Genomic DNA, 115343 nt, shown 5'->3' on the forward strand with positions numbered 1-115343 from the left:
ACCAACAACTAACCAGTGACCAGTGACCAGTGACCAGTGACCAATCTACTAACCACTAACAACCAACCACTAACAACCAACCACTAACAACCAACCACTAACCAATTATGTGTTTGATACAACTCAATCAAGTCAGCAAACGCTACGAAAATGGATTTCAAGCTCTACATGCCACAACTCTGACAATCAATCCGGGCGAATTCACAGTCATTCTTGGACCTTCAGGTGCTGGTAAGTCTACTCTTTTGCGTTTAATCAATGGCTTAGAAACTCTTAGCAGTGGTGAAATTTTTATTGCCAATCGTCAACTGACGAAAGAAAATCGCCGCCGCCTCCGTGCTAAGGTTGGTATGGTCTTCCAACACTTTAATCTGGTAAGCCGTTTAAATGTAATGACGAACGTTCTTACCGGAAGGTTATATCACCGTTCTTGGTGGGAAAGCCTTTTGTATCTCTTTCCCAAAAAAGATTATGAACTCGCTCACTGGGCGTTAACACGGGTGAATTTGACAGATAAAGCTTGGAACCGCGCCAGCAAACTATCTGGAGGTCAGCAACAACGGGTGGCGATCGCTCGTGTTCTAGCGCAGCAACCTGAAGTTATCCTAGCAGACGAACCCGTTGCCAGTCTTGACCCCGTCACGACTGAAGAAATCATGCACTTGTTGAGAGAAATTTGCAAAAGTGATGGCGTGACTGTGGTGGCTAGTTTGCACCAAGTTGGGTTAGCAATACAGTTTGCTGAACGCATTATTGGTATCAATAGCGGTCAAGTCGTTTTTGATGGTACAGCCTGTGAACTCTTTCACAAACAAGAAATTCTCGAAACTATTTATCGTCGTGCGGATGGAAGCTTAGATGAGAAGTTTAACATGGAAATGGCATTGGCCAAGTCGTGATGGTTTGCCTCCACTTGCACTGATTGCTTTGCTATTAACAATCTTGCTTGCTCTTGGCAGTACTGCTGCATTAGTGGAAGTGGATTTAGTTCGTATCATTCAATCGACAGGAAGACTGTTTGAGTTTGCAAGACAGTTATTTGCTCTTCCCAACTGGGATTATCTCCCAACTCTTGGGGTAAAAATGTTGGAAACCATAGAAATTGCTTTTCTAAGTACAACTTTTGCCCTTCTTCTCAGCCTACCTCTTGGGGTACTTGCTGCTCGCAACAGTACTCCCCATCCTATTGTTTACCACTTTAGCCGCAACCTTCTTTCGATAATGCGTGCTTTACCAGAAGTTGTATGGGCGCTCGTATTCGTTTCTGCAGTAGGCTTAGGTGCTTTACCAGGCGTGATGGCGCTCAGTTTTGTAACCACTGGCTTTATGGCAAAGTTTTTTGCTGAAAGTATAGAGGTGGTAGATAGTAAAGCAGTTGAGGGAATTACCGCCACAGGTGCTAGTTGGTTGCAATTGATAAACTTCGCAATGCTTCCTCAAGCATTTCCAGATATCATTGGTACAGTTCTCTACATTCTCGATCACAATCTTCGAACAGCAACGATTGTTGGTTTGGTAGGTGCTGGTGGAATCGGTTATGAACTTGTGACATCTATTCGCTTGTTTAACTACAGTCAACTCATGATGATTGTGCTGGCGATTTATTTAGCTGTCACAGTACTGGATAGAGTATCTAACCAATTACGTTCGCGGGTGATTTAAAGATGTTACTGAATCAGTCTCAACTCCCTACACTTCCTAAAAAACCTGCCAATTTAGTTCCTTTCTGGTTAGGGCTGTTTTTAATTCTTGTCGGATTAGTCATTTTCCACCTTGAAATTTCATTTGAAACTTTATTTTGGAGTTTCGGTGATATTATCGAGTACTTAGGAAGGTACAGTACACCAAACTTTAGTGACATTGGCAAGTATCTAGGATTGATGGGACAAACATTGGCAATAGCACTTTGGGGAACAGTTTTAGCCTTTATTATCAGCTTTTTCCTAACCCCATTTGCAGCTAAAAATATTTCCCCACATCGTGTTCTTTATAGAATTGTACGCGAGTTACTCATCTTTTTACTAGCATTGCCCGATCTCGTTTTAGCACTCATCTTTGTAGCTGCTTTAGGGCTTGGTCCCTTACCTGGAGTGTTAGCCTTAGGTTTTCATACAGCAGGGTTTTTGTCTAAGTTCTTTTCAGAGAGTATGGAACGAGTTGAACCGGGAATTTATGAAGCAGTTAATGCAACCGGCGCTAACTTTCTCCAACTTGTGATGTTTGCTGCTTGGCCTTCCATTGTTCAAGAGGTCATTGGTTATACACTCTATATTTTCGATCGCAATGTCAGAGTTGCAACTGTATTAGGATTAGTAGGAGCCGGAGGTATTGGTTTGGAGTTAAACGCCAATTTGCGCTTCTTTCAATATGACCAAGCTGCAGCAATTATTGCAATTATTCTCATCTCTATCATCATTATTGATTACATTTCTGGTTTCCTCAGGAAAAAACTCTCATGAGAATTCCTTCACGCTGTCTCTGGGTAAGAGCTTTAACTGCTCATTCATCTCATAAACTACAATCTCTAGCAGAAGATTTAATTGCCCAATGGGAAGTCAATTATAAATCTTTACCACAAACTGGTCTCAGCTTGCTACAAATGGAAGATGGTGTGTTTCACGAACCATACTATTTAGGAGAAATTCCTGTAGCCAATGCATGGATAGAACTCACCAACTCAAGCAATGAAAGTTTTGAAGGCGCAGCTTGGGTTATGAATGATTCTGCTGAATTAGCTGTTGCTTTAGCAGTATGTGATGCAGTGTTAGCTCACCAACTACCAGGATGGCAAAAAGTGGCCGATTTAATAGACAAAGGAATGGAAAAACGCGCTTTAGAAGAAGCTCAACGGAGTACAATTTTAGTAAAAACAAAAGTTAATTTTTCCTTGTTAAGTCAGGAAGACGATGATGATAAACATTGATATTGTTTGGTCACCAGAAACCCAACAAAAGATTTTTCGTAATTTATTAAATTGCATGAGTCTACCAGGAGAAATTGCCGATATCAGCCAACATTTAGGTAAGTCTTCAGCCCTAGTAGGACTACTAGCAACACTGCTGGATAGAAGCGTAACTTGGAGTGACGAAGAAGAATTGGTCAAAAAAAGCGATCGCAATCTTCTTCAAGCACCTACCACCTCTAGTGAAACAGCAAAATTTGTTATTAGAGATGCTAAAAATCCTCCTGAAAAACATTTCTGTCCCAACTTAGGAGAATTAGCCAACCCAGAAAAAGGAGCAACCCTAATACTTCAGGGAACAGCACTAAGTGAAGGAAATACAACACTACAGTTATCAGGCGCGGGTATACCAACAACCCGCCTCTTGCATCTCAATGGATTTCATCCTCAATGGTTCAGACAGCGTCAGAACTGGGTAGAAAACTTTCCTTTAGGAATAGACGTATTTTTAGTCGATTCTACACAAGTGACAGCAATACCAAGAACAACTCATATCCAAATTCCAAACGCACCCTAAAAGCGAGAGCACGCGAACAATCAGCCACTACTCCATTCGGTTCTATAAAATTACCGATCTTCTTCTCCTCTTTCTTCGTGTCCTTTGCGTCTTTGCGGTTCATTTAAATAAGTAATCTTGGGGCGGGAAAAAAGTAAGTATCCTGCATTCTTTTATCAGCGTCCATCAGCGTTCATCTGCGGTTCAAAAACAACTATGGGTTACGTTGCAATCAAAGGCGGCGAATCTGCTATCGAAGAAGCCATTAAACTACTAGACTTCTTAAGAACACAAGATAGCACTGAATCTCCCCTATCTCTAGAAACAATTCGCCATCAACTACACTTTTTACACAGCCGTGTTTTATCAGAAGGAGGCTTGTATCACCCAGAATTAACTTCACTAGCCATCAAGCAAAGTGCTGGTGATACCCTCGAAGCCGCCTTCTACTTAAGAGCTTATCGTTCCACCCGTCCCAGAGTAGGGGAAACCCCTCTCCACAACGGCAAAAATATGCGTCTTATCCGTCGCATTTCCGCCGCATTTAAAGATATTCCCGGTGGACAGATGTTAGGACCAACATCAGACTACTTACAGCGTCTGTTTCGATTTGAACTGCTTGATGAATCACCAAAACAGTTTCGTAAAGTAGCTAAAAATTGGCTGAAAGACATACCAGAGGAAACCCTACCAACAACATTTCCCAAAGTGTTAGATACTTTACGTCAGGAAGGGCTGTTATCACCAATTACAGAACGTCACGAACCACCATTTGACATCACCAGAGAACCCTTAATTTTCCCAGTTCCACGTTCTGCAGCACTATCTACAATGGCAAGAGCGGAAACTGGTTCCATTTTATCCATCGCATATTCCAATATGCGTGGCTACGGCGATATTCACCCCACCGTCGCTGAGTTGCGAGTTGGTTACCTACCAGTTGAATTACCGCATCCCGCTACAGGTGAATTGATGGAAGCTGGAGAAGTGCTTATAACAGAGTGTGAAGTCGTTGCTATGTACGAGGCAAATGATAACAAAGGTAAACCAACCTTTGGATTGGGATACGGTGCTTGTTTTGGACATAACGAAGTCAAAGCGATCGCTATGGCGATTTTAGACCGAGCTTTGCAAAAAGGCATGAGCCAAGGTCCTGATAATCCCTCCGAAGACCCCGAATTTGTTCTTCTTCATATCGATGGCATTGAGTCAATGGGTTTTGCTTCCCACTACAAAATGCCCCACTATGTTACCTTCCAATCTGATTTAGATAGGCTCCGTACCACTCAGAAAAACCATAAACCCGAGTCATGAAAACACGAACGCAATCTTTAATAAACGAAAAAATAGAAACCAAAGAAAGCATATTTGCAGAAGCAAAAAACGAGACTTCTACAATTCAAAATAATGCCTATCGCTATCAATTTGGTTTTTTAGATGAAGACGCTAAAAAAGAGATTCGCCGCGCTCTCCTTAAAGCTGTGGCTATTCCAGGTTATCAGGTGCCTTATGCTTCCCGTGAGATGCCAATTGCAAGGGGTTTTGGCACTGGTGGATTGCAAATTACTCTCTCTCTCATTGGTGTTGATGATACCCTTAAAGTCATAGATCAAGGTAGCGATGATTCTGTGAATGCTATTAACATTCGTGAATTTATTTCCAAAACAAGTCCGGGAATAAAACTTACCAAGCATACGGAAGAAGCTACTTTAATTCAAAGCCGCCATCGCATACCTGAAATTCCCCTAAAGCAGGGGCAAATTTTAGTTCTTCAAGTTCCTTATCCTGACCCTTTGGTTGTTGTTGAGGCTAGCGAAGAAAAGCGCAAAACCATGCATGGTGAAGGAGATTACTCACGTTTGTGGGTCAAGTTATATGAAGATATGGTTAAATTTTCTGAAATTACTATCTCTCATCGCTATCCTACCCGTATCAATGGATTTTATACAATTGACCCCTCACCCATACCTCGTTTTGATGTTCCAAAATTACATCAATCTGAATGCTTAAATCTCTTTGGTGCGGGAAGAGAAAAGAAAATTTATGCTGTACCACCCTATACAAAAGCTGAACCTCTTTCCTTTAAAGATATTCCTTTCCGAGTTGAAGATTTTACCGATGAAAAAGGTCAGCGCCGTGCTTGTGCTCGATGTGGTTCCATCACTAGTTTTCTAGATGAATTGCTCAACAGTCAGGGCGAAAAAGTTTACCAATGTTCTGATAGCGACTATTGCGATCGCAACTTGCTTTAAAGGAGAGAGATGGTGAATAAAGTTTTACAAATTCGAGGATTAACGAAAATCTATGGTTCGGGTTGTTCTGAATGTTCCACCTTAACTGGACCCGAAACTAATACTAATATTTGTCCTCAGTGTGGAAGTATTGTTGCGGCTCAAGATGTTTCTTTTGATTTATATCAAGGAGAAATTCTTGGCATCATGGGGGAGTCAGGAAGTGGCAAATCGACGCTTGTCAAAATGTTGTATTTTGACCAAAAACCCACTCAAGGCAATGCTAAATTTTTCGATAAAGGGAAGACTTATGATTTATTTGCCCTAAATCCCGCTCAAGCTCGATGGTTGAAAAATCATAAGTTTGGTATGGTTTATCAAAACCCTCACTTAGGTTTAAATTTTCGAGTCACAGCAGGAGGAAACATCGCCGAACGACTGTTGATGAGCGATTTATTGGATTATGGAGAAATACGCGATCGCTCCAAAAACCTTCTAGCTCGCACTGAATTTCTAGTTAAGCGCATTGATGAATTACCCAAAAACTTTTCTGGAGGAATGCAACAGCGAGTCCAAATTGCTCGTGCTTTAGCCACCGAACCACCACTTTTATTTCTTGATGAAGTCACAACCGGATTAGATTTATCCGTTCAAGCAAAAATTCTCGATTTAATTCTAGAACTTCAGCAACAGTTAAAAGTCGCCATGATTGTTGTGACTCACGATTTGGGTGTCATTCGACTTTTAGCATCACGCACCATAGTTATGAAATATGGTCGAGTTGTTGAATCAGGTTTAACCGATCAAATTCTCGAAGATCCACAACATTCTTATACCCAGCAATTAGTTGCTTCTGCTTTGTAGTAAGAAAAACTTATGTCATTCAATATTATTTTACGTACAGAAGGGTTGGGTAAACGCTTTATTCTCCACGAACAAGGAAAAGAAATTCCTTCTGCTCAAAATGTTTCTTTAGAAGTTCAAGCAGGAAAACTGACAGCATTAACAGGAACTTCTGGTGCTGGAAAATCTAGCCTCCTTAAGTGTATTTACCGAACTTATTTACCTAGTGAAGGAGCCATTTACTATCGTACAGACGAGGGGGAATGGATAGATTTAGTACAGGCTAGCGAATATCAAATTTTAGAGTTGCGACGTTCTGAAATTAGCTTTGTTACTCAATTTCTTCACTGCTTACCCCGACAATCTACTATAGATGTTGTTGCTAAACCATTGTTTGATTTAGGTATAGAACGTAATGAAGCTAGAGAGAAAGCGAAAGAATTATTAAAACAAATTCATCTTCCAGAGAGGCTTTGGGAAATTTCGCCCTCTACTTTTTCTGGAGGAGAGAAACAACGGGTTAATTTAGCGCGTGCGATGATTCTTCGCCCCCGCTTGTTATTGTTAGATGAACCAACTGCTAGTCTCGATTCTACTTCAGTAGCACGAGTGATTGAGATGATTCGCCAGATGAAAAAAGCTGGGGCTGGTATTTTGGCAATTTTTCACAACCAAGAGCTAATTCAAGAACTCGCTGATGTTGAAATTACTCTCGTTTCTGCAGCTTAAGCATTATAAATGATTCTCAATACTGCAAGGGATACGATAATTAAGGTCTCAGAACCCCTGGAGATGTCAGAACCCCTTTAGGTGTCAGAACCCCGGTTTCTCGAAGAAACCGGGGTTCTAAATTTCTGGCTTACCCTCTTGCTTCGCGCTCTTTGCGTCTTTGCGGTTTTTTCACTCTTAAAAAAACCACAAAGACGCAAAGAGCACAGAAGAAGAGAAAGAGAACTATAGGACTCCTATTTGATTTTTGAACAATTACTGAGCTTCAGAAACCCGGTATCTCCCAGATACCGGGTTTCTTGATTTCACGATTTCGTAGGATTTGTAGAGACTAAGCATGGCTAGTCTTTACGCATATGAGATCTCAAGCTTTGCAACTTAGAAAAACCGATTTTTTGTAATTTTTGTTCCGGCGCTCTAGACAAGTAGCGTTAGTTGTATAGATATTTTCATAACGGATATTTAATAAAATTGTTTCTTGGGATTTAATAAACTCTCTCTAAAGTTAAAAGTGAACGAATCAAGGGTTAGAGATTTTGCCTCTGACTTTTCAAACATAAGGAGAACAATTTCTCTATGCACTGATTGGGGCTTAGAAACAAGTTTGAGCTTAAAGAGTTAAATAGCATCATTCCTGTTGCAAAAAATGAGGCGATCGCGTAAGTTTTGCTCGTGGTAAAAACATTGACTCCTTCTGTGCAGAATCTGCCTTAGCAATGTGATTTTTGAGCGGCAAAACAACGCAACAATGTGACCCATCCATACAAACCGGACTTAGAACTAGGCTAGAGAAAAAAGCGATCGCCCATTTCAACCTCACCCTTATCCCCGTGAAAAGAGATTACTGAATTGTCAGTGTCAACAAATCGGAGAAAACACGATGACAACAAAAAGCATCACTGACATAATTCATCAGCAAGAAGGTATGTACGTTACGAAAGGTTTTGAAATTGGCACATTGAATCAAGAAGAAACCCTTGAGGAATTTAAGAATAACGCAGAAAATTGCCAATTTCTTCCAACAGATAATTTGAGTGAACTCATTCATCCAAACCAGTTGCATGGGTTGTCAATTCATCAACTGGAACAAATTGCCCATCAGATTCGAGAAAAGCATTTGCAAACAGTTGCTACCACAGGAGGTCACCTTGGTCCTGGCTTGGGGGTAGTGGAACTGACTCTCGCCCTTTACCAAACCCTCGACCTCGATCGCGATAAAGTTGTTTGGGATGTCGGTCACCAAGCCTATCCCCACAAAATGCTCACAGGTCGTTACAACAGCTTCCACACCCTGCGACAAAAGGATGGGATCGCTGGTTATCTCAAGCGCTGTGAAAGCAAGTTTGACCATTTTGGTGCGGGTCATGCTTCCACTAGCATTTCAGCTGCTTTGGGTATGGCTGTGGCGCGGGATCTTAAAGGCGAAAACTTCAAAACAGTAGCAGTGATTGGCGATGGTGCTTTGACAGGTGGTATGGCACTAGAAGCGATTAACCATGCTGGTCATTTGCCCAAAACTAACCTGTTAGTCGTGCTGAACGACAACGAGATGTCCATCTCAGCTAACGTTGGTGCGCTTTCTCGTTACCTCAATAAGATCCGCCTCAGCTCGCCAGTGCAGTTTCTCAAAGATAACCTGAAGGAACAGCTGAGAAATATTCCCTTGGTCGGAGAGTCTCTCACACCTGAAATGGAACGGCTACAGGAAGGGATCAAGCGTCTAGCAGTACCCAAAGTAGGTGCTGTGTTTGAAGAACTTGGTTTTACCTACATAGGACCAGTAGATGGTCATAACCTAGAGGAACTGATTGCGACATTCCAACAAGCTCATACAATACAGGGACCAGTGCTGGTGCATGTGGCAACGGTAAAAGGGAAAGGTTACGCGATCGCAGAACAAGACAAAGTTGGTTACCACGCTCAATCCTCATTCAACCTCATTACAGGCAAAGCCATTCCCTCCAGCAAACCCAAACCCCCCAGCTACTCCAAAGTCTTCGCCGAAACCCTGATTAAACTAGCTCAGAATAACCCCAAAATTGTTGCTATTACTGCTGCCATGTCCACCGGTACAGGGTTGGACAAATTCCAAGCCAAACTGCCCCAGCAATATATTGATGTTGGCATTGCAGAACAGCACGCTGTTACCCTTGCAGCTGGTATGGCAACTGAAGGAATGCGCCCCGTTGCAGCGATTTATTCTACCTTCTTGCAACGGGCTTTTGACCAAATCATTCATGATGTCTGTATCCAAAATCTACCTGTCTTCTTCTGTTTAGATAGAGCTGGTATTGTTGGTGCCGATGGTCCCACACATCAAGGGATGTACGACATCGCCTACCTGCGCTGCATTCCTAATATGGTGCTGATGGCTCCCAAAGATGAGGCAGAATTACAACAGATGCTTGTGACGGGCGTCAACTACACCGAAGGTCCTATTGCCATGCGCTATCCACGTGGCAACGGCTACGGTATACCCTTAATGGAGGAAGGCTGGGAAACTTTGCCCATTGGCAAAGGTGAAATTCTTCGACATGGTGGCGATGTCCTGATGGTGGCATTTGGCTCAATGGTTTACCCAGCCATGCAGGCGGCACAAATTTTGAGCGATGGTGGAATTGAAGCAACCGTAGTCAATGCCCGCTTTGCAAAACCCATTGATCCTGATTTGATTGCGCCGCTTGCCCAGCAAATTGGTGGAGTTGTCACCCTGGAAGAAGGTTGTTTAATGGGGGGCTTTGGCTCTGCAGTCGCAGAAACTTTGCTCGATTGTGGTGTGGTGGTGCCAGTAAAGCGAATGGGAGTGCCTGACCAGTTAGTCGAGCATGCGACTCCAGCAGAATCAATGGCAGCACTGGGCTTAACTCCTCCTCAAATTGCAGAGCGAATCCGTATCGAGATTCACCAACACATATCGGAGTTGCAACTAGCGCTTTCTTAAGTCAAAAGTCTCGATGCTATTAGTCTATCATAACTGCGAAATCTTTGCACAGGAAGCTATTTTGCATTTTGCTTGCATATCTTTTCAGTAGGGAGCTTAATTCTTCTTTTTCTCCCTGTACCGAGAGCGACATAAATATGCAAATTACAGCCTGGGTGGTGCTGAGTTAAAAATCCTGAGTCCTGAGTAAAACTTCACCTAGCTTGCTTTGCGCGTAGCGTTATGAATTTAGGTACTTATAACCTCATATTTGAGTAAGGAGTCGATGTATATGTCAATGCTTTTTATACCCTGGCTTTACGTTCCTTTTCCAGAGGAGATTAATGAAAACGCTGAGGCTGTTGAAGAACGCACTCTTGAGTGGGCGTTTAAATTTAAGTTCATCAAAGGAAACCAGCACTACCACCATTTCCGAGCGGCAAAGTATGGTCAACTCGTCGATCGCGCCTGTCCCAAAGCCACTATTGAAAATTCAGTGATCCTTTCTGACTTGATGACCTTTTTCTTCCTGCTGGACGATCAGTTTGATGACCAGCATAACCAAGCTAAGGTTGGCAGTAACCCTGATAAGTTAAGGGTTGTTTTCAGCCAATTGCTGGATGTGATGAAGCAGCCCAGTTTGTATGCTACTGACGCCAATCCATCTTTAGCAGGTTTAAGTGATATTTGGCAGCGCATCTACCAAAGAGCTTCTTCCGATTTGGTAGAGCGCCTTCTTAATGATTTCCAGGACTACTTCGAGACCAATATTTGGCAAGCAGAGAACCGGGCTAGAAATATTATCCCCAATTTGGACACCTATATCAAAACGCGCCGCATAACCTGCGGTTTTCCTTGGTGTTTAACTCTCGGCGAAATTGTCCAAGAGATTAATTTGCCCTCCGAAGTACACGAGTACGATGAGGTGCAAACTCTATTCCGTCTGGCTGACCATGTATGCGGCTGGCTCAACGATATTGTATCGCTGGAAGTCGAGTTAAAGTGTGGGGAGATCCATAATTTGGTGCTGGTACTACAGCAGGAGTACCAACTCACCCTTCAAGAGGCAGTCAACCGTGCAGCCGAAATGTGGACTGCCGAATTACAAGCTTTCATGACTCTCGAACAGCAGCTACCATCCTTTGGGACAGCTGTAGACATCGAACTAGGTCGCTACATAGCCTCAATGCGCTATTGGATGCGTGCCACAGAACATTGGCAATATCAATCTGAGCGCTATCGGACTATTGTACCGACGAAATCTTTGCAGCCAGTATCAGCTTAATGAAATTAGGAAGAGGAGATACCCAGATGAAACAGCCCAATGGTTCCAAGAGTCCCCCTTTGGTGCAGATGCTCCAGTGGGTTGCTGACCCTATCGGTTATATGAAAGCTGCAAACCAACGTTATGGTGACATCTTCACTGCACAGGTTGGTTGGGGTGTGAGTCCCAATGTGTTCGTTAGCAATCCCCAAGCGATTCAGCAGATTTTTACCAGCGAGTCAAAACACTTTTCCCCCTTTGACAAGTCGCTCGACAACTTTGTTAAACCGTACTTCGGGGAAAACTCATTAGTGAGGGTGGAGGGCGCTCAGCATCGGCGTCAGCGCCAACTGTTGATGCCTCCCTTTCATGGAGAACGGATGCGAGCCTACGGAGCGCAAATCTGTAGCATCACCGAGGAAGTGATGAGCCGATTGTCTCAAAGCAAACCCTTCAAGGCTCGCGACGTGATGCGGGATATTTCCCTAGAGCTGACTTTTCAAATTGTCTTTGGCTTGCAGAAGGGAGAGCGCAACGAACAGCTTAAGCAACGGCTTGTTGCGTGGCTCAATATTTTTGGTTCTCCCGCAGGTACTCTATTGCTGGTTTTACCCTTCCTGCAAAAGGATTTAGGCGCTTGGAGTCCTTGGGGACGCTTCCAGAACCTGAAGAAAGAACTGAGCGAACTGCTCTACGCTGAAATTCGAGAACGCCGCCAGCAATACGACCCCTCTCGCACCGACATCCTGACGTTGCTGCTCTCGGCGAAGGACGAAGCAGGTGAAGGAATGAGCGATGAGGAGATATACGATGATTTGATCACACTCTTGAATGCAGGACATGACACGACAGCATCGGCAATGTCTTGGTTACTGTACTGGGTTCACCGCCAGCCAGAAATCCGCAATAAACTACTTGAGGAACTCGATACTCTAGGTGACTCCCCAGACCCAATGGACATTTCCCGACTGCCATACCTGAGTGCGGTCTGCTCTGAAAACTTGCGGATTTGCCCAGTTCTTTCGCTAAATTTCCCTCATGTGGTGAGAGAGCCAGTTGAGCTGATGGGCTACCAGTTGGAACCCGGTACGAAGGTCATCTCCTGTATTTATTTAACGCACCATCGCCCAGATATATATCCAGAACCCGATCGGTTTAAGCCAGAGCGCTTTTTAGAGCGGCAATTTTCTTCCTATGAGTATTTGCCTTTTGGCGGTGGTAGCCGTCGCTGTCTTGGAGCAGCGCTGGCTGTTTTTGAAATGAAGCTAGTATTGGCAACAATCCTGTCGCGCTATCAACTGGCGCTGTCTGACAGCCGTCCTGTGCGACCGCAGTTACGATTCGGTTCGACACTCGTGCCTGCTGGTGGAGTGAATATGGTGTTCGAGGGTGAGCGTCGGCGTCAAAAGCGACACCTCCCAGAGCTACAGCTTGCTAAGCATTGATTTAACACCAATTACGCCTAACCCGATCTGAAGTGCGATCGCGTACAGGGCTGGAACTTTTGAGTTTAATCTAACAAATTCAGAAGTTTATAGCTAGGTTGCGATGACGCAAAGCGCCCGCTTTCTTGCGATCGCATCTTCTCTGACTGATGTGAACCATTGGTAAAAAAAGAAACCATTGACAAAAAAACAGGAAACTATGAAAAGCATTCTTGAGAACGGCAAACAGCTAACTCATACTAAACCAGAAACACAAGTCGATAAAAATAAGGTTGAGATTTAGTGGTACAAACACGACTGTTATTTCTTAACCCTCTTCTGTCAGCCTCCGAAAACTTTTGCCATTTCTGAATTCTATAGCTTTTGTATAGCAAGCGATCGCCAGATTATTTCCTAATAACAAATACAAGACCTATTTTTTTCTAATAGGAAAACGTGTATTGAGCGGCTGATAAAGCTTTCAGAGATTGACTGTACGGAAAGTGACAGAAGAGGGTTAACCAGACCTCTCGCCAAGATTTCAACAGTTCTAAAACAGACTCTCCACGCAAGGGCAACCAAGATTGATTTCACACCAATTGCGGCTGACGACAAGGTTTTCAGAATTTATCAGCAGTTTCCCATAAAGTCAACCAAATAAAATGAAGAAAAAATAGCCATGATTACACTAGATAATCAAGATATTGACTGCGGCGATCGCCATGCCAGTCTCGGCGGCTACGTTCTCGATCGTAGCAGCATTAAAGAGCAAGTTAGACAATTATCAAAAATCAACAATCTAAAAGCGGCATGGACAATTGTCCAACCTGGTGGGAAAGAATGTGTCTTTCTCCACTCAATAGCAATTTTCATTTAGCTCACCATCTATTTCCTGCTGTGCCTCTTTACAATTTACCAAAACTGCACCATCTATTGATGAGCGATCGCGTCTACCGGACAAAGGCAAAAATTTATCCGAATTACTTGAGCCTTAAAAATGGTGTGCTTGCTGATTTAGTTCTTTAAGAAGCGTCATACCTGTCGATGATTAATTAAGAAGGATGGGGAAGAAAATTACTATTACATGAAGGCAGAAGTACGTAGGCAGATGGCAGAAGGCGCAAAAGCCTTTAAAATAAGCTTTTTGTTTATGACAAATGGTTGCCTTATTTACGCCGACTTGTACTATGTACAGAAAATGGAAATTATCGAGTTCTGGTGCCGGTTGAAGGGTTGTTTAGTAAAGCTCTAGTTTATTATTGGGATATTTCCGTAGTTTGTGAAGTAACACCAGAGCAGTTTGACGCAATAACATCGGGACGGCAACAGTGGAGCGAAGTTTACTTGAACTATCCAGGAATCAAACCAATGACAGACAAAGTGAAAATTTGCTCTAAAGCAGGCGATCGCGTTTTCTATTGAATTTTATGAACCACTCTTTTAGCAGAGTTACAGAAAATAGTAGCGGAGAAAAACTAAAATGGAACTCACAACACAGCAGATTACTCCTACTCATAACTCTCAAACAAATATTCGCTCAAAATTTCCATATACAACAAATGAAAATCTTCAAACAGCTTTTGTTGAAGTCGATTTCAATCTAAATGCCTATCTAGTTGAGCGGCGAACCCAAGTTGAAGCAGCTTTGGATCGTTCCATACAAGTCATCTATCCAGAAAAAATCTATGAGTCCATGCGTTATTCGTTAATGGCTGGTGGTAAACGCTTGCGCCCAATTCTTTGTATAGCAGCTTGCGAACTTGCAGGAGGCTCTATAGAAATGGCTATGCCTACCGCCTGTGCTTTAGAGATGATTCATACCATGTCTCTCATTCACGATGACCTGCCTGCAATGGATAATGATGACTATCGGCGAGGTAAACTAACTAACCACAAAGTCTACGGTGAAGATATTGCAATTTTGGCAGGAGATGGGCTTTTAGCTTATGCCTTTGAGTTTATTGCTGTCCAAACAAAGAACGTTCTTTGTGAGCGGATACTGAAAGTGATTGCCTCTTTAGCACATGCAGTCGCAGCCTCTGGGTTAGTTGGTGGACAAGTACTTGACTTAGAATCTGAGGGGAATGAAAACATCTCTTTAGAAACGCTCAACTTTATTCATACCCACAAAACTGGCGCTCTCTTGGAAGCTTCTGTTCTCTCTGGTGCAATCTTAGCAGGTGCTCCAGAAACCACCTTACAGCGATTGACTCGTTATGCCCAAAATATTGGTCTAGCATTTCAAATTGTAGATGATGTTCTGGATATCACTGCCACCCAAGAAACTCTCGGCAAAACAGCAGGTAAGGATCTCCAAGCAGGGAAAGTCACTTACCCTAGTTTTTATGGCATCGAAGAATCTAAGCACCAAGCTCAACAACTAGTTGATGAAGCAAAGGCTGAGTTAATGGCTTTTGGAGAAAAAGCTTTACCTCTGATTGGAATAGCTGATTATATCACATATCGGGCTTACTAAGTAAGTCGGTAAGAAAAAAGGTGACTGGTAATGGTCGTCATTAGTCATTAGTCATTGGTCATTGGTGAGAGTTTCAGATGCATTTAAATTTTGTAATGTATTTCTGTTTATTCCCGCCCACTTACTTACTACCAATTTGAAAAAAGAAGGCGACGCATACTTAGGTGAAAGCCAGTCTAGATAGGACTTTCACAATCTAAAATCCAAAATCTAAAATCCAAAATCCAAAATCCAAAATCTAAAATCCAAAATCCAAATATGAGCCTGCACAGCCGTAAACCCATTGTGACGATTGACGGTCCTGCGGGTGTTGGCAAGTCAACAGTGACTCGCCAAGTTGCCCAAACCTTGGGACTTCTGTATCTTGATACGGGTGCGATGTACCGGGCGTTCACTTGGCTCGTGTTACATAAAGGAATTGCTACGGATGATGAAAAAGCGATCGCCACCTTGGTCGAACAGTGCCAAATTCAACTAACAACCAGTAACAATCCCCAATTCCCAACTCTAGTTTGGATTGATAACCATGATGTCACTCCAGTGATTCGCACTCCAGCAGTTACGGCTTACGTTGCTACGATAGCCGCTCAACCTGCAGTTCGGTGTGCTCTTGTCAACCAACAACGGCGTTACGGACTCAACGGTGGTCTCATTGCAGAAGGACGCGACCTTGGTACTCACGTGTTTCCAGATGCAGAAGTCAAAATTTTCCTCACAGCTTCAATTCAAGAACGAGCGCGACGACGGCTGCGAGAATTACAAGAGCAGGGACTCGAAAGGTTGAGTCTAGAAGAGTTAGAGCAAGCAATTATTGAGCGGGATTGGATGGATATTAGCCGTGCGATCGCTCCACTTCGTCCAGCAAAAGATGCAATTGTGCTTTGCACCGATGGATTGAGTGTTGCTGAAGTAACAGAACAAGTCGTGGATTTGTATCAACACAGAACAAATTCCTTTCCCGCCCGAAGACTACTTATTTAAATGAACCGCAAAGACGCAAAGAGCGCGAAGAAAGAGGAAAAGAAATGCAAACTCTCCCAACTTCAGTCACTTTCACAACCCCTGAGCCTCAACTTTCTACTGAGACGAGCATCCAACGTCGCAAGACCCGTCCTGTCAACGTCGGAAACGTCACAATTGGTGGTGGCTATCCTGTAGTCGTGCAGTCCATGATTAACGAAGACACCCTAGATGTAGACGGTTCAGTGGCTGCAATTCGTCGTCTCCATGAAATTGGCTGCGAGATTGTGCGTGTCACAGTACCCAGTTTAGCTCATGCTTATGCGCTGGCAGAAATCAAGCAGAAGCTCGTTGAAACCTACCAGCCTGTGCCTTTGGTGGCTGATGTACATCATAATGGCATGAAAATTGCTTTAGAAGTGGCAAAGCATGTTGATAAGGTGCGGATTAATCCTGGTCTGTACGTGTTTGAAAAGCCCAAGTCAAATCGCACTGAGTATACCCAAGCTGAATTTGACGAGATTGGTGATAAAATCTATGAAACGCTCGAACCGTTAGTCGTGTCTTTGCGCGACCGGGGTAAGGCTATGCGGATTGGGGTCAATCACGGGTCTTTGGCAGAGCGTATGCTCTTTACTTATGGCGATACCCCAGAAGGCATGGTCGAATCTGCCCTAGAGTTTATTCGTATTTGTGAATCATTCAACTTTCGCAACCTGGTCATCTCTCTGAAAGCCTCGCGGGTACCAGTGATGCTAGCTGCTTATCGTCTGATGGCACAACGAATGGATGAGTTGGGTATGGACTATGCCTTGCATTTGGGCGTGACAGAAGCAGGCGACGGTGAGTATGGTCGCATCAAGTCCACTGCTGGGATTGCGACTCTCTTGGCTGAAGGAATTGGCGATACCATCCGAGTGTCCCTGACAGAAGCCCCGGAAAAAGAAATTCCCGCCTGCTACAGCATTCTGCAAGCTTTAGGTTTGCGGAAAACGATGGTAGAGTACGTTGCTTGTCCCTCCTGTGGACGCACTTTATTTAACCTAGAGGAAGTATTGCATCAAGTTCGGGAAGCAACAAAACACCTAACAGGTCTAGACATTGCTGTGATGGGTTGTATTGTCAATGGTCCGGGAGAAATGGCAGATGCAGACTACGGCTATGTAGGTAAACAACCTGGTTACATTTCCCTGTACCGTGGGCGAGAAGAAATCAAAAAAGTTCCAGAGTCTCAAGGAGTTGAAGAACTCATTAATTTGATTAAAGCAGACGGTCGTTGGGTCGAGCCTTGAGGCAAAGAAATGTACCATTTTGGATTTTAGATTTTGGATTTTGGATTGAGAAAGTCATATATAGACTGGATTCGAGTCAACTATCTGTCACATTCTTTGTTCAAATTGGTATAAGTTATCCTAAATCCGAAATTAAAGTGTAGGGGCACAAGGCATTGCGCCCCTACCATGGGATGATTTTTTAATTGAAGTCCCTGCGATCCTTCAATTGACTGTTGTATTCACAATCCTACTATCATGAAAGCAATATCTATTCTTGGCTCAACAGGCTCTATTGGTACTCAAACACTGGATATTGTCACCCAATACCCAGACCAATTTCAAGTTGTGGGATTGGCAGCTCGCTCCAATGTGGTTTTGCTTGCTCAACAGATTCGCGAGTTCCAACCTGCGATCGCAGCCATTGGCGAAGTACAGAAGTTGCCAGAGTTACAAGCAGCGATCGCCGACCTTGACCCCCAACCAATTCTGCTAGGGGGTGAAGTTGGAGTGATTGAAGTTGCTCGCTATGGTGATGCTGAAGTTGTCGTCACCGGCATTATGGGTTGTGCAGGTCTATTACCTACAATTGCAGCAATTCAGGCAGGCAAAGACATTGCTTTGGCAAACAAGGAAACCCTAATTGCTGGGGGACCAGTTGTTTTGCCACTTGTACAAGAGTACGGCGTGAAGCTATTGCCAGCCGACTCAGAGCATTCAGCAATTTTTCAGTGTTTGCAGGGAGTACCAAATAAGGGACTGCGGAGGATTTTACTAACTGCTTCAGGTGGAGCATTCCGGGATTGGGCTGTAGAGAAGTTATCAGAAGTTACTGTGAAAGATGCGTTAAAACATCCTAACTGGTCAATGGGTCGCAAAATTACGGTTGATTCCGCTACTCTTATGAATAAAGGGTTGGAGGTGATCGAGGCTCACTGGCTCTTTGGCGTTGATTATGACCAGATCGAAATTGTTATCCATCCCCAGAGCATTATTCATTCTTTGATCGAGCTGCAAGACACTTCGGTGCTGGCGCAATTGGGTTGGCCCGATATGCGCCTGCCTTTACTCTATGCTCTATCCTGGCCAGAGCGAATTTATACCGATTGGCAGCCGTTGGATCTGGTAAAGGTAGGAGAACTGACCTTTCGTACCCCAGACCACCAAAAGTATCCCTGTATGCAACTCGCTTATACTGCGGGGCGAATTGGGGGTTGTATGCCAGCAGTCCTTAATGCTGCTAATGAGCAAGCTGTGGCTCTCTTTCTAGAAGAAAGAATTCAGTTTCTAGATATTCCGCGTTTAATTGAACGGGCTTGCGATCGCTACCTGACCCACAACCACTCTACTCCAACTCTTGAAGACATCATTGCAGCAGACCAATGGGCAAGACAAGAAGTTGCGATCGCCAGCCAAAGCTTGGGATCTGTATTGCAAAAACTTTAATAATATCAGGAATAAATACCAAATGGATACTAAAGCCTTCAAACGAGCGCTCAATAGTTCTGAACAGTACTATCGTAAGGGATTTGGACGAGAAACGGAAGTTGCGCCTGTCTTACAATCGGAGTATCAAAGCAATCTCATTCAACAACTCCGGGAAAACAACTTTACGCTGCAACGAGGTGAAGTCACAATCCGACTTGCAGAGGCGTTTGGTTTTTGTTGGGGTGTGGAACGAGCAGTTGCTATGGCATATGAAACTCGCCAGCATTTCCCTAGCGATCGGATTTGGATTACCAATGAAATTATTCACAATCCCTCGGTTAATTCCAATTTGCGGGATATGCAGGTAGAATTTATCCCTATGAAGGATAAGCAGAAGGATTTTTCTGTCGTCGGTAAAGGGGATGTTGTGATTTTGCCTGCCTTTGGTGCCAGCTTCCAAGAAATGCAGCTTCTTAACGAAAAAGGATGCACAATTGTAGATACAACTTGCCCCTGGGTTTCTAAAGTTTGGAATACGGTTGAGAAGCACAAAAAAGGCAATTACACCTCCATCATTCACGGTAAGTACAATCACGAAGAGACCATCGCTACGAGTTCATTTGCTAACAAGTACTTAGTGGTGCTAAATTTGGCAGAAGCTGAGTATGTCTGTAACTACATCCTCAAGGGTGGGAAACGAGATGAATTCATGGCTAAATTTCACAAAGCCTGTTCTGCGGGTTTCAATCCCGATACTGACCTAGAAAGAATCGGTATTGCCAACCAAACAACAATGCTCAAGGGTGAGACCGAGCAAATTGGCAAATTGTTTGAGCGCACGATGATGAGGAAGTACCGCCCAGGTCAACTGAATCAGCACTTCCTCAGCTTCAACACCATTTGCGATGCGACTCAAGAACGTCAGGATGCTATGTTCAAATTGGTGGATGAAAAACTCGACTTAATGATAGTAATTGGTGGTTTCAATTCTTCCAACACAACTCACCTGCAAGAAATTGCTATTGAGCAAGACATTCTTTCTTATCACATCGATAGTGCCGAGCGAATCGGACCTGGTAATCGTATTCAACACAAACCACTGCACCGGGATTTGGAAGTGGTTGAAAATTGGCTACCCCAAGGTTCAATTGCGATCGGAATTACTTCTGGAGCTTCAACACCAGATAAAGTTGTTGCTGATGTTTTAGAGAAAATTTTTGAGTTGAAGGCGGCTACTGTTGTGACTTAATATCACTAGCGATCGCCCCTATTTTGCTCCTCATTGACCTGACTGACCAGGTGGACGGAAGTAACTCACATTATCCAAGGCAAAGCGACCACCAGCATTGGAGAAGGTAATTGTGACAGTCTTGACCGCCGGACCACTGTAGTTGTAGCGTCCACCAACGAAAAAAGGATCGTTGGTCGTAGTGAGTTGGACTTCCTCACGGAGCAGACCTTCCCCTGGACGGTTAAGAGAGATAATTACCGACTGAGGGACGCCAAAAACGCTTTGCGCTACTCCAAATCCGAACTCTGTTGTAGGCTTGTCAAACGTAAGGTGAAGTACGCCGGACGCAGTGCCTTCAATGTTAGGGGGGTTAATATTGTTGGTGGCACCTGGTCCAAAAAATAAACCAGCAACACAGTCTGAGTTAGGCGAACCGCCAACGGTAAAAGAATACAAAACACCGTTCAAATTCAAGCCCTCACAGCTAACGGGCTGAACGTTGAACGTCTCAGTGACCACGTTCTGGTCACCCAGTACAGGGCTAGCAGCAATTCCTACCAAACAGAAACCGACCAGAGAGATCGACCAGCTGAGCGGTCTAAACAATAGTTTCATGGTGTTTATCCCTAATTATGAAAATAATCAGAGTGTAGTTGTTAACAAAGATTTCTCATGTATGACAGCCATTTAGTAAGAACTTAGGGTCTTTCAAGTTCTTATAAATATTTGCAATACAAAAACTCTCATCGAAAATTGAGTATAAAATTCAACTTCTTGAAAGTCAAGAGGAATTAAAAGCTTTTAATGTAATTCTCAATTTTCAAAAATGCATTTTGTAGCTAAAATTACCATGTTTTCAATTGAAATCAATTTTTAGAAAAAAAAATTTACAATTAGAAGAAATGTCAAGATTACTTTTACTTTTTTAACAAAAAAGGCTGAATTAGGATCGGATTTTCCATTCCCCAATGCCCAATGCCCAACGCCCAACGCCCTGTGACCAGACCCCTGTCCCCAGACCAGCAAGACCATCCATCCCAGTCACCAGATCCGGAACGCAAATACATATACATTTTTAATACAATGTCTGGTTAGAGCCAAAAATCAAAATAGGAACCAAAATAGGCGATCGCATACCTTTTCCCTCACTCGCCACTCCCTATGTTTCTTAAAAGCGTCCGACGGGCGGCGATCGCCATCCGTTACGAATGAAAGAAACAAGTAAAATCCTCTTACATAGCTGCCATCTGCCCTCTGCCATCTGCCTTGTTTCTTGAGAGTCTTATAACTCGTAATTAAGTATACAAGCACTAATACTTATATGAAAGAGTTCATAAATTTTTTTTAATAGAACGATCCCTTTAAATTTAAGAAAATTTTTGTACATTAAAAATAAGATGAACCGAGGATTTAGAGCGGACTCTTGGAACCGTATAGGGTGTTTGAGATGTAATACAAGCTCTGCACACAAGAAAAAGCGCGTCTTCAACCAGAAGGGTGCATCTTCAAATATGGAGAAAAACATAGTCGCGATGTTTGTACTTGCACGCCAGTTGCTTCTCTTACTAAGACGCTTGGCAAACAAGGAGGGCATTGCCGCTCAACGCGCTAACTGGGTCATACACACGAAACCGCTCGTTCTCAAATTTCAAGCTAAGGTACTCCTAGTTCACATTTATACAGCCTACGTTTGTGTATTTATAGACACAAATGCTTAAAGGCTATTTGTCGCTCAAACACTTTCTAACTCAACTTTTCTCGGCAATACTTAGGAGTATATTTACACATGACACAACTTGTACTTTCTCAGCAAAAGAACTCTCACGATCGGCAACCTCTGTGTCTCAAGAAGCCACTCGTCTATCTTGAAACATCCATATCTGAAGAGTTATCCAAAACTGAATTCGACAAACTCAGCAATGATTACTCTCTGAAAGCTGAGTTTGATATAGAACATATATCAAAGAAAGAATCAGAGAGACAGGCTTCAAGCGAAAACTCAATATTGCCAGCATTACATCTAGCTCGGGTTTCTGAAAGTGGCATAGCAGTGTCTCAACAACGGATATCTGGGTTTAGACGATGGAGTGCGCTGAGTGAGTACTAACATTGACTTAGTACAGAATTGCACAAGTTGATACTTGAGAGAATAACATCTCTTGTTCGTAGTTGCGCTTTAGCACTAAAGCGCAACTACAAACTAAAACGTTACGAATATAGTAGTCCTATTTGATAGGTAAAAATTATTAACCGCAAAGACGAGCCAGTGCGTTGGACGGGTTCCCCGGCTTGAAGCACCTGGCGTCGCAAAGAGCGCGAAGAAAAGAGAGAAGAGAGAATTTTACAAATGATTTAGCATTGCTATACATGAACATCTGTACTTGGGTTAATTTGAGTTCTGGTAGCAAGAAATACTATTAGTGAAATGTTTAGAATCTCCAAAAACTTTTGATGAGCCGTAGCTTTACTCATAATTATCTGTAGCTTTCAGAGCAATAAATCAAAGTTTAGTTGTTAATATTATAGATGTAATAATCAATGATTAAGATTGCAACTACCTGTAGGAGATTACTAAACCCTCCTGCAAATTTCTGGGTTTCTTTGTTAATTTCAAGTGCTGTAGTAAATTCTGTGTCTTTGCAGGCGCTTGCTAATGAAATTAATCAAGTTCAAGAGCCTTTAGTTATCCCTTCAACTACTACTTTAGAAGCAAATGTTGTTCAAAGATCCACTGAAGTGCCAATGAGTAGTGAAGTTCTTCCTGTGGCAAATCTCTTAAATGAAGAAAACGTTAATACTCATGACCCCATGTCGCAGGTCACGAATACGTCACAGTTGCAGGACATTTCTCCAGGAGATTGGGCTTATGAAGCACTGCTCTCACTTATCGATCGTTACGGCTGTATTCAAAAATACCCAGATGGCACTTATCGGGGTAATCGGGCAATCAGCCGTTATGAATTTGCTGCTGGTTTGAACGCTTGTTTGCAACAGATTGAGAAATTGATAGCCGTCAGTTCAACTGAGTTTGTGAGCAAAGAGGATTTAGCAACACTACAACGCTTGACTGATGAATTTAAGACGGAACTGACAACTCTGGACAAGCGGGTGGATCGATTGGAAGAGCAAGTCACCCTTCTTGATCGCCAACAATTCTCTACAACGACCAAGCTGTCTGGTCTAGCATGGTTTAATTTGACAGGAGCTTCGGCTGGTGGTAACGTTAAAGCAGAGACAACAGATCTTAGTGGCATTAATAACGATCTTGCACTGAGACGACCAGGTCGTGAGAACGGCAAGCCCGCTGTTCGGATTGTCAGAAATAATCCCAGTATCACTTTCAGTAACCTAGTATGGCTGACTCTAGACACGTCTTTTACTGGTAAAGACAGCTTGATAACTCAGTTGGCTGTGGGTAATGGCAACTCGCCAGCCAATGTTTTTGCTTCTGCTGGTCTTTACGACACATTTGGGACTCCGTTTTTTGACCAAAGTTCTGGGGTGCAAACTGGAGTTAACCAAGTTGTTTTGCGGGAATTAGCTTACAGATTTCCAGTTGGAAACAATATTCAGCTAGTCGTTGGTCTCCGAATTAATTGGAATCGCTACTTTGATGACAATGCTTTCACTTTCATCTTAACAGGTGCAAGTAGCTTCAATTCTGACGGCATTCCTATATTAAGCACTATTGACCGTGGTGCTGGAGCGGTTTTGATTTGGAACATCAATAAAAAGTTTCAGTTACATCTTAGCTATTTAGGTGAGAGTGATGAATATTTGCCTGGTGGCTTGTTTAACTCTGCATCTAACCCACAGCAAGGTTTGTTCAATGGTACCAATGTGATTTCAAGTGAGTTGACTTTCTCTCCCAGTGAAAACATTAACTTACGGTTTATCTACAATCGTTCTAATATTCAGCAAATTAATGGATTCATTGGCGGTCCCATTGGTGAACCTATTTATGGCTTTGCTGATGACGGTTTTGGCGGTCCATTGCGTAATGCTACAGCTGATATTTTTGGCTTTAACTTTGACTGGCGAGTGACACCGGGCTTTGGTGTTTTCGGACGCTATGCCTATGGCAGTACACATCTGACTCCTGTTGATTCAACCAAACCCAAAGGTGATGTTAATGCCCAATCGTTTCAGCTAGGAGTGGCATTTCCTGACTTAGGGAAGCAGGGAGCACTAGCTACCATATCTTACTTGATACCGTTCTCGGTTCTGGATGGTCGTAAGTTTTTGGTCTCTGGTGGTGGTGATGGAGGTGTTCAGTATGAATTTGAAATGACTTATTTTTATCCACTGACTAATAATATTGCAATTGTCCCAGCCTTTTACCTAATTGGAAATGTCAATAACTTTAGCGATAACCCTAACATTTATGTAGGTAACATAAGGGTGCAGTTTAGTTTTTAGCAAGGGACAGTAGTATCAAAGATAAATTATCAACTTATACAGCATTTTTCAGGTAAATGAAGTACATCGGTAGGGGCGCAATGCCTTGCGCCCTTACAACAATCTGTACCTCACTTAGTTGCAACCTGCTGTAGCTGTTTGCAATTGCTTGGCTCACCGGAATGCATCTTTTAGAGCCAGGATGAGCAAGATGCCCATCCCACGAAAATTTGATGAATTTGTGGGGTGGGCGTCCCGCCTGCTCTTAGAACTGGTGCATTCCGGTGAGCCTTTCATATCATGACCTACTCAGGTCTCAATACTGCTCGGTTAATGATAATTGAGGTGTCAGAACCCCGGTTTCTTTAAGAAACCGGGGTTCTAATTTGCGCTTATCCAAGTAGTATTGACTCAGGTCTTATACCATTTCACGTTAATAGTAATACTCAAGAATCTTGTATTTACCGTAAATTTACAGTAAATACAGGTCTGTATTTGTATCAAGAGTTTTATGAAACGGTCTTGCGTCCACTGACGACGAAACCAGGCAAATAAGCAGCAAAAGACTGTCCAGCTTTATCTGCTGTTTCTAAGTGGTTCCACCACTCTTGCAACTAATGAATAAAACGTTTGCCTCCGCCACCAGCCATTGGCACTTTAGAAAATCCCTGACAGGCAGCTTTTATGAATTCATCGGGAGCAATGTCTTTAATAATTTCGCTAAGCTTCTTTTCATCGTATACCGAATGCATTGTTTGCCATTTATAGTCAAGAAAATCTTTTTCAGAAACTTCTGCAAACTTAAGAGTGCTCCTTGAACCCATCCTTGTCTGTTTGAGTAAGCTTCACCGCAAATGTAGACGTTAGCATTTTCGACTGGGTGTCGCATCTGCTTCAACCCAGATCCTACGCGCCCAAGAATCCCCACCTACCTTGTACGTATGGTAGGGGTCTTCTAGGCGCGACTTGATAAACAAAGATTATTTTTTATTTCAATAAAAACTTAATCAGAAGCGTGTAATCCATACAGAGCAATCATTTTTCAACATTCAGACTATATAAGTAAGCATACTTGTATGGTCTCGTTCATAACTAATTCTTAAAAGATCTGTCGGTTGGAATTTAAATAACTCTTTGTAATTTGAAATAGAACCAACCAAGGTTAGATAATTTGAAAGCATCCCCAGTATATGCACTACGCTCTTATCAAACTTTGTAAAGACAGCACATTTGGGATGCTCCCGATAATTTGGATTTGAAGTTTAAAACTCATTGTGGAGAAAAAAGAGGAAAAATATAAAGTTAAAAGACCATATGAACCTGCACAGCTGTAAACCAATTGTAACGATTGATGCTCCTGCAGGTGCTGGTAAATCAACAGTAACCTTTTCAAGGTAAAAGTCGCTGATTTAACAAATTTTTGAAACAATTGAGACCATGGGTATACCGAAAATTACGTGTGTCAGAGTGGGATACGGTCATGTTGCTCAAATACATGAAAGGAAAATGCAGGAATGCGGTGTGAAAACTGTTGCTATTGTTGAAGTGGATAAACAAAAGCAATTGCAGGCACAAGGAAACGGCTTCACTGTATTTAGTTCTTGCTTGGAAGCAGCAAAACTCAATCCCACTTTTTGGGATATTTGTGTTAGTACTAATCAGCACTTTAAACTCATTCAGAATATATTAACGATTGTACCGCAAGCCAATATTTTCGTTGAAAAGCCTGTCTGTCTCTTCTCTGAAATTCCTGCCATAAGGAAACTTTTATTAAATTTTAAGGGAAAAATAACGGTCAATGAGAATTATGCATCTTCAACGATCAAAGATATAATGCGAAAAATTGCTTTGAATGATTTAGAAATCAATATTCAAAGGGTAGTTGTGGAATTTACCAAAAATCGAACATTAAATTTTGCTAGTGGTCGATTTATTGATGACGAATTAGGAGCACTTGGTTACGAAGGCTCTCACATGGTAGCGCTAGTTTCCGAATTCCTTGAAGAATATGTTCCCTACTGTATGCTGGAAACTCAGTTTAACGACTTTGTTTTCAAGGCTTCTCAACTTCGTCTAGATAATCAAGGTAGTGCCTACATTCATTACAAATCAACCTCTGGGGTAGGAGTGGAATTATACACTTCGATGATGGGTCATGTAAAATATAAATACCCATTATTTTTTACTGAGGATATACCAGTACAAGATTTAGATTCTAAATATAGAATCATTGCTTTATATGGCAGTAATTGTCAAAAGGATGATTATTGTATTGTCGGATTTTTAGAACCAATAAAATGTTTTAATCGGTGTTATGGAGCAGTTTATGTAACCAAAAACAGTAAAATTGAAAGTATCATTGCTCCGATTTTGGATGATACAATGCTGTGGCATTTTAAAAAGACCTTGAGATATTTTCAAGGTGAGGCAGAAAATCCCTATCCTGTTGAAAAGGGAATCAAAGTTGTTGAAATTTTACATTCTTTGAGCGAAAACAAAGGAAGAGTTCATGCCACAAGTGAATCATTTTGATGTGATTATCATTGGCACGGGTGCTGGTGGTGGAACGCTTGCTTACACTTTGGCTCCTTCAGGCAAGCGCATATTATTGTTAGAGCGAGGTGGATACTTACCACGTGAGAAAGACAATTGGGATACCCGCGCTGTTTTTATCGAAAAGAAGTATAAATCCCAAGAAACTTGGTACGATGAGAACGGTGAAGCACATCGTGCGCCCATTCACTACTGCGTTGGTGGTAACACCAAGTTTTACGGATCGGCCTTAATGCGCTTTCGTTCCTCAGATTTTGACAAAGTTGTACATTACGACGGTATTTCCCCAGCTTGGCCACTCAGCTATGAGGACTTTGAGCCTTATTATACCCAAGCTGAGTTTCTCTATCACGTACACGGACAACGCGGTATCGATCCTACGGAACCACCTGCAACTGCTCCTTACCGCTATCCAATGGTCAAGCATGAACCCCGAATTCAGCAACTGTTTGATGACTTTTGCAAGCTTGGTTATCAACCCTTTCCTTTACCGTTGGGAATCATGCTTGACGAAACAAACCCACAAAACAGTCATTGTATTCGTTGCAATACTTGTGGTGGCTATCCCTGTTTGTTAGAAGCAAAAGCGGATGCTCACACTGTTGGCGTACAATCAGCACTTCAATATCCAAATGTCAAGCTGATCGCTCATGCTTTAGTCAAGCGTTTGGAAACCAGTGCTTCTGGTCGCGAAATTACAAAGGTTTTAGTCGAATGTAATGGTGTTTTTGAAGAGTACTCTGCTGATATCGTAGTCGTTGCCTGTGGTGCGATTAACTCAGCTGCATTGTTATTGCGATCGGCAAACGATAAACATCCCAATGGTTTAGCTAACGGTTCGGGTGTTGTAGGTCGGCACTATATGCGCCATACCAATTCCTCTTATATTGCAATTTCTCACGAACCTAATCCCACAGTCTTCCAAAAAACTTTTGGACTTAATGACTTTTACTTTGGAACTGAGGATTGGAAATACCCTATGGGCAATATCCAGCTCCTCGGTAAATCAACTCCAGAGTTACTCCAAGCTGAATTGCTACCTTCAGTACCAGGAATGAGTGTGGAAACCATTGCTAAACACGGTATCGATTTTTGTGTTATCTCAGAAGATTTACCAGATCCAGATAACCGAATCACTCTTAATAGTAATGGAGAAATTATCCTTAATTACACTAGCAATAACTTAACAGGGCATAAACATCTCATCAACAAGTTTGAGGGAATGTTGAGCCAAATAAGTTGCGAAGATTATTTACTGTCCTCTTCATTGTACGTTGGTAAAAAGGTCTCTGTTGCAGGTATCAATCACCAATGCGGTACAATCCGCTTCGGACGCGATCCTGAAACTTCAGCCCTTGACATCAATTGTAAAGCACACGAGTTAGATAATCTTTATGTGGTTGATGGCAGCTTTTTTGTTTCTAGTGCGGCGGTTAATCCAGCACTAACTATCATTGCTAACGCATTACGTGTTGGAGACCATTTAAAAGAACGACTGAGATAAGAAATATACCACTTATATCATTATGGTTGCCCAAGAAGATAGACCAACATCCCTTTCCAACAGCATACCATCCTTGGAAATGCTTCACTTAATCACTAGCTACCGCGTAACTCAAACGATTCACGTTGCTGCCAAGCTAGGAATAGCAGATTTACTAAAAAATGGACCCAAACGGAGTGAAGAACTCGCCGCAGAAACTGCTACCAATGCTCCGGCTCTCTACCGAGTGCTACGTGCTCTTGCCAGTATTGGAGTTTTCAGAGAAGTTGAGTATGACCTGTTCGATCTCACTCCCTTAGGGGAATCGCTACGGAGCGATGTTCTAGGTTCCATGCGGGCTTGGGCGATGATGGTCGGCGGAGAGCATCACTGGGAACCTTGGGGACACTTACTTCACTCCGTCCAAACAGGTCAACCAGCATTTGAGCACGTTTTTGGTATGGGACCGTTTGAATACTACAACCAAAAGCCGGAAGCTGGTCAGATTTTTCAGCAAGCCTTGAGCGGTCTTACCCAAATTATTAATTCCCAAATTCTTGCTAATTATGACTTCTCATCGATTCAGAAAATCGTTGATGTTGGCGGTGGAAAAGGCAGCTTAATTGCAGCATTGTTGCAGGCAAACCCAGGAATACAGGGAGTGCTTTTTGACCAACCCGCAGTGATTGAACAAGCGGTTGCACTTCTCGTAGATAAAGGTGTCCATAACAGGTGTGAGCTGATTGCAGGAAATTTCTTTGCTTCAATCCCGAAAGGTGGAGATGCCTATATCCTCAAACATATTATTCACGATTGGGATGATGAGCAGTCAATTACAATTCTGAAAAATTGCCATACAGCTGTGGCGGATAATGGCAAACTGCTGGTTGTTGAAATGGTCATTCCTCATGGGAACACGCCTTTCTATGGCAAATTTCTTGATATCGAAATGCTAGTTGGATATTCAGGTAAAGAACGTACTGCTGATGAATATCAAGACTTATTTGCCAAAGCTGGTTTTAGGTTAACGCAGATTTTTCCTACGGAAGCTTTGGTAAGCCTTATTGAAGGAGTTCGTGCCTAATTGATTTTCATTCAATAAATAAGTAAGTCGGCGCAATAATTATCACTGGCTCGTAGTTGTGCTGTCTTCGCGCTTAGCGCAACTACGAGCCAAATACAGGGACTTTACTTTTCGTTACATAGTTTGGTTTTTTCTCACCGACTTGCTTAGGGATGCCAATAACTTTAGCGATCGCCCTAACATTTATGTAGATAATATAAAGGCGCAGTTTAGTTTTTAGCTGTACTAGCCTATTCGTATTTTAATGAACTACAAGTAGATCGCCTACCAGAAGCCTATGCCTACACACTTAATGGAGCGCAGCAACAGCAACAGCAACAGTAACAACAGAGATCTCGTCGTTACCTCCACAGCGCGATGTTGAATTCTGGAACGATAATGGGTATTTTGTCGAGTCATAAGCTAAAAGTCAAAGTTAAAGTCACTTTCAAAAAAAGAAGTAATTACTTCTTTTTTTGTACTAGATGATGTGGAACTAGGCAAAGAAGAATTCGTAGATGTTCGCCAACAAAGTCACAAAATCCGCAACTTGCTTTTTTGTCCAAAGTCCAAAATAATTCAAAGGAGTAGTGTTGGGCGCAACACACCCAACACAAGTGTAATAATGAAACCTTCCTAGCAATCTTTCTTCTATTAGCGTTGTGTAGATGATGCGCTTAAATGCATCATTTTAGAATGCTCCCAACCCAAGAATGCTTAAAATTCCTAAAAGTCCTTGGGGAGGTGCTGGTTCAACTGGCTCAGGTGGTTCAACTTGTTGAACTTCTCCGTCAATTATCACTATTGGTTGGGTAGGAGGAGGGGGAGTTAACCCTAAAAGTCTGAGTAAACCACCACAAACTTGTTGTAACTCTTGGTTAGAGATTTCCAAAATTTCAGGCTCAGGAATATCCTGAATAAGGACTCTGTTCATAGATTTGTCCATTGTGATACCTTGTGAGTAGATTTATTTTAAATTTCAACGCCCACTAGAATGTTTGCCTATAAACAGTTTTTTCAGCAAGAGTTTTGGACATTTTAAACGGACATTAATCAAGGCATTTTTTCTTGATTGCTACTCATGAAGCGTAAATTAGAACCCCGGTTTCTATAAAAAACCGGGGTTCTGACACCTCAATTATCGTCTCCCTTGCAGTAATGCAAGTTAAGCTATACAAATCCCTTGAGTTGTATAGAGAATTTAATAACTAAATCTTTCATAAAACTAATCTTTTGATTTAAACAAATTTCGATAAATTAAATTTAAGAGAAACGTAGATTTACAGCAAATTTCATGGATGTCAAAAGCAAATAACTCGTTCTTATTTGCATCTTGGCATGAAGACAAAAAATGCAATACAAAAAATCAATTTGCAAGAGTAAGGTAGGAAACAAAAATGACTAGACACTTATTTACATCCGAATCTGTGACTGAAGGGCATCCTGACAAAATTTGCGATCAAATTTCCGATACTATTTTGGATACTCATCTTTCTCAAGACCCTAAAAGTCGAGTCGCAGCGGAGGTGGTCGTCAACACTGGTTTGGTATTAGTAACAGGTGAAATTACCTCAAAGTCTAAAGTGGACTATGCCAAGCTGGTGCGACAAAAAATTGCGGAGATTGGTTATACCGAAGCCAATAACGGTTTTTCCGCTAATAGCTGTGCAATTTTGGTAGCCCTTGACGAACAGTCGGCAGACATTGCACAGGGAGTCAACGCCGCTCAAGAATGCCGAGAACAAGGCAGTCAAGATGATTGGGATGCTATTGGATCTGGCGATCAAGGTATCATGTTTGGCTACGCTTGTCAAGAAACACCTGAATTGATGCCACTCCCAATTAGTTTAGCTCATCGATTGGCTCGTCAGCTGGCGATCGCTCGTAAAACTGGCAAATTACCCTACCTGCGCCCTGATGGTAAAACTCAGGTCACCGTGGTTTACGAGAACGGTCAACCTGTAGGAATTGATACGATTTTAATTTCCACTCAGCATACAGAAGAAATTAGTCAAGCTGAAATCTACCAAGACTTATGGCCAGTAGTAGTAGAGCCATCCTTTGCTGAGATAAATATTAAACCATCCGAGTATACCCGCTTTTTAGTCAACCCCACAGGTCAATTTATCATCGGAGGTCCTCAAGGAGATTCTGGACTGACTGGTCGCAAAATCATCGTGGATACCTATGGCGGGTATTCTCGTCATGGGGGCGGCGCGTTTTCTGGTAAAGACCCTACCAAGGTAGACCGCACAGCAGCTTATGCTTGTCGCTATATAGCTAAAAATATTGTGGCGGCTGGTTTAGCTGACAAATGTGAAGTACAGCTGAGCTATGCTATCGGGGTTGCTAAGCCCGTGAGTATTTTTGTAGAAACTTTTGGCACTGGTAAGCTACCTCAAGCAGATTTGCTGGCTTTAATCGAGCAAAACTTTGAACTGCGACCCGCAGGTTTGATTCATACCTTCAACTTGCAATTCTTACCTCACGAGCGAAGTGGGCGCTTTTATCAAGATGTCGCTGCATATGGTCACTTTGGGCGCACAGACTTGGATCTACCTTGGGAACGTTTGGATAAAGTTGCTGTGTTAAGGGAAGCGATCGCGGTAGCAGCGATCTAGAGATATTGTCGTTATCTAAGGAGCCACCATGATGATTCAGCAGTCTATCGAATTTGGTAAAGACAGTCAACGACGTAGCTTTCAAACAGCAGTCCAAACAGGTGAATTTCTGATTACAGCAGAGGTGGCTCCTCCAAAAGGAGGCGATCCGTCTCACATGGTGCAAATGGCATTAGCACTAAAGAATCGGGTTCACGCAGTTAACATCACTGACGGGAGTCGAGCAGTTCTGCGATTGTGTCCGTTGGCTGCTTCAGTCATTTTGCTACAGCATGGGATAGAACCTATTTGTCAGATGGCGTGTCGCGATCGCAATCGCATTGCACTCCAGTCCGATCTTATGGGGGCTAACGCTCTTGGTATTCACAATATTTTAGCTCTTACAGGCGATCCAGTGAAAGCAGGAGATCATGCCGAGGCTCGTAGTGTATTTGATGTGGAATCTGTCCGGCTTTTACAGATTATTGAAAAGCTTAATCGCGGTTTTGATAGCAACGAGCGACCATTAACTGATAGTGCAACTCAGTTATTTCCGGGAGCAGCCGTCGATCCGCAACTACCTAATTGGTCTAGTTTGCAACGACGTTTCGAGCATAAGATAGCAGCAGGAGCACAGTTTTTTCAAAGCCAGTTGATTGTTGATTTTAATCGGTTAGAGAAGTTTATGAGCCAAATAGCAGTTAACTATGGCAAGCCAATTTTGGCTGGGATTTTTTTGCTAAAATCTGCCAAAAATGCTCAATTCATTAATCGCTGTGTTCCGGGTGTGAATATACCTCAAGCAACCATTGAAAGATTAGAACGTGCTTCTAATCCACTGCTTGAAGGAATGATAATTGCCGCAGAACAAATTCAGCTAGCCCGTCAACTCTGTCAAGGTGTGCATTTGATGGCTGTTAAACGCGAAGATCTGATACCTCAGATTCTTGATATGGCTGAAATCTTACCTCTAAATCAACCTGTGCTTGCTCAACCAGCAGTCACCACAAAAGTATGAATTGTGGCAGATAAATGGGTTATTTTCCAAATTGGCTTACTCACCATTTCAATACTACTTGGATAAGCGTAAATTAGAACTACTAAGAATCAATTAGAACCCCAGTTTTTTAAAGAAACCGGGGTTCTAATATCTCAATCATCATTAATAATATTGTTTGCTATTTTAAGAAAAAATCATTATTGATATCATTGTATAAAAAGAAATTATATTATGCAATTAGATAATTCAAAATATTTAATAAAAATATAGGAATCCTAAATGATTTATGAAAAACTTGAAGTACCGTAGGGTGGGCATTGCCCACCGCAAGCTTTAGTTGGTGGGCAATGCCCACCCTACGTGTAGTTCAAAAATCAAATAGGATTGCTATATATAAATTATTCTCAAACTATACAAGTTAACTTACTTATATAGAGTCAAACATAATCAAGTTTTAATAAAATTAGTCTCTTGGATTTAATAAACATTTCATAAAATATAAATAGGATGAATTTGTAAATTTTTCATATTTAAAATAATGTAAGTATTAAATATATATTTATATTTTTTTTGCAATAGCAGGATCAAAATTGTTGGGCAATTAGACTAGGATAAAAGGAAAAACAAGTATGTTATATTCACACAATCAACTTGTTCTTGGAGAGTTTAATACCGGAATTAAAGACATAACCAAAGGAACTCTACAGCTTCCACTAGCTAAAGCATCTATAGAGACCGCTGAGCGTGCTTTAGTTCTAAAACCAAAAGACATGGCGCTAGCTTTGTTAGTAGAGATAGCAGCCGATGATGAGAGGTGGGGAGGTGGTGAAATAACGGCTTCTGCTTACAATACTGCTTGGGTTGCAATGGTACGCGACCCACACAACCCGCAACAACTTGCTTTTCCAGATTCGTTCAACTGGCTTCTGAAACATCAAGCATTAGATGGTAGCTGGGGTAGTTCTTTTCCTTACACTATAGTACCGACGTTAGCCTCACTTCTAGCTTTAATGAAAGCTCCTGAGCAAAGTCATCAGATTCATCATGCTGCTTTATGGGCAAAAGCTTACTTGTGCGATGCGCTACGCCAATGGTCACTTAAAAAATCCGAAAGTATTGACTTTGAAGTTTTAGTACCCAATCTCCTTCAAGAACTAGAGAAGCTAGGAGTCGTATTTGAGTTTTCTGGAAAAGAGGAACTGTTGCTAGTGTATGTCGAAAAGTTATTAATTGACGCACCAAAACTAATTTACAACGGTCAATCCAGCTTAATTTCTTCCCTAGAAGCTTTTGGTTCGTCTCTCGATTTCAAGCGTTTAAAACAGCAACAAGGGAAGAACGGTAATTATGGCAATTCACCTGCGGCTACAGCAGCTGTCTTGATTTATAATCCTGAATGGGATACGGCGGCTGCTCAATGGTTAACCCATTTATCCGGTTGTGCTTTCGATGATAGGCCAGGTGCTATGCCTACTGCATATCCAATTGATACCTTTGAGAGAGCTTGGGTTTTGTACAATTTATCTCAAGGTGGCTTTAATCTCAACAAAGAGTTTCCTCAACCGCTTCTACAGAAACTGGTGAGATGTCTGCAATATTACCTGATTTTGCAAACAGAAAGCTGTAGTCAATCTTTGGAAAAGGTACTCACTCACTCAGATAATATTGGGATGGTTTTGGTAGCCCTTCACAAAATTGGGGTAAATGTTTCTGTAGATTGCTTGTTGCACTTTGAGCATCTCAACGCTTGCACTTGCGATCGGCAAAATCAGGAAATTTCAGTAAGTGCTAACGCTCACTCACTAGCTGCATTATTAAGCCTTCCTTCCTATGTATCGAATAATCTGACTACTAGTATTAAAAAAGCAGTTGATTTGTTGTACTGTGTTAGAAACGATGGAGGGTTTTGGGAAGACAAAAAAAACCTTAGTCCTTTTTATCCTACAGCTCGCGCTGTTATGGCTCTTACCGAACATCCCGATATCTTAGTGAGAAATAAGTTGCAACCAACTATTGAATGGGTTTTACAAACTCAGTCAAGAAGTGATGGTGGTTGGGGTTATGGTACAAGCTCAACATTAGAAGAAACGGCTTACGCTCTTCAAATTCTACAATCTGTTCCAGACTTGATAGAATTATCAGATTATCGAGCCTATAAAAGGGCAATTCATAGAGGGGTAGGTTATTTATGGCAGCACCTTGATGAGTTTTCCCCTAACTACGGTATGGGACTGCCCAAATTATGGGTATGCAAAGAATTATATATTCCTATACGAGTTGTTTTTTCAGCAGTAGTGGCTGTGTTACATCGATTTGGTATTTAGCAACTAGAGCACCACAGGCGGAGATTACCCACAAAGAGGAAATGAAAATAATTGTTTTCCAATGCCCAATGCCCAATGCCCTATTTTCAAAATAAAGTAAATGCCATGAAAACTTATTTAACCAATGCACAAGTTGTCTTAGTGAACGAAGTTATCAACAATGCCTCATTAGTGATTGAGGATGATACAATTATTGCAATCAACCCGATATCAACTCGTAACGCTCAAACTATTGATTTAACTGGCAAAACTCTAATGCCGGGTATGATTGATTTGCACTGTGACGCCATTGAAAAGGAAATAGAACCACGTCCTGGTGCTTTATTTCCAATGCCTTTTGCGATCGCACAAATAGATAGGCGCAATTCCTTGGCTGGAATTACGACTCCTTTCCATGCAATTTCCTTTGCTCATGAGGAGTTAGGGGTTCGGAATAATGATATAGCAGCTGAGGTTGTACAGGCCATTCATGCTTACCAACCTCACGCCCTAGTAGATAATCGCGTGCATTGTCGTTACGAAATTACTGACCCAACCGCTTTACCAGTACTTTTATACCTACTAGCTGAAGAGTGCATTCATCTTGTATCTTTAATGGATCATACTCCAGGACAAGGACAATTTAAAGATTTACAATCTTATCAAAATTATCTGTCTCGGACTTATAAAAAAAGTGCTGCCGAAACTGAAACAATAGCACAGAGAAAAATAGAAAATGCTGTAGGCGCACAGTCACGAATTGAAACTTTAATTTCTAAGGCTTTGTCCCAAAATATTCAAGTTGCTAGCCATGATGATGACACACCAGAGCGAGTGCAGGCTATGGCGAATATGGGAGTGAGATTAAGTGAATTTCCTATCAATTTAGAAACAGCTAAAGCGGCTACAGCGATCGGAATGTCTACAATATTTGGCGCACCGAATATTTTACGCGGTAAAAGCCAAAGCGGTTCCATCAAAGCGATTGAAGCTGTTCACCATCAAGTTGCCAGTTGTTTGTGTTCTGATTATGCTCCAGGAACACTACTTGCGGCTGTTTTCCGACTTTTGGATATTTCAAATTTGACCTTACCGCAAGCAATTGCTCTGGTGACTTATAACCCCGCACAAGCTTTAAAATTACATGACCGAGGGGAAATTGCTGTGGGTAAACGAGCTGATTTGCTAGCAGTAGAAATGGTTAATGGGTTACCTCAAGTTAATGCGACTTTGGTAGCAGGTAAAATTGTTTATAATTGCAGTTTATAGTTAAATGACTCACCACACTAATTTTGAGGGGTTAGAGAAAAAACCTTACTAGGCGCAGAGGGCGGGAGATAATACTCCCCCTCGACCTAACTATTAGGTAATAGTTGTGATTGACCGACCTATGTTGATTTGCAGGTTTTCTAGAGATTGCTGACTTTGAATAATGCCAATCAATTGCTCAGAACCATTACCATCAAACCGATCGGCATCGAATAAGATCCCTAGACCGGAGACACCATTAGGTAGTTTGACATTTTCTAGCTTATACTCTACCGCTCCTTTAAGCTGAATTATATCTTTACCCGGCTCAAAGTCAGTAATTAAAGCGTAGCTTGGTGGGGGTTCATTCGGAGACGGTGCAACGATGAATCGAATTTGACTATCATCATAATAAATTTTAAAGGGATCTCCAAGAACAAAGGTGTCTCTACCCGCACCACCAATCAATATATCCCGCTCTAACTGACCTGGTTGTTCATCTAAAGGATTTACACCAATGAGGATATCATCACCTCTGCCACCATACAAATTATCATTACCATTACCACCGATAAGTACATCATTACCATTTCCACCAATGAGCAAGTCTTTACCACCAAAACCGTCGATCTGATCCTCAAATGGAGTACCAAAGATCCAATTATTGTCTTCATTGCCGTTGATAATTGTCATCTCAACTCTTCCTTTTTAAACATGAAATTACCTCTGCCGATCGCTGTAGCTACAGCTAATTTTGTCAGGTTGTTATTGAGCATGATTTTCTTTCAGTAAAAATATTTAGATAGCTAAAATAAATTATACTCTTATTTGGACAATACATTCATCACCTATCTACGTCTGGAAGGACTAAATTAGTATCTATTATGGCAATTAAATATCAGTAGCGATGCTAGGTAAGGGATTTCCAAGAAATAAATTACCACAAGAGATATTTGAAGACTTTTTTATTTGGAAGTCCCCAAAAGTCAATGAGTTCGCATATTGTCAGGTATCTTGATGTACTCAGCTTAATGTTTCATATTAAGTATTTTCTTTTCAGAAGATTACATAAACGGATTTTGTTTTGATTAAAAAAATATCATAATATTTGAAGAATTATTCTGGGGGAAAGTTATGTTTTTAAAACATAAAAATATGAAAACCCTAATTGAAGTTTTGACAATGCCAGACCTTTATAATCCATTTCGTCAAGAAATTTGGGGGCAAAGTCATGCAGGAGAAGAACTCCAAGAGCCAGCTTTCTTTGAGAAGTCTGACTTGATATTTCCTTCTGGTGAGTCGTTACCCAGTTGCTGGTTAAATCCTCATTATCTAGAGCCAAATACTTTAGTCAATACTTTGAGTGCGTACCAATCTTAACTTTAATTAGGTAATTTTTGATGTTGCTCCCGGCTATATTGACTGCTGGGAGCATCGCCTTTGAAAAGTTTAAGCGGAGCGAACTTGCCGAGTCTTCACAATGACCAATTCAAACAAAAATATTTACTGTGTTGATACTTCCTTACCAAAGAGAGTACGGTACATCAAGCGATAAATAGCTGTATTGTCCACAGTTCCATTCAACAAATTTGCATTTAACCCATGTGCTTTGGAAACAATTGCTCCCGAATTATCATTAAAACCCGACCAAACAATAGCAAAGGGGAAGCGCAATCCTTGTTTATCGGGTGCTGAGACGAATGGTAATGTTGCTGTCCCTTCCCTACCATCTAGGGGTGCGCCGTTTTCAGTTTTTTCAGGAATGGGCTTATCCAGGGGAAAATCTTGAACTGTCGCTCCAACGACTTCTAACCCCCCAGCATCACTATCTGCAGCAGTTACAAGGAGAGTATTGGAGTTCTTTTCAATAAAATTCATAGCTACACCGATCGCATCGTCAGCTCTTTTGATGGCTTCAATGCAACCTACAGCATTGTTATAATTACAAAAATTATCGCTGCCTTCCTCTTCCAAAACAATGAAGAAACCATTGCGGTTTTGCGACACAATTTTAAGAGTTGCTTGCAACATTTCGGCTACTGTTGGCGCAGTGGGAACATACAAAGGCAAACCCCGCTTTTTCAAAGCTTCTTCTGAGGCGTCATTGTAAGTATCTTCAGCCGCAAAAATCCCCAAAACTTTTTTAGTATTGCTTGGTAAATTCAAAAGTTCATCACGGGTGTAAACGATGGTGTAACCTTTGCTTTTTGCCAGTTCTATCAAATTGAGCTTATCAGCACGTTGAGCTTGTTGTGCCGTTGTGTATCTTCCTGCAGTCCCTTTGGGAAGATACCATGCTTCACCACCTCCCAAAATCACATCTGCACCTGACTCAACAATTTGTTTGGTAATTTCATCAAAATTACCACGACTTGCTGACTTGGCTAAAAATGCACCTGTTCCTGGTTCGGGAATAATACCGGAGTTGATAATCGCAGTTGCTTTTCCTGCAGCTATCGCTTCCTGCATAATAGTCTTAGGTTGACCGGAAGCTGCTACCACTGGTTGACCCTCTGCATCCAAGCCAAAAGAGTCAGCATTCACCTTCACTCCCGTTGCGTGGGTGACTGCACCTGCATTGGAAGTTGCTGTAAGTTGGTTTTTCATGTGTCCCAGGTAGACAGCGAGATTGGACATTTTATCCCAATTCATTCTGCCATCAGGACCGTAGTGAAGCATTCGCGCTGCACCCCAATGAGATGCACTCGTACCGTCAGGATGAATAAATATAACATTACCCTGACTTGAACCAGTATTGGTTGTGGGTAGTGAAGCACAACCCACCATAGTTGTCAGAGCCAAAATCGCTAAATCAACAATAAATTTTCTATTAATTGTTTGTACAGCCTTGAATCTTATAAGCATATGCTTTAATTTAAGTCAATAGCCCAAAGTCATAGACGGCGGTTCAACAATTATGTTCCTTTTTAGCGTTTTTATATCAAGTCCGCTTAATTTGACTTAACCCATGCTCTCGTAAAAGCTGTTCGTGATGGCTGTTGACTATTACATCTGTCTTTGTCAGTGATTGTACGCAAATTTTTTCGTGATTAACGTCACTTGTAATGTTATTAACATTACACTATAAAATAAACGAAGGTGCATCTACTTGTACTTGACTACAGGAGATAAATCTTGCTTGCCACACATAAATATCTGAACTACACTTGCACTTCACTTTGTAAAATTTCCCTTGTTAGAAGTCAAAAGTCTTTTGCTTTGTAACTTCCGACCTATTTTCGTCTGGTCAGCTTTTTCTGCCAACCTGCACTAGTACTACAACGAGAGATTCAATTTAGTTTGATCGTGAACCTCTGTTCTATGAGTTTTTCGCTAACGCCTAAAGGCGTTAGCGAAGCTATTGCTATGCATGTTGAACTAGCGCTTACAACCTTCATTACTTCGTCAAAGTCTCGTTGTCGTACTAGCCCGGTGAGGTTATTGAAACAAAACCTATCTTCATATTGTTCAAGTCACATGAAACGTTCCAAAAGCAAAGTTTTTTTTAACCATTTCATTCAAAATCCTTTGCCAGTTGTAATGTCTAGTTCAGAAAAAATCGGCTGGCTTCAAATAGCGTTCCGGCTAAAAGGTTCGGTTCTTAAATCTATTTACCAACGCGTTATCGCCTGCGGTTTGTTTGGTATTTTGATTTCTGTCTTGTATCATTTAAAATGGCCTGTATCCCACCCTTGGACAGAGGGGGTTATTCCCAGTATCGTTTTAGGCTTGTTACTAGTATTTCGCACGAATACAGCTTACGAGCGTTTTTGGGAAGGAAGAAAAGTCTGGGGTAATATCGTTAACGATGTGCGAAATCTGGCTAGGCAAGTTTGGGTAACAGTAGATGAAAGAACACTGGAGAGTAGAGATAATAAAATGGAGGTTTTGCGGCTAATAGTCGCTTTTGCAGTAGCAACTAAAATACACTTGCGGGGAGATGTAAATAATGAGTTAGAAACATTGATGCCTACTGCTAGATATCTAACGCTGAAAACAATGAACAATCCTCCTTTGGAGATAGCTTTTTGGATTGGAGATTATTTACAACTACAATACAATCTCAATTGCATAAATAGCTATCAATTAATCGCTATGCAAGAATTGTTGAATAGTCTAGTAGACTGTTTGGGAGCTTGCGAACGCATTTTAAAAACTCCTATACCGCTAGCCTATACTATTCATCTCAAACAAGTGTTATTAGTTTACTGTTTCTTAATACCTTTTGAACTAGTGGAAGGTTTGGGTTGGTGGACGGGATTATCCGTTGCTTTGATTAGTTTTACTTTGTTTGGCGTTGAAGCCATTGCTCTAGAGATCGAAAACCCTTTTGGTCACGATCCTAATGACTTACCCTTAGACACTATTTGCAACACGATAAAACGCAATATTGAAGATTTAATGACCCTAACTCCTAGTGTTCACTCCCATAGACATCTCCGAAATATAGATACTTTCTAGTTAAAGGATATTGTAATAAAAACGACCAAAAATAGAACTGTCCCAGCAATTTTCTTGCTGAATTTAGCAGCCATAGCAGCACTCCATCAAACAAATTTAATTTTTAGTTTCTCATCCAAAAACTACTGAGCAACAGCAGAAGGAAGAATTTCTAAACCGTATTTAGGAGCAGTAAAGAGCAATTTTTCGATGTCTTTGGGAGTCACACCAGGTGATGTAGTATTTTGCTCTGATACTGGTGTACCCACTTCGATAAAAAGTTGCTCCAACCCAGATGGCGTTAACCAACATAAGAATTTAGCTGGTTTTGCGCCGATGTTACGAAAACTGTGGGGCTGTCCCTTTGGGGAATGAACGAAAGTTCCAGGTGTGGCTATAAGACTTTGTCCCCCAAGTTGGAACTCTATTTCACCTTCTTGAATGTAAAAAGATTCGTTTTCGTGGGTGTGAATATGGGGCGGAGTTGCGCTGTGAGGTTGCATGACAATCTCTATCAGCGCATAGGTTTTACCTGTATCGTCGCCCTTTGCTTTAAAGGTGTATAAGTCTCCTAGTACCCAAGATGAAGAACCTTCACCTGGTTGTAGACATATGGCGTTTAGATTAGCTATCATAATAAGTTGGTTAGGAATAGGGTAAGTCGATCGCTGAGTATGTATGTGGCATCACCAAGCTTGTAGTGCCGATAACCACAGCGAAAATGACCCCAAGGGCGTATGAGTGAAGCTGGATGCTCTAACAGAGCAGTCACCACTGCTGCGGAAATCATAAAGATGCCTAATCCCGCAGCTTCCATGAAGTACTCTGGATAGTGTTTCCTTAGTGCTTGCATAATTTATTCTAGGTAGTGGGAAGTGGGGATGCAAGACCTTGCGCCCCTACTAGTTTGAAACGACCATTAAAAACAAAATAGTCACTTAAGCGATGGGAGTGGCTTCCACTTTGCCAGTTTGGGCATCATGACTAACATTAAGGACAGTATCCATTGCATCAATACCCATTCGAGCAGCCATTTCTGGGCAAGGTTTGCTAGCATGAACGTTGACTTGAGTGCTGTCTTTCTTTTCCAAGTTGACTTCTAGCCGCCCATACCTAAGCACCGTTGACATCCAAATCAACTCATTCATAAACCGTTCCAAACGGCGAATGTAGGTTGCTTTGTCAATCAGATTCCCAGATTCATCAAACAAATTTTGGACGTTGCTAAAGTTGAGGTCATAGAAAATTGTCATTAGCCCCAACTCACGCATCACAGGCAAAAGGTTTTGGATAACCCGTGTACCGCCAAAGGGTCCGGCTGAAACACCACACAGCCCGACGGCTTTATGGATGTATTCTTTGAGGCAAGTGTCAAGTACATGCTTGAGCAAACCCGGATAACCGTGATTATACTCTGGTGCAACGATAATTAATCCGTCCGCCCGTTCAACAGTACTGGAGAACTGAGGGTCTTTAATAGACTCACCTGCGTCATTGGTGGTAATTGGAATGTTACGAATATCAATCAGTTGCGTTTCTACATCATCTCGTACCGCAATCTGCTCGACAATAAATTTGGCTACATGTTCACTTTGGCGACCTTGACGGGGAGTACCCAAAATGACAGGAATAAACAGAGGGGTGTTTGTCATAATTGCTCTTTTGTGACTGGTGCAATTTTGGACTTTAGTGAGATATTAAAGTATTTACTGCTCCTGATAGTTCCAAAGCAGCCCACCATCTACAAAAAAAGTACTGCCTGTAATATAGTCAGCATCAGAGGAAGCTAAGAACACTACTAAGGAGGCGACATCTTGTGGTTGTCCAAGACGACCAAGAGGAATATTCTGCAACAAAGCACCCAACTTTTCTGGGTTGTTCAACAGTTTGGTGTTAATGGGAGTTTCGATCGCTCCTGGTGCAACGTTGTTAATTGTAATCCCCAAAGAACCCAATTCAACTGCCAGGTTACGAGTCAACATCTTCATCCCACCTTTGCTGGCACAGTAAGCTGTAAAATTCGGAAATGGCAATTCCTCATGCACCGAACTCATATTGATGATTTTTCCAGTCCGTTTTGTTTCAATCAGGTGTTGAACAAAGGCTTGAGTGGCAAAGAATACACCCTTTAAATTGACATTCATGACAGCATCATAATCTGCTTCTGTCACTTCCCAGAATGGTGCGTGTTTTTCAATCCCAGCATTGTTTACCAGAATATCTAGCTTGCCAAAATGCTGAATACTTTCCGCTATAAGTTGACGCACCTCCGACACGCTGCCCAAATCTGCTTTCAGGGTGTAGCCTTGAGATTTGGGACACTGAGCCATGTGACACCTACCGCCAATAGCCTCTATTTTGGCTAAGGTTTCTTCTGCCCCTTCTGGGTGAGAGCGATAATTGATGACAACATCGGCTCCTTCTTGAGCAAGACGCAGGACAACACCTTGTCCGATACCTTGACTGCTACCAGTCACTAAGGCAACTTTACCTTGTAGTTTCATAATTTAATTTTGGATTTTAGATTTTGGATTTTGGATTGACGGATTTTTTGCATTCTTTTTTCAAATTTCAGTCAATATTTAACTTTTTAAACTGGCAGCACCAAAAGTGGCATTGAACTTACGACACCAGATAGCAACAGACTTGTAGTTTGCTAAATTAATGTTGTTAGGAATCGCATAAGTTTGAGCACCACTAAATTTTTTTAAAGGAGCAAGAACAATGTAATCTCCTTTTTTTAAAGGATATGCTGGTGGCTTAGTTGAACCAATTACGTTATCTGAACGATGTAAAATGACTACCAAATCAGGTCCCATTTCAGAAGTCTTAAACGACTGCTCAAGCTCTAGCACTGATTTCCCATCTTTACTGGTAATACGAGCTTTGCCTTGAGTTGTATGTTCTCCGGAAACAAACGTGCCAGAACTTATAGCAGTTGCAGTTTGAGACTTCACCTGAGTCATTGATATCGGAATTGATTTATTTGCTGAAGCAGAACTTTCAGTCAACTCATTCTTGGAGATTTCTTTTGTACAGCTAACCATAACACTAGCAGCTAGAATCATTGTGAGTAAATATCCTAGTTTCATAATTTAAAATACCTCAATACATCAACTAACGGTGGAATCTTTGTCTTGAACTGAAACTAATTATTGCTTGAATAATTTATCGATTAATTATTAATCACTAAGCATTAACATCTAGAAAGCTGAAAATTTGTCTAGAAATTTCTCATATATTTCTCAGCAAAATCTAAACTTTCAAAGTATTGCGATTAACTAGTCACTGGTCACTGGTCACTAGTTAATTTACATTTCTTTATATAAATTTTCATAATTCTTCTACATAAATAACACATTTGTATAGTAATATTTGGCTCATCAAAATTATCAGGATATCCAGAATTAAAACTTGGAAAATCCAAAACTTATACATTCATTCAATTTGCTAAACCATGTAACAAGCATCCATGAGCAAAGCTAATGATGAAGATCTGTTGTTGCAACAACCTTGGCAGCGCGAGCGGCTAATCATAGCACGTTTATCCTCTTTGAACTATCGCACTGGTGAACTAGGCAGCTATTTGCATAATATTGCCTGCGGAGTCAGCGAACTGATTGGAGTAGATTGGACGGTTGTTACCTTTTGCCAAGAGGGATTTGAAACTATCCTAGCCAGTAGTCTGGAAATGGCTGAAGATACACCCCGTGTTTACGCGTTGCATGGTAGGTTAATTGCTACAGTTATTCAAATTGGTCGTACATTAGCTGTTGAGGATGCAGTGGCTCATCCAGAATATGGCAGACCTGCACCTGGGTATAGAGCATATTTGGGTATACCATTACAAACCTCTGAAGGTCAAGTATTCGGTACTATTTGCTCTTTTCATAGGCAAGCAAGGGAATTTGCAACAGAAGAAATCCAAATTGTGGAACTGTTTGCGGAACGTGCAGCAACGGCGATCGACCACTTTCATCTTTACCAAAAACAGTGCGAATTTAATCAACTTTTGGAAGCTGAGGTAGAAAAACGCACTGCTCAATTGCTAGAAGCCCAAGCCAAGCTTGTAGAACAGGAACGCCTAGTCGCTATTGGTGAATTTGCGGCGACGATCGTGCATGAAATTCGCAATCCCCTAACGACAATGATTATGGGATTGAAGTATTTTAAGAAAATTATTTTGACTGAACCAGCTCAAGAGCGATTATCTCTAGCGCTGGGTGAAGCTAGTCGTCTAGAAAATCTACTGAGTGAAATTTTGCTCTATGCCAAACCCCAGGTGCTGCAATTAAGTGAATTGGATGTGAATGAATTCATTCGTGAGTTGCTTGTGCTAATTCGTGAGATGCCAGAAGCTCTGTCACGGCAAATTGAATTTATGCCAGCGTTATCTACGATCAAAATCTTGGGGGACAGAGATAAGCTAAAACAAGTTTTTATCAATATTGTTCGCAATGCCTGTGAGGCAGTCTCAGCAGGAGATGTCATTAAGTGGCAAGTAGACACTTTGTCTCAAGGTAACGTCTGCATTAATGTGTGCAATAGTGGTGAACCCATTCCTCCAGAAATTCTCTCAAAACTAACGCAGCCTTTTTTTTCTACAAAACCTAGTGGTACTGGGTTAGGACTTGCTATTACCAAACGCATCGTCAATGCTCATGCTGGAGAATTATCCATTCAATCTGACGCAGTCACAGGAACTACAGTATGCGTTCAATTACCGATGGTTGCTGCTGGAGGTTGTGGAATGCTAAGGGAAGGATAAAAGCTGTTAAGTTACCAAATGCTAGGAAAATCGCTAATTGCTAATGGCGTTTCATGAAGAGCAATTAGCGATTCAAGGAGCGCCTAAAATCGTCAATATTTTGATATTTTCTTTCTACTTAATAACAACAATCATCCGTATAATATGCGTCATCTATGCGCTCGGATGAATATCTACCTTTGATGTTTTCGTTGAAAAATCTGCCAATAGAATCAGCCTCATGTAAATCTTCCCAAGTGTCAGATTCTACCCCAGAATATTGATATACTGCTCCGTTATGAAATTCGACCTGCAAAACTTGTTCGTTTGAATCGTACCCCACAGCGTTAGCCATGGATGAACTTACAGGTAACATCTCTATTGATTCCGGTAATGAAGGAAGTGCAGGAGAGTCAGCAACGATCGCATTCAATTGCTGTAGTCCTTCATAAGCTTGTATTGGCGCAGGAATGGCTACGCACTCAAACTCGTCGCCTCGGTCAATTAACAATTGCAAGTATTCATCTGAGTGAGCGATCGCTACGAGATTACTCAAATCTATCTTAGACAGTTTCATTCAATTTTTCTCTCCATTTGGTATAATAAAGAATTATTTAACTAGTCGAAATCGCACTCATCTTTTGCTCTGTTAAACACTTTTATAGTACAAAAATACCATAAAAGAATTCAGAGGTCAAGCGGTATCCAAAGAAATTATTTACAGCACTTTGTCGTATGAGGGATTTCCAAGAAATAAATTACCACTACTTGTGGTACGGGCGTCCCCGCCCGTACTATACTAGTGACGGCTTGTGTCGCCCGTACCACAAGAGATATTTGAAGACTTTTTTATTTGGAAGTCCCTTATCTAATTGCGTTGTAGCGTAATAAGCAAGGGCATTTCTGCAAGAACTCAGATGCTTTACGCTCTGCATCTGGGTTATGAAGATGTGCTATTGTTGGTTGGATAGTACCATTAAACAGGTCATCCAAACCATAAGGCGTGAAGAATTGCCACTGCCCATCTCTGTCGATCCGAACTCCTACTGTAGTAGCAGTGTGCAACCAATTTGTAATGCCATCTTCTGTACTGTCATATGTTTTGTTACCGGGACGCCAACGACCAAAACTAGCTTGATTTTTGACATCAAATAGGTAATTGGGAAATTGTTCCGTCAGGATTGCTTTGGCGGCTAGTTCTTGAGAGCGATCGCCCTCCGCATCAAAAAAGGCAATATCAAAATCTTTGATAACCAACTGACAGTCTTCCCCAAACAGCTTTCTCCATACAGTATTTCGCACTGCACCGCCAGCCAGCCACCAATTAGGAAGGTTAGTTTGAGCGATCGCAGGTAGCACAGTGCCAACAGGGGAATCAGTTAAGAGCGATTGAAGGCGATCGGTAGTATTCATAAAATTTACAATCATCAAATTTTATAAGGTCAAAAGCTGCTTCTCAGCTTCACAGTTCATTTCTCATAATTAGGGTCGCCGGTGACATAATTCTATAGTCATTGTGGAGCAATGCCCAAAAAGCATAGATCGATCCCCAATGAGCGATCGGGGAACCTAGTTTTATAAGTGAAATGTTACGCACTGTGACAGTTATACAATTTCTTTAAGAAACGTTGCGACTCTTAAACACATTTGTTAACTTGATCTTGTGAATCAAACCAATTAATGAGGATTTATACTCACAGGAGGTTTAATCATGTCAAGTTCAATGATGGCAGTTGTAGCAGTGCTAATCCTGGGTTGGATTCTAGCTTCTACTATTGGGACTTGGGCTTACTTTGCCAATCAGCCTAACAAAAATGAGCGATAATCTTTCGTATGCGTGAAGAAGGCAGCGGGCGCTAACAACGCATAAATCAATACAGAATGTAGAACCAGAAGTTTAAACAGAAAAGAAGAGGTCAAAGTCATTCGTGTTATTACCCCACTGATGAAGAAGAGGGCTTGAATTTGGAATACAATTTACTTTTTTTCATCAAGAAATTGAGGTCTTCCTTAATTTATTCATGATTAATTCGTAATTAGGAAATTTTTCATGACTGATTACGAATTAGTAATTATTTGGTCGGGCTTCAGTCCCGTGAAGACAACGCGTGAGTATCCATTGCGCCCGCTGCCTTTCGTCTCTCGGATTCGGTAGTTTTGCTTGACACGTTTTTTATATTGTCGTTTCAGCCATGAGTCTCTGGCTAGAAACCCAGTTTGTTTCGTGTGAGTGCGTAAGTCCTGATTATAAGACCGCACCACTTTTTAAGCAGTGCGGTCTGGATTAGTATAAAGAGTTAATTAAATTAAAATTATTTGAGGCTTTACCTGTCGTCAGTTGACCTCAGTTTTGTTTATCTATCAGGAACTACAACATCAAATCCCACCATTCCAGATTTGACTCAAACATTTGCATAAACAAAAAATTAATGAAGATAAGTTTTTTGCCAAATTGGCGATTTTTTATAAACCTCACTGGATAGATTAATACAAGAAATCGTCATGCACATCATCTTTGCAACACCGGATGCCCTAGATTTATAATCTAGGGTTTTGTTTTATATTCGGTGACCAGTGGCCAGTAACCAGTAACCAGTGACCAGTGACCAGTGACCAGTGACCAGTGACCAGTGACCAGTGACCAGTGACCAGTGATCGGTGACCAGGTTAACAAATGTCTAATGAAGTTGGGTTTTGTTCTTCAAACTAACCTAACTTTGATTTTGTTTCTAATGTTAACTGAACTCTTTTGCTCTATAAAGATTTTAAGAAAAAACAATTAAGAAAAAATAAGTATTAAATTTCTATGGCTCTAAGAGTGTAAAGTTAACTAAGGTTGGGATTTACATGAGTAAATTCCTCACCGAAAAAAACAATGACAGGGTTGTATAATGAATGCATCTTACCCGGAAAAATAGCACGTGAGGCTGGTAGACCGTTGAATTCCGCTACCTTAACATGGGGCATATGTGGCAAAAAGAAAAAAAAGATAGTTCGACAATCAGTTTCTCTTTACTGCTGGCATTAATACTTACCCCAGTAACAACTCTTTTCGTGTCGGACTTTGCACGGGCGCAATCTTCTCCTAAGGCAACATCATCCCCCCTTCCAGAAACTGTGAATGGTCTTAAGGTGCGGATTGATGGTTCGGATAGAATGTTAGCAATTAATCAAACATTGAAACGAGGTTTTGAAAACCAGTTTTCTGATACAGAAGTTGAAGTTGCTGCTAGTGGATCTGAGACTGCGCTCAAAGCACTGCAAGATGGAAGTATTGATATAGCAGCAATTGGACGTGGGTTGAAACCAGATGAAAAAGCCCAAGGTTTGGAATTAGTTCGCTTGCGACGCGAAAAAATTGCCATTGTGGTAGGTAAAGATAATCCCTTCAAGGGTAGTCTAACAATTAAGCAATTTGCCAGAATTGTTCGAGGAAGAATGACAAACTGGTCGCGGTTGGGACGCACTCAAGGTAAGATTCGTTTTATCGATCGCCCTGAATCAAGCGAGATGTGGCAAGCAATTCGCGGATACTCTGTCTTTAAATCAAGGAACTTTACCAAGAGTTCCAATGCAATCCAGATAGCTGAAGAAAACACCTCAGAACTGGTGAAGCAATTAGGTAAAGATGGTATTAGTTATGTCAAGGCAGATCGGGTATCGCAACTGCAAGGTGTACGAGTTGTGCCAATACATGGGACTTTGCCAAAAGACCCCAAGTATCCTTTTTCACTGCCCTTAGTATACGTTTACAAGAAAAACCCTAGCTCACCTGCGAGCCGTTTTCTAGCTTTTGCCAAAACGCCTCAAGGAAAGCAAGCTATAGAAAATGCTAGGGACAGTGAAACCGTGACTGTTGCTCAAAGCCTAGCTGGGACGGTTATCAAAAACACAAGTCTCTCAAACCGAACTTCAGTCACAACTAACCCTACTATTTCACCAAGCTCTGAGGCGACGCCTAGCCCACCATCCACGAATACTGTCATTCCAACGAAGACTTCTGGAGAATTGGTTTCTCCCAGCCATCGAGCGTTTGCACCTCCTCCCGATCGTCGTGAAAATAATCAAGCAATAGCATCTCTGTTTTGGTTAATGGTACCTCTAAGTTTAGGTGGTTTGATTTTATGGCGTTCCTATAAAAGACGATCGCACAAAGATGAGGATTTCCAAACAGCAGCAATATTGTCTCCCAATTCATTCCAAGAACAAGGGAACAATGGGACAGCATCTCAGTTGAGAGAAAATACTGCAAACCCAAAATCTCGTAATGGAAAAGTTTCTCACAACACGCCGTTTACACTCTTATCCAAATTGACAGGGAATCTTGTGAGTGTTAATGGAGGTGCTGCTTTGGCTGGAGGTGCGATCGCAACTGGTACAGAGCTACAGTCCAGAGAGTTAGATACAGTGAATAGTGTTGTGCAACCGCAGGTGAAACAAGGTAAAGCTTTGTACCCTCCTTTGCCAGATATCTGGGATGAACTGGCGGCTGACGATCGGGAATTATTAACTCAAGGTGCAACTTCATCTACATCCGTTCAGCCACAAGATTCGCAAGAAATCACAACAGATGTGGAAACATCAACAGAGGTTGTTAACGATGCAGATGCTAATGTTTCCGATAGCATCAAACCCGAGCCAGGAACTACAAACAATGATTTGCCAGACTATGACAAAGCATTAGATTTAGATTGGGAAGCACCAGTAGCAATTGTCACTCCTGTGTATCCTAAATTCCCAGATATTGCTGCAATGGGGTCGGGTTTGCCACAAGAGGGAACTACAGACCCAGATTTGTGTCCCGAATTGCTGGATGATTCAGTGACCAGTGACCAGTGACCAGTGACCAGTGACCAGTGACCAGTGACCAGTGGAACAGAGGGATAGTTATAAAGTCAATTGATACACGATATATATCTCTCTACTAGAATGATACGGAAGCCCAATTTTAGGAAAGCGATGGCAGTGCTATCTCTAGTAGGGGCGCAAGGCATTGCGCCCCTACAACTTTCCGCGCCCCTACAACTTTCCGCGCCCCTACAACTTTCCGCGCCCCTACAACTTTCCGCGCCCCTACAACTTTCGCGTATTGCGACTCATCCTATCAATGCTAGTTCTGCCTCAATTGCTCAAAACCCTGTCGCCTCACTTCAAGAAAAAAACAGTCAATTGATTCGCACTTTTGTTGGACATACAGCTCCTGTTCGCGCTATTGCGATCGCTCGGGATGGTCTAACTCTTGCTAGTGGTGGTGATGATAGGACGGTTAAGCTGTGGAGTTTTCAAACAGGACAGTTACTGAGTTCTTTGTCCGGTCATTCAACGGGAGTAGAGTCTATTGCTATCAGTCCAGATGGACAAACTGTTGTAAGTGGTGGTATTGATGGAACAGTTAAGCTGTGGGATTTGAAAAAAGGACAGTTGTTACGCACTTTGACCGGACATAAAAGTGGAGTTAAAGCAGTTGTTATAACTCCAGATGGACGAACTCTTGCTAGTGGAAGTGCAAATACAATTAAGGTGTGGGATATGACAAATGGAAAGTTGCTACACACTTTGAAACCAGGGGCTTTTGCTCTTACCGTTAGTCGCGATGGTGAAACTTTGTTGACAGGTCATGATGATGGCAAAATTACATTATGGAACTTAAGTACGGGTAAACTGTTACGTAGTTTTGTTCCTCCTCAAAAATCATCTGGAGTAACTTCAGTTGCGATCGCACCTGATGGACAAACTCTAGTTAATAGCAGTGGCGATGATAGTTTCCCATCGCTACCACAGACAGATGGCAAAAATATCAAAGTGTGGAACTTGCAAACGGGAAAATTACTGCACAATTATTCAGCCCATCTTGGTAGTGTAGAAAGTGTTGCGATCGCTCCTAATGGGTTGGTTTTTGCCAGTGGGGGTCAAGCACGGAGAGTGCAACTGTGGAGTTTGAAGACAGGGAAGCTACTTCGTACTTTTGAAGGTCATGGAGGGAACGTTTATGCTGTTGCTTTTAGTCCCAACGGGCAAATGTTGGTGAGTGGTAGCGGTGATAAGACAATTAAAGTTTGGCGGTTGTTACCGTCTCCTTCACCTCGCGTTCCGGTGAAGCCTTTCGATTCTGTTGGTATGACCGTTTCCGAAAGTAACGTTTTTTGCTTTTAATATCTGAAAATAGAATCGATTGATGCTACAAAGTTATCAGCTACATCGTTTATTCTAATTAATACCGTTTACAATACTAGAAAAACTATGAAATTTTCACGCATAACAGTGAATTCAAATCAAATGGGTGGTGTCCCTTGTATTAGAGGGTTACGAATTCCAGTCGCTACTGTAGTTGGAATGTTGGCGGAAGGAATGGGAGATGAGAAGATTTTACAAGCATTCCCAGATTTGGAACTCGAAGATATTAGAGAGGCTTTACGGTATGCTGCTGTAGTAGTTGCAGAACGTGAATTACCACTACTAGTAGCTAATTCATGAAATTTTTTATTGATAATGCTTTATCACCTCTAATTGCTGAAGGGCTTCGTCAAGCTGGTTATGATGCTGTCCACTTTTATATAGGTACTAGAACGCCTGCCAGTACCTATATAATAGGTACAGTACCTATTTCTTGCGCCAGCGAGCATCTGGACCTCGCCCCAAACATTCCATTCGTCCAGCATTTCTCTCTTGGCGGAGAATACGGCGAATCAAATCGATCCCTACCGTAGGACATCTTTCTTGTAAATCCTTGATAGAAAAATCTCCGGGTATATTGTTAACAGCACCTAGCACCATTGCGGTTTTGGCACCTTTTGCAGAACTTACCAATCCAACCCGTTCCTCGAACTCTCGATATGCTGACAACACTACGACTCCCAGAAAATATTCCCACCAAGGTGATAAGTTGTGCTTTCCTGTATGCCAACTTTGTGAGGATTGGTAAAGCGTGTCGTAGTAGCTTTCCTTTGTACGTTCTACAATTCGTTCCAAACTGATAAACCGACCGGCTTCGTAACCTGCTTTGTACAGAAGCAGTAGCGTCAGCAGGCGAGCCATCCTTCCATTACCGTCACTAAAAGGATGAATGCACAAAAAATCTAATACGTAAGTTGGAATCAGCAATAATGGCTCGATCTCTTCAGATTGCCAAAGAGTATTAAACCTTTCATGTAAGCTTGCCATCGCTAATGGTGTTGCAACAGCTTTCACTGGCTCAAATCTAACAATTTTTGTACCATCTGGGTAAGTTGCGCTAATAACGTTATCTACTGACTTCCACCGTCCACCTTCACCAACAGTAAACTGGTAAAGGTCGCGATGGAGCTGTAACACTACCCCAGGAGTGAAGGGAATGTGAGCATAGCTACTATGAATTGTATTGAGCACGTCTCGATAGCCAGCAATTTCTTGTTCGGAGCGATCGCGAGGTGTTGTTTTTTCAGCGACTAGTTCCTTAATTCGTTCTAGAGGTACTGTAATACCTTCTATCCGGTTAGAAGACTCGGTACTCTGAATAATTGAAGCTTGGCGCAGGGTTTCAAGAACTTGAGGTGACTGTTCTTTAAACAATTCCTGCTTACCTTTGTACTCTCCAATCAGCCGGATGGTACGCAGTAAATTTTGAGAAATTGGTTGGTGCTCAATAAAACCTGGTTCAAACGATTCCATGAAGTGACCTTATCTCCGTTAAATAGGTACTACAAAGTAGCTCAGTACCTATTTAATATGTATAGTACTTATTTCTGTCGCCAATCAGTAAAATATTAAGATACGATTACCTTTCCTGAATCAACTGCAGTAACTCCTCAGTTGATATCTTGCCACTCATCTCCGCACCTTCCAATAGACTATCCGCCAAGTCTCGCTTGTGATGATGCAAGCTAACAATCTTATCTTCAATGGTATCTTTTACTACCAAGCGATAAATAGTTACCGGGCGTTGTTGACCGATGCGGTGGGCGCGATCAGAAGCTTGGTCTTCCACTGCTGGATTCCACCAAGGGTCCATATGAATGACATAGTCAGCAGCAGTGAGATTAAGCCCCGTACCCCCCGCCTTCAGACTGATTAAAAATACATCCCCTTCGCCAGACTGAAAAGCATCCACCCGTTTTTTGCGTTCTGGTGCGGGAGTACTTCCATCTAAATACTGGTAATGAATCTGTTGCTTCTCTAGATACTCGCGAATAATCTGCAAATGGTCAACAAACTGACTAAACACCAAAACCTTGTGGCGATTTTCTAGTAACTCCTCCACCACCTCACCAAAAAGCTGCAACTTGGCGCTCGGAAGTGGAGCATCTGGTATAACTAAACGCGTATTGCAACAGGCGCGACGCAGTTTCATGATTTCTGCTAAAACTTGTAGATGTTTCTGACCTCCTGCTACCTCACTATCCGTCAGTTTGGCGATCGCATCCCGACGCAGCGCTTCATACAATGCCATTTCCTCTCGACTCAAATCCACGTGTAAGGTAATTTCAGTCCGAGAAGGTAACTCTTCCAGTACCTGATTTTTCGTGCGCCGCAACAGGAACGGTTGAATCAGTTTTTTCAACCTGTTACGTGCTTGTTTGTCCTGAAATTTCTCAATGGGAATAGCAAAACGTTGGCTAAAACTTTCCAAGGAACCAAGCAACCCAGGATTGATAAAGCGGAACAAATTCCACAGTTCACCAAGATGGTTCTCAATCGGAGTTCCTGTCGTAATCAATTTAAACCCGCCTTGGAGTTTCATTGCAGACTGGGAACGTTTGGTTGCTATATTCTTGATTGACTGAGCTTCATCCAGAACAATGGTTTGCCATAGTACCTGAGACAACATCTCAGCCACTTCTTCCTGCTGTAACAAACCATAGCTGCAAATCAATATGTCAAATGGCTGTAGCCGATCCAACACCTTTTGACGATTGCCACTGCCAAATTGAATAATATTGAGGGTAGGAGCAAAACGCTGCGTTTCACTTACCCAGTTCAGACACACTGAAGTAGGAGCCACAATTAGGGTTGGTCCTTCATGAGCGCGAGTCAGGATGACAGCTAATGCTTGCACCGTTTTTCCCAATCCCATTTGGTCGGCTAAACACGCCTTCCAGCCGATTGTCCTTACCAAGAATTTCTGCAATCCGCCGATGTCCAGCACCAATCTCAATCACTTTTATCCGAGTTGGGGTTTCTTTAATAGCCAAGATTTCCTGCTTTTCTGGAAGCTTGGGAAAAAATTCCAAAGTTAAGCGATCGCCCTTGGTGCAAGACGTATCCAGCTTATCCCCATTCCCCTTTTTCACCAGCAATTCCGGTTCTCCTTTCACAATTTCTACACGAGTCGTTGGAGAATTTTCCCAAAAAACAAAAGGATGTCCGACTAACTCACAAATCGCTTTTTCATTTAAAGTGTACTCAGTTTTCCCGAATCTTCAAGTTGCTTATTAATAAAACTGAGGCTGTGACTGTAAAGACCAATACGGACTTCCCGCAGCAATTGACTCTGACTTTTGAAATACCGAGGTCCATCTTCCCACCGAGTTTTCACAGGGAATTTTTCCTGCACTGCTTTAACCAGTGCATCAAACCTTCCAGCTTTAACTGCATCACGAGTCGCGACTTCCACAAGTAAAGGATGACATTGAGGACCCTGTCCAATTGGTTGCACCAACAAACCTGCTGCTAACAATTTATCAATATAGGGCTTTAAAGTTGAAGCATTAAAAAGCTGACCCTTTTCATTACGTGCGCCAACATAAGTAAAACACTCTAAAAACGAAGTTCTATTTATAGACTCATAAATAACCGAAAACAATTGGACAATACTTTGTTCCAACACTGGTAGCTGATGATAGTCTTTCGCAAGTTGTGAGCGAAGCAGATCGCTATTAGCCCCAGAATTGCTCGTAGTATTCATCAGAATTACATAGATTTTTTATACTAAACTTGTTGATAACAGACTAGACATTATAAACTAAAATCTCTACAAAAAATAACTTAATCTTTATTCACATAAATCCTCTCCCGCCTCTCTTACCTCTGCGTACTCTGCGTCCTCTGCGGTTCAAAAAGTTTCATGACCTCAAGATCCCCTCAAGATCCCCGACTTTTTGAAGAAGTCGGGGATCTAAGCAAGAAGTCTTGTCAATAATTTTTATTTGCTGTAATATAAAATACCTTAAAAGCTCACCTAAAAGTACGCAGTACTCCTCTTTGAGTACTATCGTCGATTTTTTTAGATTCAATGGACACAAGTTCGCCGAGTAGTCACAGTAGTTACCTCCCAAACGCTTGGTGAGTTTGTCTCCCAGCGCGAGGGAGACATTAGGAGGTTTTTATGCTCACCTGGGAAGGACGTGCTGAACTGTCAAACATTGCTGACTTAAACCAGCTAAAAGTTGAACTCAATCGTTTACCAGCTGTTGATGTAGGAGACTACATAGTCGAACAGCCCATCGAAAAAAGAGCGATCGCATTCCGCTTGCTCAACAAAGATCAAGCGATCGCAGTGTTTGAATACTTACCCTCAGAAGTCCAAGAAGAACTGATTGAAGCACTTCACGCCACGCAAGTCTGTCAAATTGTGGAAGCAATGAGTCCGGACGATCGCGTAGAGTTGTTTGATGAGTTACCCGCAAAAGTTGTCAAGCGTCTGTTGCAACAACTCAGCCCGGAAGAAAGGCAAGTAACAGCAACAATTCTCGGCTATCCTGAAGGAACAGCTGGGCGCGTCATGACAACCAAATATGTCCGCTTGCAGCAAGGCTTAACAATCGGAGAAGCGTTAAACAAAATTCGCCGTTACGATGAAGATAAAGAGACAATTTACTACGCCTACGTCACAGACGAAAACCGCAAGCTTGTGCGAGTCGTCTCCCTGCGTCAGTTGTTGTTTACCATTCCTGAAGCTTATGTCAGAGATGTAGCCAGCGATCGCGTCGTCAAAGTCAAAACAGAAACCCCCCAAGAAGAAGTCGCTCAGATCATGAAGCGCTATGACTTGATAGCACTTCCTGTCGTGGATCGCGAAGATAAACTTGTGGGGATCGTCACAATTGACGACGTAGTAGACATTTTAGAAGAAGAAGCCACAGAAGATATTCAAAAACTTGCAGGCGTAAGTGGTGGTGATGAAGCCGCCCTGTCACCCCCCCAAGTCACCCTCCGCAAGCGTTTTCCCTGGCTATTGGCTAATATTGGCTTGTATGTGGGAGCCGCGAGTGCGATCGCGCCATTTCAGCAAGTCATTTCCGTAGTACCAGTTTTAGCTGTTATCATGCCAATTCTATCCAACACCAGTGGTAACGTTGCCATTCAAGCCCTATCCGTAACAGTACGGGGGTTAGGAGTAGGAGAAGTTACACCCAAAGATACTTTCAAAATTCTTCGTAAAGAAATTCTAGCAGGATTGGGGACATCTGTGGGGTTAGGATTATCCTTGGGTATATTATCGTTGATTTGGTCGCCACCTCAAGAGAGATGGGTCGCAATTGTTGCAGCTTTAGTAATGGCAGTTAACGTATTTGTTGCAGCTAGTATGGGTACAGTGTTGCCAATGGGTCTTAAAAGGTTAAAATTAGACCCTGCGTTGATTAGCGGACCGTTGTTAACTACATTATTGGATGCAGTCGGATTTCTCACTTTCCTGACGCTGATTTCAGTGGCTTTGAAAATTTTTCGTTGAGATTGCCCTCATCCCCAACCCTTCTCCCTCAGGGAGAAGGGCGTTAGAAGGTTGCCAATGCTACTTAGTTAAGCGTCTTTTAATTGGGTCGTAACTCAGCGTCGATCCTCTCGGCAATGGAAGTCGCTTCAAGGCGAATCCGATCCGGATTTAGGGTAAGCATTTCACGTTTGTGCATGAGAACTTTCCCATCCACAATGACAGTATCAACATCTTGGGCATCTGCTGTGTAAACCAGATGGGAGATTGCATCGTAAATTGGGGTTAGATGTGGTTCGCTAAGTTGAACTTGAATCAGATCTGCTTGAAGTCCCACCTTAATCGCACCAATTTTATCTGCTAAGCCGAGTGCTTCTGCACCACCAAGTGTTGCCATACGCAAAACAGTCTTAGCAGGTACAGCAGTGGGATCGAGAGTTGTCCCTTTATGAATGAAAGCAGTGAGGCGGATTGCCTCCCACATATCAAGATCGTTGTTCGAGGAAGCTCCATCCGTACCCAGACCAACTTTAATGCCCGCTTTCAACATCGCTGGAATCGGAGCAAAGCCAGAAGCTAGTTTTAAATTCGAGTCAGGATTGTGGATAACACCAATACCGCGTTTCGCCATTAAGGCAATTTCGCTTTCGTTAGGCCATACGACATGGGCGGCGAAGACACGCGGCTCCAAGAAGCCGAGATTTTCCAAGTGTTGCACTGGGGTCGCGTTATAGCGCTGTTGAACATCTTCTACTTCGGTTTTTGTCTCTGCTAAGTGAATTGTCAGGGGGACATCGTATTGACGTGCAGCCTCAATAGCTTGTGTTAGATGCTCTGGCGAGACAGTGTAAGGAGCATGTGGAGCAATGGCTGGTATAATACGTGGGTTCTTGCCCTTCCAGCGTTTTACAAAATCTACAGCTGCGGCAAACGCATCATCCCACCCTTGAAAATTAGGGCTGGGGAAATCTATTGACGATGGTGCAATAATGGCACGCAAGCCGCATTCATCCACCACTTCACTAGCAACATCTGGCTTAAAGTACATATCAACAAAAGTCGTTGTTCCTCCCCGTATCATCTCCCAACAAGCTAGTTGTTCGCCAATGCGAATAAAATTTTCGTCAACGAACTTTGCTTCCGCAGGGAAGATATAATTCAAGAGCCAATCTTCCAACGCTAAGTCGTCCGCCAGACCGCGAAACAGCACCATTGCTGAATGAGAGTGACCGTTGACAAGACCGGGCATCAACACCATGCCTTCGCCTGGAAGCGTCCTGTCAGCTTTATATGATGCCAGGATTTGATCTTTTTTGTCTACCGCAATAATTTTGCCGTCCTTGATAGCAACTGCACCATTCTTGATAACGGGTTGTGCATCGTTCATAGTAACGACGAAATCACCACCGACAATCAATTCTACACTCCGCGTTCCTTGAGCATCTGAATTACTATTGCTCCACGCGATGACTATCTGACTGGAAAAAACAAAAAACAATGTGCAAACGAAAAAAATTAATAGCTTATAGTATCTTGGAGGCTGGCTTTTCACCCTATTATCCTATTTTCACTAGTGGCTTTATCATCCATCATTGCTAATAATAAGACAGCTTTGCCTCTGGTAAAACTTTTTATGCAATTTACTGATTGGAAAATAGAGCAATGGGCATGGGGCATGGTAAGAAATTATTTCTTGCCCATTGCCCATTTTCTTTAGGTGGGTTATATAACTTCAAATGGTAGACTTATTTAAAATCCAGATTGCCGTACATCCTCCCCTATTTCCCACATCAACCCATTTGGCATAATTGCATCTGTAAGATCGGCACTTGCCAAATGAGCGCCCTCAAGTCTAGCAGCAGTTAAATCTGCACCCACTAGATAAGCGCCTCTCAAATCTGCACCCCTTAAGTCTGCACCCCTCAAATCTGCATTCCTAAGTTCAGTACTTCTTAAATCCATTCCTCGTAAATCTGCTCCTCTAAGGTTACAGTTTATACAGTGTTTTGATTCCCGTAACTGTCTTATATCATTTGGATTTTCAATAGTAGGGATATTAATGATTTCTGGGTGGATTGTGACAGGTTCTATAGCAGCTTTATAATTGCAAGACAGGATTGCGATCGCACTCAATAAACATAAGCTTTGCAAAGCGACTTTAGCTGTTTTGAACCCCACATCGGTGCGTACAGTGCCAATAGAATTGATGGATTTGAGAAGACACAAAGCCGCGTTAGCATTGGGGAAGCGATCCTGTGGTGATGGTGCAACCATCTTTTCCAACCAACAGACTAACCGTGAATCAACTTGCGGAAGAAGCGAGTTCAGATTAACGTGAAAAGTATTATCAATTAAGTTACCAACTTGAGTTGATTTTGTCTGTGTTAGCAAGCAGACAAGAGTGACTCCAAGGCTGTATAAGTCAGAAGCCAAAGTCAGCGACCGACCAAAAAGCACCTCTGGTGGCATAAATCCTAACGTACCTTTGACAGTACTGCTAGCAGATAGGTCTTCACTTCCAATTCTGGCTAACCCAAAATCAACTAAATAAACATTGAGATGCTCATCTACTAAGATGTTTTCCGGTTTGATATCGCGATGAATAATTGGAGGGACTTGTTGCTGCAAGTAGACTAACACCTCAAGAACAGCGATCGCAATGAGTTGAATGCTCTCCAGTGTAAAATGCCGTGGTTCTGCCAAGGAACGAGCATCTTTATATTCTTGTACCAAGCAAAAACCACAATCGGTTTCAAATGTTGCTAGATACTTGGGAATTCTGGGGTGTTGCAGTTGCTGTAATAGAGCAATTTCCTGTTGCAAAGCTTCATATCCCGACCAACTCGATCCCACTTTAGCAAACTGAAATTGCTTAATAACAACTCTTTGCTGAGTTTGGAGACAGATAGCTTTGTAAGTAACTCGTCCACAGTTAAGATTGTGTCCTAACTCTTGTTCTATTAAATAACCCTGTTGAGAGAAATCAGGAAATTGGTTGGTATGAGAGTTTATCAAGTGACTGGGGATTTCGTTCATAGCATTTATAGTTATTTCAAAACTTTACTTTTTTCAACCAAGCGGATAAATTCAGCCCGATAACCATCCAAATCAGGTCCTTGAGACTGACGCGCTAGTTGCAAAACACCATCCAAAGTGGCAGTTCCTTTATCCGGTGAATTTCGCAAAACCATGCCAAATTCTGCAACAGCCGAGGCAAATTTAAAATTTGTTGTTGTTTCACTCAACTTAACACCTCGGTCAACAACAGGATAAGTCAGTAGTTGAGAAGTGGACTCTTGGGGTTGTTTGTAGCGTACCTTCACCTGCATGATTTCGTCATGACTTGACAAACTTTTTTGTTGATATTTTAACGTATCTACTTTTGGTAGCGGTACATCATTTTTTACTCCAGTGGGAATAATTTCATAAAGTGCTGTAACAGAATGTCCTGCACCCAACTCACCTGCATCTTTTTTATCGTCATTAAAGTCCCGATCTGCCAAAAGTCGATTTTCGTAGCCAATCAGACGATAGCCTTGGACTTTGGCTGGATTAAACTCCACTTGGATTTTGACATCTTTGGCAATTGTCAAAAGTGTTGCTCCCATTTCTTTAACAAGAACTTTCTTCGCCTCAAGTAAATTATCGATATAAGAGTAATTACCGTTTCCTTTATCAGCGAGTTGCTCCATTTTGGCATCTTGTAAGTTGCCCGTACCAAATCCAAGTACAGTTAAGAAAATACCCTGTTCTCGCTCCTTCTCAATCAGACGCACCAATTCCTCATCACTAGTTACACCAACATTAAAATCGCCGTCTGTTGCTAAAATAATGCGATTGTTCCCCGACTTGAGAAAATTCTCCCTAGCAATTTTATAAGCAAGTTGAATCCCTTCTCCACCTGCTGTTGAACCACCAGCTGCTAATTGTTCTATGGCATCAAATATTTTATCTTTTTGAGAACCTGGGGTGGGTGGTAAGACTAAACCCGCATTTCCAGCGTAGACAACTATTGCGACTTTATCGGAATCTCGTAGCTCATTCACTAACAAACGCAATGCTGATTTCAGCAGTGGTAATTTGTTGGGGTCTTCCATGGAACCAGAAACATCTAACAAAAAAACAAGATTGTTAGCAGGTAAATTTTCTGTAGAAATCCGTTGAGATTGCAAACCAATTTGGACGAGTTTATGTTTGGGATTCCAAGGTGCATTTGAAACCTCTGTTGTCACGGAAAAGGGTTTGTCGCCGTCAGGTTGGGAGTAATCATAAGAAAAGTAGTTAATCATTTCTTCAAGACGGACTGCATCGGATGGTGGCAGTTGACCTTGGTTGATGAAACGCCGGATATTACTATATGAGGCGGCATCTACATCAATCGAGAAAGTGGAAAGGGGATTGACACTGACATTCTGAAACTGATTGTCTTCATTGTGTTTATATCCCTCACGATTGAGACTTCCCTCGCGATCGCCCTGCTGAATTGATGACGTTTGACTCAATAACGGTGTTCCCATATTTGCCATGGGAGATGCCGCTAGGGGGCGAGGTGCCGAAAGTTTTGGTAGTGCTGCACGTTGTAGTTGCTGCGTTGGAGATTGCTTGTTAGATGCTGGTGCTTTTACTGATTGATTTTCTGCTGGTGCTAATTTTGTACTCATGGTAGTTTCAGGTTGACTGCAAGCAACCAGATTCCCCAGCAAAACAGCAATTCCAAAAAGAGCAAGTGTCCGGTGCGGGTGATTCATAAATTCTGCTATGTTATAGTTGAGGATATGTAGAAGTAAGGAAGTGAGGGCGAAGAGGTTTTCCTAGTTCTACAATCGGTATCTGGCTTTTTACGGCTTGGTTACAGAAAATGTAACGTTGACCAGTGACCAGTGACCAGTGACCAGTGACTAGCTAGCCCTGTCAAGGTGACTCATAAAATTTTGATTTAGACGGCTATTCTTCGTCTTTTTTCTCTGCGCTCTCTGTGCCTAGAAGGTTTAAAAATAATTGATTTAACCGCCGAGACGCAGAGTACGCAGAGGTAAGAGGTGAGGAAGCTATTGATTTCTTGAAGTTTTTACTCACCTTGACAGGGCTAGCAATGCCCATCCTACGTGTATTTCAAAAATCAGATAGGAGTCCTATAGAATTCAGGGGCTATACAAACAAAGCCCGCCTGCACGGGCTAATTTTTTCATTTTCTTGTTACCTGAATTACAAATATTAACAAATTACTTCATAAACCACATACTATGTAAAAATTCCAGAATGAAAAAAATAAGGAGCAAAGAATGCAACTTAAAATTGAATTAAAAAGAGGTATTGATAACGTACCTGTTGAAGCTTATTTAGTACAGTTAGCACAAAAACATATTGATGATTATGTTAATAACTGGATAAAACAATTACAATTGTTTAATCAGGAGGATAAATATTGGGATTGGGTTTTCAAATTAAGATATATTGCGAATCAAGAAAACCGTGAAGGTTATGCAGTTGAGTGTTTAGGTCAAACTCAAGGATTAATGATGATCGAAACTCTTCTTCATGGTTCTCGTATTAATATTGGGAAAAGGCTTATTTATGTGGATGGAATTGCCTCAGCCCCGAATAATCGATCAGCAATACAAAAACCGCCCCAATTTAAAGGTGTTGGTACTAGGTTACTCAATTTTGCAAGACTTAGAAGTGTCCAACTAGGTTACTCTGGAAGAGTTGGGTTACATTCACTACCAGGTGCTGAAAATTTTTACGATAAGCAAAATATGTTTAATCTGGGTAAAGATGAAGAATATGAGGATTTAGTATATTTTGAATATGGTGTTTACAGAGAATTATCAAAATAAAATTGAGGAGAAGCTATGAGCCAGGTACAAAATTCGGATACTACACTTTTTGACGACGATGCTGTCACCCCTCAAAGGGCTATGGAACTACTTTTCGGTGAAGATTCGCTTGAAAGAGCCGTACAAATTGAAGATGAAGCAGAAGTAGGTGTTATCGGTGCAGGTTTAGATTGGGGTAATGCTATGCCGAAATTAATGCTTAACCCTACCTTATTTGGTCGTTTAACGACTTTGCGTATATCCCTCAATCTTGAAGTGCGTCTTTTAATCGAAACATGGAACTTAGGTATCGGTACAAAAATTGCGACTACAACTGCAAGAATACATATCAAACAACGTTTACAATCTCCCACTCCCGAAGCTGAACAACACCTGCAAGCAGTTTTACTACAAGATGATTTGTATGGTGAAGAATTTATCAGGAATAGCGAAGTACTGCGATCGCTCCTCAAAGTCTTGTTAACTGAGTCCGATTGGCAGGCGATCGCGTTATCAGCATCTGATGAAATACGCAAGCAAGTTATGTATCAGGTAAATGAAAGTCAAGCAATTACTGCATAAACGAACATACAGCAGATTGTAAATCAGTTACGTACTGCTTTAAAATTCAAAGAAGAATTTATGGAATCGACTGATATGACTTTGTAGCAGTTAGATACGTTGAAACCGTGTGAAGCAAGCCGCAATTAACCCCCAGGGGGGCGATCGCGGCATCATTTCTAGGTAAAAAATGCCAATGGTTCATTGACTTTGCGATGCTCCTAATTGTGTTTGTGGGTTTTGAGTATACCAGTATGCCCAAGCAATCAGCACTGCCTGAAATGGTAATCTTACTAAATAAAGTAATTGACTGTGGGGAATTCCTTCCACCTTAATGTTATGCAAAGTCATGTAGATGTTCGCAGGAAATACGCCAATAAACAGAGCAATTAGTCCCCATGCTGCAGCTACACTCACAGACGGAATCATTAAGCCAATACCGCCAAGAATCTCAAAGACACCGCTAATGTAGACGGATGCTAAGGGCGGAAATACTGGCGGTACAATCCGGGCGTATTGGTCTGGCTTCAGAAAATGAGTGATACCAACAATGATGATAGACACCGCTAGAACACCACGGAGAATTTCTTTGCGTCGATAAGAAGATGCAGAGTACATAAGAAAAACAAGAAACACTGGTCAAATGGTAGAGATTGCTCTTGCTCGGTACTTCTATCTAGAGTGATACCATTTTGGATTTTAGATTTTGGATTTTGGATTGGGAAAGCTTTGCTTGAACTAAGTTGCACAAGTTTTTATCAATTCAAAAGCTAAAATTGAAACAATTAAAAAAAAGCTCGATTATGGCGAAAATACTCATATTTCACTCAACTCAAAATCTCAGTTTTAACACGAAGAATTGATAAAGAAATCATACATATTCTACCGAGTAACTTTGTAGCTTGATGATACGATTTTAGAGAAAATTATAATTTTTAAAAACACAATATTAAGAAAATCTTATCATTCGGTGATTCTTAGAAATTAGCGTGGATAGAATATGGACGCACATCGCTCAAGAATTTAGAAAAATGGGATATTCTACATCTTGGATTGGCAACACTTTCAGTGGGAATCGTAAGTGGGTGCAAATTAATATAGAAGCAATGTATGTTGCTCCTGATGGTACTGTTTACACGAATAGTATCTGGGATGAAGCAGCAAAAGAGGCGGGTATATATAAAAATGGAGATGTTGCTGGTTTTGCCGCCGATTTACATGGTTGGGAGCGTTTGGGTGGCAAAGCGGTAACAGCTAATTCGCGTTACTTATACGTAGGAATGTCACAAGGTGCAGGTTCGGGTAAACCGGGTGAGGATTATCCACCAAAAGGAACGATTTGGTACTGCATCCGACGTTATAATTTATCCGGTCAGCAAGCACCTTTTTCCGGTGGGCGTGGTTGGGATAAGAGTATGGTTATTGTGAATACGAGTAGCCCCGTCACTGGATTAGCCGCTACTGATAATGAGGTGTATGTTAGCGATCGCACTGGTAACAGAATTGTTGTCTATGACGCTAACTCCATGAACCAACTCCGGAGTTTCTCTTTTTCACGTCCGGGAAACATAGCTATTGACCGACAGAAGAATCTTTGGATTGTCCAACAAAAAGAGAACTCTTCCTCTGCTGCTATTTTGCGGTATTCTCCCCAAGGAAAGCAGTTATCGGAAAAAATTACCAATGTTGCGGAACCAACTGCGATCGCACTCGACAATCAAGGTAGATTGTTAGTTGCTGATAACGGACCGCGCCAACAAATACTGATTTATCACATTACGGGTTCTCCCTCCCAAGTTGGAACATTTGGTACTGAACGAGGTGTTTATTCAGGAACCCCTGGTCAGATCGGGGATTTAAAACTTTACGGTATTAGTGGAGTAGGCACTGATGCACAAGGTAACATTTATGTTGCGAACGATGGTTTTAACAACGCAGGCGCTGACCTGAGGAAATTTTCTCCCAATGGTGCATTGCAATGGAGATTGTTAGGGCTGTGTTTTCTGGATACCGCAGATGCAGATCCCGGTTCTGACGGTCGCGATGTGTTCACAAAAGAAGAACACTATGTCATGAACTATGACAAACCTAACGGTCAGCAGTGGACTTACGCTGACTACACGGTCAATGCTATTAAATACCCACAAGATCCCAGACTCCACACCACAGCCACAGCAGTTTTCTTCCGAAGAGTTCAAGGTAGACCGTTGATGTACTTAACAGGTATGTACAACAGTTGGATGCAAATATATCGTTTTGCACAAAACTCTGAAGGTTGGACGGCAATACCAAGTGGAATGTTTGTAGGCACTCCAGCAGATTCTAACAAGCCTTTTTTCACCAAAGGGAATTGGCCTCCAAACCAGCCTAAGACAGGTGAGTGGATTTGGCGCGATGTTAACGGCAATGGTGCTTTCGACCCAGGCGAATACGATACTAACAAAGACGATGTTTACATTGGTGGTTGGTGGGTAGATAGCCGAGGTGATGTGTGGAAGAATTTACGCACTGCTAATGGTATTCGGCATTACCCTCTCCAGGGTTTTGATGGGAGTGGCAATCCTATCTACACTTATGCATCCATGAAGAAAATAGCCACACCAAACTTCTTCACCGACTTGCGTCGAGTAGAATATTTTCCAGAGACAGATACAATGTATTTGACAGGATTTACCAAAGAAAACCCTGCACCATACGATGATGCCAAAGTTGTTGGGTCTGAATTGGTACGTTTTGATAATTGGAGTAAAGGAAATAGAAATCCTGCGTGGAGAACTAAGTTACCTGCAGATAAACGTCCTGAAGAGAAACAAACTGTTTACCCTGCAGCAATCAGTGTTGCGGGCGATTATGTATTTGTCGCAACGGTAAAAACAAGGCAAGTTTACGTTTATAGAACATCAAATGGTTCGCAAGCAGATATCATGACACCCGATCCTAATGTGGAACCAGAAGCTGGTTGGGTAGATGTTCCTTATGGTGTTCGGGCTTATCGTCGTTCTAATGGAGAATATATCGTTTTTCTTGAAGAAGACCACCACGGTAAGGTTTTATTCTTCCGTTGGAGACCATAGCAATTTAAAAAGCTTGGGCTTTAGCCCAGGCTTTTTATACTTAGAGGATGTTTGAAAAGTCATGATTGATGTATCAAATATTTTTTACCCCACCCTAACCCGGACCTTGGAAAGGAGAGGGAACTGAATTTTTCTTGTTTCCCCCCTTTCCAAGGGGGGATTAAGGGGGGTAATAATGCGATAAAAATCACAGCTAACCACTTTTCAAACATCCTCTTAATTTAGAAGCCACCACCGAAGGTATCGCCACCACTACCAAAGGAGGGATTAGAGGGGTTAACACCACCAGCAAAAATGTTCCAGAAGTTATCTCCAGCAAAGGGGTTACCGTTATAAGGTAGGTCTTGGATGTTAGAAGAAGAACTACCCATTGTAAAGGGGTTATCACCACTAAAAGAACCACCAACATTGCCAAATATATCTTCTGGTCCATTTACGCCTTCTATGTCAAGCAAGCGATTGAAAGGACCAAGATTAACTTCATCCATGTTGTTTATCCTCTTTTCTGTTATGAACTAGTTGCCATACATTGAAGGTAACTTTGATATTTAACTTTGACCAACCAAAATTATTTTGATTATTTGACCTTTTTTTAGAAGAAGCAATTATGGGATCTGATAAAATTTTGATTTAGACGACAATTCCTCATCGTTTTTCTCTGCGATCTCAGCGCCTCTGCGGTTTTAAAATCATTTATTTAACCGCTCCAGACGCAGAGTACGCAGAGAGAAGAAGTGAGAAAGCTATTGATTTCTTTTAACTATGAATTTTTAGTAATTTGATCTTTCTTTTGGTAGAAGAAAATTAAGTTGAGTTGAACTAAGCTTTGCCAAATATTGACCTCGATATTTTAACAAAATATTGTTGTAGTAAATCTAGTTTGACAAAATACGTCTAATGTTAGTGGTAAGGATGAAACCCCATCTTGAAGATAGAGGAAAACGGTCTGTATCAAAATAATGTACTGCGATCGCCCTTGGCGCAAGCCGTACCCGGCTTATCGCAAAGCGCAAGCTGAAAGAGTGCTTATTGCCAAAACGGTTCCTACATTAATTTGTTTAAACTGTCACCTGTAAAACACTGCTGCATAGTTAATCAGATCGCTAACCCATAACTTATCAAGAATGAGGCTTCATGGAACCAACACAACTGAGTCAAGAACTGCGTGAAGGGAACAATCCCCATATGACCCGCCGCCGATGGATTATCGGTTTATCTACACTTGGGGGTTCAATGGGACAAATTGTTTCGCTTTATCAAACAGGGATAGTTAAACATTTACCCGATCCGCCAGTTCCAGTGTTTGATGCAGACCGAGTGGACGCATCTGACTACGCCTACAGCCGATTCAATTCACCTGACGGTCCAATCATGGTGCTTAATTACGCCATTACGGGCTGGTTGGCTGCAGCTGGTGGTCTAGACCGCGCACGGAAAAATCCATGGCTACCAATTGCAATGGGTGTTAAGATCCTTTTAGATACAGTTGTCTCTGCCGAGTTAGCTCGTGAAGAGTGGGCGGAAAACAAAGCATTTTGTGAGTATTGTCAAGTGGCAACTGTTGCCTCAATCGCTTCCTTAGTACTTGCAGCACCAGAAGTACTTGCTGCTTCTCGTGTTCTACTAAGTCGCCGGGACAGCAAGAAAGCTGAAGCACAGAGCAATACACAATAACGAATACCTTTGATTGCTAGAATAAACTTTTACAGAGACGTTACGTTTAACGTCTCTGCTAGTCTATAGCATAAGTTTTAATGGGTAATTTTATTCAGATCCCCGACTTCTTCGAGAAGTCGGGGATCTTGCAGCCTTTTAAAATTAGTGCGATAGACCGCTACATTTATTGGGGCTTGAAACTGTCACTTAATTTCTCGCCACCTCTTGCCATTTCTTCCGAAATGGATAGATAATAGAGGGTAGTATATGACAGAAAACTACAATGACCAACATTCCAGAAATGACAATCAGTATTGGAGATGCAGCTAAAGAACTAGGCGTCTCAATCACAACTTTAAGGAGGTGGGCTGACTCAGAAAAAATTCGTTCAGAGCGTTCACCGTCAGGACAGAGAAGGTTTTATCTAGCAGACATTAAGCGCATCACACCGCGTGACTTGAAGCAACTAGATGAACGCATAACCATTAACTATGCTCGTGTTTCAAGCCACGACCAAAAAGAAGATTTAGTGCGTCAAGCCCAAGTTTTAGAAGCTTTTAGCTCTGCTAATGGATGGCAGTTTGAAACTATTCAAGACTTAGGATCGGGATTGAATTATCAGAAAAAAGGACTTCAAAAACTACTCAAACGCATCATGCAAGGAGATGTAGCCAGATTAGTACTGACTCACAAAGATAGGTTATTAAGATTTGGTGCAGAGCTTGTATTTGCTATGTGCGAAGAGTTTGAAACCGAAGTGGTCATCATCAATAAGACCAATGAAGAAATTACTTTTGAGCAAGAGTTAGTACAAGACATGATTGAACTTATCACAGTATTTTCAGCCCGTCTGTACGGTTCTAGAAGTAAGAAAAACAAAAAATTAATTGATGGTATGACACAAGTAGTAAACGGAGTAAAGTAAATGCTGTTAGGTTTTAAAACCGAATTGAAATTAAATAACCAACAGCGAACAGAGTTACTAAAACATTGTGGTGTGGCACGTCACGCATGGAACTGGGGATTAGGTTTAACCAAGCAAATTCTTGATTGGAACAAAGCAAATCCCACAGAAAAAATCAAGTTTCCGACTGCAATTGACTTACATAAATGGTTAGTTGCATTAGTAAAACCTGAATGCCCTTGGTATTACAAATGCTCTAAATCTACACCTCAAGAAGCTCTGAGAGCATTGAGAATTGCATTCAGCTAACTGGAGAAAAGCCATGACTAAGATAGCTAGACTGCATAAAAAAATTGCCAATATCCGAAAAGATACATTGCACAAGTTGACCACACTATTAGCCAAGAACCACGGCGTAATCGTTATTGAAGACTTAAATGTATCTGGCATGATGGCTAATGGCAAGTTGGCAGCAAGTATCCAAGACATGGGATTTTTTGAATTTCGGAGACAGCTAACCTATAAGTGCGAACTGTATGGCTCAAAGCTTGTCATTGCTGATAGATGGTTCCCTAGTTCTAAGACTTGCTCCAATTGTGGAACAGTTAAAAAAGAACTGTCTCTCAAAGAAAGAGTTTTTAATTGTGGCTGTGGCGCAAGTTTAAACAGAGATTTGAACGCTGCCATCAACCTAAGAAACTATTCGTCCATCGCTGCTAGTTAGGCAGTGTGAGCCTGTGGACTGGTTAGTGCCGACACTGCCAGATTGAAGCAGGAATTAAGCATCAAAGTGAAAGCTAGATACTAGTGACGAGAAATGTCTAGCATTGATTAGCTTTGTATAGGTCTTTTATAACGGTCTTATATGCCTCCTCGCAAACGAAACAAATCTGAAAATGTCAATCCGGATATTCACGAGTCTGTTCCTGAAGAAGTTACAGTCAATGCTTCAATAGTAACCACTGATGAAGGCGGATGCACGCAGATGGATACTACTAGCTCCGATCTGCTACAGGATACGGTTGAAAATTCCAAATCAATCGATCCATCTCTAAGTTCGTTAGTAGAGCAAATTGAAAAACAAAACTCTAATCTATCTGTTAGAGTAGCGCGTCAATTTTGCTACAAATTAGTACAAACTCTGGTGGAGGTGATGATTAGCGAACCTCGTAAATTTAATGTTTTGGAGGAATTTATTCTCCGTGCAAGTATTGAATTTACGCCTCTTCCTACATTACAAGAATTGGCAAGTGTACTTGGGTTGGATCTTGTATTTGTGAAAAGTACTGCTGACAATTTAGTAAGATTTAAGAGTTTGAAAATTTCCGAAACAGGTGCAATTAAGATTACACCACAAGGACAGGAGTTTTACAAACAGGGAAACGTCTCTCTACCACCATCTGTGAAACAGATTTATGCGATCGCCGATCCTTTTGCAGAAAATCTGACTTTTCAGTTTGAAGCTTTACCAATGGGATTAGTCGATTTACCCGATTTAGCAGAGTTAGTTTCTATTGAGAATCATCTTCCCCCTTTTAACACTCTGACAATTAGCGATCTTCAAAAACTGATTCAAGCAGGAGGTTTAGGGCTTCACGTACCTGAAGAAGGAAAAATTGTGACTAATTTTCAGATGATTGGCAAGCCTCAGGTATGTTGGAAGACTATCTCAATCTTTGTTTTACTTGATGTTCTAGAAAACAAACATATTATTCAGGTTAGACGAGATAAGCAGGTCTTAGAAAAAGCATCAAATTGGCTGACAGAACTACAAGGGCAACAAAAATTTGATTTGAATAATTTGGGTATTATAGTATCACAAGAAAGTACTCCTGTGAGTTATTCAAAACCCCAAGCTAAACGTCAAAGGTCAACAACAAAGAAAAGCCAAAAATAAATAATTTAACGTGAGTTCGACTTTTGTCAGCATTGACCAAAATTTGGTCAGTTCAACATAGCTGACCACTTTTTTTTGACGATATAGATGCGAGCGCCTTTGAAGTTCGCATATGTTCCGCCCATAACTGTGGATATATTGAGTAAAGTTTTATAATACTTCGCTGCGAACCAAGTTCAACAGCTTACCCTGAACAGATTCCAAAATAAAATCTCGGATGTAATTACTGGCATTGAGAATTTCCACGCCAATCAACTCTCCGGCTGCATTTAGTTCAGCAGTAACATTTGGACTAATTTCAATACTTGCTGATTCTGGCTCTTCGGAGATTAGCAGGTGAAGAATATCCTCTTCTTTGAAGTAGTTCATTTGTGGCAATTGTTGCTTGAAGTCAGACATTTGTGATAAACCGTCCAGTTTTGAGACGAAATCGAATTTGTTGTCGAGTTGTGGCGTGAATTGTAATCGGTGTAATCGTGTTTTCACCTTGTTCGTAGGGAATTAAAACTAGCTGCTCACCATGCTTTCCAACTACAACCGCCCGATCTGTTTCTACATCATAATATCGTTCGCTGGAGAAGCGTAGGATATTTTCAATTAGATCGAGATCAAAACCTCTTCGGATTGCACGGTAACGAAGATAGGATGTCCAGCTAATCTCAGGCATGGTTCATGATTAGCGGTCGTTGTCACCCATTGTTATTGTTGTGATTACGCTATCTTTCCCCTACTAGCATACCTTACCTGGCTGGAAACCGCTATCCGCTATATGCAAAGAAGGCTAATTTAGGACGAAAGCAAACAATTGGTAAATTTGCCCAGCGTCCATTGTCTCTCGCTACCAAGTTATATAGCAGTCCTACATGATTCGTCAAAAATGCCGTCAGATAGAAACGCTTTGGTTTCTCGAACAAAATCAAATAAAGACGCGTGCGTATGAGTGACATTACCTTACCAGCGCACTCCCAACTCCCCAAGAGCGAACTGGCTAGTTTAGCTTTGTTATGGTAGCGCAATCAGAAATATGCTAATCTAATCGCCCACATTCCGCACTTCAAATTGAAGTACAAAAAAACTACAATCAACGTAAAAGTCAAACAATTAGGATAATTAAGAAAAGAATATTGAACCAATCCGTGGCATAAAGAAAAATTATCAATTATCAAATATTTAACTGATAAAACAGGTTATTTAAGCACTAAAAATTGGAGGAATAATTATGATTTCCTCGGAAACTGAGAAATTTTTATTCACTCTCCATATACTGCTTAAATTAAGAAAGCAAATAATATTTTTGACAAGATGATGGCAGATTATTCAAAATAAAATGACGCTCTTCTGTTAAATTAACTATTTGACTAACACCGTTTAAAATTAAAATATGAATTCCTTGAAAACATTGAAATACCCACCTTAATGTAGGACTAAAAGTTAATTTTCCTAATTGATTTTTGATTCCCATCTTGACTCTTTTTAAGCTGTTTCTTAGTTGCCTTTGACCGAGATTATAAACTAATAAACACAGAGACATTAAAAATAACATCGTCTCTATTCTTTCAGGATTTTCTACAAAAAAACTATCAACAAAAAATAATGGGTCTTTCAGAAATCTAAATCCTCGTTCACATGATTGTTGATTTTTATAATTTCTCAGAATTTCTTCTGGCTCTAACTTATTCTCGTCTACTAAATTAGTTGCTAAAATAAACCTTCCTGCTTCTTTTCTTTGGATTTCTATCTCTTCTATTTTTTCATGAATGACTCCTGATATTTTATAAATAGTCTGATTCTCTTTTGATTGACTTTCAAAAATTTGAACATCTTTAATTTCAAATAGTTTCAATTTCTTATTAATGGCTTTTAGTCTGTATCTGGCTTGCTCCGGTGTTTCAAAATCTTCTTTTTTGAATGCTTTCAACTGCTTTTCAACTTTTTCTTTTTCTTTTTTTAGCTTTTTCTCTAGCTTTTCTAAATCACTAATTTTTCTGTTTTGACTTTCTACTATTAGCCATATTTGTTTAATTCCACCATAATTTACTATTTCTTCTTTCCATTTATATCCTTCTAAGTTTAGGGCTGCTCTTTTATCTCTTTCTTCTGGACTTATCTCTTCTATTTCTACAAACTTCACTAATCCCTGTGCTTTTTTAATTGTCATCGGTACTCTACTTATCCATTTTAGATGTTCAATTAATTGGAGATTTTCTTGACTATATAATGCGCTATCGCAGACCATAATACTTTCAAAATCTATTTGCTTTTTAAACTCTACTAAAATTTTTCCAAATACGGCTTTATCCGCTTCATTACCATCTCCCGCTCTCATTAATAATGGTATATCTCCATCACTACTCGTAATTAAATCTAAAATACATTGTTTCAAATCTGGTCTATGGTCACGAGAATATCCTTTGGTTACAATTATTGGTCTTTCTCTGCTTACTTCTTCTTTTTCCTGATTTTCTCCACTTTTATATTCTCCATGTAGATGAAATGATGTCGCATCCAGATGTGAATATTTTGTATTTATCTGAAATTTTTTAATCACTGATAATCCAATTTCTATAAACAGATTATTCAATCCATATTTATATAATTTATCCATGACTCTTCCCAGTTTATCGTCATTCATATAATCTTTTTTTACCTCTGAACCCAATAATATTTCGATTCCTTTATCTTCAAAAAACTGGCTAAATAAATATAAAGGTCTTGATACAAATCCTAATCCATTGATTAAAATTGCTTTCACCAATATTCCCGCTGAAATCTTCTCTCGGGTGTCTATTCCTAATTTAGAATTTATTATTTCAACTATTCCTATTTCGTCAATCAGCCCAGCTACTATTCCTAAGTGGTCGATATTCTTAATTTTCGCATCTGAGATTGGGAACATTTTTTACCTATCAAAGATTTTTGAGTTTTTCTGATTGTCCCATTTGAAATTAATCAATGTATATTTAGTTTTATCAAAAGCTGGAAATCAATTTTCTACTTTGCTTTTGCTTTATTTCTTCATGCCAACTCAATGCCGAACTACTGAAAAAATTCGTGTATTTTTATTTACCTGCATCTGAGAAGAATTATGTGACTCTCTGTACTACATTTTGAAGTGCGGAATGTGGGTAATCGGTAAATACAAATTGTATATACTAGAAAAACAAAAAGTTGGCTACCAAACTATTGTTGATGAAGCACTATTGGAGCAATTTGGCGCTCTAGTAGAACTTAAGCTATCTTAGATATACTTATTATAATTGTGAGATAAAATATGATTGATAGAGAAGTTACAGGAACTATAAATAAAGATGGTTTTGTTACTTTTGATGAGGAAATCGAAATAACTGAGCCTCAAAATGTTACTATCATTTTCAGAGGAACTAATCAAGATAGTAAACCTGTAAAGCTTAAGACTCAGCAAGAACTAACGGATAAGATCATTCAAGGTCTACATGAAGCCATTACAGGTAAAACAGTTCCACTGTCAGCGTTATGGGATGAAGTAGATGCTGACTGATGATAAGCCTGTTCAAGTAGTACTGAGCGAATTATTCTTAAAAGAGATTAAAGATTTAGCTAAGTCCTATCGTTCTGTCAGGAAAGATATATTACCTTTAATTAATAAATTGAGTAATGGTGAAATCATAGGAGTTCGCTTACAAGGATTTGATTATGAAGTTTATAAAGTAAGAGTAAAAAATAGTGATAATAAGAAGGGTGCTAGTGGTGGATATAGAGTAATTTATTATGTTAAGACAACTGATTTTATTGTTTTGAGTAATATTTATTCAAAATCAGATTACGAAAATATAGATGATAGTTTAATAGAAAAGTCAATCCAACAATATTTAGAGAATTTAGAAAATAACTTGTAAACACCAACCTGAATATAGAAAGTTGGGCAGAGTAAAAATTTTCTTGCAAGCGATTAAGATACTTTCTAATCAGGACTAATTGTTTTTTGATACTCCTCCAATGCTTTGGCTGCTTCATCGTGCCTTGGGTTAAAACTGCGAAAGAGAGCGATCGGCTAGTTAGGGCTTGCTGAAAAAGTCATAAAAACGCAGTAGGAGAGTCGATCAGTTATTCAAGCAAGAGTCTTAGATAGTTTTTTATTATTGATGATAAATAAATCATCATTTTTAGTGATGAAATAGAGAGAAAAAGGTGTGATTTTAAAAAATTGGCATAAAAAGACATAAAAAACCCGCAATAACCTTGAGACATGAAAGAATTACGAGTTGGGAAAATCCCATTGAGAAAGCAGTTTGGCAATTAAAACAAGTGTGTAAGAATTTACCCACTAGACCAATTACTGTTTGGGACAGTGAATATGGTTGTGCGCCATTCATCTTAAAGACTGCCGATGTTTGTGCGGACAATAGGCGTGAGATTACGTTCAAATCTTTGTTTGTGGGGCGAACCGGAGGCTTATTCTGGCAGAGGGCGTCCGAAAAAGCATGGTTCTCCCTTCAAGCTCAACGAACCCAAAACATGGAGTAGTGCATCATCTACCTTAGAATTCTTTGACCCAAAACTAGGACGGGTGCGGATTAGCCTCTGGAAAAATCTGCATTTCCGCAAAGCCGCTACACCTCCAATGTTACTGATTCGGGTGGAACGTCTTGATGAGCATGGCAATTTAAGAGTAAAGAAACCATTATGGTTGGCTTGGGTGGGCGCTGAAATGCCCACCCTTGAAGAAGTCTGGCGTCTGTACTTGCGTCGCTTTGCAATTGACCATTGGTATCGTTTCTTGAAACAACGCCTACACTGGACTGTTCCAAAACTAAGTACTCCCAAGCAATGCGAAAGATGGAGTGACTTGATGCCTCTAATGACTTGGGAGTTATGGTTAGCTCGTGATATCGTTGCTGATAATCCTTTACCCTGGGAGAAGTCAATTGACAAATTGACTCGAGGAAGAGTTGCCCAAGCTATGGGTGGAGTTTTAGCCGCGATTGGTTCTCCTGCTGTTCCACCCAAACCTCGTGGAAAATCTCCCGGCTGGACTCCAGGCAAAACTCGTATGCGTAAAAACCGATATCCAACAGTTAAAAAAAGAGCAAGCTCTCCCCCTAAAGACCCACCTGTTGCAGTCTAACACCAAATATTCGTCCCATTTTTCCCAAGTCTCTGATTAACTCAGCCCTGCTGAGTCGTTTTACACTGCTTAGTCTAAACTCCAGAATTTAATGTTTTGGAGGAATTTATTCTCCGTGCAAGTATTGAATTTACCCCTCTTCCTACATTACAAGAATTGGCAAGTGTACTTGGGTTGGATCTTGTATTTGTGAAAAGTACTGCTGACAATTTAGTAAGATTTAAGAGTTTGAAAATTTCCGAAACAGGTGCGATTAAAATTACATCACAAGGGCAGGAATTTTACAAACAGGGAAATGTCTCTTTACCACCATCTGCGAAACAGATTTATGCGATCGCCGATCCTTTTGCAGAAAATCTGACTTTTCAGTTTGAAGCTTTACCATTAGGATTAGCAGATTTACCCGATTTAGCAGAGTTAATTTTTATTGAGAATCATCTTCCCCCTCTCAACAGTCTGGCAATTACCGATATTCAACAACTGATTCAGGCTGCAGGGTTGGGGCTTCACGTACCTGAAGAAGGAAAAATCGTGACGAATTTTCAGATGATTGGCAAGTCTCAGGTATGTTGGAAGACTATCTCAATCTTTGTTTTACTTGATGTTATGGAAAACAAACATATTATTCAGGTTAGGCGAGATAAGCAAGTCTTAGAACAAGCATCAAATTGGCTGACAGAACTACAAGCGCAACAAAAATTTGATTTGAAGAATTTGGGTATTACAATATTGCAAGAAAATATTCCTGTAACTCATTCAAGACCAAAAGCTAAACGTCAAAGGTCAACAACAAAGAAAAGCCAAAAATAAAAATGCAATTGTGTCTGATAGGATTTCTAAATCATTTGTGAGAAAATTACCCGACTTCTCAAAGAAGTTGGGAATCTGAGTGAAATGTTACTCATGAAGATAGGATGGTTTTGTAGTGTTAGAGATTGTCAACACTTCGCTTATTGCTCTCTGATACAATTTTGTGCTTTTTTCATTTCTCCTTCTCACGCTCCTAGGGCAAACGCATCTTATTTTTAGAATGCTTGCTGAACAAAGGTTTCAGCCATTATTTAGTTTTGTTGCTAAAATTTGAAACCCTTATAGCACATGGCTTTCAAAATTTTAATGCGTTTGCCCTACTCACGCTCCCGAGCAGCCATTCGGGCTTTTCTACGGGCAGTATTTTTAGCAGCCTCAATTTGCTTTTGATCTTCTTTATAAAGAGGCGTGCCTTTTTCTGCTGCAACCATTTTGTCAAACTTACCTCGACCGGCATTCAGTTTTCGCTTTGTGAGCCAACCAGCAAAAGTGACTTGTAGCTCCTCTAAAACCTTTCCAAAAGGTGATTTTGATGATGGATTTGGAATACCAAGATAGTCGATGACGACTTCGTCAAGTGCCTTATCGCTACCAGTTTCTAGTAAACTGCGAACTTCGTCATTTGTGGCCGCAATGATTGTCATCTCCTTAGAGATCTTTTCATCCAAGCTCTTAATTGCTTTTGCTTGGCCTGCTTCAACTTTCTGTGCAAACTCTCGCATTGCCTTTTTTGCGGTATCCTTTGCATTGCCTCGTGCTTCCTTAGTTTCAGCTGTAGCAGTAGTTTGAACTGTACCTTGAACAGCAACAGCAATAGCCGTACCTACAGCAACATTGGCACCTGGTATGAAGCTAGTTACGATTGTACCAATCACACCTGCTAATGTGGGCAGCAATCCCCAATAATCACTGGGATCTCCCTCCAGCTCGCTGTTAATTTGTTGCTCTGCTAAGTCTTTAAAAGCATTGACGGCACTCATGACCTCGATCTTGTGACCATTCAAATAGGTTTTGGCGCGTGTTAATGCGTTTCCAGCTCCTCGGGTCATATTCATCTCTAGTTGAGTCGCTGGATTGTAGCTTAAACGACTTATGTTGTCCTCCTCGAATATAATTGCGTTATCTGCTGATTGAGATACCACTGTCTGGTTGCTTAAATCTGCTACTTTATCCGGTTTTCTCCCTAAAAAATTGTTGATCGCTTCTTGCTGGTCTTTATTTATCTTAGCTGGGATGACTGCTTCCATAGTCATCTGTAGCCATTGGTCAAAATTGGGTTTCCTAATTCTATATTTTTTTGCCTGGACAACGGCTATGGCTAGTTCCACCCTCTGTTGACCATAGGGGGCTGCCGCCTTAGAATGCTCCCTTAAACCTTCCAGTTCTTCGCGATTGAATCGCGCTAGTTCCTTCAGCATATCTAACATTGGAAGTGGGCCTAGATAGCGAAATTTGTTATCGTATTTTGTCCACGTATAGCTTTGTTCTTGCCATGATTGATCCATGTAGTTTACTTGCATTGGGGTTTCTCGTGCTATTGTCACTCCCGTCTTTGAGACGTCAGTCATTGGCTGGGTACCAAAGAGTGCATTTGCTGCCCTGTTCGCTTCTTGTTCAGCAGCATCTTGAGGATGGCTAATTGTCAGGGGTCTTTCGGAAGTCTGAACATGATTGCTTTGCTGAATAGTATGGGTTAATTCATGTGCAAGTAATTTTTTTCCTTCTGCTGTTGTTGGTGCATACTGAGCAGATCCAAAAACAATATGATGATTTACAGTATAAGCTAATGCATTCACAGCTCGCGCTGACTCAGCTGCTTGTGCATTGGTGTGAAGTCGAATGTTGCTGAAATTTTGTCCAAAGTGCTGTTCCATCAATGCACGAGTTTTGGTATCCAGAGCTTGACCGGGCGATCGCAATACTTCATGTACAATGGAAGGAACCTTAGTAGGTGCTTCTGAATTTGCAGCATGACGCTGTAAAATGCTTCCCTGAATAGGCTTTCCTTCATTCCTTATCTGCAAAGCTAGTTGTTTACCACAAGTTTTCTGCAAGTTCCTTTGACAATTATTCCCTAAACCTCGACTCCAAGAACTTAACAGAGATGGTTCAAAACTTGGTAAATGCAGTCGATGTTTCTGTGCGGCTACTAGTTGAGAATGGCTGTTATTTGCCTCATTCTTAGTTTTATTCTTGCTGGTTGGGGCATATAACATGGTCTTTTCTCCTGAATCAATTTTTTCACTGCAAATTTATTTGTTCCAATTACCTGGAAATAGTAATTTAATGACTTGGTGAAATGATGCAACACTTCGCCCGATCGATCTTGTTTGCCAATTAAGGTTTGATATCACTCGTTATCACTTTTAATTCTCCATAGCTCGGTTAACTGACGACGGCAATCATAATATCCAGATGTAATTTGTCCTTCCCCATCAACTGAAATTACTGCAAGTGGTGCGTAATGATGAGCAATACCGTGGGGTGATAAGGCTTTGGGGTTGTTAACAGAGCCAGCCCATTCCACATCACCAGTAGCTGTGCGAGCAGGAATTAACCAGTAATCACCTGTTCGGTATGTAGGTGGCTGCTGTTTTTCTAGTGCGGGAAACTGGATTTGGACTCTGTCTTCTAAGACTATCCACTTATTTTCTTCAACAATTTGCGTTCCATGTGTGAAATCGTTTTGATTATTTGTACTAAATTTTTGATCCCACCGCCGTAAATATGGGTGTTTTTCTAAATATCCTCCAACAGTGGAGTTAGGTATTTCCGTTCTGGTTAGCGTTACCGTAAAGTTAACGCGATCGATTGAGGTAACCTTAAATAAGGGTTCGGCTCGATTTTGCAAAATGTAGTCATCATCAACAATTTCAACCCAATTCCCTTCAGAGAGGCTAAAACGACTGTCTCGTCCTAAGTGTGCTAGAGTAACGGTGACTGTTGAAGCCGTACCTACTGTAACTGGTGCAATTATCGGAAATATTACCGAGCTATTCTCACGAGACCATTTGAAGGTTGCTTGTCCATCTTTGCTACTTTTATGAATCTCTACTCGGTAGAGTTGGTTTTCAGCCCCTCGATAGTGGGCTTTAGGGGCTATGATACAAGGCTCGCCGCTATCAGAATTGAGTTCCTGCGCCTTTGCTATCAGCTTCCCCGTTCCCGTGCCTGAATGTTCAACCACTTCACCCAATTCTTGCAGAAAGCTTGAATAATTATTTTTAACCGTACTTGCGTATTCTCCTAACTCATCAAGATTTTGGTTAATTTCCTTAACCTTCACCTGCCACACCAAGCGCGATCGCGTTGCAGTGTCCGATCCACCTAGCGCAACTTCACGAATACTAGGGATGACATCGCTTTCATCCTCTACGCAACTAATATGGCGTTCCCATGCATCTAAGTAAACTAGATAATTTCCCCGTTTCAACTTTTCGCGATCTTCTACAGGATAGTTAAACTGGGTTTGATAAGTGATAATTTGACGAATTTTAGAAACTTTTTGAAGTTCATCATCATCAATGGGAAAAACAGGAGAAAAAGTTAACAGCCATCGATCTAGTTCTTTAATAACTTCAGTAATTTGAACGATAATTCTTAGATCATCCTGATTTCGGTTATCTTGGTTTGGATTGTCTTGAATAAGGTAAATATATTGACCTTTTTTCAAAAATATGTTCTTATCACTTTGTGTAGCAATTTTGACCTGTCTTCCATTCATAATTTCCAAAATAGGAACATCGACGGCTTCTGATGCACAAAGCAAACCATTAACGTAGTAGTGACCAGAGCTGATGATAAAGTCAAACTTAAGAGGATCGGCAGCAATGGTTAGGAATCCCATCTTTTCTACTGGTCCGCCATGTGGTCCAATTAAATCTGCTGCCAGAGTTTGTAGATAGTGCAAGAAAATAGCAACTTGTTCATTCCAGTCAGCATCAAGTTGAACCCGACCCTGCTGCATCAGTACCCGTAAGAATTGTTTGTGAGGGTTAAAGGTGTTGCGGGTAAAATCTCCTCTAAATTCACCTTGCATATATTTCTCCTAGCTGGCGTAAATAATACCAATTTCCATTTCGGCTGGCGTGTATTCATTTAGACGAGCACGCAGATTTGCGTCTCTTTGAGGTTGGTAGAGGTCGTGAAAGACCCCCATTTCAGATTCATCATCAGCACCCTGTTTAATTTCCCCTGCACAAGTGTTGGCGAGTTGGCAGTAAGTAGGAGTACCGTAACGGGTGCTGTTGAATTGAGGATGAATGCGATCGCGTTCTACCTGCTGAACAGTTCTTAAGTCTGCCTCCGTAGGCTGAGGTTTATTTGCTTTAACAGCAGTATCCTTCAATTCTTGAGCGATGGCGGCTTCTACCAAATCTGGCTGGCAGTTGTACCGTCGCGGTGTGCGGGAAGATGGAGTGACGTAGCAGAACCGCATACAACCTTGTTGCCGACGGGCTACGGTGACAATGCCATCAAAGATGCTGTTCTCTGCTAAATCAATAGAATGTACCAAAACTTTACCGAATATGGTACAACACTGGATAGTCAATCGAGCATGGGCAAAAGCACAACCTGGTGCATCTAGCGCCTCTCTTTCCATACTAGTGGCATCAAGAATACTATTGCGGATATGAATGGGAATGGGGTCAGCTTGTACCTCATCTTGGTTGATTTGAATTGAGCCAATAATACTGTGTTCAATCTTTACTTGCCCCTTGAGGTTCAACAGTTCCAGACTTGGTTCCGCAGGGCGCTTGGGTTCACAATCGCAGTGCAGCGCCCAACCGGGGACAAGGGTTGAGTGACGAATAGTGATTTTGGAAGATAAAAAACTTTTTGCGTCTTCATATTTGTTTTCCCCTATTTCCTCTTGTGCTGGTTTTTGTTTTTCTTCAGATGACACTGGAAAGTCAAGGATATCCTGTTGCACTTGAACTCCTCGACCCACGATCAATAAACCATCTAAGGTGAAGCGACTCCCTGGTTGGACTGTGACGCGCAAAGAATCGGTTGTTTCTGCCTGATAATCGAGAAGGCGAATGACAGGACGGGTGTGGTTAGCTGCCCGGATTTGCAAGCTTTGATTGGCTTCTAGATGCAGGTCAAACCGCTCGGTATACACGCCGCTATCGGTAATTTCAATAACCGCATGACGATACTTTTCTTCGTTCGGATGTTCTTGATACTCACTCCACCACTGGTCGATAGCGGCATTAATACTCGTAAATTCTCCTAGCCTTCCCACTTGGTAAAGCTTGTGTTGCGCGGGTTGCAAGAGCATCCTGTCATACTCGCCACCCCCAATGTTGGCACTAAAAGCATATTGGTAAGTCACCCAAACCCCTGCTTTGGGTACCTGACGCGGCGGAAAGACAATGCGTCCTAGCACGGGGTCAACAGCTACTTTATCTTGGGGAGGTCGATACTGCCAGTCGCTCAGATCGGCGGGAATAATTTGCTCAAAGGGAATCGCAACGAAGTTAAAGGGTGTTCCTACTGGCGTTCTCAACCAAATTTGCAGACTTTTACTTTTATCATAGTAAAGACTTGTGTAGGTTTGGTCGCGTACTTGGCTTTCATTAAACTTGCGCTTGTCTATCTCTAAAGCTCGGCGACGAATAGGAATAGGCAAGTTGAGTTCTTCTGCAATGTGGGTTGGTTCTGCCTCTGATTGGGGGGAAACATAAAGTTGGGTATCGTTACCCAAAACGCTGAAGCTGTAGCAGTTGGGGCTAACTTCTTCCAGACAGTAGGCAGGGGTTTTGGTGACGGAATAAGTTTTCAACCGCCAAATAAAAACCCCCACATTTGGAATGTTATAATGTCCTCGATCGTAGGGTGATTGAATTCGGCGCACATCCACAGTATGAGCTATCTCGTCAAAGGGCCCATTTAAGCGATCGAGGGCATCGCCTTGGCGTAAATCTACCGTTCGACCCTGAGAAATTCGCGAGTGGTTGACATCTTGCGTCCAACCCAAAAGCTTGTAGAATTCTACTGCCCGTACAGACCAACCTGCTACATCATTTGCCAGCAACTCTAACAGTGCTAAAGTACCTTTACGCTGCCGATAGCGAATTGTGTTGGCAACTTCCCGTCGAGGAATTAAAATTTTGTTGCGCTGTTGTCCCCCAAGCATCCTGACATCTCCTGGTTCTCCGGCTTCAGGTACGGGTCGATAACCAATTAAATCGCCGATGTAAGGGACAACCCAGTCCTGACAGGTTTCAATGAACCAGTTCTCATACAACTGAAAAATATCTGCTTCAACTACATCCACCTGTTCAGTAATTACCCGCAATAAATCCCGTAGAGGGTAGCCTTGTTCGGCATCCCGTTGGCGATAAACCACTGGCAGAAGTTCGTAGAGACGGTCTTGTGGCTTACTCATAGGTTCTCCTTCAAAGGATTGAGAATCAGAGTCAGAGGTTGGGAGGAAACGAGCACAGCTAGTTGAGCCGGCTGAATCATTTGCTGAGTCGCTTTGGCAAAGTTAACGGTAATGCGTTTTCGAGGTTGTATATCATCCTCAAGGTTCTGTGTGTTTTGCCTTTGGTAAGTCTTTCCCTTCGCTAATTTCTCTAATATCTGGATAAGGATGTCTGGATTGGCAGCTTCTGTCTCAGAGACGCTATCCAAAATATCTACATCCACAAAATCAACGCCTGGAACCTTTTGCATTGTGCTGATAACTTCGCTAAAAGTGACATCCTGCCCCAATTCTCGACGCTCGAAACTAAAAGTATCGAGCAATGTTTGCCGCAGCTGTGGTTCGACTGACTCCCACTGATAGTCGGGTAAAATTTTGACTTTGGCACTCACGAACAGTACCATCAGTTCCCGCAGTTCTAGTCGCACGGGCTGATTGGGGTCACCAAACTGACGCAGTGCTTGATACAAATTGCGGTACAAATCCGATTTTTCATCAATAGGAATGTCGTCCACTCCAGCAATTGTCAAATGTACCACCTGACGGCGACCATCAGATACCAGCATGGCACTGGCTTTACCAATCCCTGCAAAAGTGCGGGCAAAGTCGGCGTAGTCTTGTACAGATACCAGGCGGTTTAAAGCCATGACTTGCAAAGGTGCATTCTTACGTGCTTGGTCGCGGCTTTCTCGGTCAGCACCTCCAGTTGCAGGTAAGGGATTGATGACAGCTTTCAACCCTAGAGGACGAGATGCCAGCAAGCTAATTTGCTCTGCCTTGACATTGCCTACTTGACCAATGCCACTGCGGTACACAGCCCTAATATTTTCCACTCCTGTGGGTAGCCTTGTCCCAAAAATAACCGTATTTTTTCCGTCATCATCAGTTTTGGTGATGTATGCACGCTCCGTTGGTTTTAGCCCTGCAAGGGTTTCTGTTTCATACCAAAGAATGTCATTGACTCGCACTTCTAAGGTACTGGCAGCACCCTCAGGGGTAGGAGCAGGTATGTAGGTCAGAGGCGGCTGGCGTAACGGAAATTGTTGGAATGCTTTGCTACCATCACCGCTACCTAAGATTTCAGTACGCATTTCCCCATGTGTAGCTTTGACGACATTGCCATAAACAGTGACGGTATCGCGTTTATACTTATATGCTAAGGATTGGGCAAGGTGGAGGAACGTGTGCGTTTTATCACCTGGTATTTCTTGCTCTTCACTTTTAACCATTGTAGTTACGCGCTGAGTAACACTAGATAGCATCACAAGTTCGCTCGCCTTAACCCCTGTCGTTTCCCCTAAATCAGCACGTTCTCCAGATACAATCAGCCATCGTCCGGGCTGTAACCCGTCATAAAGCGCTCCCAATTCAATTTCGCTGCCTTTCACGGGTTCGGCTTTAGGGTCAATGACTTCCTCTGCTAGCCGCAATTCTTCGCTTTGGGCATAAACAGTAGTTTGCCGCAGTAGGCTTAAAGAGCGATCGCTCTCTTTTAACCAGTTTCTATCTAATGTTAGCTGCGTCACTTTGGCAGTTATCCCATATTTTGCTTGGGTAACAGTTTCCACTTTTGTAACCTGATAGATATCTGGTCGAACCTGTTCGGGACGTTGAATTGCAACCCAACTTTCTACAGTGATTTGCTCGTACAGAGCATCTAGTGCCATTTGTTGTTTTAATGTACCAGAATCATTAGGAATTGGAGCAGGTGATTCGCAAAGGATAGAAAGAGAACTCTCTTCCCTATTAGATGTAATGCTTACCTTGCAAGCGTCAGTTGAGTATCGAAGAATTTTCTCTTGTAGCGCTCGTTCAAGCCGCAAAACGAATCTTTCCCGATCCTGGTCAACCCGGACAAACAAATTGTTATCAACCCATCTTAATTGAATAATTTGTAGCGGTTGGCTGGTGGGATCTGATGGGACTTGTCCAGTGACGGATTCAAAGAATTCAAAGCGGAGTTCGTTCGTTTGTCTAGTTGATACTTGTCTAGTTGATAAATCTCTTGGTACAACGACCTCTTCATCTGGAGTTACTTCGGGCAGTCTAGTTATGCGAACTACTATTCCATAAGGGTTCAGAGGAATATCATCGGAAGTGGCTACTGAGGCTTCCACGCTTATTGTTTCATCATCATCTCTTTGAAATGAAATCTGACTGTTGTCTTCTAGGAGATTATCATCCCAGAACACTTGTACACCTATTGTCATTGTACCTGCGATCGCCCACTCTTCATAACCCTGAATTCTGCCTCGATCATCGTAAACTGGCTTGAGGGGTGCGTTTGCTCCAAAAGGTGCAGCTTTCACCCGAAAAGCTTGCGTACTCTGTGAACCCGACTTGCTCGTATCTAAGGTATTCTGCAAAGCAGTGTAAAGGGTGTCTGTTAACCTTGGCTTGAGTGCTGTCAATATCTGTGGAGCAATATCCGACTCACATTTGTAAACCTGTTTTGGGGTTAATCCTAGTTGTAAGGCGTTAGCAGGTGGAATGGAGGGGGGCTGAAGTAAATTCTTGAGTAGACCTTCATCAGCAGAACCCAGGTTTTTAAAAGGGCATTTGCTCTCACCTCTTGAGTTCCTTCCTTGGCTCATAGTTAAAGAATTGACTTCCTGCTGCAAAATCTGTTGCGTGTTAGCTGTTTGCAACTCCACCTTTGTGCGATTTTCTATCGCCTGTGGTTCTACAGCTTTTACTTGGCGAAATACCTTGTTGTCTGGGTGATTGCTCAATACAAACAACACAGCGTCGTTGGGTTTGAGGTTAGTTGTAATTCCTTGAAAATAAATTGTGTCTGTTTCCCTATTAATAAAATGCGGACGGGTGAGGCGTGGTTGCAAATTATTCCAATCTGCACGGGCTGAGATTTTTTCTGCGGTTTCAAAAAATTGCGGCATTTCACCAATACCCGGCAAACTTTGAATCCGATTTCCTGCGGGTATTTCGCTACCTTTGTTATAACCCGTTTCCATAGTGAAGGCAGGATAGACGGTAGCAGCTACACCAGGACGCAATCTGTAACCAACCAACCTCGCTAACTCCAAAACCGATCGCCTCTCAGTCGCTGTCCGCAGATAACCTTCATTAGCAATACGTTCTTGGTAAAAAGTCAGAACATCTGCTACAGTTGCCCAGGCATCTAAAAAAGCGATCGCAGGGTCATTTGCATTGCGTGTTTTGAGGTTGGCAAGGGATAAAAAGACGCTACTAGAAAAACACGTCTTCATCGTTTCTAAAAAACTAGCATGGGTGCCAACTCGATATTTTAAGGCATTTAAACCAGGACGGTTAGCAGCAGACATGGGTGTGAGGATTTCTAGTCCTTTAAAACAGCAGCTGGTTTTATTCATCGTCCACCTCGCAGGATTAGCTCAAATTTACCGTTTTCAGGAAAATTAGGATTATTATCCAGTTGGGCAACTTCTTGGAGATTGAGAGGTAGGATACCGTTATCCAGTTCTCCATTATTACCTTCATACAAGCGCTGCAATTTTGTTACAACAACGTTTTCTACACCAGGTACGGCTTGGGCACTAGCAACTAATTTGCTGAGGGCAATACCTGTTCCAAATGTGAGGTTATCTGGATGGAAGAAGCCACGCCGAGCATCTGCTAAGATGCGATTGCTAAACACGTCTAATAAGGCAGCTTTGATGTGTCCGCGCAGATAGTTGGGTTGTACGCATACTGTCATCGCAATATCTAACGGTACGTATGTCGCTGATTTCACCACGATATCGTGACCTATGCGACGAAAGCGGTAAAGGTGTTTGGTAATTGCTGTCAATAACTCTTCACTAGTTGTCTGGGTTCCTAAGGGGTCAATCACCACTAACACCTCACACCAACTCCCCGTCCAACGTAACATAGCTGCCGAGCGCTGCACGCTGTCAGAAAAGTCACGCATGACAATATCGGCGTAGTCTTGAGCCGTTATCGCCCGTTGTAATTCCTTGGCGAAGGTGTGGGGGGCAAAAAGTTTTACCTCAGATAAGGGTTCAGGTGCTATGCCACCTTGAGCAGGCAGGGGGTTGTGAGGAATAATACTCTTTGGCTCGCAACGAAAAACAGCGTGAGCAATGGTGTCAGCACCAATGTTTCCGGCTATACTATTGCCAATGCGGTAAGTCGCAAAAAAACGCGTTCCTACCTCTGGCATCCGTCCCAATTCACCATTGCCAAAACGTAGATGGGCATAGCCTTCGTCGTCCATCTCAACAACAAAATGCTGTTCTTGGCTGTAGCTTGCCTGCAAATCGCCTCTAGGTGCAAGCGTCCATTCCCATTCCTTAGCTTCAAACAGACACTCGGGGTTAATCGGTTCTTTATAGTTAACTGGAACGCCAATCAGCTTTGTAATTTGGGGTACAGCAAGCCGGGGATTTTGAGTGAGTAATTTGGAAGCGGGAGCCTGAGACAATTCTTGGGCAGAAAGTGGTTGACGGAAGGTCAGTGGTGTGTGTTTGAGCTGGGGACGGAATAATTCGGGCAATGCCATCATGTTTGCGGGCTGACCTTCTTCTTCACAAAGGGCGATCGCTTCTTTTTCTACCACTGTTTTTAAATCTTCCAGAGGAGGCGGAAGCGTCTGTCCGTGGTCTATCAAAATGACATTACCCCGTGCAACACTAATGTCTTTAATTAACTTGCATTCTGGGGCTAAACCAATTGCTGAAATACAAAGAGGAAACGGTAACGCATCTTCTAGTGCCCAACTAATTTCTACAATAGGAGTGGGCATTTCTTGGGTAACGTTATCAACCTTGACTGGGTAAACTGCATCTACACCTTGTTCAACGCGAGTCAACCGGATAGCATGGCGGTGAGTTATATTGGCATCTGCCACATTATCTGTTTTGGCTCCCTTTACCTCTTCAAAAATCAGAATGTCACCTGCTTTCAATTTCAGCTTGCGGTCTAATTGTGGCAAAGGTTTAGAGGTATCGCCATCGTCACAGGATTCTTCTTGTTTTGTAGGCTGACTAGAAGTTGGAACCCATCCATCTAACAGAGTAGCGCTGGTTGCTCCTTTGGGTAAACAACACTGGCGATCGCCCCAGGTATAAAAACGAATTTCATTGTGTGCTTTGTATAAATGGATTTGTGCTTGGGAGTTTGTAAAAATTGGCTCAAATACTTCGTAACTGCTGCTAGAAATGTTTCTTAGATCGTTAACACTTAGAATTGTGCTAACCGCAGAAGTGTTTTGGTATTTAGTAATAAAGAAAACATTATTTAAATTTATCTCAGTATTATTTTCAGTTTCCAACCATACCCAAGTACGAGCATTGCAACCCTCATGCATGGCGTAATCAACCAAGCGAACATGACGGCGCACGGAAATACGCTGGCGGGCTGTGTCTAAATATGCTTCGGTTGCAACAGCATCTTGGTAATAGCTGAGATAGTCACCTACGTAAGCCAAGAGTTCCACCAAAGTAATTCCTAAGTCAGGAACGTGGCGTTCTTGCCAATCAGGCATAATTAATGCCAAACGGTCTAAAATTAATTGGCGGAAACTGGCGTAGTCCTTAGCCAAATAATTAATTTCTGGCTCAATTCTTTCTATAGAAGAAGTATAAGTAGGTACCGTCTTGCAATCTAGATCGCTGGGACAACCAACTTTGAAACTGAATTTTAATTGGGCATAGCGAGGGTCAAAACCTTCTAACCTCACTAAACGAAGGGTATAGGTTGAAAAGTCCCCTGGTTTATTGACAAACACCTGCAAGCAACTGTCAAGGGTGGGATCTTCTTGAATCTCACGCTCCACACCAGTCACCTTGATATCGCGGATGCGCTGACCTCCCTCAATCCAAATGTTGTCCTTTGTGATATTTTCTGGGACAGAACCAATGAAGTGAACGCAAAGCGATCGCTGGTCATCGCTGACTTCCAAATAATCCAGCCCGTTGAGGTTTCGCTTCCGAACCTCGTGAAGACGCTGTTCGTTTTCACAGGTTAGAACTGGCTCATTCATAATGCATTGCTCCGTTCAAAAATTTCGTTACGTTGTTCCCCACTACGTTTGACGGTGTATTGCACAAACACTCGCAAGTAAGAATCCTTGCTAGTGACTTCCAGCCCTTGCACTTCAATAAGGTCACTCAACCAACGTTGTAGTGCTGCTTGCGTGGTAAATTGTAACGTTGCCGTTAATTCAGGGCTGTTAGGAGCAAATATTAGTTGTAGTAAACCACTGCCAAAGTCTGGGCGATTGACCCGTTCGCCAGGATTAGTAAAGAGTAATTGTTCAATCATGTCCCGGATATGGTCGTCATTGGTAGTGGTCGCTGTACGACCTCGATTGTCAAAGTGGAATGGAAAGTCAATGTTCATCAGTTTCTCACATCCCTAAAACTCGTGTTTGTGCAATACCGGGAATTAACGGTATAGCAGTCGGAGCGCAAATTGCTTGACTGCTGAGAAGTAACACGGGTACGCCATTGGCAAAAACACGCATAGCTCCTGTTACCCACTGAGCCGTAACACAAGGACCATTGGCTGCTGGCGGTGGTGGTAATGTACAACCAGCAACAATATAAGGTGTGCTTTGCAATACTATTGGCTGTCCATTAACTAGTACTCGTGGATAGGGAATTGTAGGTTGAGCTTGTCCTGCATGAGAACAAAGTATAGTTGCGCCAACGTGTAGTAAAGGTCCTGGCATAAGCAATGAATAGTTGTGGAAATTAAAACTTAAAAATAAGGTGGTTTCTAAGAGCTCATTAAGTAACTACCAACGCGCCATTATTAATTGTGATTGTTGGTCCAACCATAATTAAACTTGCACCTTTGCCATTATCAATATAGATACCACTATCGTTAACTACGATTGTTGCTCCTGTCGGACTTTTTAAGGCAATACCTCCAGACACGCGAGTTGGTGCAGCATCACTAATAATTAAAGAATTTTGCAAAGTAGTTTGGATAACAATGTTTTGTCCTGGTGGAATGGGAGGAGGTGTCAGTGCCAATGCTGGAACTTCAGCAGCCGCTCCCCAAAATCCTCCTACCCAAATCGGGTAATCTGGTTCACCTTGTTCAAATTCAATCCAAACACCAGCAGCAACTTGAGGAACCATAAACACACCTTCTTGTTTGCCTGCAATTGGTAAGCAAGGCATAGCCCAATTAGAGGGAATTACGCCCAAAACATCAGGGACTATCGCCTGTATTCGTCCGCGTTGTTCTGGATCGCTATTATTAACAACTGTCCCTCTATACTTGCCATAATATTTACTTGTTTCTGTCATGGAACCACCACTGGAAGAGTTGATATTAAACCGTTACGGCTCAATTTAAAACTTTGTTTGTATTCTCCTGGTTTGATGTTATGCGTCACGCTAGTTACGTAATACAGCCCATCAAATGCTATTCCCGCCCCACGCACCCCCACTAATTTACGGGCTTTTAAAATCCGTCCATAGCGCAATACATCTAAGGTACCCTCACCAGTTACAGCTTCTGCTGACTTTGCTGCTTTCGCCAAACCCAGCATAACTGCTTGGGGAATTGAGCGTTTAGAAAGGTTATCACTCACAGGTGCTAAGCGAGTTGCTATCGGTGGTAATAAACCTAAAGGAGGACTAAGCGGTGTAATTGGTGGAATAGGAATCTTAATCGTTCCTTTGGTCAATTCGTTGTAAATATAGACGGTGGGAATAGTATTGAGGTTATTGTCAAAAGTAAAATTCAAAGACTCAACATTAGTAAAGGTATCCATGTTAATGTTGAGAGCTGGTTGAGGAGCACCAATTTTGATTTGTGGTCCCCAATAGGCAGTGTTCGTACCTACAGCTGGACCTGGTTCAATATAAAATTTGTAGCCAACTTGCTCTGCTAGTTCGTTGATATAATTTAAATCTGTCCCTTGTTGGGCGGGGATAGAGTTAGTAGGGATGGGAATATACACTTGAATACTGGGTACAATCAAGGGTATAAGACCTAAAAAAGCATATTTAGCTAACAGTAATGCTACTCTTCCCTCTGGTGGTGTGGCGGGAAAGGGAAAGCCGCTGAAATCTTGTTTATCCATCACTACCGTTAAGTCTTCCCCAGTAATGGTAAGTGTAGAGTTGCCAGAGTTACCTCCAGGAGCGATTTGATGGTTGGTCATTACGCCGTCCATAATCACATTTGGTGTACCATTGAGAGTGACAATGATGATGACACGCATCAAAGGAAAGGGGCTACTTTTTGACAGTAGAAACAGGGTTTGTAAAGGCGAACGGTTGCTCAGAGTAAATGATAATTGAAAGCCACTCTTACCTTCTGCACTAGTGGTTACTGAGAGGCTAGTTAAAGCTTCAAGTACTACCTGCGGTACAGGTACGGGTACAACTGAGCCAACCATGAGTGTGAGGTTGATACCTTTAAGCATTGGCTGTTCCTGGTATGCCTTCTGGTAAAGTAATTCGCAGCTGACGACCAATAGTGATGGTTAACTCATCTGGGTGCATGGCGCGATTTGCATCGCAGAGCCGCCAAAATTGTTCTGGATCGCCTAGGTAATTAGCAGTGATATTATCTAAGCGATCGCCTTCTGTGACAGTATGCTCTTGCAGAAGGGAAAACTTTTCTGGATGTGGTACAAATCGCCGCCGGAGATAAATAACGGTTTTATTTGTGGATGTTTGCAGTGTCGCTGTCTCCACTTCAGAGTAACGACTATTAGGGAGAAACTGGTTAGCTTTTAAGGCAAATGCTTGGAGAATTCCCTGAATTGCTGTTGCTTGTATTTGGTCAGTCATCTAAATACCTCCAATACCCAAAACACCAAAAGTTCCTGATTGACTGAGTTTCACTAATTTTTCTTTCTGGCGGTGATAGACCATAAATAAGTTACCGCCCTTATGGTCAAATCCCAGGTCACTTACACTTAAGACTCGCATTCCCAAACTGACTTTGGCACGAATCGGATTTAAGGCTGTATCAAAAGCCTCTTCTGTAATACTAAAATCTGTAAGCCGCACGGGTAAAACGCGGTTTTTGCTCCATACAAATAAGGGGAGAGCAGTTTCCATCGGCGCAATTTCTATTGTGCCTGATTGAGCTAGAGTATTGTTATTTTCTAATTGTCTGCTAGAGGGGTAAATAATAGTTTCTAAGGCTGCTAATTGGGGGTAAATTCCCAACTCAGCGGTATTGGGATTTTGATTGGGAAATTCTAGCTGGTCGGTGGCATCGATTTCTGCTTCTAACTTAATTGTTTCCACAGGTGGACCTTTTAGCCGTAGTGCTTCAGCGCGATCGCCACTTTCTGTGCCTGCTCCCTGTACCTGTAATGTGCGGCTGAGAGTATCAGGATTATATTGTAGGGCAATTATGCGTTGCACAATAGCAGTGTTGGGATCAACTAATACGATGCCACCTTTAAGTAGCCGGGGTGAACCAGGGAAGGTAGTCATAGCTAGGGAGTTTTTAAGTACTATTTGATTAGTGTGATTGCTGGGAAATTTTTCTCCAGCCTGCGGACTTAAGCTGTTACTAGTGAATTTACATTTTATACTCACAATCTCCGACCGTCATTTTGCGTTGTCCGCAAGTATCACACTTCCGTTGCAAAATCCCACCTTTGGAAAGCGGTGGTATCGTCGGTGTATGCTGCATATGAACCGCTGTCTGCCGTGTCATGACCCAATCCCTCGATATACTGCTTGAGCTATTTGCTGTCCCATTTGAGTGTAATTACTATCAGGGGTGATTTGTATATTACCTGCACTGACACTAGGGACTGCACCTCCAGCTAAAAATTCCGCACCCAAACCACCAGTGGCTAACAATCGTCCCAATTCCTTCTCTAAGGCTGCTTGCAACAAAGGACGTTGGGCATGGGATACAGTCACTCCATCTAAAATTAACCGCTCAATATTTATGTGAATATTCATACTTTCACCCCTATTTCTTGCCAGCGAAAATCTACTTCATTAATTGGTCGGTCTAATTTACGAAACTCTGTTCGTGCTGCTTGTAAAACTATGGGCATAGTAATGGCTGTTCCTTGCTGGGCAGCTAAAAATGCAGCGTTTAAAGCAATGTTATGAATACTACCCCCAGTCAAGTTTAACCTTGCCAATCGAGCAAAGTCCAACTTTTCTATTGGCACTTCAAGTGGAAATGCTCTTTGCCAAATCTTCTGCCGTTCTGTAGGATTGGGAAATGGAAAAGTGATAATAAACCGCAAACGCCGCATAAAGGCATGGTCTAAGGCATTTCGCATATTAGTTGCTAATATCGCCAACCCACGAAAGGCTTCCATACGCTGCAATAAGTAGTTAATTTCAATATTGGCATAACGGTCATGGGAATCCTTGACTTCACTGCGTTTGCCAAAAAGAGCATCAGCTTCATCAAAAAAGAGGATTGTTCCCCCGTCTTCAGCAGCATCAAAAAGTCGGCGCAGGTTTTTCTCAGTTTCCCCAATATACTTACTGATGACGGCTGATAAATCAATACGGTATAGATTTAGATGTAAATCATTGGCAATTACCTCTGCTGCCATTGTTTTACCTGTGCCACTTTCTCCAGCAAATAAGGCACTGATACCTAATCCTCGATTCATACGATTTTCAAAGCCCCAATCTTGGTAAACTTTGCTACGCTGCTGCATTTGGTGAGCAATTTGGCGTAAGAGGTTGGTTTCTTCTTCAGGAAGAACAATATCTTCCCAAGTCGCTTTGGGGTTGAGGCGTTGAGCAAGGATATCTAACTGGGGACGGGTATTTGTTAAGCAAGCTGACCACAGCTGATAGTAAAAAGTGGGGTCTAAGTTAGATACTTTGGCTTTGGTGGTTTGGGCGATTTGTTGAATTGTTGACAAGTTGAGGTTAAATTGACCAGCTAACTGGGTAGAAATTTTATCGCTACCATCGCCTAACATTTTCTCCCAAATCTGCTTTTGTTCTTCTGTGGTTGGTTTAGCAATATCTACTGAGACACTAGGACGACCTAAATTTGAGCGAATTTCCCGACTACTTAAAAATAACAACCCATGGCTACGGGAAGCAAAGCGGTGCAAAGGTGGGGCTTGTCCTTCTACTGGGGGTGTATTGGCAATTTCTTGAGCATCTATATATAGGACAATAGGTAAAAGCAGGCTTTCCCTTTCCCAAAGGCGAATAAAGGTTTCTAATTCCCCAGTTTGGGCTGGTAGTAGTTCTACAGGAAGGCGATAGAGGAATAAATTAACGCTTTGGGCGGCTTGCTGTGCTACTAATTGCTTACTAGCAGAGTCTGCGCCTAACAGTTGAATGATGGGCGATCGCCGTTGATATTGTCGCAGGTATGGGGTGATCGCTGCTACTGTTTGTTGTTGAGAAGTTGGTAATTGATTGGGAAAATATAATGTCTCTAAAGATACTAAAAAAGGTGCTAACCGATCGTCTAAATAATTTAATCCTTTGATATAGTTAACAATCCGTTCATCTGCCCGTAAAGCACTAGTCGTTAGGGGTTGTGCGTTTGGTTGATTGATTTCAATTAGCCGCCAGTAACGCAAAGGACGTTCTGGTGATAACACATCCCAAGCTGGTTGGTCAAACAAAGATAAAGCGAGAGCAAAAGTCGGATAAGGCTGATGAATGTTATCTTGAGCTTGGGCGCAAAGTGTAGCTATGCGAGTATCTAATTCTACTGCACTGCATAGTAATAATACTTGCTGCTCAAATGGAGAAAGCCCCAATCTCTGACTCAAAATTACCATCGCTGGAGGTGGTTGCAGTTCTTGAGCATCACTCATCTCTCTAGCAGCTTTTGCTAGTTTTTTATCAATATTATCCTCGTGTTCTCCTGACGGCAGAGCGGGTAAGTCAGTGACAGAAGTGTCAGGCGATCGCCTTAAGAAGCGCCGCTTAGGTGGTGTCGATGGCATACTCTCTACACCCTGTACCCGACTCACCTGTCTTTCAAGGCACAGACGCAACCATACCAGTGCCTTTGCCAAGTATTCTTCGTTGTTTTGCTGCCAGAAATCCAGATCATTCATGAGATTATCTCTAATGATATTTCAGGTATAAAGGTAAGTGGAACGACGAGAGGTGTTGCAGCGTAGTTAACGATAAGGCTATCTACCCCATCCACCCGCAATCGAGGTCGCACTTGGTACGTACCCGCAAGAATGTTACCTAGTTCAAATTCCAGAAAATCAGTTTTGTCTGAGTGCAACTTGGCAGGTAATTCGCGATTACTGACCATGGATAGGGCTGTTTCTTGAGTATTTAGCACCAGCGAAACTCTTTGTCCTTGAAATACCTGGAGGCTACATCTGACCTTAAGGATGACATTATTGGGCTTATTGGGGTCTGAGTTATCTCGTCGGTCAACAGTGATTTCTTCTACTTTTGGTGCTAAAGGTAAAGGTAAACCATTGCTGGTGCCATCTGTGATTACTGTCACGGTGTAAAATCCACAAGGCCATTTGTCCAGTTGATCGGTAGGAAGTGTCAGATAAATCTCATCAGATGTCCGATCTGTGGCTGGGACAGTAATTTTGTTAGGCTCTTGTAGTTGCGGGTGACTAAAAGCTACCTCGACATTGTTACCGTCTAGGTTATAGCCTGTTAAAGTTAAGGCATCTCCTAAGTTAGCTACAGGCTTCTGCAATAACAATTTTTGGTTTGCGGGCAGTTTTAGCCTTGCTTCTTCTATGGCTGTGAAATTGATGGCAGTCAGCGTCGGGTAGGGAGGAACCAGGTTTGCCTGGGAAGTCACACCTCGATCGCCTGAACTCCGCGAAAGCACTGGCAGTGGTGCTTTTGTAGGGCGGATACTTTCAATCAACACCACTGACACTTCATAAGCAGTGGAAATCCGATACTGGGTTTGAAAGGTCGTCCACAATTTTGACAATTCATCTAAATTTAGCATTTGTGGAGTAATCCGCACCCGTTCGACTTGGTGATACAAATCGTATTTATCTAAATCCGCAGTGGGCAAAGCGTCTTTAATATCTTGAGGTTTGAGAACCGTATAGTCATGAAACACACTCATTGCCTCTCCCAGTAAGCGATGGCTGGTAGGTTCGGGAAAGTCATCATTTTGAGCATAGGCAGTTAAAAGGTAATAGAGATTCAGTGCTAAGGGCGGTTGTCCTGTTTCTCCGGGTTTTACTTGGGAGGGAATGTCCATGTTTCTCCAAGCAGAATTTTCTTTTGTTTGGTAGAGAAACAAATTGACCTGATTGCCGTTGCTATTGTTGTTATCGCGGGCTTTATCGGGGGGTTTGGTCGTGACCGTGACGTTCTCAAAGCCATTCATATCAAATCGCCGTTGCAGCATCTGACGCAAGGTGCTGGTAACAGCAGCAATTGCCCGTGAATTACTCATTTGCCGCCTCCCCGTTGGCGCAAGTATTCCTCTAAACTCATTACAGAAGGTGTCGGGCGCGATCGCGTTGAGGGCTGCGTACTGGTTGGTGTTGCCCGGACTTCTATACGACCAATGGATACGTGAATTGTCGGTGCTGACTGCGTTGGTGTTGCTTGAGAAGATTCTTGCTCCACTAACTTAACTGTAGGAGTGTGGGGAGATACTACCACAGTTTGAGGTGCAGGAACTACGTCAGGTTCTGTCGGTTTTTTTGTATAAACTGGCACTGTTTTTTCATTCAGTAAAATACTTGCACTGTGAGGTGCCTTTGCTGCTGGCTTTTGCAGATGGGGTGTCTGAATTTCATTGATAGTGGCAATAATTTCCTCTGATGGAATAAGTTTAAAAGAGGCGTTGGTTACCACAGACTGAGCAAGAGATAGAGGCTGAGGAGTTTCAGGCATCGGGGATTCTTTGCTGCTTATAGGTGATGATTCAACGGAAGGCTGATTGATGGACGGTATCAAATCAGTTGTTTCTACAGAAGGAGTTGATAGGGATGGATGGGGATGATTGGGTATTTGCTTCCAAGTGGGATTGAGTGATTGCTCCTCTCTCAACTGGTTAGACCAAGTTACGTTCTGTTGTGGTAATTTGGGATCGGGTGAGATTGCTTTGCTCAACTTCGTTTCACTTGCAATGACAGGTGCTACTGTTGATCGCGACTTTGTATGAGTTGAAGGAAGAGCCGTTGTCCTTTGCATTGGCGGTTCGTTTACCTCTGTTTCCTGTACCAGAGAATTAACCGTCATTTGCTCTCGGTCGAACTCTTGTCCCACAACCAATTCGCTTACTTCTCCTGTAGGCTCAAATAAAGATGGTAGCCGAGGTCGAACCATATCCGTCATATTAGTACTTTTTGCTACCAAATTACTGAGATAATCATTCATTTACCTACCATCCCTAAATACAACTGCCGTCGGTAAGAGCTCATCGCTAGAATATCTGCCTCTCTCCAGCCATAGGCAGAAGCTAAAATATGCACTTCCCGCAAAACGCGAATTGCCCAAGCATGGAGCTCGCTCCAAAAAAAAGATACGATGTCAAAGATTGACTGCCACTGATGACCGCAAGCGGGACATGAGAGGTTAAGCTGTATATCTGCTTGAGGGTCAGCCTTTGCCATCTGTGTTATTACTGCGTTAACAACATCGGGGGGTAGTTGCTTGATAGACTGAGTTTCCTCATGGTAGCAAACGTTTACCAAACAGCGTTCCAATAGAGCTTTTTGACTGCTCTTTTGGTCGTTTTTTAAATTGGCTGATGCCGCGATCGCCAATAGATCCAAACTGTTGGGTAAACGGAACTGTACCATATAATCAGCGATCTCCACAGACAATGCTTCTGCCGACTGGGTTAGGGCGCTAACTCGAATATCTGCAACACTGAAAAGTAGTTCTAGGCGATCGCCACAATTAGGACAAGTTGCTAAACTCTGGATCTGTGACCCAAAAGTCCACTCTCGCAGAGTTAGCAACAAGCCATCACGCTGACCAATACTCAGTTCTGCTAGTTGCTTAGGTAAAGTTTCAGGGCAGGCAACAGCTAGCAGCGTTAATGCACGTTGAACAGGCTGCTGGATTAATCCCTGCTCCCAAACACTTAATAATTCCTGAGCAGACAGTGTACGCATAGATTGCTAAAGTGTCTCCCTAAAAGCTTTCTTCCCTGGGCTCTTTCACTTCTTCATCTAGTTCCCATCCCTCATTTTCCAGCTTAATTTGCTGAATTGCTATTGCATTAGCATTAGCATCAAGGTCAGGTAAGGCTTGGTATTCTGAAACCCAACAACGGTAAATTTTGTAAGATATTGCTTTCTGACCCGCCTCATTAAAGACATCAATAATAATATCTTTGCGGAAGTCAGCCAGCGAAGTTTCTTTTGTCCGTTGATCGGCTCCTGCTTGGGCGTTTTTAAAGTTCCACACTTTGCTAGCCCACTTCTCAAACTCTGGGTCGTGAGTTACGCCCCTTTCTAAAGTAATTGCCTCAAACTCTGTGCGTCCTGGAGATTTGCGTGAAGTACTGGGATCTCCACCTTCACGGTGTTTTACCACTTCAGTTGTACGTTTAAGAGCACCTACCTTGCTGATTCCAGCAACATATTTTCCATCCCACTTGACCCGGAATTTAAAGTTTTTATAAGGGTCAAACCGCTGTGGATTAACTGCAAATTCCATAATTTCCTCCTTAAGTTGCGATTTGACCCGCAATCTGCTGAATCTTGATAACTACAAATTCGGCTGGTTTCAGTGGTGCAAAGCCTACCAAAATATTAACAATTCCCAAATTAATGTCATTTTGGGTTGTCGTTTCGCTACTGCACTTTACGAAATAAGCTTCTTGCGGAGTCCTACCTTGAAAAGCTCCTTGACGGAAAAGATTATTCATAAAAGCGCCAATGTTAAGGCGAATTTGTGCCCACAAAGGCTCATCGTTAGGTTCAAATACTATCCACTGAGTACCGCGATAAAGACTTTCTTCGATGTAGAGAGCAAGACGACGAACAGGAATGTATTTGTACTCATCGGCCAGTTGATCTGCTCCACGCAGAGTACGCGATCCCCAAATCACTCGTCCGTTAACTGGAAAAGAGCGCAAGCAGTTAATGCCTAACTGATTGAGTTCTCCATTCTCATCATTGGTTAACGGTACACTTAATTCAGGCACTCCCACCAGATTAGCTTCTAAGCCTGCTGGTGCTTTCCATATCCCTCGTTGAGCATCGGTTCGAGCAAAGATACCAGCCACTACCCCACAAGGTGCAAACTCTTCTATTTGGTTATCACGTAAAGGATTGGGCGTTTTGAGTCTGGGAAAGAATACAGCTGCATAGTTGTTACGAGTCAGCCCATTGACCCAATCCTTAATGCTGTCTTTCGTTTTGTTTGGGGGTGAATCAATAATTAAGAATGCTCGATGCTCCTGGCAGAACTGCGCTGCTTGCTCTAACAAGTTTGTATCAACTCCATCGTCCTTATATGGAGGAATGCAAAGCAAGTTAAATATGTCAGTTTTCAGTAGTCCATACAGACCTTTCTTGTTTGCTTCCAAACCAATTCCTACGAAATCGTTTACATCTAGTTCTTCTGAACCATCTGTGCCTCTGTTAGTATCATCAACTCCAATTGACCGCAGCGATCGCGTAATGTCTTCTCGATCAAAAGGTTGTATCCGGCTTAGTATTTTCTTCTCTTCCTCGCTAGCATTTTGCCGTGTTTGTTCTAATCTCGCGTCAGTTGCTTCAGGGATCTCTGTTGCAGAGAATTCCATAACACGAACAAGTTGAGATTCATTTTCCAAAACTTTTTTAACTTGGCGCGGGCTAGGCTTTACCGTAACATTACGGAACACCTCAGTTGTACCTGAGTTAATATCTCGGACAGTTAAGTTGAACACATCTGACGAAGATATCCCAAAGGATTTATAACTCTGAGGCAACTCGTCATTTTTTGGTACGTCACGATCTACACGGGCACGCAAACTATTTGCCCATGCACCCGCACTTACCGCTGCCAACGTTAACCTATTGCTTGCTTCACCTAGGGATAGGAGGGCTTTTCTTGCAACAGCTTGGTTAACTGCATCATTGACAGCTTTTTCAATGTCACTTGATGAAGCACCATCAGCTAAAGTATCGATAGCATTGAGGACAGCTTGTGCTGCAACATTTTCTTCTGGTTCTTTGCTTTCGTATTCGTTTGCTTTAGCTTTTGCTGCTGCTTTAGCGGCTGCTCCATTTGCAGCTCCCTTAGCAACATTTGCAACAGCCTTTGCAGCTTCTAATGCCTTGACTTCTTGCCCCTCTGTCGCAAAGTTTGGATGAAGCAAGCGTACAATAATTGCTTGACTGCCTCCATTTTGATAAAAATCACGTACAGCAAAGCCTAAAGTGCTTTTTATCCACAATCCACCAAAAATGCGCTCGAAGTCGCTATAGCTATTGATTAAGGTAGGCTCATTGACAGGACCTTGCAAAGTACGCCCAATAAACGCTGTAATGGATGTAGCTACGCCTGTAATAGTGCGTACACCACTCTTGATTTCCTCAATGTATACACCTGGATAAGTTGGTGTAATTGGCATAAAAAATTTCTCCACTGCAATTTTGTAGACATAGCAGATGAGAGCAGACTTACAGCCCTGAACGTTTGCGAGTCATTAGACTGCAACATCACCAATAAGGCTTTTCAGGGTACTGAAAATAGACTGCAGGATTAAAATAGTTCAACTTGTTGACAACAACGTTTCAAACCTGATGCAACCAGACAGACTCCAGAATTTAGCACAGGCTTATCATTTATCGTCCAACTATAGTAGTGGACATTATCGTTTTATGTCATCTGGGCATCCTTTGCTGAAGATAGGATTTAAGGAATTGGTAAGAGCATGAATAATAAATTCATCTCTGCTTATCGTGTTGAAAACGTTACTTACAGACTTATTAGATGCACAAGACGAATAACCAAACCCTTGTAGTTTTCATTATCTCATCAATGACCGTTCTCACAATAATTGAGGGATACAAGGGAGAAAAGAGAGGGAGGAAACATTTATGAACGCAAGGGTGTACGATTACACAGCCTTCAGTAATATACTTCCCACGGGTATAGATTGCGCTTTTGAAACCAAGCGTAGGGGCGCAACGCCTTGCGCCCTTACAAAGGGTGTTGTTCATTTGAACACTCAGCTTATGACCGGGCAAAGTATAATTATACAGTATCTTTCTACATGAAGATGCATATCTTACATATCTTTACAAAGATATCTGATGAATATTTAAGCGCATGAATTCTCCATTCTCGCAGACCTCGAACCCTTCCCGACTGCGTGCGTATGGAAATGGTTAATCGCTTGGTCTATAGACGAAGGTGTCTCCCATATCTTCTTCTTGGGAATGCGTCCACGTCTAAAAATTTGGCTTGGTAAAGTCATGAGAATTACTTGAACGACAGTGGGTGCAGTCATGTTGGTGTTATATCCAATTTGTGAAGTGCGGATGTAGCACGGAGGAAAATAGAGCAGTTGCCATCGCGAACTGCGTATACCAGGATGTTCTTAATTTTTGCAGTTGAGAGTTTTGAGATGCACCTTACTTATAGTAATCCATTAAAACCTACGAGTGACTCAGTTTAAGACTGAGAATATACTGACTTAGTACTGACTTTCGACTAACTTTCGAGTAAAATAATTAAGTAATTTTACTTGCTCTACCTATGTTGCGGATGTCGCGATCGCTCAAAGTTCGTCCAGAATGTCTTGAGACAGTGAGATTGGCTTTGAGGCGCAAGAGATTTTCCAGCCAAAAAAGTCTTGCTCGGTATATGGGATTAGCGTCAGCGACTCTAAGTAAATTTTTCACGGGTAAGCCTGTAGATTCAGGAAATTTTCGAGAAATATGTCTCAAACTAGCTCTCGATTGGCAAGCGATCGCTGACTTAGAAAATACAGATTCACAAGAAAATACCTCCGAAAAAACCTATATACAGATTGTCAAAGAACGTTCTGACTGGGGAGAAGCAATAGACGTTTCTGTGTTTTACGGGCGGAGCGCAGAACTTCAAAATTTACAGCAATGGATTGTGAGCGATTCACTTCAAGACGAGAGTTACGCTTCCCGCAGTCGGATGGTAGCAGTATTGGGTATGGGGGGGATAGGCAAAACAGCACTGGTAGTACGACTAGCACAAGAAATTCAAGCGGAGTTTGACTGTGTCATTTGGCGAAGTCTCCGCAACGCTCCACCCCTAAAGACTCTTCTGGCTGACTTAGTGCCTTTCGTGTCCGAGCAACAGGAAACTAAAGCGGAAATCGGTCGGCTGATCCACTACTTGCGTTCTTCACGTTGCTTGCTGATTTTGGACAATTGGGAGACGGTTTTACAAACAGGTGATTGCGTTGGACAATATCGCCCTGGTTACGAAGATTATGGCGAACTCCTCAAAGCAATTGGTGAAGTTCCCCATCAAAGTTGCTTGCTCCTTACTAGTCGAGAAAAGCCAGCTGAGATTGCTGCATTGGAGGGATTAGAGTCAGCCGTGTATTCTCTGATACTACAGGGATCGCAAGAAGTCGCACAAGCCATAGTTCAGGCAAGGGGACTATCAGGAACTCAAGAGCAAAAGGAAGCGTTATGCGATCGCTACAGCAACACTCCTCTAGCATTGAAGATGATCGCCACTTCAATTCAAGACCTATTTGACGGCAATATTGGGGAATTCCTGGAGCAAAATACGTTAATTTTTAATGGAATTCGTCGCCTTCTAGACCAACAGTTTCAACGTCTGTCTCCTTTAGAAGCAAGCGTCATGTACTGGTTGGCAATTAATCGGGAGTGGACAACCATTAGCGAATTGCACGAAGACATTGTCCCGACGATATCTAGAGCAGAACTATTAGAAGCATTAGAATCATTGAATTGGCGATCGCTCATTGAAAAACAATCCAGTAGTTATACCCAACAACCTGTGGTGATGGAGTACGTTACGGAGCGATTGATTAAGCAGGTGAACGTTGAGATAGCAGGAAAACAAGAACACATAAGAGAAACTTACTCTCTTTTGCAAAGCCATGCTTTACTTAAAACAACGGTTAAAGATTATGTTATGGAGAGCCAACGAAGGTTAATTTTAGAGCCCATAGCTCAACAACTTCGCAAGAATGCTTCTTCAGCATCAGTAGTCGAACAGCAAATCCAGGGAATACTCCATAGATTAAGAGATGAGAAAAACGTTTCAGGCTATGGCGCTGGTAATCTTATCAACCTCTGCCATCACCTACAAATAGATTTAACAGGGTATGATTTTTCTTCCCTAACGATTTGGTATGCCGACCTCCAGAAGGTGAATTTACATCAAGTCAACTTTGCGTACTCTGACTTAACAAAGTCGGTTTTTACTCAAACCTTTGGTGGGGTGATTTTTGTTGCCTTTAGTCCAGATGGAAAACGACTAGCAACAGGGGATGCTAATAACGAAGCGTATGTTTGGCAAGTCAGTAATGGTCAACCACTGTTAGTGTATAAAGGACACACAAGTTGGGTATCTTCAGTCGCATGGAGCCCAGATGGTCAAACCCTCGCTACTGGTAGCACCGATCACGCAGTCAGGCTATGGGATACCCATGATGGTAAGTGCCTCAATACTTTGTTAGGGCATACGAGTGGTGTTTGGTCAGTTGCATGGAGTCCGGATGGGCAAACCCTCGCTACTGGTAGCGCCGATAAAACAGTGAGACTATGGAACATCCGTAATGGTAAATGCCTTAAAACCTTGGAGGAACATACAAATTGGGTATCTTCAGTCGCATGGAGTCCGGATGGGCAAACCCTTGCCACTAGCAGCGCCGATCGAACCGTGAGACTATGGGATATCTGTGACAATAAATGCCTTAATATCTTGCAGGGTCATACAAATTCGGTAAATTCCGTTGCATGGAGTCCGGATGGGCAAACTCTCGCCACTGGCAGTAGCGACCAAACAGTAAAGCTATGGGATGCTAGTGACGGTAAGTGCCTCAATACTTTGCAAGGTCATAGGAATTGGGTATATTCAGTCGCATGGAGTCCGGATGGGCAAACTCTTGCCACTGGAAGTAGCGACCAAACAGTGAGGCTATGGGATGTTAGCACTGGCAAGTGCCTCAATACTTTGCAAAGTCATGCCAGCCAAGTTTGGGCAATAGCATGGAGTCCGGATGGGCAAACTCTTGCCAGTGGTAGTATCGATCAAACTGTGAAACTGTGGGATGCTAACACGTGTCAATGCCTTAACACCTTAAGCGGATGTACCACTCAAGTTTGGGCAACAGCATGGAGTCCGGATGGGCAAACTCTTGCTAGTGGCAGTACTGACCAAGTGGTGAGATTGTGGAATACGAGTCATGGTGAGTGCTTCAAAGCTTTAAGTGGACATACCAGTCCAATTTGGGCAACAGCATGGAGTCCGGATGGACAAACTCTTGCTACTGGTGGCGATCAAGTCGTGATGCTATGGGATGCTCGTAACGGAGAGCGCATCAATACTTTACGTGGTTATACCAATTGGGTAATGTCAATAGCATGGAGCCCAGATGGGCAAATTCTTGCCACTGGCGGTGACCAAATAGTAATGTTATGGGACACTCGTGACGGTAAATGCCTCAATACCTTGGAAGGACATGCAGGCAGGGTATTTTCAGTGGCATGGAGTCCAGATGGGCAAATCCTCGCTACTGGCAGTTTCGATCGTATGGTAAAGTTATGGAACGCTCGTGATGGTAAATGCCTCAGTACCTTTCAGGGTCATACAAATTGGGTATACTCAGTAGTGTGGAGTCCGGATAGACAAATCCTTGCCAGTGGTAGTTTCGATCGCACAGTCAGGTTGTGGGATGTTCGTGACGGTAACTGCCTTAATATCTTGCAGGGTCATACAAATTGGGTATATTCAGTGGCATGGAATCCAAATGGGCAAATCCTCGCCAGTGGCTCTAGTGACCATACGGTGATGCTATGGGATACTCGTGACGGTAAATGCCTCAATACCTTGCAGGGTCATCAGAATATAGTGGATGCAGTGGCGTGGAGCCCGGATGGGCAAATACTCGCCAGTGGTAGTATGGATGAAACGATTAAGCTTTGGGATGTTAGTACAGGGAAGTGTTTGAGCACTCTCAAAGCTAGTAGTCCTTATGAGGGAATGAATATTATAGGTGTTACAGGGATAACAGAGACTCAGAGAACAACGCTGAAAGTTTTAGGAGCGGTAGAGTTACCGTAAGTACACGGGTTTTTTCTTGTGGGATTAAGCTCTAACTTGCGTTTCTGTGGTTACAGAACTTACGCAACCGGCACAAAGCTCTTGATGAGACTGGGTTAGAGCGATAATTTCCTCAAAACAAAAGTTATTCACCATGTGAGTTAGAGTATGAGCTAAGTGAGCGTATGGTTGAGGTATTTGCTCAATAAGGTTAAGAATGGGCTTGCCATTTACCTTAGTAGCGTAGTCGTACAACTGTTCTAACCAAGTAGGAGGCATCATCGCTAAAGCCTGAGTGAGTTCTTCTTGTGAGAAAACTGGTTCTGAGGATGGATTTTGCAACAGATTTTCACAAGGGCACGGGGTGGATTCCACATCATAAACCACTCCCAAATGTTCAGCCATTTTTTCAAAGATGATTTCTCCTCGAAATGGCTTACGCACAAAATCATCGCAACCAGCCGATAAAGCCACCATACGATCTTCTTCAAAAGCACTTCCGGTTAATGCGATCACTACGGGTGCTGAGTTGCCATTCGCTTTAATTTGTCTTGTTGCTTCATATCCATCTATCATTGGCATACGCATATCCATCCAAATTAAGTGGGGTGACCAACTTTGCCAAAGAGCGATCGCTTCTTGTCCGTTCATTGCTTCCCGCACTTCAAAACCGACAGGTCTCAGCAGCTTAATCAAAATCTGACGAATTTCCAAGTTGTCTTCTGCCACCAAAATCTTATACTTGAGCTGTCCAGCTTGCAAGCCAGTCACCTGCTGACTCGGTTTTGTCACTGGTATCTCATCCGTTTCCACCACACTAGTCGTTTGGATATCAAACTTAAATATTGTTCCAATTCCTAATTGACTCTCAACAGCAATCTCTCCCCCCATAAGACGCACAAACTGACGGCTAATGGGTAAGCCAAGCCCAGTTCCCTCTTGAGAATTTTGACCTGTTTTGGTTTGAACAAATGCCTCAAATAAAGTCTCAAGTTCCACAGGAGCAATACCAGGTCCCGTATCTTCAACTTCAAATAATAGTCGCGGCGGAAGTACATTACTGCGTTCATTGACCCACTTGACTCGTAGTATAACTTTACCTGTTTGAGTAAACTTGATAGCATTGCCCAACAAATTCATTAAAACTTGGCGCAGCTTGCTTTCATCTGTATAAATGTATTGAGGGATGTTAGTTGTCCGTTCAAAGATAAGCTGTATCTTTTTCAACTCCGCTTTGAACTGGAACATCTGTTGTAGCGAGTCCAGAAGATTGTCTAGGTTGAAGCTACTTTCATTAAGTGTTGTCTTTCCTGCCTCAATCTTAGACATTTCCAGCACATCATTGATTAAAGTTAGGAGATGTTCTCCACTGCGTGCGATCGCATCCAAATATTCTTGCTGCTGTGAATTGAGGTAACCACTGCTTGGCATTAATTGAGTAAAACCCAGAATAATGTTAAGAGGGGTTCTAAGTTCATGGCTCATATTTGCTAAAAACTGACTTTTAGCACGGTTTGCTACATCGGCTGCTTCTTTTGCTTGTTTAAGAGCTTCTTCAATTTGTTTTTTGACAGTAATATTACGAAGCACCAGAATAGCGGCTATATCGCTTCCACACAGTTCAATACAGCTTCCAGATATTTCCAAAACTAATTGTTGCTCAAATTGTTGAAACTCGTATTCTGTAGCTTTTAGTTGACCTTGTATCACCCTCATGACTGGGTGTACCTCTGAAGCATCCTCTGTATTCCAATGTGTCAAAGGTAATAAATCGATCAGACTAGTTCCCAAAACTACAATACGGGGTTTGTTAATTAGGTTTTCAAAAGCAGTATTGCACCATTGTACTCTGCCATCTCTATCTGTCCAGACGAGTGCATCCTCAATAACACCTAGCGCTATCTCAATCTTTCCCAAAGTTAAACGCAATTGATTAATTATCAGCGCAAAATTATTTTTCATGAGCATTCTTTATCGCCTAACTAGGTAGATGAAAAACAACATAATTATATAAAGGTATGTAAACACGCTAAAACCTTTACTTTTAACTAGTGACCAATAACCAATGACTAATGACAATCTACTTACCAATATTGCTGTTTACAAAGGACGAATTGTGGCTGCAAAAAACCAATTCTTCCCTTGCTTTTCTGCTATTATCGTATGTTCGCTATCAATTTCTAGACCATCTTTTGTCACTGCTTTTAGTAAAAGAGGGTGATTGAGAATTTTAGACTTTCCAGTCATAATAAAGCGAGAAAAGCTGAGACGATGGGCGTCATGAAAATTGTAAGGAATCAACATTTCCAAATGTTGACCCATAATTTCATCTAAATTCCACCCAAAAACAGTTGTAAAACAATCGTTAACATAGCTAATAACTCCTTGTTCATCAGTAATGATAACTGGAAGTTGAGTTTCTAGCTTCATTTCAGAAATTGTGTTCATAAAACCACTTTTGAATTTTCCTAGATGCATATCGGCAACTATTTAATCCTAAAATCTTCATGAAAAACTATTGCTACAAGAAGTCATTTCCATAGCAAATAAAGCGCCAGTTCATGAAGCATGAGTTATACCAAAGGAGCGGAAAGGACTCCACTATCTGCACGAGCAGTCAGGAATTTTTTCCCTATCTAAGTAAGAAAAGAGAACACAAAATCACCAGCATCCGGGTCACGCCTGAACATCCTGGTAGGTTTTCTGAGGCTTTTTCATTAGGAGGCAAGAGAATTACAGGAATCTCAACTGCATCATACGAGTAACTTCTCTACCAACTAACTGACCCTATTGCTGACTCAAAAATAGGGGAACTGGATAGGGATGTGGAGAAAAACCCAATGCCCAATGACGCCAGTTGCTTTAACGGGGGAACTTCCGCAACGCACTGGCTCTCCAATACCCTTTTTTATTTATCCTGGTGTACGCGGTTCATGATGACTATTTTATAACTAAGTTAACTTGTTACATAGCCATCATTAACAGTACTAAATATTACACGATTTTTCAAGAGCGATCGCAATAATTCGAGGTTATATATTAATTTATTTTATTTTAAAAATGAAAATTATTATATATATGTATATGCAGGTACATGGCTATCTGATAAGAATCAATTATTTTTTCATAAAATCATAGTATATTTCGATTAGCTTCCACATAGTTCCCTCAAGCTAATTGAGTCAATAGCTTTCAAGCGGCATTTTGTAAAGATGTCATCTTATGAGGAAGCAAAAGGGTGCATTCTATTTAGTTACAGCAGTTTTCAAGGTCTAGAACCACACGTATGTTCTTGCGGTTTATGAATCAAAAAAATTTTTTAAATAAAGAAAAAAAGTATCTTCATTGCATTGCACTTGATTCAACCAAAATATGGACTGCACCCAGTTGCCAAAGGCAGATATCCTTCTCGTTGACGACAATATAGATAATCTACGTCTTTTATCAGCAATGCTCACTCAGCAGGGCTATGAAGTTCGGAGTGTGACAAATGGCTCTACAGCATTGATGGGCGTACAAGCTCAACCACCGGATTTGATTCTGCTTGACATCAATATGCCAGGAATCAATGGCTATGAAGTTTGCCGTCAGTTAAAAGCTAATAACCAAACCAAGGAAATTCCAGTTATTTTTATTAGCGCTTTGAATGAGACTTTTGATAAGGTAAAAGCTTTCTCAGTGGGAGGTGTAGACTACATCACTAAGCCATTTCAACTTGAGGAGGTCTTTGTCAGAATAGAAAATCAACTTGCACTCCGCAGATTGCAAGCACAACTTCAAACTCAAAATTTTCTTTTGCAACAAACAGAGGCAGAACTGCTGAAGGCGCTGGCTCAGGAGCAAAAACTGAACAAGCAGATTGAGGAGATGGCAACCCTTGAAGAGCGGAATCGAATTGCTCGCGATATTCACGACTCTTTAGGGCATTCCCTAGTAGCGCTGAATATTCAACTAGAAGCTTCTCTAGCCCTATGGCAGGAAGACCCAAACAAAGCACATAAACTGTTGTTAGGAGCAAAACAATTGGGTTCAAATGCATTGAAAGCAGTGCGCCAATCTGTCGCTGAAATCAGATCCGAGCCGTTACAAGGTCAGTTACTACAGGAGGCGATCGCTAACCTTGTTGAAGAATTTCACCGGACAACAGGGGTGCTGCCATCGTACCAAATTGAATTGCCATCAACTTTACCCCAAACAATGAATTCAGTCATTTATCGAATTTTACAGGAAGGGTTAACTAATATTTGTAAGCATGCCAAGGCAAGCGAGGTACACATTCAAATCCAAACAACAAGTTCCGACTTATGCGTGACGCTCCAGGATAATGGTAACGGCTTTCGGCTCTCTGAAAATAGAACGGGATTTGGTCTCCAAGGGATGCGAGAACGTGCTACTGCTATGGGCGGTGAATTAGAAATTGTTAGTCAACCGGGCGCGGGATGTCAGATTCAAGTTAGGTTTCCGAGGTTAGCAGAATGATCCGAGTGTTGTTAGTAGAAGACCAAGAGATTGTCCGTCAGGGTTTAAAGACCTTGTTAGAAATTAATTCAGATTTACAGGTTGTGGGAGAAGCTGAAAATGGTCAAAGGGCTATTCAGCAAATGGAACGTCTTTATGGCGGAGAATTACAGCCGGATATTGTATTGATGGATATTCGCATGCCAGTGATGGATGGTGTAGCAGCAACTCAACAAATATGCCAGCAGTTCCCAGAAACAAAAATTTTGATACTGACAACCTTTGATGATTCGCACTATGTTGCAGAAGCTCTCCGCTTTGGAGCCAAGGGATATATTTTGAAGGATACGCCCGCTCAGGAACTAACAGCAACAATTCGTTGGATTTACAAAGGCTATACTCATTTTGGACCTGGACTGCTAGAAAAAATGATAAACCTGGTACAGTCGCCTTCAAAACCAAAGGAGCCACCACCAGGGTTATCAGAATTAACAATTAGAGAAAGAGAAGTTTTGCAGTTGATTGCCAATGGCTTGAGCAATCGAGAAATTTCTCAAACTCTCCACCTCTCAGAAGGTACTGTGCGAAACCATATTACTAATATCCTCGGTCGATTGAATTTGCGCGATCGCACTCAAGCGGCGTTGTTGGCAAATTCTTTTTTACCCTGGTTGGAAAACCCTGAGAAGTAATTTCTCAAGCAAAATTTACCTTTTTTATAAAGGTCGATACTCCCACTGTCACTTCTTCACCGGAAGTTGTAAAAAATCTGCAGTTACAGGACATAAGCAATTTTGATGATTCGAGTTTTCATTGATATAAATTGATAACCAATACTGAAAAGATGCCAAGCACTTCAGACGGCTTGCCCTGTACTTGGTAAAGTGAGCGGCATGTCATCGTGAAATGCATACACCAGAACGTTTTTGCTTGACAGCAGTTGAGATTCTTGAGATGCACTTTGCTTTAATAATTCATTAAAACTTACTCATGACTAAGTTTAAGACTGAGAATCTACTGACTTATTATTCACTTATGACTAAGTTTCGAGTAAAATGATTTTCGAGTAAAATGATTACGTATTTTTACCCAATATACTTATGTTGCGGATGTCGCGGTCGCTCAAAGTCCGTCCCGAATGTCTTGAGAAAGTAAGATCGGCTTTGAAGCGCAATGGATTTTTGAGCCAAAAAAGTCTAGCTCAAGATATGGGATTAGCATTGGGAACCGTAAGTAAATTTCTCACGGGTAAAGCTGTAGATGCCGGAAATTTTCAGGAAATCTGTTTCAAATTAGCTCTCGACTGGCAAGCGATCGCTGACTTGGAAACGACACAGACAATCTCTTCACAAGAACCTGTAGCCGTAAAATCCGATGTAGAAATTGCCAAAAAACGAACTGACTGGGGAGAAGCAATAGATGTTTCCGTTTTTTACGGACGTAGAGCAGAACTTCACACATTACAGCAATGGATTGTGGGGGATTCGCCTCAGGGTGATAGCTACGCTTCACGTAGTCGAATTGTGGCAGTGTTGGGGATGGGGGGAATCGGCAAAACTGCACTGGCAGCACGTTTGGCACAACATGTTCAAGCAGAGTTTGAGTATGTCATTTGGCGAAGTCTCCGCAACGCTCCACCCTTAGAAACTCTTCTGGCTGAGTTAGTGCCTTTCGTATCCGAGCAACAGGAAACATCTGCACAGCTCAGTCGGCTCATCCACTACCTGCGTTGTTCGCGTTGTCTGCTGATTTTGGACAATTGGGAGACCATCTTACAAAAAGGTGATTGCGTTGGACAATATCGTCCCGGCTACGAAGATTATGGTGAACTACTCAAGGTGATTGGTGAAGTTCCTCATCAAAGTTGCTTAATTCTCACCAGTCGAGAAAAGCCGAGCGAAATTGCGGCGTTGGAAGGATTAGAGTTGGCGGTGCATTCTCTAACACTACAAGGTTCACAAGAGGTCGCACAAGCCTTAATTCAGGCAAGGGGACTATCGGGAACTCAAGAGCAAAAGGAAGAGTTATGCGATCGCTACAGCAATACTCCCCTTGCATTAAAAATTGTCGCCAGCTCAATTTGCGACTTATTTGATGGCAAGATAGGGGAATTCCTGGAGCACAATACGTTAGTTTTTAATGGGATTCGTCGTCTTTTAGACCAACAGTTCCAGCGTCTTTTTCCCTTAGAGATGAAGATCATGTACTGGTTGGCAATTAATCGAGAGTGGACAACCATTGGTGAATTGCACCAAGATATTGTCCCTGCGGTTTCCAGAGCCGAGCTATTAGAAGCATTGGAGTCTTTGAGTTGGCGATCGCTGATTGAAAAACAATCCAGTAGTTACACTCAGCTGCCTGTAGTGATGGAATATGTCTTGGAGCGATTGATTCAGCAGGTGAGCACTGAAATTGCTACGGGACTGGAGAGTATGGGAGAAGAATCTTACCCTCTGTTCCGAAGCCATGCCTTGCTCAAAACTACGGTGAAAGATTATGTTGTGGAAAATCAACGAAGGTTAATTTTAGAGCCAATCGCTCAACAACTTCGCCGAAATGCTTCTTCAGCATCAGCAGTCGAACGGCAATTTCAGGAAATTCTGGGTAAATTGAGCGCCGAGAAGAATTTGTCAGGCTATGGCGGTGGGAATTTGATTAACTTTTGTCATTACCTGCAAATTGATTTAACAGGGTATGATTTTTCTTACTTGACGATTTGGCACGCTCACCTACAGAAGCTGAATTTGTATCAAGTGAACTTTGCTTATTCGGATCTATCGAGATCTGTTTTCACTCAAAACTTCGGTGGGGTTATGTCGGTTGCCTTTAGCCCAAATGGAAAGTTATTGGCAACAGGAGATACTAATGGCGATGTTTATTTATGGAGAATGGCGAATAGCCAACCAATATTGAATTGTAAAGGACACAAGAATAGCGTTTGGGCACTCAGCTTTAGTCCCCATGAACGCATTTTAGCCAGTGGCAGTGACGATCAAACAATACGGCTGTGGGATACCCGTGACGGTCAATGCCTCAAAATCTTACAGGGGCATAGCAATTGCATATCTTCAGTGGCATGGAGTTCAAACTCTCAAATCCTAGCTAGTGGCAGTGGCGACAATACAGTGAAACTATGGGATACCCGTGACGGTCAATGTCTTAATACCTTGCAGGGGCATACGAGTGCGATTTGTTCAGTAGCATGGAGTCCAGATGGGGAAACTCTTGCTAGTGCCAGTGCTGACCATACAATAAAATTGTGGAACACCCGCACGGGTCAATCTCTCAACTCTTTACAAGGCCATACCAATATAGTCTATTCTGTGGTGTGGAGCCCAGATAAGAAAACTCTCGCTAGTGCCAGTGCCGATCGTACAGTAAAGGTATGGAATACCTGTACTAGTCAATGTCTCAAAACCTTGCAAGGGCATAGCAATTCAGTATTGACTTTGGCATGGAGTTCAGATGGGCAAACTTTCGCCAGTGGCAGTGCTGACTTTACATTAAAATTGTGGGACCCCACCACAGGTCAATGTCTCAAAACTTTGCTAGGGCATAAAAGTGCCATCTGGTCAGTAGCACTAAGCGCGGATGGACAAATCCTTGCCAGTGGTTGTTTTGACCAAACAATCAAGTTGTGGGATACTCGTGACGGTCAGTGCCTCAACACCTTGCAGGGGCATACGAATATAGTCTATGCATTGGCTTGGAGTTTGGATAAGCAAACTCTTGTCAGTGGCAGTGCTGACCATATAATAAGGCTGTGGGATATCCATACGGGTCAATGTCTCAAAAGTTTACAAGGGCATACTGGTTGGGTACATTCATTAACATGGAGTCCTGATAGGCAAACTCTTGTTAGTAGTAGCACTGACCACACAATAAGGGTGTGGAATACCCATACATGGCAATGTATTAAAATCTTGCAGGGTCATGAAAATGTTGTCTATTCAGCAGCATGGAGTCCGGATGGGCAAATCCTAGCTAGTGGTAGTTTTGACCAAACAGTGAGGCTGTGGAATACCCATACATGGCAATGTATCAAAATCTTGCAGGGGCATACCAACTTCGTACAACCCGTAGCGTGGAGTCCAGACGGGCAAATCCTAGCTAGTGGCAGTTTTGACCAAACAGTGAAATTGTGGGATAGGTGTGACGGTAAGTGCCTCAATACTTTGCACGGACATACTGACTGGGTCGGTTCTTTGGGATGGAGTCCAGATGGAACAACTCTTGCCACGGGTAGTACCGACTACACAGTGAGACTTTGGGATAGACGTGACGGTAAGTGTCTCAATACTTTGCACGGACATACTAATATGATATTTTCAGTGTCATGGAGCCCAGATGGCAAAATCCTTGCCAGTGGCTCTCGTGACCAAATGGTAAAGCTGTGGGATACTCGTGACGGTAAGTGCCTCAATACATTGCAAGGTCATAAAAGCATAATATACACAGTAGCATTTAGTCCAGATGGCCACACTCTTGCTAGTGGTGGTGCTGATGAAATGATTAAACTTTGGGATGTTCAGACAGGTAAGTGTTTGAAAACTCTCAAGGGTGGAGGACCTTATGAGGGTATGAATATTATAGGGATTACAGGATTGACAGAGGAACAAAAGTCTACTCTCAAAGCTTTGGGATCTGTGGAAATTGAGCCATAGTTATTTGGATATTATCTTAATTATTTACAAGCAACAGGGATAACTAAAATGCTGTTGCCTTAAAGTTTTGTCCTGTCGCAGTTTTGTTAAATAGTCGTATATGCACAAATGAATCCAAAGCAAAAGTTGACCTGCGGCAAAGTTGCTGGATGGGTATGGCCAGT

At 42.0% G+C, this 115343-nt stretch carries 99 protein-coding genes and 2 pseudogenes (1 of these 101 only partly in view); 53 read left to right on the top strand and 48 right to left on the bottom strand.

Annotated elements, in window-relative coordinates; genetic code table 11:
- The first annotated feature begins 107 nt into the window (after window positions 1-107).
- From phnC to WA1_RS47125, 20 genes and pseudogenes are all read left to right on the top strand, one after another.
- Window positions 108-899 carry a phosphonate ABC transporter ATP-binding protein gene (phnC, locus tag WA1_RS47035; RefSeq protein ID WP_017745027.1) on the top strand — a complete coding sequence of 264 codons (792 nt, stop codon included), beginning with the start codon at window positions 108-110 and terminating at the stop codon, window positions 897-899.
- Window positions 859-1662 (top strand): phosphonate ABC transporter, permease protein PhnE, encoded by an 804-nt coding sequence (gene phnE, locus WA1_RS47040; RefSeq protein ID WP_017745028.1) that lies wholly within the window; start codon window positions 859-861, stop codon window positions 1660-1662. The genes phnC and phnE (WA1_RS47040) overlap by 41 nt, the downstream gene beginning before the upstream one ends.
- Window positions 1663-1664: 2 nt before the next feature.
- Window positions 1665-2459, top strand: a complete 795-nt coding sequence (gene phnE, locus WA1_RS47045) for a phosphonate ABC transporter, permease protein PhnE (RefSeq protein ID WP_017745029.1) — start codon at window positions 1665-1667, stop codon at window positions 2457-2459.
- Window positions 2456-2923: a phosphonate C-P lyase system protein PhnG gene (phnG, locus tag WA1_RS47050; RefSeq protein ID WP_017745030.1), complete on the top strand. Its 468-nt coding sequence runs from the start codon at window positions 2456-2458 to the stop codon at window positions 2921-2923. Before phnE (WA1_RS47045) ends, phnG begins: the two co-directional genes overlap by 4 nt.
- Window positions 2907-3479, top strand: coding sequence for a phosphonate C-P lyase system protein PhnH (gene phnH / locus WA1_RS47055; protein ID WP_201789177.1), 573 nt, complete (start codon window positions 2907-2909; stop codon window positions 3477-3479). Before phnG ends, phnH begins: the two co-directional genes overlap by 17 nt.
- A 195-nt stretch (window positions 3480-3674) precedes the next feature.
- Window positions 3675-4772 carry a carbon-phosphorus lyase complex subunit PhnI gene (locus tag WA1_RS47060; RefSeq protein WP_017745032.1) on the top strand — a complete coding sequence of 366 codons (1098 nt, stop codon included), beginning with the start codon at window positions 3675-3677 and terminating at the stop codon, window positions 4770-4772.
- Complete coding sequence (locus WA1_RS47065; protein WP_017745033.1) at window positions 4769-5710, top strand: alpha-D-ribose 1-methylphosphonate 5-phosphate C-P-lyase PhnJ; 942 nt, start codon at window positions 4769-4771, stop codon at window positions 5708-5710. Before WA1_RS47060 ends, WA1_RS47065 begins: the two co-directional genes overlap by 4 nt.
- A gap of 9 nt (window positions 5711-5719) precedes the next feature.
- The gene (locus tag WA1_RS47070) at window positions 5720-6553 is read left to right on the top strand and encodes an ATP-binding cassette domain-containing protein (protein WP_017745034.1); all 834 of its coding nucleotides are present in this window, start codon (window positions 5720-5722) and stop codon (window positions 6551-6553) included.
- 12 nt (window positions 6554-6565) lie between these two features.
- Window positions 6566-7261, top strand: coding sequence for a phosphonate C-P lyase system protein PhnL (phnL, locus tag WA1_RS47075; protein ID WP_017745035.1), 696 nt, complete (start codon window positions 6566-6568; stop codon window positions 7259-7261).
- 880 nt (window positions 7262-8141) lie between these two features.
- Window positions 8142-10202, top strand: coding sequence for a 1-deoxy-D-xylulose-5-phosphate synthase (gene dxs / locus WA1_RS47080; protein WP_017745036.1), 2061 nt, complete (start codon window positions 8142-8144; stop codon window positions 10200-10202).
- A gap of 271 nt (window positions 10203-10473) precedes the next feature.
- Entirely contained in the window at window positions 10474-11466 is a 993-nt protein-coding gene (locus WA1_RS47085) for a terpene synthase family protein (RefSeq protein WP_017745037.1), read from the top strand.
- Between the two features lie 26 nt (window positions 11467-11492).
- Entirely contained in the window at window positions 11493-12890 is a 1398-nt protein-coding gene (locus WA1_RS47090; RefSeq protein WP_033335687.1) for a cytochrome P450, read from the top strand.
- Window positions 12891-13548: 658 nt separating this feature from the next.
- Complete coding sequence (locus WA1_RS56265; protein WP_017745039.1) at window positions 13549-13746, top strand: hypothetical protein; 198 nt, start codon at window positions 13549-13551, stop codon at window positions 13744-13746.
- On the top strand, window positions 13710-13895 hold the full coding sequence (locus tag WA1_RS61040) for a fatty acid desaturase (protein WP_419183636.1): 186 nt from the start codon (window positions 13710-13712) through the stop codon (window positions 13893-13895). Before WA1_RS56265 ends, WA1_RS61040 begins: the two co-directional genes overlap by 37 nt.
- Before the next feature lie 192 nt (window positions 13896-14087).
- Window positions 14088-14291, top strand: coding sequence for a hypothetical protein (locus WA1_RS47100; RefSeq protein ID WP_017745040.1), 204 nt, complete (start codon window positions 14088-14090; stop codon window positions 14289-14291).
- 58 nt (window positions 14292-14349) lie between these two features.
- The gene (gene crtE / locus WA1_RS47105; RefSeq protein WP_017745041.1) at window positions 14350-15345 is read left to right on the top strand and encodes a geranylgeranyl diphosphate synthase CrtE; all 996 of its coding nucleotides are present in this window, start codon (window positions 14350-14352) and stop codon (window positions 15343-15345) included.
- 255 nt (window positions 15346-15600) lie between these two features.
- Window positions 15601-16326, top strand: a pseudogene (gene cmk, locus WA1_RS47110) ((d)CMP kinase); the annotation flags it as partial.
- A gap of 44 nt (window positions 16327-16370) precedes the next feature.
- Complete coding sequence (ispG, locus tag WA1_RS47115) at window positions 16371-17597, top strand: (E)-4-hydroxy-3-methylbut-2-enyl-diphosphate synthase (protein WP_017745043.1); 1227 nt, start codon at window positions 16371-16373, stop codon at window positions 17595-17597.
- A gap of 237 nt (window positions 17598-17834) precedes the next feature.
- On the top strand, window positions 17835-19022 hold the full coding sequence (gene dxr, locus WA1_RS47120) for a 1-deoxy-D-xylulose-5-phosphate reductoisomerase (RefSeq protein ID WP_017745044.1): 1188 nt from the start codon (window positions 17835-17837) through the stop codon (window positions 19020-19022).
- A gap of 22 nt (window positions 19023-19044) precedes the next feature.
- Entirely contained in the window at window positions 19045-20253 is a 1209-nt protein-coding gene (locus tag WA1_RS47125) for a 4-hydroxy-3-methylbut-2-enyl diphosphate reductase (protein WP_017745045.1), read from the top strand.
- 30 nt (window positions 20254-20283) lie between these two features.
- Here WA1_RS47125 and WA1_RS47130 read toward each other — a convergent pair whose 3' ends face one another.
- Window positions 20284-20850: a hypothetical protein gene (locus WA1_RS47130; protein WP_017745046.1), complete on the bottom strand. Its 567-nt coding sequence runs from the start codon at window positions 20848-20850 to the stop codon at window positions 20284-20286.
- Between the two features lie 489 nt (window positions 20851-21339).
- Window positions 21340-21546 (bottom strand): hypothetical protein, encoded by a 207-nt coding sequence (locus WA1_RS57840; RefSeq protein WP_158516784.1) that lies wholly within the window; start codon window positions 21544-21546, stop codon window positions 21340-21342.
- 475 nt (window positions 21547-22021) lie between these two features.
- On the opposite strand from WA1_RS57840, the gene WA1_RS47145 reads away from it, so the two are divergent.
- Window positions 22022-22342: a hypothetical protein gene (locus WA1_RS47145; protein WP_017745050.1), complete on the top strand. Its 321-nt coding sequence runs from the start codon at window positions 22022-22024 to the stop codon at window positions 22340-22342.
- Window positions 22343-22773: 431 nt separating this feature from the next.
- Window positions 22774-24654 (top strand): iron uptake porin, encoded by a 1881-nt coding sequence (locus tag WA1_RS47150; RefSeq protein ID WP_017745051.1) that lies wholly within the window; start codon window positions 22774-22776, stop codon window positions 24652-24654.
- A 593-nt stretch (window positions 24655-25247) separates the two neighbouring features.
- On the opposite strand, the gene WA1_RS47155 is transcribed toward WA1_RS47150, so the two are convergent.
- Window positions 25248-25457 carry a hypothetical protein gene (locus WA1_RS47155; RefSeq protein ID WP_017745053.1) on the bottom strand — a complete coding sequence of 70 codons (210 nt, stop codon included), beginning with the start codon at window positions 25455-25457 and terminating at the stop codon, window positions 25248-25250.
- 613 nt (window positions 25458-26070) lie between these two features.
- Between WA1_RS47155 and WA1_RS47160 the strand changes: the two genes are divergently transcribed.
- The 3 genes from WA1_RS47160 to WA1_RS47170 are packed head-to-tail and all read left to right on the top strand — an operon-like array spanning window position 26071 to window position 29753.
- Window positions 26071-27165: a Gfo/Idh/MocA family oxidoreductase gene (locus WA1_RS47160; RefSeq protein WP_272819375.1), complete on the top strand. Its 1095-nt coding sequence runs from the start codon at window positions 26071-26073 to the stop codon at window positions 27163-27165.
- A complete protein-coding gene (locus tag WA1_RS47165) occupies window positions 27143-28690 on the top strand; it encodes a GMC oxidoreductase (protein ID WP_017745055.1) in 1548 nt (515 codons plus the stop codon). Before WA1_RS47160 ends, WA1_RS47165 begins: the two co-directional genes overlap by 23 nt.
- Window positions 28691-28712: 22 nt before the next feature.
- Window positions 28713-29753 (top strand): methyltransferase, encoded by a 1041-nt coding sequence (locus tag WA1_RS47170; protein ID WP_017745056.1) that lies wholly within the window; start codon window positions 28713-28715, stop codon window positions 29751-29753.
- 670 nt (window positions 29754-30423) lie between these two features.
- Here WA1_RS47170 and WA1_RS47175 read toward each other — a convergent pair.
- Window positions 30424-30666: a hypothetical protein gene (locus tag WA1_RS47175; protein WP_148662907.1), complete on the bottom strand. Its 243-nt coding sequence runs from the start codon at window positions 30664-30666 to the stop codon at window positions 30424-30426.
- Between the two features lie 463 nt (window positions 30667-31129).
- Between WA1_RS47175 and metK the strand changes: the two genes are divergently transcribed.
- From metK to WA1_RS47195, 4 genes are all read left to right on the top strand, one after another.
- Complete coding sequence (metK, locus tag WA1_RS47180) at window positions 31130-32353, top strand: methionine adenosyltransferase (RefSeq protein ID WP_017745058.1); 1224 nt, start codon at window positions 31130-31132, stop codon at window positions 32351-32353.
- 31 nt (window positions 32354-32384) lie between these two features.
- On the top strand, window positions 32385-33350 hold the full coding sequence (locus WA1_RS47185; RefSeq protein WP_017745059.1) for a methylenetetrahydrofolate reductase: 966 nt from the start codon (window positions 32385-32387) through the stop codon (window positions 33348-33350).
- 611 nt (window positions 33351-33961) lie between these two features.
- Entirely contained in the window at window positions 33962-35656 is a 1695-nt protein-coding gene (locus tag WA1_RS47190) for a hypothetical protein (protein ID WP_017745060.1), read from the top strand.
- A 105-nt stretch (window positions 35657-35761) separates the two neighbouring features.
- Window positions 35762-36904 (top strand): alpha-D-ribose 1-methylphosphonate 5-triphosphate diphosphatase, encoded by a 1143-nt coding sequence (locus WA1_RS47195; protein ID WP_033335693.1) that lies wholly within the window; start codon window positions 35762-35764, stop codon window positions 36902-36904.
- Window positions 36905-36997: 93 nt separating this feature from the next.
- On the opposite strand, the gene WA1_RS47200 is transcribed toward WA1_RS47195, so the two are convergent.
- Window positions 36998-37576 carry a calcium-binding protein gene (locus WA1_RS47200; RefSeq protein ID WP_017745062.1) on the bottom strand — a complete coding sequence of 193 codons (579 nt, stop codon included), beginning with the start codon at window positions 37574-37576 and terminating at the stop codon, window positions 36998-37000.
- Window positions 37577-38038: 462 nt separating this feature from the next.
- Here WA1_RS47200 and WA1_RS47205 point away from each other — a divergent pair, with 462 nt between their 5' ends.
- The gene (locus WA1_RS47205; protein ID WP_272819376.1) at window positions 38039-38263 is read left to right on the top strand and encodes an acetyltransferase; all 225 of its coding nucleotides are present in this window, start codon (window positions 38039-38041) and stop codon (window positions 38261-38263) included.
- Window positions 38264-38386: 123 nt separating this feature from the next.
- Here WA1_RS47205 and WA1_RS47210 read toward each other — a convergent pair whose 3' ends face one another.
- Window positions 38387-39748 carry an alkaline phosphatase gene (locus WA1_RS47210; RefSeq protein WP_017745064.1) on the bottom strand — a complete coding sequence of 454 codons (1362 nt, stop codon included), beginning with the start codon at window positions 39746-39748 and terminating at the stop codon, window positions 38387-38389.
- Between the two features lie 675 nt (window positions 39749-40423).
- Here WA1_RS47210 and WA1_RS47215 point away from each other — a divergent pair.
- Window positions 40424-41344: a bestrophin family protein gene (locus WA1_RS47215; RefSeq protein ID WP_026134842.1), complete on the top strand. Its 921-nt coding sequence runs from the start codon at window positions 40424-40426 to the stop codon at window positions 41342-41344.
- 122 nt (window positions 41345-41466) lie between these two features.
- On the opposite strand, the gene WA1_RS47220 is transcribed toward WA1_RS47215, so the two are convergent.
- The 5 genes from WA1_RS47220 to WA1_RS47240 form a co-directional block, all read right to left on the bottom strand.
- Complete coding sequence (locus WA1_RS47220; protein ID WP_017745066.1) at window positions 41467-41958, bottom strand: quercetin 2,3-dioxygenase; 492 nt, start codon at window positions 41956-41958, stop codon at window positions 41467-41469.
- A complete protein-coding gene (locus tag WA1_RS61045; protein ID WP_081403087.1) occupies window positions 41955-42176 on the bottom strand; it encodes a hypothetical protein in 222 nt (73 codons plus the stop codon). Before WA1_RS61045 ends, WA1_RS47220 begins: the two co-directional genes overlap by 4 nt.
- An 85-nt stretch (window positions 42177-42261) precedes the next feature.
- Entirely contained in the window at window positions 42262-42975 is a 714-nt protein-coding gene (locus WA1_RS47230) for an NADPH-dependent FMN reductase (protein ID WP_017745068.1), read from the bottom strand.
- 54 nt (window positions 42976-43029) lie between these two features.
- Window positions 43030-43827, bottom strand: a complete 798-nt coding sequence (locus WA1_RS47235) for an SDR family NAD(P)-dependent oxidoreductase (protein WP_017745069.1) — start codon at window positions 43825-43827, stop codon at window positions 43030-43032.
- Between the two features lie 78 nt (window positions 43828-43905).
- The gene (locus tag WA1_RS47240) at window positions 43906-44415 is read right to left on the bottom strand and encodes a DM13 domain-containing protein (RefSeq protein WP_017745070.1); all 510 of its coding nucleotides are present in this window, start codon (window positions 44413-44415) and stop codon (window positions 43906-43908) included.
- 380 nt (window positions 44416-44795) lie between these two features.
- Between WA1_RS47240 and WA1_RS47245 the strand changes: the two genes are divergently transcribed.
- A complete protein-coding gene (locus WA1_RS47245) occupies window positions 44796-46091 on the top strand; it encodes an ATP-binding protein (protein ID WP_017745071.1) in 1296 nt (431 codons plus the stop codon).
- A 118-nt stretch (window positions 46092-46209) separates the two neighbouring features.
- Here the strand turns inward: WA1_RS47245 and WA1_RS47250 are convergent, their stop codons facing one another.
- Window positions 46210-46647: a KTSC domain-containing protein gene (locus tag WA1_RS47250; RefSeq protein ID WP_017745072.1), complete on the bottom strand. Its 438-nt coding sequence runs from the start codon at window positions 46645-46647 to the stop codon at window positions 46210-46212.
- A 287-nt stretch (window positions 46648-46934) separates the two neighbouring features.
- Window positions 46935-47483, bottom strand: coding sequence for a nucleotidyltransferase family protein (locus tag WA1_RS47255; RefSeq protein WP_033335697.1), 549 nt, complete (start codon window positions 47481-47483; stop codon window positions 46935-46937).
- 298 nt (window positions 47484-47781) lie between these two features.
- Between WA1_RS47255 and WA1_RS62125 the strand changes: the two genes are divergently transcribed.
- The 4 genes from WA1_RS62125 (at window position 47782) to WA1_RS47270 (ending at window position 52544) form a co-directional block, all read left to right on the top strand.
- Window positions 47782-47895 (top strand): photosystem II protein, Psb35-related, encoded by a 114-nt coding sequence (locus WA1_RS62125; RefSeq protein ID WP_473163458.1) that lies wholly within the window; start codon window positions 47782-47784, stop codon window positions 47893-47895.
- 1142 nt (window positions 47896-49037) lie between these two features.
- Window positions 49038-50909 (top strand): substrate-binding domain-containing protein, encoded by a 1872-nt coding sequence (locus WA1_RS47260; RefSeq protein ID WP_017745075.1) that lies wholly within the window; start codon window positions 49038-49040, stop codon window positions 50907-50909.
- Window positions 50910-51029: 120 nt separating this feature from the next.
- Window positions 51030-52223, top strand: coding sequence for a WD40 repeat domain-containing protein (locus WA1_RS47265; protein ID WP_066613305.1), 1194 nt, complete (start codon window positions 51030-51032; stop codon window positions 52221-52223).
- Between the two features lie 87 nt (window positions 52224-52310).
- The gene (locus WA1_RS47270; protein ID WP_017745077.1) at window positions 52311-52544 is read left to right on the top strand and encodes a DUF433 domain-containing protein; all 234 of its coding nucleotides are present in this window, start codon (window positions 52311-52313) and stop codon (window positions 52542-52544) included.
- 126 nt (window positions 52545-52670) lie between these two features.
- Here the strand turns inward: WA1_RS47270 and WA1_RS47275 are convergent, their stop codons facing one another.
- The 4 genes and pseudogenes from WA1_RS47275 to WA1_RS47285 all read right to left on the bottom strand — a co-directional run bounded on the left by WA1_RS47275 (window position 52671) and on the right by WA1_RS47285 (window position 55950).
- Window positions 52671-53717: a Fic family protein gene (locus tag WA1_RS47275; protein WP_017745078.1), complete on the bottom strand. Its 1047-nt coding sequence runs from the start codon at window positions 53715-53717 to the stop codon at window positions 52671-52673.
- Between the two features lie 106 nt (window positions 53718-53823).
- A pseudogene (locus WA1_RS47280) lies at window positions 53824-55140 on the bottom strand (DEAD/DEAH box helicase); the annotation flags it as partial.
- The gene (locus WA1_RS59065) at window positions 55064-55360 is read right to left on the bottom strand and encodes a hypothetical protein (protein ID WP_026134844.1); all 297 of its coding nucleotides are present in this window, start codon (window positions 55358-55360) and stop codon (window positions 55064-55066) included. The pseudogene WA1_RS47280 and the gene WA1_RS59065, both read right to left, overlap by 77 nt.
- 77 nt (window positions 55361-55437) lie before the next feature.
- The gene (locus tag WA1_RS47285) at window positions 55438-55950 is read right to left on the bottom strand and encodes a hypothetical protein (protein WP_026134845.1); all 513 of its coding nucleotides are present in this window, start codon (window positions 55948-55950) and stop codon (window positions 55438-55440) included.
- A gap of 420 nt (window positions 55951-56370) precedes the next feature.
- Between WA1_RS47285 and mgtE the strand changes: the two genes are divergently transcribed.
- A complete protein-coding gene (gene mgtE / locus WA1_RS47290) occupies window positions 56371-57717 on the top strand; it encodes a magnesium transporter (protein ID WP_017745079.1) in 1347 nt (448 codons plus the stop codon).
- 79 nt (window positions 57718-57796) lie between these two features.
- On the opposite strand, the gene WA1_RS47295 is transcribed toward mgtE, so the two are convergent.
- From WA1_RS47295 to WA1_RS47305, 3 genes are all read right to left on the bottom strand, one after another.
- Window positions 57797-59194, bottom strand: a complete 1398-nt coding sequence (locus tag WA1_RS47295) for an amidohydrolase (RefSeq protein ID WP_017745080.1) — start codon at window positions 59192-59194, stop codon at window positions 57797-57799.
- 251 nt (window positions 59195-59445) lie between these two features.
- Window positions 59446-60732: a serine/threonine-protein kinase gene (locus WA1_RS47300; RefSeq protein WP_017745081.1), complete on the bottom strand. Its 1287-nt coding sequence runs from the start codon at window positions 60730-60732 to the stop codon at window positions 59446-59448.
- A gap of 11 nt (window positions 60733-60743) precedes the next feature.
- Window positions 60744-62444 carry a vWA domain-containing protein gene (locus WA1_RS47305; RefSeq protein ID WP_017745082.1) on the bottom strand — a complete coding sequence of 567 codons (1701 nt, stop codon included), beginning with the start codon at window positions 62442-62444 and terminating at the stop codon, window positions 60744-60746.
- Window positions 62445-62978: 534 nt separating this feature from the next.
- On the opposite strand from WA1_RS47305, the gene WA1_RS47310 reads away from it, so the two are divergent.
- Together WA1_RS47310 and WA1_RS47315 are read left to right on the top strand one after the other, a co-directional pair.
- Window positions 62979-63533 (top strand): hypothetical protein, encoded by a 555-nt coding sequence (locus WA1_RS47310; protein WP_017745083.1) that lies wholly within the window; start codon window positions 62979-62981, stop codon window positions 63531-63533.
- 15 nt (window positions 63534-63548) lie between these two features.
- Window positions 63549-64094, top strand: coding sequence for a hypothetical protein (locus tag WA1_RS47315; protein WP_017745084.1), 546 nt, complete (start codon window positions 63549-63551; stop codon window positions 64092-64094).
- 180 nt (window positions 64095-64274) lie between these two features.
- On the opposite strand, the gene WA1_RS47320 is transcribed toward WA1_RS47315, so the two are convergent.
- Window positions 64275-64691: a DoxX family protein gene (locus tag WA1_RS47320; RefSeq protein ID WP_017745085.1), complete on the bottom strand. Its 417-nt coding sequence runs from the start codon at window positions 64689-64691 to the stop codon at window positions 64275-64277.
- Window positions 64692-65104: 413 nt separating this feature from the next.
- Here WA1_RS47320 and WA1_RS47325 point away from each other — a divergent pair, with 413 nt between their 5' ends.
- Entirely contained in the window at window positions 65105-67147 is a 2043-nt protein-coding gene (locus tag WA1_RS47325) for an NHL repeat-containing protein (RefSeq protein WP_017745086.1), read from the top strand.
- Between the two features lie 221 nt (window positions 67148-67368).
- Here WA1_RS47325 and WA1_RS47330 read toward each other — a convergent pair whose 3' ends face one another.
- The gene (locus tag WA1_RS47330; RefSeq protein WP_017745087.1) at window positions 67369-67635 is read right to left on the bottom strand and encodes a hypothetical protein; all 267 of its coding nucleotides are present in this window, start codon (window positions 67633-67635) and stop codon (window positions 67369-67371) included.
- A 646-nt stretch (window positions 67636-68281) separates the two neighbouring features.
- Here WA1_RS47330 and WA1_RS47335 point away from each other — a divergent pair.
- The 5 genes from WA1_RS47335 (at window position 68282) to WA1_RS47350 (ending at window position 71604) form a co-directional block, all read left to right on the top strand.
- Entirely contained in the window at window positions 68282-68821 is a 540-nt protein-coding gene (locus tag WA1_RS47335) for a vitamin K epoxide reductase family protein (protein ID WP_017745088.1), read from the top strand.
- A gap of 265 nt (window positions 68822-69086) precedes the next feature.
- Window positions 69087-69728, top strand: a complete 642-nt coding sequence (locus tag WA1_RS47340) for an IS607 family transposase (protein ID WP_017745089.1) — start codon at window positions 69087-69089, stop codon at window positions 69726-69728.
- Window positions 69729-70016, top strand: coding sequence for a helix-turn-helix domain-containing protein (locus WA1_RS61050; RefSeq protein WP_026134846.1), 288 nt, complete (start codon window positions 69729-69731; stop codon window positions 70014-70016).
- Between the two features lie 13 nt (window positions 70017-70029).
- Entirely contained in the window at window positions 70030-70431 is a 402-nt protein-coding gene (locus tag WA1_RS61055) for an RNA-guided endonuclease InsQ/TnpB family protein (protein WP_026134847.1), read from the top strand.
- Window positions 70432-70572: 141 nt separating this feature from the next.
- Complete coding sequence (locus tag WA1_RS47350) at window positions 70573-71604, top strand: hypothetical protein (RefSeq protein ID WP_017745090.1); 1032 nt, start codon at window positions 70573-70575, stop codon at window positions 71602-71604.
- 150 nt (window positions 71605-71754) lie between these two features.
- Here WA1_RS47350 and WA1_RS47355 read toward each other — a convergent pair whose 3' ends face one another.
- From WA1_RS47355 to WA1_RS47365, 4 genes are all read right to left on the bottom strand, one after another.
- The gene (locus WA1_RS47355) at window positions 71755-72003 is read right to left on the bottom strand and encodes a DUF2283 domain-containing protein (RefSeq protein ID WP_017745091.1); all 249 of its coding nucleotides are present in this window, start codon (window positions 72001-72003) and stop codon (window positions 71755-71757) included.
- Window positions 71996-72271 carry a hypothetical protein gene (locus WA1_RS47360; RefSeq protein ID WP_017745092.1) on the bottom strand — a complete coding sequence of 92 codons (276 nt, stop codon included), beginning with the start codon at window positions 72269-72271 and terminating at the stop codon, window positions 71996-71998. Before WA1_RS47360 ends, WA1_RS47355 begins: the two co-directional genes overlap by 8 nt.
- A gap of 91 nt (window positions 72272-72362) precedes the next feature.
- Complete coding sequence (locus WA1_RS61060; protein WP_158516785.1) at window positions 72363-72551, bottom strand: hypothetical protein; 189 nt, start codon at window positions 72549-72551, stop codon at window positions 72363-72365.
- A gap of 326 nt (window positions 72552-72877) precedes the next feature.
- Complete coding sequence (locus tag WA1_RS47365; protein ID WP_017750193.1) at window positions 72878-74500, bottom strand: IS1634 family transposase; 1623 nt, start codon at window positions 74498-74500, stop codon at window positions 72878-72880.
- 375 nt (window positions 74501-74875) lie between these two features.
- Here WA1_RS47365 and WA1_RS47370 point away from each other — a divergent pair, with 375 nt between their 5' ends.
- The 4 genes from WA1_RS47370 to WA1_RS47385 all read left to right on the top strand — a co-directional run bounded on the left by WA1_RS47370 (window position 74876) and on the right by WA1_RS47385 (window position 77518).
- A complete protein-coding gene (locus WA1_RS47370) occupies window positions 74876-75121 on the top strand; it encodes a hypothetical protein (protein ID WP_017747543.1) in 246 nt (81 codons plus the stop codon).
- Entirely contained in the window at window positions 75111-75479 is a 369-nt protein-coding gene (locus WA1_RS47375; protein WP_017747542.1) for a type II toxin-antitoxin system RelE family toxin, read from the top strand. The genes WA1_RS47370 and WA1_RS47375 overlap by 11 nt, the downstream gene beginning before the upstream one ends.
- 512 nt (window positions 75480-75991) lie before the next feature.
- Window positions 75992-76708, top strand: coding sequence for a hypothetical protein (locus WA1_RS61065; protein ID WP_272819377.1), 717 nt, complete (start codon window positions 75992-75994; stop codon window positions 76706-76708).
- 96 nt (window positions 76709-76804) lie between these two features.
- Window positions 76805-77518, top strand: a complete 714-nt coding sequence (locus WA1_RS47385; RefSeq protein WP_017747540.1) for a hypothetical protein — start codon at window positions 76805-76807, stop codon at window positions 77516-77518.
- Between the two features lie 317 nt (window positions 77519-77835).
- Here WA1_RS47385 and WA1_RS47390 read toward each other — a convergent pair whose 3' ends face one another.
- From WA1_RS47390 to WA1_RS61070, 19 genes are all read right to left on the bottom strand, one after another.
- A complete protein-coding gene (locus WA1_RS47390) occupies window positions 77836-79734 on the bottom strand; it encodes an eCIS core domain-containing protein (RefSeq protein WP_017747539.1) in 1899 nt (632 codons plus the stop codon).
- A gap of 134 nt (window positions 79735-79868) precedes the next feature.
- Window positions 79869-81557, bottom strand: coding sequence for a DUF6519 domain-containing protein (locus WA1_RS47395; protein ID WP_017747538.1), 1689 nt, complete (start codon window positions 81555-81557; stop codon window positions 79869-79871).
- A 9-nt stretch (window positions 81558-81566) separates the two neighbouring features.
- A complete protein-coding gene (locus tag WA1_RS47400) occupies window positions 81567-83912 on the bottom strand; it encodes a hypothetical protein (RefSeq protein ID WP_017747537.1) in 2346 nt (781 codons plus the stop codon).
- Complete coding sequence (locus WA1_RS47405; RefSeq protein ID WP_017747536.1) at window positions 83909-87301, bottom strand: putative baseplate assembly protein; 3393 nt, start codon at window positions 87299-87301, stop codon at window positions 83909-83911. Before WA1_RS47405 ends, WA1_RS47400 begins: the two co-directional genes overlap by 4 nt.
- On the bottom strand, window positions 87298-89931 hold the full coding sequence (locus WA1_RS47410; protein WP_017747535.1) for a putative baseplate assembly protein: 2634 nt from the start codon (window positions 89929-89931) through the stop codon (window positions 87298-87300). The genes WA1_RS47405 and WA1_RS47410 overlap by 4 nt, the downstream gene beginning before the upstream one ends.
- Window positions 89928-90290 carry a GPW/gp25 family protein gene (locus WA1_RS47415; RefSeq protein WP_017747534.1) on the bottom strand — a complete coding sequence of 121 codons (363 nt, stop codon included), beginning with the start codon at window positions 90288-90290 and terminating at the stop codon, window positions 89928-89930. Before WA1_RS47415 ends, WA1_RS47410 begins: the two co-directional genes overlap by 4 nt.
- A 7-nt stretch (window positions 90291-90297) precedes the next feature.
- A complete protein-coding gene (locus WA1_RS47420) occupies window positions 90298-90621 on the bottom strand; it encodes a hypothetical protein (protein WP_017747533.1) in 324 nt (107 codons plus the stop codon).
- A gap of 58 nt (window positions 90622-90679) precedes the next feature.
- Window positions 90680-91207 (bottom strand): phage baseplate assembly protein V, encoded by a 528-nt coding sequence (locus tag WA1_RS47425; protein WP_017747532.1) that lies wholly within the window; start codon window positions 91205-91207, stop codon window positions 90680-90682.
- Window positions 91204-92334 (bottom strand): hypothetical protein, encoded by a 1131-nt coding sequence (locus WA1_RS47430; protein WP_017747531.1) that lies wholly within the window; start codon window positions 92332-92334, stop codon window positions 91204-91206. Before WA1_RS47430 ends, WA1_RS47425 begins: the two co-directional genes overlap by 4 nt.
- On the bottom strand, window positions 92327-92704 hold the full coding sequence (locus WA1_RS47435) for a LysM peptidoglycan-binding domain-containing protein (RefSeq protein ID WP_017747530.1): 378 nt from the start codon (window positions 92702-92704) through the stop codon (window positions 92327-92329). The genes WA1_RS47430 and WA1_RS47435 overlap by 8 nt, the downstream gene beginning before the upstream one ends.
- The gene (locus tag WA1_RS47440; RefSeq protein WP_017747529.1) at window positions 92705-93361 is read right to left on the bottom strand and encodes a hypothetical protein; all 657 of its coding nucleotides are present in this window, start codon (window positions 93359-93361) and stop codon (window positions 92705-92707) included.
- 88 nt (window positions 93362-93449) lie between these two features.
- Window positions 93450-93587, bottom strand: coding sequence for a hypothetical protein (locus WA1_RS57850; protein ID WP_158516786.1), 138 nt, complete (start codon window positions 93585-93587; stop codon window positions 93450-93452).
- Entirely contained in the window at window positions 93584-93841 is a 258-nt protein-coding gene (locus WA1_RS47445) for a hypothetical protein (protein ID WP_017747528.1), read from the bottom strand. The genes WA1_RS57850 and WA1_RS47445 overlap by 4 nt, the downstream gene beginning before the upstream one ends.
- The gene (locus WA1_RS47450; protein ID WP_017747527.1) at window positions 93838-95937 is read right to left on the bottom strand and encodes an ATP-binding protein; all 2100 of its coding nucleotides are present in this window, start codon (window positions 95935-95937) and stop codon (window positions 93838-93840) included. Before WA1_RS47450 ends, WA1_RS47445 begins: the two co-directional genes overlap by 4 nt.
- Complete coding sequence (locus WA1_RS47455; RefSeq protein ID WP_017747526.1) at window positions 95934-97277, bottom strand: Pvc16 family protein; 1344 nt, start codon at window positions 97275-97277, stop codon at window positions 95934-95936. The genes WA1_RS47450 and WA1_RS47455 overlap by 4 nt, the downstream gene beginning before the upstream one ends.
- Window positions 97274-98209, bottom strand: a complete 936-nt coding sequence (locus WA1_RS47460) for a hypothetical protein (RefSeq protein WP_017747525.1) — start codon at window positions 98207-98209, stop codon at window positions 97274-97276. Before WA1_RS47460 ends, WA1_RS47455 begins: the two co-directional genes overlap by 4 nt.
- Window positions 98206-98952, bottom strand: coding sequence for a T4 family baseplate hub assembly chaperone (locus WA1_RS47465; RefSeq protein ID WP_017747524.1), 747 nt, complete (start codon window positions 98950-98952; stop codon window positions 98206-98208). Before WA1_RS47465 ends, WA1_RS47460 begins: the two co-directional genes overlap by 4 nt.
- 19 nt (window positions 98953-98971) lie before the next feature.
- Window positions 98972-99499 (bottom strand): phage tail protein, encoded by a 528-nt coding sequence (locus WA1_RS47470; protein ID WP_017747523.1) that lies wholly within the window; start codon window positions 99497-99499, stop codon window positions 98972-98974.
- Window positions 99500-99509: 10 nt separating this feature from the next.
- A complete protein-coding gene (locus tag WA1_RS61070; RefSeq protein ID WP_017747522.1) occupies window positions 99510-101405 on the bottom strand; it encodes a phage tail sheath family protein in 1896 nt (631 codons plus the stop codon).
- A 1130-nt stretch (window positions 101406-102535) separates the two neighbouring features.
- Between WA1_RS61070 and WA1_RS47485 the strand changes: the two genes are divergently transcribed.
- Window positions 102536-106078 carry an NACHT and WD40 repeat domain-containing protein gene (locus WA1_RS47485; RefSeq protein ID WP_272819378.1) on the top strand — a complete coding sequence of 1181 codons (3543 nt, stop codon included), beginning with the start codon at window positions 102536-102538 and terminating at the stop codon, window positions 106076-106078.
- Window positions 106079-106102: 24 nt separating this feature from the next.
- Here WA1_RS47485 and WA1_RS47490 read toward each other — a convergent pair whose 3' ends face one another.
- Together WA1_RS47490 and WA1_RS47495 are read right to left on the bottom strand one after the other, a co-directional pair.
- The gene (locus WA1_RS47490; protein ID WP_017747519.1) at window positions 106103-108019 is read right to left on the bottom strand and encodes an ATP-binding protein; all 1917 of its coding nucleotides are present in this window, start codon (window positions 108017-108019) and stop codon (window positions 106103-106105) included.
- 138 nt (window positions 108020-108157) lie between these two features.
- The gene (locus WA1_RS47495; protein ID WP_017747518.1) at window positions 108158-108505 is read right to left on the bottom strand and encodes a PAS domain-containing protein; all 348 of its coding nucleotides are present in this window, start codon (window positions 108503-108505) and stop codon (window positions 108158-108160) included.
- 924 nt (window positions 108506-109429) lie between these two features.
- On the opposite strand from WA1_RS47495, the gene WA1_RS47500 reads away from it, so the two are divergent.
- The 3 genes from WA1_RS47500 (at window position 109430) to WA1_RS47510 (ending at window position 115179) form a co-directional block, all read left to right on the top strand.
- Window positions 109430-110536, top strand: a complete 1107-nt coding sequence (locus WA1_RS47500) for an ATP-binding response regulator (protein WP_017747517.1) — start codon at window positions 109430-109432, stop codon at window positions 110534-110536.
- A complete protein-coding gene (locus WA1_RS47505) occupies window positions 110533-111207 on the top strand; it encodes a response regulator transcription factor (RefSeq protein ID WP_017747516.1) in 675 nt (224 codons plus the stop codon). Before WA1_RS47500 ends, WA1_RS47505 begins: the two co-directional genes overlap by 4 nt.
- A 408-nt stretch (window positions 111208-111615) precedes the next feature.
- Window positions 111616-115179, top strand: coding sequence for a WD40 domain-containing protein (locus tag WA1_RS47510; RefSeq protein WP_272819379.1), 3564 nt, complete (start codon window positions 111616-111618; stop codon window positions 115177-115179).
- Between the two features lie 24 nt (window positions 115180-115203).
- On the opposite strand, the gene WA1_RS47515 is transcribed toward WA1_RS47510, so the two are convergent.
- Window positions 115204-115343: the 3' end of a hypothetical protein gene (locus tag WA1_RS47515; RefSeq protein WP_017747514.1), read on the bottom strand. Its footprint extends 799 nt past the window's final position; only the last 140 of its 939 coding nucleotides appear in the window; its start codon lies off the right edge, out of view; the stop codon is at window positions 115204-115206.

It is taken from the genome of Scytonema hofmannii PCC 7110, from assembly GCF_000346485.2.
GTDB classification, from domain to species: Bacteria; Cyanobacteriota; Cyanobacteriia; order Cyanobacteriales; family Nostocaceae; genus Scytonema; species Scytonema hofmannii.

Bases quoted from the DNA above. Each gene is read 5' to 3' on its own strand.
- WA1_RS47440 (WP_017747529.1), bottom strand. From the start codon at position 93,361: ATGACTACCTTCCCTGGTTCACCCCGGCTACTTAAAGGTGGCATCGTA.
- phnE (WP_017745029.1), top strand. From the start codon at position 1,665: ATGTTACTGAATCAGTCTCAACTCCCTACACTTCCTAAAAAACCTGCC.
- WA1_RS47060 (WP_017745032.1), top strand. From the start codon at position 3,675: ATGGGTTACGTTGCAATCAAAGGCGGCGAATCTGCTATCGAAGAAGCC.
- WA1_RS47495 (WP_017747518.1), bottom strand. From the start codon at position 108,505: ATGAACACAATTTCTGAAATGAAGCTAGAAACTCAACTTCCAGTTATC.
- WA1_RS47305 (WP_017745082.1), bottom strand. From the start codon at position 62,444: ATGAATCACCCGCACCGGACACTTGCTCTTTTTGGAATTGCTGTTTTG.
- WA1_RS47265 (WP_066613305.1), top strand. From the start codon at position 51,030: ATGGCAGTGCTATCTCTAGTAGGGGCGCAAGGCATTGCGCCCCTACAA.
- WA1_RS47240 (WP_017745070.1), bottom strand. From the start codon at position 44,415: ATGAAACTAGGATATTTACTCACAATGATTCTAGCTGCTAGTGTTATG.
- WA1_RS47435 (WP_017747530.1), bottom strand. From the start codon at position 92,704: ATGACTGACCAAATACAAGCAACAGCAATTCAGGGAATTCTCCAAGCA.
- WA1_RS47260 (WP_017745075.1), top strand. From the start codon at position 49,038: ATGTGGCAAAAAGAAAAAAAAGATAGTTCGACAATCAGTTTCTCTTTA.
- phnC (WP_017745027.1), top strand. From the start codon at position 108: ATGTGTTTGATACAACTCAATCAAGTCAGCAAACGCTACGAAAATGGA.
- WA1_RS47315 (WP_017745084.1), top strand. From the start codon at position 63,549: ATGAGCCAGGTACAAAATTCGGATACTACACTTTTTGACGACGATGCT.
- WA1_RS61045 (WP_081403087.1), bottom strand. From the start codon at position 42,176: ATGCAAGCACTAAGGAAACACTATCCAGAGTACTTCATGGAAGCTGCG.
- WA1_RS61070 (WP_017747522.1), bottom strand. From the start codon at position 101,405: ATGCCAATTACACCAACTTATCCAGGTGTATACATTGAGGAAATCAAG.
- WA1_RS47090 (WP_033335687.1), top strand. From the start codon at position 11,493: ATGAAACAGCCCAATGGTTCCAAGAGTCCCCCTTTGGTGCAGATGCTC.
- WA1_RS47310 (WP_017745083.1), top strand. From the start codon at position 62,979: ATGCAACTTAAAATTGAATTAAAAAGAGGTATTGATAACGTACCTGTT.
- WA1_RS47500 (WP_017747517.1), top strand. From the start codon at position 109,430: ATGGACTGCACCCAGTTGCCAAAGGCAGATATCCTTCTCGTTGACGAC.
- WA1_RS47455 (WP_017747526.1), bottom strand. From the start codon at position 97,277: ATGAGTAATTCACGGGCAATTGCTGCTGTTACCAGCACCTTGCGTCAG.
- WA1_RS47425 (WP_017747532.1), bottom strand. From the start codon at position 91,207: ATGACAGAAACAAGTAAATATTATGGCAAGTATAGAGGGACAGTTGTT.
- WA1_RS62125 (WP_473163458.1), top strand. From the start codon at position 47,782: ATGTCAAGTTCAATGATGGCAGTTGTAGCAGTGCTAATCCTGGGTTGG.
- WA1_RS47325 (WP_017745086.1), top strand. From the start codon at position 65,105: ATGGGATATTCTACATCTTGGATTGGCAACACTTTCAGTGGGAATCGT.
- WA1_RS61055 (WP_026134847.1), top strand. From the start codon at position 70,030: ATGACTAAGATAGCTAGACTGCATAAAAAAATTGCCAATATCCGAAAA.
- dxr (WP_017745044.1), top strand. From the start codon at position 17,835: ATGAAAGCAATATCTATTCTTGGCTCAACAGGCTCTATTGGTACTCAA.
- WA1_RS47395 (WP_017747538.1), bottom strand. From the start codon at position 81,557: ATGCAAGGTGAATTTAGAGGAGATTTTACCCGCAACACCTTTAACCCT.
- WA1_RS47125 (WP_017745045.1), top strand. From the start codon at position 19,045: ATGGATACTAAAGCCTTCAAACGAGCGCTCAATAGTTCTGAACAGTAC.
- crtE (WP_017745041.1), top strand. From the start codon at position 14,350: ATGGAACTCACAACACAGCAGATTACTCCTACTCATAACTCTCAAACA.
- WA1_RS47370 (WP_017747543.1), top strand. From the start codon at position 74,876: ATGATTGATAGAGAAGTTACAGGAACTATAAATAAAGATGGTTTTGTT.
- WA1_RS61050 (WP_026134846.1), top strand. From the start codon at position 69,729: ATGCTGTTAGGTTTTAAAACCGAATTGAAATTAAATAACCAACAGCGA.
- WA1_RS47375 (WP_017747542.1), top strand. From the start codon at position 75,111: ATGCTGACTGATGATAAGCCTGTTCAAGTAGTACTGAGCGAATTATTC.
- phnG (WP_017745030.1), top strand. From the start codon at position 2,456: ATGAGAATTCCTTCACGCTGTCTCTGGGTAAGAGCTTTAACTGCTCAT.
- WA1_RS47200 (WP_017745062.1), bottom strand. From the start codon at position 37,576: ATGACAATTATCAACGGCAATGAAGACAATAATTGGATCTTTGGTACT.
- WA1_RS47355 (WP_017745091.1), bottom strand. From the start codon at position 72,003: ATGTCTGACTTCAAGCAACAATTGCCACAAATGAACTACTTCAAAGAA.
- WA1_RS47300 (WP_017745081.1), bottom strand. From the start codon at position 60,732: ATGAACGAAATCCCCAGTCACTTGATAAACTCTCATACCAACCAATTT.
- WA1_RS47320 (WP_017745085.1), bottom strand. From the start codon at position 64,691: ATGTACTCTGCATCTTCTTATCGACGCAAAGAAATTCTCCGTGGTGTT.
- WA1_RS47420 (WP_017747533.1), bottom strand. From the start codon at position 90,621: ATGCCAGGACCTTTACTACACGTTGGCGCAACTATACTTTGTTCTCAT.
- WA1_RS61040 (WP_419183636.1), top strand. From the start codon at position 13,710: ATGTGTCTTTCTCCACTCAATAGCAATTTTCATTTAGCTCACCATCTA.
- WA1_RS47340 (WP_017745089.1), top strand. From the start codon at position 69,087: ATGACCAACATTCCAGAAATGACAATCAGTATTGGAGATGCAGCTAAA.
- phnE (WP_017745028.1), top strand. From the start codon at position 859: ATGAGAAGTTTAACATGGAAATGGCATTGGCCAAGTCGTGATGGTTTG.
- phnH (WP_201789177.1), top strand. From the start codon at position 2,907: ATGATGATAAACATTGATATTGTTTGGTCACCAGAAACCCAACAAAAG.
- ispG (WP_017745043.1), top strand. From the start codon at position 16,371: ATGCAAACTCTCCCAACTTCAGTCACTTTCACAACCCCTGAGCCTCAA.
- WA1_RS47185 (WP_017745059.1), top strand. From the start codon at position 32,385: ATGATTCAGCAGTCTATCGAATTTGGTAAAGACAGTCAACGACGTAGC.
- WA1_RS47205 (WP_272819376.1), top strand. From the start codon at position 38,039: ATGAAAACCCTAATTGAAGTTTTGACAATGCCAGACCTTTATAATCCA.
- WA1_RS47490 (WP_017747519.1), bottom strand. From the start codon at position 108,019: ATGAAAAATAATTTTGCGCTGATAATTAATCAATTGCGTTTAACTTTG.
- dxs (WP_017745036.1), top strand. From the start codon at position 8,142: ATGACAACAAAAAGCATCACTGACATAATTCATCAGCAAGAAGGTATG.
- WA1_RS47255 (WP_033335697.1), bottom strand. From the start codon at position 47,483: ATGAATACTACCGATCGCCTTCAATCGCTCTTAACTGATTCCCCTGTT.
- WA1_RS47230 (WP_017745068.1), bottom strand. From the start codon at position 42,975: ATGACAAACACCCCTCTGTTTATTCCTGTCATTTTGGGTACTCCCCGT.
- WA1_RS47175 (WP_148662907.1), bottom strand. From the start codon at position 30,666: ATGAACAGAGTCCTTATTCAGGATATTCCTGAGCCTGAAATTTTGGAA.
- WA1_RS47215 (WP_026134842.1), top strand. From the start codon at position 40,424: ATGTCTAGTTCAGAAAAAATCGGCTGGCTTCAAATAGCGTTCCGGCTA.
- WA1_RS47145 (WP_017745050.1), top strand. From the start codon at position 22,022: ATGACACAACTTGTACTTTCTCAGCAAAAGAACTCTCACGATCGGCAA.
- WA1_RS47465 (WP_017747524.1), bottom strand. From the start codon at position 98,952: ATGCGTACACTGTCTGCTCAGGAATTATTAAGTGTTTGGGAGCAGGGA.
- WA1_RS47270 (WP_017745077.1), top strand. From the start codon at position 52,311: ATGAAATTTTCACGCATAACAGTGAATTCAAATCAAATGGGTGGTGTC.
- WA1_RS47245 (WP_017745071.1), top strand. From the start codon at position 44,796: ATGAGCAAAGCTAATGATGAAGATCTGTTGTTGCAACAACCTTGGCAG.
- WA1_RS47445 (WP_017747528.1), bottom strand. From the start codon at position 93,841: ATGAATATTCACATAAATATTGAGCGGTTAATTTTAGATGGAGTGACT.
- mgtE (WP_017745079.1), top strand. From the start codon at position 56,371: ATGCTCACCTGGGAAGGACGTGCTGAACTGTCAAACATTGCTGACTTA.
- WA1_RS47165 (WP_017745055.1), top strand. From the start codon at position 27,143: ATGCCACAAGTGAATCATTTTGATGTGATTATCATTGGCACGGGTGCT.
- WA1_RS47210 (WP_017745064.1), bottom strand. From the start codon at position 39,748: ATGCTTATAAGATTCAAGGCTGTACAAACAATTAATAGAAAATTTATT.
- WA1_RS47505 (WP_017747516.1), top strand. From the start codon at position 110,533: ATGATCCGAGTGTTGTTAGTAGAAGACCAAGAGATTGTCCGTCAGGGT.
- WA1_RS47160 (WP_272819375.1), top strand. From the start codon at position 26,071: ATGGGTATACCGAAAATTACGTGTGTCAGAGTGGGATACGGTCATGTT.
- WA1_RS47410 (WP_017747535.1), bottom strand. From the start codon at position 89,931: ATGAATGAGCCAGTTCTAACCTGTGAAAACGAACAGCGTCTTCACGAG.
- WA1_RS47510 (WP_272819379.1), top strand. From the start codon at position 111,616: ATGTTGCGGATGTCGCGGTCGCTCAAAGTCCGTCCCGAATGTCTTGAG.
- WA1_RS47485 (WP_272819378.1), top strand. From the start codon at position 102,536: ATGTTGCGGATGTCGCGATCGCTCAAAGTTCGTCCAGAATGTCTTGAG.
- WA1_RS47275 (WP_017745078.1), bottom strand. From the start codon at position 53,717: ATGGAATCGTTTGAACCAGGTTTTATTGAGCACCAACCAATTTCTCAA.
- WA1_RS56265 (WP_017745039.1), top strand. From the start codon at position 13,549: ATGATTACACTAGATAATCAAGATATTGACTGCGGCGATCGCCATGCC.
- WA1_RS47220 (WP_017745066.1), bottom strand. From the start codon at position 41,958: ATGATAGCTAATCTAAACGCCATATGTCTACAACCAGGTGAAGGTTCT.
- WA1_RS47330 (WP_017745087.1), bottom strand. From the start codon at position 67,635: ATGGATGAAGTTAATCTTGGTCCTTTCAATCGCTTGCTTGACATAGAA.
- phnL (WP_017745035.1), top strand. From the start codon at position 6,566: ATGTCATTCAATATTATTTTACGTACAGAAGGGTTGGGTAAACGCTTT.
- WA1_RS47350 (WP_017745090.1), top strand. From the start codon at position 70,573: ATGCCTCCTCGCAAACGAAACAAATCTGAAAATGTCAATCCGGATATT.
- WA1_RS47285 (WP_026134845.1), bottom strand. From the start codon at position 55,950: ATGAATACTACGAGCAATTCTGGGGCTAATAGCGATCTGCTTCGCTCA.
- WA1_RS47065 (WP_017745033.1), top strand. From the start codon at position 4,769: ATGAAAACACGAACGCAATCTTTAATAAACGAAAAAATAGAAACCAAA.
- WA1_RS57850 (WP_158516786.1), bottom strand. From the start codon at position 93,587: ATGACACGGCAGACAGCGGTTCATATGCAGCATACACCGACGATACCA.
- WA1_RS47170 (WP_017745056.1), top strand. From the start codon at position 28,713: ATGGTTGCCCAAGAAGATAGACCAACATCCCTTTCCAACAGCATACCA.
- WA1_RS47460 (WP_017747525.1), bottom strand. From the start codon at position 98,209: ATGAATGATTATCTCAGTAATTTGGTAGCAAAAAGTACTAATATGACG.
- WA1_RS47235 (WP_017745069.1), bottom strand. From the start codon at position 43,827: ATGAAACTACAAGGTAAAGTTGCCTTAGTGACTGGTAGCAGTCAAGGT.
- WA1_RS47450 (WP_017747527.1), bottom strand. From the start codon at position 95,937: ATGAATGATCTGGATTTCTGGCAGCAAAACAACGAAGAATACTTGGCA.
- WA1_RS47250 (WP_017745072.1), bottom strand. From the start codon at position 46,647: ATGAAACTGTCTAAGATAGATTTGAGTAATCTCGTAGCGATCGCTCAC.
- WA1_RS47130 (WP_017745046.1), bottom strand. From the start codon at position 20,850: ATGAAACTATTGTTTAGACCGCTCAGCTGGTCGATCTCTCTGGTCGGT.
- WA1_RS47070 (WP_017745034.1), top strand. From the start codon at position 5,720: ATGGTGAATAAAGTTTTACAAATTCGAGGATTAACGAAAATCTATGGT.
- metK (WP_017745058.1), top strand. From the start codon at position 31,130: ATGACTAGACACTTATTTACATCCGAATCTGTGACTGAAGGGCATCCT.
- WA1_RS47405 (WP_017747536.1), bottom strand. From the start codon at position 87,301: ATGAATAAAACCAGCTGCTGTTTTAAAGGACTAGAAATCCTCACACCC.
- WA1_RS47360 (WP_017745092.1), bottom strand. From the start codon at position 72,271: ATGCCTGAGATTAGCTGGACATCCTATCTTCGTTACCGTGCAATCCGA.
- WA1_RS47335 (WP_017745088.1), top strand. From the start codon at position 68,282: ATGGAACCAACACAACTGAGTCAAGAACTGCGTGAAGGGAACAATCCC.
- WA1_RS47155 (WP_017745053.1), bottom strand. From the start codon at position 25,457: ATGGGTTCAAGGAGCACTCTTAAGTTTGCAGAAGTTTCTGAAAAAGAT.
- WA1_RS47415 (WP_017747534.1), bottom strand. From the start codon at position 90,290: ATGAACATTGACTTTCCATTCCACTTTGACAATCGAGGTCGTACAGCG.
- WA1_RS47195 (WP_033335693.1), top strand. From the start codon at position 35,762: ATGAAAACTTATTTAACCAATGCACAAGTTGTCTTAGTGAACGAAGTT.
- WA1_RS47365 (WP_017750193.1), bottom strand. From the start codon at position 74,500: ATGTTCCCAATCTCAGATGCGAAAATTAAGAATATCGACCACTTAGGA.
- WA1_RS47390 (WP_017747539.1), bottom strand. From the start codon at position 79,734: ATGTTATATGCCCCAACCAGCAAGAATAAAACTAAGAATGAGGCAAAT.
- WA1_RS47085 (WP_017745037.1), top strand. From the start codon at position 10,474: ATGTCAATGCTTTTTATACCCTGGCTTTACGTTCCTTTTCCAGAGGAG.
- WA1_RS47470 (WP_017747523.1), bottom strand. From the start codon at position 99,499: ATGGAATTTGCAGTTAATCCACAGCGGTTTGACCCTTATAAAAACTTT.
- WA1_RS47150 (WP_017745051.1), top strand. From the start codon at position 22,774: ATGATTAAGATTGCAACTACCTGTAGGAGATTACTAAACCCTCCTGCA.
- WA1_RS47400 (WP_017747537.1), bottom strand. From the start codon at position 83,912: ATGAGTAAGCCACAAGACCGTCTCTACGAACTTCTGCCAGTGGTTTAT.
- WA1_RS47190 (WP_017745060.1), top strand. From the start codon at position 33,962: ATGTTATATTCACACAATCAACTTGTTCTTGGAGAGTTTAATACCGGA.
- WA1_RS61060 (WP_158516785.1), bottom strand. From the start codon at position 72,551: ATGTCACTCATACGCACGCGTCTTTATTTGATTTTGTTCGAGAAACCA.
- WA1_RS47430 (WP_017747531.1), bottom strand. From the start codon at position 92,334: ATGCTTAAAGGTATCAACCTCACACTCATGGTTGGCTCAGTTGTACCC.